General features: G+C 59.0%; 96 protein-coding genes and 3 pseudogenes (1 of these 99 running past the window's edge). 38 read left to right on the top strand and 61 right to left on the bottom strand.

Annotation, left to right across the window (positions count from 1 at the left end; all coding sequences use genetic code 11):
* Positions 1–1,110 precede the first annotated feature (1,110 nt).
* Together ACI2KA_RS18895 and ACI2KA_RS18900 are read left to right on the top strand one after the other, a co-directional pair.
* On the top strand, positions 1,111–2,286 hold the full coding sequence (locus ACI2KA_RS18895; protein WP_404503996.1) for a peptidase S41: 1,176 nt from the start codon (positions 1,111–1,113) through the stop codon (positions 2,284–2,286).
* Between the two features lie 331 nt (positions 2,287–2,617).
* On the top strand, positions 2,618–3,370 hold the full coding sequence (locus ACI2KA_RS18900) for a hypothetical protein (protein WP_404503997.1): 753 nt from the start codon (positions 2,618–2,620) through the stop codon (positions 3,368–3,370).
* An 81-nt stretch (positions 3,371–3,451) separates the two neighbouring features.
* Here ACI2KA_RS18900 and ACI2KA_RS18905 read toward each other — a convergent pair whose 3' ends face one another.
* A complete protein-coding gene (locus tag ACI2KA_RS18905; protein ID WP_404503998.1) occupies positions 3,452–4,354 on the bottom strand; it encodes a calcium-binding protein in 903 nt (300 codons plus the stop codon).
* A 452-nt stretch (positions 4,355–4,806) separates the two neighbouring features.
* On the opposite strand from ACI2KA_RS18905, the pseudogene ACI2KA_RS18910 reads away from it, so the two are divergent.
* From ACI2KA_RS18910 to ACI2KA_RS18935, 6 genes and pseudogenes are all read left to right on the top strand, one after another.
* A pseudogene (locus tag ACI2KA_RS18910) lies at positions 4,807–5,064 on the top strand (transposase); the annotation flags it as partial.
* 394 nt (positions 5,065–5,458) lie between these two features.
* The gene (tssI, locus tag ACI2KA_RS18915) at positions 5,459–7,873 is read left to right on the top strand and encodes a type VI secretion system tip protein TssI/VgrG (protein ID WP_404503999.1); all 2,415 of its coding nucleotides are present in this window, start codon (positions 5,459–5,461) and stop codon (positions 7,871–7,873) included.
* A 7-nt stretch (positions 7,874–7,880) separates the two neighbouring features.
* Positions 7,881–8,987, top strand: coding sequence for a DUF2169 domain-containing protein (locus ACI2KA_RS18920; RefSeq protein ID WP_404504000.1), 1,107 nt, complete (start codon positions 7,881–7,883; stop codon positions 8,985–8,987).
* Positions 8,988–9,009: 22 nt separating this feature from the next.
* Complete coding sequence (locus ACI2KA_RS18925) at positions 9,010–9,423, top strand: PAAR-like domain-containing protein (RefSeq protein WP_404504001.1); 414 nt, start codon at positions 9,010–9,012, stop codon at positions 9,421–9,423.
* Positions 9,424–9,511: 88 nt separating this feature from the next.
* Positions 9,512–14,122 (top strand): RHS repeat-associated core domain-containing protein, encoded by a 4,611-nt coding sequence (locus ACI2KA_RS18930; protein WP_404504002.1) that lies wholly within the window; start codon positions 9,512–9,514, stop codon positions 14,120–14,122.
* Positions 14,123–15,052: 930 nt separating this feature from the next.
* Positions 15,053–15,154: pseudogene (locus ACI2KA_RS18935) on the top strand (transposase); the annotation flags it as partial.
* A 606-nt stretch (positions 15,155–15,760) separates the two neighbouring features.
* Here ACI2KA_RS18935 and ACI2KA_RS18940 read toward each other — a convergent pair.
* The 9 genes from ACI2KA_RS18940 to msuE form a co-directional block, all read right to left on the bottom strand.
* Positions 15,761–15,964 carry a transposase gene (locus tag ACI2KA_RS18940; RefSeq protein ID WP_404504003.1) on the bottom strand — a complete coding sequence of 68 codons (204 nt, stop codon included), beginning with the start codon at positions 15,962–15,964 and terminating at the stop codon, positions 15,761–15,763.
* A 339-nt stretch (positions 15,965–16,303) separates the two neighbouring features.
* Complete coding sequence (locus tag ACI2KA_RS18945; RefSeq protein WP_404504004.1) at positions 16,304–17,551, bottom strand: SfnB family sulfur acquisition oxidoreductase; 1,248 nt, start codon at positions 17,549–17,551, stop codon at positions 16,304–16,306.
* 32 nt (positions 17,552–17,583) lie between these two features.
* The gene (locus tag ACI2KA_RS18950) at positions 17,584–18,372 is read right to left on the bottom strand and encodes an ABC transporter ATP-binding protein (RefSeq protein WP_404504005.1); all 789 of its coding nucleotides are present in this window, start codon (positions 18,370–18,372) and stop codon (positions 17,584–17,586) included.
* 80 nt (positions 18,373–18,452) lie between these two features.
* The gene (locus ACI2KA_RS18955) at positions 18,453–19,787 is read right to left on the bottom strand and encodes an ABC transporter substrate-binding protein (protein WP_404504006.1); all 1,335 of its coding nucleotides are present in this window, start codon (positions 19,785–19,787) and stop codon (positions 18,453–18,455) included.
* A gap of 94 nt (positions 19,788–19,881) precedes the next feature.
* On the bottom strand, positions 19,882–20,925 hold the full coding sequence (locus ACI2KA_RS18960; RefSeq protein WP_404504007.1) for a branched-chain amino acid ABC transporter permease: 1,044 nt from the start codon (positions 20,923–20,925) through the stop codon (positions 19,882–19,884).
* A 1-nt stretch (position 20,926) separates the two neighbouring features.
* A complete protein-coding gene (locus tag ACI2KA_RS18965; RefSeq protein WP_404504008.1) occupies positions 20,927–21,823 on the bottom strand; it encodes a branched-chain amino acid ABC transporter permease in 897 nt (298 codons plus the stop codon).
* On the bottom strand, positions 21,823–22,734 hold the full coding sequence (locus tag ACI2KA_RS18970) for an ABC transporter ATP-binding protein (RefSeq protein WP_404504009.1): 912 nt from the start codon (positions 22,732–22,734) through the stop codon (positions 21,823–21,825). Before ACI2KA_RS18970 ends, ACI2KA_RS18965 begins: the two co-directional genes overlap by 1 nt.
* Before the next feature lie 121 nt (positions 22,735–22,855).
* The gene (gene sfnG, locus ACI2KA_RS18975) at positions 22,856–23,965 is read right to left on the bottom strand and encodes a dimethylsulfone monooxygenase SfnG (RefSeq protein ID WP_404504010.1); all 1,110 of its coding nucleotides are present in this window, start codon (positions 23,963–23,965) and stop codon (positions 22,856–22,858) included.
* A 31-nt stretch (positions 23,966–23,996) separates the two neighbouring features.
* The gene (msuE, locus tag ACI2KA_RS18980) at positions 23,997–24,569 is read right to left on the bottom strand and encodes an FMN reductase (RefSeq protein WP_404504011.1); all 573 of its coding nucleotides are present in this window, start codon (positions 24,567–24,569) and stop codon (positions 23,997–23,999) included.
* A 382-nt stretch (positions 24,570–24,951) separates the two neighbouring features.
* Here msuE and ACI2KA_RS18985 point away from each other — a divergent pair.
* Both ACI2KA_RS18985 and ACI2KA_RS18990 read left to right on the top strand, forming a co-directional pair.
* Positions 24,952–25,706 (top strand): IS5 family transposase gene (locus ACI2KA_RS18985; RefSeq protein WP_404504012.1). Its coding sequence is split into 2 segments (ribosomal slippage): positions 24,952–25,285 and positions 25,285–25,706, totalling 756 coding nucleotides; the frame shifts between segments, so codons are not numbered across the junction.
* Positions 25,707–25,748: 42 nt separating this feature from the next.
* Positions 25,749–25,961, top strand: a complete 213-nt coding sequence (locus ACI2KA_RS18990) for a hypothetical protein (protein ID WP_404504013.1) — start codon at positions 25,749–25,751, stop codon at positions 25,959–25,961.
* A 67-nt stretch (positions 25,962–26,028) separates the two neighbouring features.
* On the opposite strand, the gene ACI2KA_RS18995 is transcribed toward ACI2KA_RS18990, so the two are convergent.
* Complete coding sequence (locus tag ACI2KA_RS18995) at positions 26,029–26,514, bottom strand: hypothetical protein (RefSeq protein WP_404504014.1); 486 nt, start codon at positions 26,512–26,514, stop codon at positions 26,029–26,031.
* 648 nt (positions 26,515–27,162) lie between these two features.
* On the opposite strand from ACI2KA_RS18995, the gene ACI2KA_RS19000 reads away from it, so the two are divergent.
* On the top strand, positions 27,163–27,456 hold the full coding sequence (locus tag ACI2KA_RS19000; protein WP_404504015.1) for a Rap1a/Tai family immunity protein: 294 nt from the start codon (positions 27,163–27,165) through the stop codon (positions 27,454–27,456).
* Between the two features lie 36 nt (positions 27,457–27,492).
* On the opposite strand, the gene ACI2KA_RS19005 is transcribed toward ACI2KA_RS19000, so the two are convergent.
* Positions 27,493–27,783: a hypothetical protein gene (locus tag ACI2KA_RS19005; protein ID WP_404504016.1), complete on the bottom strand. Its 291-nt coding sequence runs from the start codon at positions 27,781–27,783 to the stop codon at positions 27,493–27,495.
* A 545-nt stretch (positions 27,784–28,328) separates the two neighbouring features.
* Between ACI2KA_RS19005 and ACI2KA_RS19010 the strand changes: the two genes are divergently transcribed.
* Complete coding sequence (locus tag ACI2KA_RS19010; RefSeq protein WP_404504017.1) at positions 28,329–28,742, top strand: hypothetical protein; 414 nt, start codon at positions 28,329–28,331, stop codon at positions 28,740–28,742.
* Between the two features lie 38 nt (positions 28,743–28,780).
* Positions 28,781–29,047: a hypothetical protein gene (locus ACI2KA_RS19015; RefSeq protein WP_404504018.1), complete on the top strand. Its 267-nt coding sequence runs from the start codon at positions 28,781–28,783 to the stop codon at positions 29,045–29,047.
* Positions 29,048–29,181: 134 nt separating this feature from the next.
* Here ACI2KA_RS19015 and ACI2KA_RS19020 read toward each other — a convergent pair whose 3' ends face one another.
* The 8 genes from ACI2KA_RS19020 to ACI2KA_RS19055 form a co-directional block, all read right to left on the bottom strand.
* Positions 29,182–31,578: an aldehyde dehydrogenase family protein gene (locus ACI2KA_RS19020; protein WP_404504019.1), complete on the bottom strand. Its 2,397-nt coding sequence runs from the start codon at positions 31,576–31,578 to the stop codon at positions 29,182–29,184.
* A gap of 11 nt (positions 31,579–31,589) precedes the next feature.
* Complete coding sequence (deoC, locus tag ACI2KA_RS19025) at positions 31,590–32,549, bottom strand: deoxyribose-phosphate aldolase (RefSeq protein ID WP_404504020.1); 960 nt, start codon at positions 32,547–32,549, stop codon at positions 31,590–31,592.
* A 19-nt stretch (positions 32,550–32,568) separates the two neighbouring features.
* Positions 32,569–33,507: a ribokinase gene (gene rbsK, locus ACI2KA_RS19030; RefSeq protein ID WP_404504021.1), complete on the bottom strand. Its 939-nt coding sequence runs from the start codon at positions 33,505–33,507 to the stop codon at positions 32,569–32,571.
* Between the two features lie 24 nt (positions 33,508–33,531).
* A complete protein-coding gene (locus ACI2KA_RS19035) occupies positions 33,532–34,614 on the bottom strand; it encodes an aldose 1-epimerase family protein (RefSeq protein WP_404504022.1) in 1,083 nt (360 codons plus the stop codon).
* A gap of 4 nt (positions 34,615–34,618) precedes the next feature.
* A complete protein-coding gene (locus tag ACI2KA_RS19040; RefSeq protein ID WP_404504023.1) occupies positions 34,619–35,617 on the bottom strand; it encodes an ABC transporter permease in 999 nt (332 codons plus the stop codon).
* A gap of 14 nt (positions 35,618–35,631) precedes the next feature.
* Positions 35,632–36,609 carry an ABC transporter permease gene (locus ACI2KA_RS19045; RefSeq protein ID WP_110760510.1) on the bottom strand — a complete coding sequence of 326 codons (978 nt, stop codon included), beginning with the start codon at positions 36,607–36,609 and terminating at the stop codon, positions 35,632–35,634.
* Between the two features lie 13 nt (positions 36,610–36,622).
* On the bottom strand, positions 36,623–38,122 hold the full coding sequence (locus ACI2KA_RS19050; RefSeq protein WP_404504024.1) for a sugar ABC transporter ATP-binding protein: 1,500 nt from the start codon (positions 38,120–38,122) through the stop codon (positions 36,623–36,625).
* Positions 38,123–38,193: 71 nt separating this feature from the next.
* Positions 38,194–39,240: an autoinducer 2 ABC transporter substrate-binding protein gene (locus tag ACI2KA_RS19055; RefSeq protein ID WP_404504025.1), complete on the bottom strand. Its 1,047-nt coding sequence runs from the start codon at positions 39,238–39,240 to the stop codon at positions 38,194–38,196.
* Between the two features lie 337 nt (positions 39,241–39,577).
* Here ACI2KA_RS19055 and ACI2KA_RS19060 point away from each other — a divergent pair, with 337 nt between their 5' ends.
* Positions 39,578–40,309 carry a DeoR/GlpR family DNA-binding transcription regulator gene (locus ACI2KA_RS19060; RefSeq protein ID WP_404504146.1) on the top strand — a complete coding sequence of 244 codons (732 nt, stop codon included), beginning with the start codon at positions 39,578–39,580 and terminating at the stop codon, positions 40,307–40,309.
* A 509-nt stretch (positions 40,310–40,818) separates the two neighbouring features.
* On the opposite strand, the gene ACI2KA_RS19065 is transcribed toward ACI2KA_RS19060, so the two are convergent.
* The 11 genes and pseudogenes from ACI2KA_RS19065 to ACI2KA_RS19115 all read right to left on the bottom strand — a co-directional run.
* Complete coding sequence (locus ACI2KA_RS19065; RefSeq protein WP_404504026.1) at positions 40,819–41,376, bottom strand: hypothetical protein; 558 nt, start codon at positions 41,374–41,376, stop codon at positions 40,819–40,821.
* Between the two features lie 263 nt (positions 41,377–41,639).
* Positions 41,640–42,317, bottom strand: a complete 678-nt coding sequence (locus tag ACI2KA_RS19070) for an ROK family protein (protein WP_404504027.1) — start codon at positions 42,315–42,317, stop codon at positions 41,640–41,642.
* Between the two features lie 33 nt (positions 42,318–42,350).
* Positions 42,351–43,736 carry a glucose-6-phosphate dehydrogenase gene (zwf, locus tag ACI2KA_RS19075; protein ID WP_404504028.1) on the bottom strand — a complete coding sequence of 462 codons (1,386 nt, stop codon included), beginning with the start codon at positions 43,734–43,736 and terminating at the stop codon, positions 42,351–42,353.
* The gene (gene gnd, locus ACI2KA_RS19080; protein ID WP_404504029.1) at positions 43,733–44,737 is read right to left on the bottom strand and encodes a phosphogluconate dehydrogenase (NAD(+)-dependent, decarboxylating); all 1,005 of its coding nucleotides are present in this window, start codon (positions 44,735–44,737) and stop codon (positions 43,733–43,735) included. The genes zwf and gnd overlap by 4 nt, the downstream gene beginning before the upstream one ends.
* 36 nt (positions 44,738–44,773) lie before the next feature.
* Positions 44,774–47,176, bottom strand: coding sequence for a glucan 1,4-alpha-glucosidase (locus ACI2KA_RS19085; protein WP_404504030.1), 2,403 nt, complete (start codon positions 47,174–47,176; stop codon positions 44,774–44,776).
* A gap of 509 nt (positions 47,177–47,685) precedes the next feature.
* On the bottom strand, positions 47,686–48,822 hold the full coding sequence (locus ACI2KA_RS19090; RefSeq protein WP_404504031.1) for a DUF4150 domain-containing protein: 1,137 nt from the start codon (positions 48,820–48,822) through the stop codon (positions 47,686–47,688).
* Entirely contained in the window at positions 48,819–49,886 is a 1,068-nt protein-coding gene (locus tag ACI2KA_RS19095) for a hypothetical protein (protein WP_404504032.1), read from the bottom strand. The genes ACI2KA_RS19090 and ACI2KA_RS19095 overlap by 4 nt, the downstream gene beginning before the upstream one ends.
* The gene (locus ACI2KA_RS19100) at positions 49,883–50,908 is read right to left on the bottom strand and encodes a DUF2169 domain-containing protein (RefSeq protein WP_404504033.1); all 1,026 of its coding nucleotides are present in this window, start codon (positions 50,906–50,908) and stop codon (positions 49,883–49,885) included. The genes ACI2KA_RS19095 and ACI2KA_RS19100 overlap by 4 nt, the downstream gene beginning before the upstream one ends.
* Before the next feature lie 5 nt (positions 50,909–50,913).
* Complete coding sequence (locus tag ACI2KA_RS19105) at positions 50,914–51,162, bottom strand: hypothetical protein (RefSeq protein WP_404504034.1); 249 nt, start codon at positions 51,160–51,162, stop codon at positions 50,914–50,916.
* Positions 51,163–51,329: 167 nt separating this feature from the next.
* Complete coding sequence (locus ACI2KA_RS19110) at positions 51,330–52,436, bottom strand: hypothetical protein (RefSeq protein WP_404504035.1); 1,107 nt, start codon at positions 52,434–52,436, stop codon at positions 51,330–51,332.
* A gap of 475 nt (positions 52,437–52,911) precedes the next feature.
* A pseudogene (locus tag ACI2KA_RS19115) lies at positions 52,912–53,208 on the bottom strand (hypothetical protein); the annotation flags it as partial.
* Positions 53,209–53,539: 331 nt separating this feature from the next.
* On the opposite strand from ACI2KA_RS19115, the gene ACI2KA_RS19120 reads away from it, so the two are divergent.
* From ACI2KA_RS19120 to ACI2KA_RS19140, 5 genes are all read left to right on the top strand, one after another.
* Entirely contained in the window at positions 53,540–54,085 is a 546-nt protein-coding gene (locus ACI2KA_RS19120) for an RNA polymerase sigma factor (protein ID WP_404504036.1), read from the top strand.
* Entirely contained in the window at positions 54,082–54,519 is a 438-nt protein-coding gene (locus tag ACI2KA_RS19125; protein WP_404504037.1) for a hypothetical protein, read from the top strand. The genes ACI2KA_RS19120 and ACI2KA_RS19125 overlap by 4 nt, the downstream gene beginning before the upstream one ends.
* Positions 54,516–54,965 (top strand): periplasmic heavy metal sensor, encoded by a 450-nt coding sequence (locus ACI2KA_RS19130; RefSeq protein WP_404504038.1) that lies wholly within the window; start codon positions 54,516–54,518, stop codon positions 54,963–54,965. Before ACI2KA_RS19125 ends, ACI2KA_RS19130 begins: the two co-directional genes overlap by 4 nt.
* Before the next feature lie 76 nt (positions 54,966–55,041).
* Positions 55,042–56,577, top strand: a complete 1,536-nt coding sequence (locus tag ACI2KA_RS19135; protein ID WP_404504039.1) for a DUF1800 family protein — start codon at positions 55,042–55,044, stop codon at positions 56,575–56,577.
* Between the two features lie 2 nt (positions 56,578–56,579).
* Positions 56,580–57,803 carry a DUF1501 domain-containing protein gene (locus ACI2KA_RS19140; RefSeq protein WP_404504040.1) on the top strand — a complete coding sequence of 408 codons (1,224 nt, stop codon included), beginning with the start codon at positions 56,580–56,582 and terminating at the stop codon, positions 57,801–57,803.
* A 16-nt stretch (positions 57,804–57,819) separates the two neighbouring features.
* Here the strand turns inward: ACI2KA_RS19140 and ACI2KA_RS19145 are convergent, their stop codons facing one another.
* Positions 57,820–58,257, bottom strand: coding sequence for a hypothetical protein (locus ACI2KA_RS19145; RefSeq protein ID WP_404504041.1), 438 nt, complete (start codon positions 58,255–58,257; stop codon positions 57,820–57,822).
* A gap of 404 nt (positions 58,258–58,661) precedes the next feature.
* On the opposite strand from ACI2KA_RS19145, the gene ACI2KA_RS19150 reads away from it, so the two are divergent.
* Positions 58,662–59,834, top strand: a complete 1,173-nt coding sequence (locus ACI2KA_RS19150; RefSeq protein WP_404504043.1) for a DUF6386 family protein — start codon at positions 58,662–58,664, stop codon at positions 59,832–59,834.
* 372 nt (positions 59,835–60,206) lie between these two features.
* On the opposite strand, the gene ACI2KA_RS19155 is transcribed toward ACI2KA_RS19150, so the two are convergent.
* From ACI2KA_RS19155 to ACI2KA_RS19165, 3 genes are all read right to left on the bottom strand, one after another.
* Entirely contained in the window at positions 60,207–61,268 is a 1,062-nt protein-coding gene (locus ACI2KA_RS19155; protein ID WP_404504045.1) for an ABC transporter ATP-binding protein, read from the bottom strand.
* Positions 61,261–62,997, bottom strand: a complete 1,737-nt coding sequence (locus tag ACI2KA_RS19160) for an ABC transporter permease (protein WP_404504046.1) — start codon at positions 62,995–62,997, stop codon at positions 61,261–61,263. Before ACI2KA_RS19160 ends, ACI2KA_RS19155 begins: the two co-directional genes overlap by 8 nt.
* A 165-nt stretch (positions 62,998–63,162) precedes the next feature.
* Complete coding sequence (locus ACI2KA_RS19165; protein ID WP_404504047.1) at positions 63,163–64,227, bottom strand: ABC transporter substrate-binding protein; 1,065 nt, start codon at positions 64,225–64,227, stop codon at positions 63,163–63,165.
* A gap of 307 nt (positions 64,228–64,534) precedes the next feature.
* Here ACI2KA_RS19165 and ACI2KA_RS19170 point away from each other — a divergent pair, with 307 nt between their 5' ends.
* The 3 genes from ACI2KA_RS19170 to ACI2KA_RS19180 are packed head-to-tail and all read left to right on the top strand — an operon-like array spanning position 64,535 to position 67,684.
* Positions 64,535–65,209: a response regulator transcription factor gene (locus ACI2KA_RS19170; RefSeq protein ID WP_404504048.1), complete on the top strand. Its 675-nt coding sequence runs from the start codon at positions 64,535–64,537 to the stop codon at positions 65,207–65,209.
* Positions 65,196–66,587, top strand: a complete 1,392-nt coding sequence (locus tag ACI2KA_RS19175; RefSeq protein ID WP_404504049.1) for a sensor histidine kinase — start codon at positions 65,196–65,198, stop codon at positions 66,585–66,587. Before ACI2KA_RS19170 ends, ACI2KA_RS19175 begins: the two co-directional genes overlap by 14 nt.
* A complete protein-coding gene (locus tag ACI2KA_RS19180; protein WP_404504050.1) occupies positions 66,584–67,684 on the top strand; it encodes an ABC transporter substrate-binding protein in 1,101 nt (366 codons plus the stop codon). Before ACI2KA_RS19175 ends, ACI2KA_RS19180 begins: the two co-directional genes overlap by 4 nt.
* A 267-nt stretch (positions 67,685–67,951) precedes the next feature.
* On the opposite strand, the gene ACI2KA_RS19185 is transcribed toward ACI2KA_RS19180, so the two are convergent.
* Positions 67,952–70,741, bottom strand: coding sequence for a bifunctional aconitate hydratase 2/2-methylisocitrate dehydratase (locus ACI2KA_RS19185; RefSeq protein WP_404504051.1), 2,790 nt, complete (start codon positions 70,739–70,741; stop codon positions 67,952–67,954).
* A 364-nt stretch (positions 70,742–71,105) separates the two neighbouring features.
* Between ACI2KA_RS19185 and ACI2KA_RS19190 the strand changes: the two genes are divergently transcribed.
* Genes ACI2KA_RS19190 through ACI2KA_RS19205 form a run of 4 tightly spaced genes read left to right on the top strand, consistent with a single transcriptional unit; the run spans position 71,106 to position 75,707 of the window.
* On the top strand, positions 71,106–71,609 hold the full coding sequence (locus ACI2KA_RS19190; protein ID WP_404504052.1) for a spore coat U domain-containing protein: 504 nt from the start codon (positions 71,106–71,108) through the stop codon (positions 71,607–71,609).
* A gap of 21 nt (positions 71,610–71,630) precedes the next feature.
* Positions 71,631–72,347, top strand: a complete 717-nt coding sequence (locus ACI2KA_RS19195; protein ID WP_404504053.1) for a molecular chaperone — start codon at positions 71,631–71,633, stop codon at positions 72,345–72,347.
* A complete protein-coding gene (locus tag ACI2KA_RS19200; protein WP_404504054.1) occupies positions 72,319–74,760 on the top strand; it encodes a fimbria/pilus outer membrane usher protein in 2,442 nt (813 codons plus the stop codon). Before ACI2KA_RS19195 ends, ACI2KA_RS19200 begins: the two co-directional genes overlap by 29 nt.
* Entirely contained in the window at positions 74,757–75,707 is a 951-nt protein-coding gene (locus ACI2KA_RS19205) for a spore coat U domain-containing protein (protein ID WP_404504055.1), read from the top strand. The genes ACI2KA_RS19200 and ACI2KA_RS19205 overlap by 4 nt, the downstream gene beginning before the upstream one ends.
* Before the next feature lie 47 nt (positions 75,708–75,754).
* Here ACI2KA_RS19205 and ACI2KA_RS19210 read toward each other — a convergent pair whose 3' ends face one another.
* Together ACI2KA_RS19210 and ampC are read right to left on the bottom strand one after the other, a co-directional pair.
* Positions 75,755–77,077, bottom strand: a complete 1,323-nt coding sequence (locus ACI2KA_RS19210; RefSeq protein WP_404504056.1) for a solute carrier family 23 protein — start codon at positions 77,075–77,077, stop codon at positions 75,755–75,757.
* 252 nt (positions 77,078–77,329) lie between these two features.
* Positions 77,330–78,487 (bottom strand): class C beta-lactamase, encoded by a 1,158-nt coding sequence (gene ampC / locus ACI2KA_RS19215; protein ID WP_404504057.1) that lies wholly within the window; start codon positions 78,485–78,487, stop codon positions 77,330–77,332.
* A 132-nt stretch (positions 78,488–78,619) separates the two neighbouring features.
* On the opposite strand from ampC, the gene gcvA reads away from it, so the two are divergent.
* Entirely contained in the window at positions 78,620–79,498 is an 879-nt protein-coding gene (gcvA, locus tag ACI2KA_RS19220) for a transcriptional regulator GcvA (RefSeq protein ID WP_404504058.1), read from the top strand.
* 5 nt (positions 79,499–79,503) lie between these two features.
* Here the strand turns inward: gcvA and chrA are convergent, their stop codons facing one another.
* From chrA to ACI2KA_RS19245, 5 genes are all read right to left on the bottom strand, one after another.
* Positions 79,504–80,712, bottom strand: coding sequence for a chromate efflux transporter (chrA, locus tag ACI2KA_RS19225; protein WP_404504147.1), 1,209 nt, complete (start codon positions 80,710–80,712; stop codon positions 79,504–79,506).
* Positions 80,713–80,900: 188 nt separating this feature from the next.
* A complete protein-coding gene (locus ACI2KA_RS19230) occupies positions 80,901–81,383 on the bottom strand; it encodes a hypothetical protein (protein WP_404504059.1) in 483 nt (160 codons plus the stop codon).
* Positions 81,384–81,541: 158 nt separating this feature from the next.
* Positions 81,542–82,084, bottom strand: coding sequence for a hypothetical protein (locus ACI2KA_RS19235; protein WP_404504060.1), 543 nt, complete (start codon positions 82,082–82,084; stop codon positions 81,542–81,544).
* Positions 82,085–82,312: 228 nt separating this feature from the next.
* On the bottom strand, positions 82,313–84,181 hold the full coding sequence (locus ACI2KA_RS19240; RefSeq protein ID WP_404504061.1) for a tyrosyl-tRNA deacylase: 1,869 nt from the start codon (positions 84,179–84,181) through the stop codon (positions 82,313–82,315).
* Positions 84,182–84,231: 50 nt separating this feature from the next.
* Positions 84,232–85,131 (bottom strand): hypothetical protein, encoded by a 900-nt coding sequence (locus ACI2KA_RS19245; RefSeq protein WP_404504062.1) that lies wholly within the window; start codon positions 85,129–85,131, stop codon positions 84,232–84,234.
* Between the two features lie 597 nt (positions 85,132–85,728).
* Here ACI2KA_RS19245 and ACI2KA_RS19250 point away from each other — a divergent pair.
* Entirely contained in the window at positions 85,729–86,607 is an 879-nt protein-coding gene (locus ACI2KA_RS19250; RefSeq protein ID WP_404504063.1) for a hypothetical protein, read from the top strand.
* On the opposite strand, the gene ACI2KA_RS19255 is transcribed toward ACI2KA_RS19250, so the two are convergent.
* The 6 genes from ACI2KA_RS19255 to ACI2KA_RS19280 form a co-directional block, all read right to left on the bottom strand.
* On the bottom strand, positions 86,493–87,302 hold the full coding sequence (locus ACI2KA_RS19255) for an aspartate/glutamate racemase family protein (protein ID WP_404504064.1): 810 nt from the start codon (positions 87,300–87,302) through the stop codon (positions 86,493–86,495). The two genes, ACI2KA_RS19250 and ACI2KA_RS19255, sit on opposite strands and share 115 nt — an antisense overlap.
* Before the next feature lie 9 nt (positions 87,303–87,311).
* Positions 87,312–88,130 carry an ABC transporter permease gene (locus tag ACI2KA_RS19260; RefSeq protein WP_404504065.1) on the bottom strand — a complete coding sequence of 273 codons (819 nt, stop codon included), beginning with the start codon at positions 88,128–88,130 and terminating at the stop codon, positions 87,312–87,314.
* A gap of 3 nt (positions 88,131–88,133) precedes the next feature.
* Positions 88,134–89,045 carry an ABC transporter permease gene (locus ACI2KA_RS19265; protein WP_404504066.1) on the bottom strand — a complete coding sequence of 304 codons (912 nt, stop codon included), beginning with the start codon at positions 89,043–89,045 and terminating at the stop codon, positions 88,134–88,136.
* Positions 89,046–89,275: 230 nt separating this feature from the next.
* Positions 89,276–90,568 carry a PotD/PotF family extracellular solute-binding protein gene (locus tag ACI2KA_RS19270; protein ID WP_404504067.1) on the bottom strand — a complete coding sequence of 431 codons (1,293 nt, stop codon included), beginning with the start codon at positions 90,566–90,568 and terminating at the stop codon, positions 89,276–89,278.
* A gap of 28 nt (positions 90,569–90,596) precedes the next feature.
* Positions 90,597–91,682 (bottom strand): ABC transporter ATP-binding protein, encoded by a 1,086-nt coding sequence (locus tag ACI2KA_RS19275; protein ID WP_404504068.1) that lies wholly within the window; start codon positions 91,680–91,682, stop codon positions 90,597–90,599.
* Between the two features lie 187 nt (positions 91,683–91,869).
* Complete coding sequence (locus tag ACI2KA_RS19280) at positions 91,870–92,850, bottom strand: 3'-5' exonuclease (protein WP_404504069.1); 981 nt, start codon at positions 92,848–92,850, stop codon at positions 91,870–91,872.
* A 187-nt stretch (positions 92,851–93,037) separates the two neighbouring features.
* Between ACI2KA_RS19280 and ACI2KA_RS19285 the strand changes: the two genes are divergently transcribed.
* Positions 93,038–93,940 (top strand): hypothetical protein, encoded by a 903-nt coding sequence (locus tag ACI2KA_RS19285; protein WP_404504070.1) that lies wholly within the window; start codon positions 93,038–93,040, stop codon positions 93,938–93,940.
* A gap of 34 nt (positions 93,941–93,974) precedes the next feature.
* Here ACI2KA_RS19285 and ACI2KA_RS19290 read toward each other — a convergent pair whose 3' ends face one another.
* The 3 genes from ACI2KA_RS19290 to ACI2KA_RS19300 all read right to left on the bottom strand — a co-directional run bounded on the left by ACI2KA_RS19290 (position 93,975) and on the right by ACI2KA_RS19300 (position 97,399).
* Positions 93,975–94,388 (bottom strand): hypothetical protein, encoded by a 414-nt coding sequence (locus ACI2KA_RS19290; protein WP_404504071.1) that lies wholly within the window; start codon positions 94,386–94,388, stop codon positions 93,975–93,977.
* 130 nt (positions 94,389–94,518) lie between these two features.
* On the bottom strand, positions 94,519–95,412 hold the full coding sequence (locus ACI2KA_RS19295) for a transglycosylase SLT domain-containing protein (protein ID WP_404504072.1): 894 nt from the start codon (positions 95,410–95,412) through the stop codon (positions 94,519–94,521).
* A gap of 205 nt (positions 95,413–95,617) precedes the next feature.
* The gene (locus tag ACI2KA_RS19300; RefSeq protein WP_404504073.1) at positions 95,618–97,399 is read right to left on the bottom strand and encodes a methyl-accepting chemotaxis protein; all 1,782 of its coding nucleotides are present in this window, start codon (positions 97,397–97,399) and stop codon (positions 95,618–95,620) included.
* A gap of 290 nt (positions 97,400–97,689) precedes the next feature.
* On the opposite strand from ACI2KA_RS19300, the gene ACI2KA_RS19305 reads away from it, so the two are divergent.
* The 5 genes from ACI2KA_RS19305 (at position 97,690) to ACI2KA_RS19325 (ending at position 102,788) form a co-directional block, all read left to right on the top strand.
* Positions 97,690–98,163: a VOC family protein gene (locus ACI2KA_RS19305; RefSeq protein WP_404504074.1), complete on the top strand. Its 474-nt coding sequence runs from the start codon at positions 97,690–97,692 to the stop codon at positions 98,161–98,163.
* A 260-nt stretch (positions 98,164–98,423) separates the two neighbouring features.
* Positions 98,424–99,767: an extracellular solute-binding protein gene (locus ACI2KA_RS19310; RefSeq protein ID WP_404504075.1), complete on the top strand. Its 1,344-nt coding sequence runs from the start codon at positions 98,424–98,426 to the stop codon at positions 99,765–99,767.
* An 82-nt stretch (positions 99,768–99,849) separates the two neighbouring features.
* Positions 99,850–100,740: a carbohydrate ABC transporter permease gene (locus ACI2KA_RS19315; RefSeq protein WP_404504148.1), complete on the top strand. Its 891-nt coding sequence runs from the start codon at positions 99,850–99,852 to the stop codon at positions 100,738–100,740.
* A gap of 7 nt (positions 100,741–100,747) precedes the next feature.
* Positions 100,748–101,632, top strand: coding sequence for an ABC transporter permease subunit (locus ACI2KA_RS19320; protein WP_404504076.1), 885 nt, complete (start codon positions 100,748–100,750; stop codon positions 101,630–101,632).
* A 31-nt stretch (positions 101,633–101,663) separates the two neighbouring features.
* Positions 101,664–102,788: a sn-glycerol-3-phosphate import ATP-binding protein UgpC gene (locus ACI2KA_RS19325; RefSeq protein WP_404504077.1), complete on the top strand. Its 1,125-nt coding sequence runs from the start codon at positions 101,664–101,666 to the stop codon at positions 102,786–102,788.
* 127 nt (positions 102,789–102,915) lie between these two features.
* On the opposite strand, the gene ACI2KA_RS19330 is transcribed toward ACI2KA_RS19325, so the two are convergent.
* Genes ACI2KA_RS19330 through ACI2KA_RS19370 form a run of 9 tightly spaced genes read right to left on the bottom strand, consistent with a single transcriptional unit; the run spans position 102,916 to position 112,418 of the window.
* Positions 102,916–103,863 (bottom strand): LysR family transcriptional regulator, encoded by a 948-nt coding sequence (locus ACI2KA_RS19330; RefSeq protein WP_404504078.1) that lies wholly within the window; start codon positions 103,861–103,863, stop codon positions 102,916–102,918.
* Between the two features lie 49 nt (positions 103,864–103,912).
* The gene (locus tag ACI2KA_RS19335; protein WP_404504079.1) at positions 103,913–105,433 is read right to left on the bottom strand and encodes a carboxylesterase/lipase family protein; all 1,521 of its coding nucleotides are present in this window, start codon (positions 105,431–105,433) and stop codon (positions 103,913–103,915) included.
* A gap of 1 nt (position 105,434) precedes the next feature.
* Positions 105,435–106,223: an ABC transporter permease gene (locus ACI2KA_RS19340; protein ID WP_404504080.1), complete on the bottom strand. Its 789-nt coding sequence runs from the start codon at positions 106,221–106,223 to the stop codon at positions 105,435–105,437.
* Between the two features lie 8 nt (positions 106,224–106,231).
* Entirely contained in the window at positions 106,232–107,107 is an 876-nt protein-coding gene (locus ACI2KA_RS19345; protein ID WP_404504081.1) for an ABC transporter permease, read from the bottom strand.
* Positions 107,107–108,162 (bottom strand): ABC transporter ATP-binding protein, encoded by a 1,056-nt coding sequence (locus tag ACI2KA_RS19350; RefSeq protein ID WP_404504082.1) that lies wholly within the window; start codon positions 108,160–108,162, stop codon positions 107,107–107,109. The genes ACI2KA_RS19345 and ACI2KA_RS19350 overlap by 1 nt, the downstream gene beginning before the upstream one ends.
* A gap of 20 nt (positions 108,163–108,182) precedes the next feature.
* The gene (locus tag ACI2KA_RS19355; RefSeq protein ID WP_404504083.1) at positions 108,183–109,256 is read right to left on the bottom strand and encodes an ABC transporter substrate-binding protein; all 1,074 of its coding nucleotides are present in this window, start codon (positions 109,254–109,256) and stop codon (positions 108,183–108,185) included.
* Between the two features lie 30 nt (positions 109,257–109,286).
* The gene (locus tag ACI2KA_RS19360) at positions 109,287–110,288 is read right to left on the bottom strand and encodes a dipeptidase (RefSeq protein ID WP_404504084.1); all 1,002 of its coding nucleotides are present in this window, start codon (positions 110,286–110,288) and stop codon (positions 109,287–109,289) included.
* Entirely contained in the window at positions 110,285–110,929 is a 645-nt protein-coding gene (locus ACI2KA_RS19365) for a 2-hydroxychromene-2-carboxylate isomerase (RefSeq protein ID WP_404504085.1), read from the bottom strand. The genes ACI2KA_RS19360 and ACI2KA_RS19365 overlap by 4 nt, the downstream gene beginning before the upstream one ends.
* Positions 110,922–112,418: an FAD-dependent oxidoreductase gene (locus ACI2KA_RS19370; protein ID WP_404504086.1), complete on the bottom strand. Its 1,497-nt coding sequence runs from the start codon at positions 112,416–112,418 to the stop codon at positions 110,922–110,924. The genes ACI2KA_RS19365 and ACI2KA_RS19370 overlap by 8 nt, the downstream gene beginning before the upstream one ends.
* A gap of 385 nt (positions 112,419–112,803) precedes the next feature.
* Here ACI2KA_RS19370 and ACI2KA_RS19375 point away from each other — a divergent pair, with 385 nt between their 5' ends.
* The 3 genes from ACI2KA_RS19375 to ACI2KA_RS19385 all read left to right on the top strand — a co-directional run.
* On the top strand, positions 112,804–114,132 hold the full coding sequence (locus tag ACI2KA_RS19375; RefSeq protein WP_404504087.1) for an LLM class flavin-dependent oxidoreductase: 1,329 nt from the start codon (positions 112,804–112,806) through the stop codon (positions 114,130–114,132).
* A gap of 149 nt (positions 114,133–114,281) precedes the next feature.
* A complete protein-coding gene (locus ACI2KA_RS19380) occupies positions 114,282–115,277 on the top strand; it encodes an aliphatic sulfonate ABC transporter substrate-binding protein (RefSeq protein WP_404504088.1) in 996 nt (331 codons plus the stop codon).
* Positions 115,274–115,343, top strand: the 5' end (the start) of a protein-coding gene (locus ACI2KA_RS19385; protein ID WP_404504089.1) for an ABC transporter permease. 800 nt of this gene lie beyond the right edge of the window; 70 of the gene's 870 nt are visible here — the first part of the coding sequence; the start codon lies at positions 115,274–115,276; the stop codon falls past the right edge of the window. Before ACI2KA_RS19380 ends, ACI2KA_RS19385 begins: the two co-directional genes overlap by 4 nt.

Below are 115,343 nucleotides of genomic sequence, written 5' to 3' on the forward strand. Positions count from 1 at the left end.
AATCGATCATAATAACAATATCATGATATTGTTATTATGATCGATTGCCACTCAAATCTGAATTCCGCTCCAATCAAATCCATCCCGCCCATATAGTTTCCACGCATAACAATCTCCCATTCAGATCAGCAAATTCAACATAAAACTCATATATTTATGCGTAGTCGGTCCGCAATCCGCAAATTGCAGGTCAGTAAAATCAGTTTTACCCGCAGATTCTCATCCGCCTTCAGCAAAAAAGATACAATCCATCAGGCGTATATATTTTATATGTTTTGCGTTGGTTGCTATGTAAATATATGTTTACGGAAGCCGCCCAGATCGCAACTGGCCTGCCCTCCTCCTATCGACCATCGAATCAAAGCTCTCCTTCTGGTTGCGTAAATAATGCTTCTTGAGCTTCCGATTTCGAAGCCTTGCCCTAGCATAAAGAGATCGTACCAGCCTTCTCCTCATCAGGGCAGTATCTGCACGAGTAGCAAGGACGTACATTTCATAGAGACCCATTTGAACACACCTTTCCTATCACGCGACGCAGCTGCGACCGTGTTGTGAACTTCATCTCTTTTTCCATCAGCCTTTCAGCTCGATGGGCATTGCAACGGGGCACTGAAAATTGCCGCGTAGAGGAAGAAAAGACACTTACAGTGCCCCGCATCAGCGGTTTATGCCTGTCAAAGTCTGACAATCGGCAAATGCATTTTGGAGAAATAGAACGGCCCACCACACACCAAATTCTATCTCTCCTCCGGTCATTACCAGAGGCCAATCCCTGCCAGGCACCGAAATATGAGAGTGACGTCCTCTCTCAAAACCGGCGCTGGTTCTGTTTCAAAACCGGAGTGTCTCCCAGTTCATCGCGGAACAGGGGCAGTATAAGTCAGAGAAACAGAGTGGGGACGAACGGGGAAGCAAAAATCCTCCCTCAAAGCTAAATAAGTTAGGGGGACAGCATCAATTTGTTGAAAACATGCATCCTTTCAAGTCGAATATGCAGGCGGCAACCAGTCAAAACAACTTTTCACTTTGGCTTCATCGACAAGATAGCATGATTATGTCCACTTCTGGCCCAATCTGGACATCGACGAGTAACTATGCGCACCGTGGATCATGTCCCTGACGCGAGACCTCGATAAAATTCTAGAAACTGTCCTGTCAACCGATCCCAGCTTTCGGCGGATCGAACAGGCGATGATAAACAGCTGCATTTGCGATACTCGACGATATGCTTTGGAGGGTTCCAAAGAGGCCTTTCTGCTTTCCGCCATGCGCCTACTCGCACTTCCCGACAACGGACATACACGGCTGATCCCGAACGATTCCATCTCAGTGCTCCCGCTGAGGTTTGTGAGCGTCGGGACGGCGGTGCAGCTAACTGACACGGCACTGGAAACAACCGCGCCAAGAGGAGAGCTGATAGCAGTCAACGGCACACCTTTGGGCCAAATTGAAGCCGCGGCAGAGAAATTTCTGGCGGGAACGCGCCAGAGAAAACGGGTCATCGGACCGATTCTTCTCGCCTGGCCGTATGCATTAGCTCACCTCGGTTTTTCTTCAAAAGAGAATACGACTGAATATCGCGTGAAAGACGAGAATGGGCAGATAACCGATTTGAAAGTGGAGAACGGCCATACGGTTTCTGCATCGATACTCTACCCGAGAAACGAGCATGGCAAGGCTGATCCGGCCTGGAGACCCCGGAGATTTGTGGAGATTAAGGACTGGCAGGAGCTTGGGCTTTCAATAGTATTGCCAAGTTTCTTCGATCCGAGCGAAAGTGCGCTGCCGAAAGCCATTTCTGGTGCAGCGGAGCATGTAAGCACCTGCTCGCACAAAAAACTCCTGATTGACGTCCGCGGAAACACTGGCGGCGACTTCCTTCAAACGATGCCCTTGATCGATGCCATCTCTGAAAACGCGAGCAGGCAAGTTGTTATGCTTGTCGACAAATTCACGTTTTCCGCAGCGATAGTGTTTGTAGCCATCCTCAAATATCGTTTGGGACGTAGGCTCAAACTCATCGGGGAAGACATGGGCGACGGGTTGATGTTTTTTGCCGAGGGAGGGTTGCTCGATTTGCCGATCAGCGGAGCGGTCGTTCGATACTCATCAGCCTTTCATGACTGGGAGAACGGAACTAGCAACGAAACCACACCGGCTGAGATCGCGCGGCAAATGGTCCCGGCAGGAAAGCTGACTTTGGATTGGGAATGGGTCGTAGGGTCTACTGCTGAGAATGCACAAGGCGCATTTTATCAACAAGTTCTGAAGAGTCTGAACGATTAGACCAACGACCGTTCAGTCCACACTGGTGACGGTCGACCCTCGGAAAATGCTGCGCCAGGTATGGAATGGCCGCTTTCGCTTTCGGCGCCACGGCAATCAGGCGACGCATACTTCATCCGTCCGCTTCTGGCGCAATCCGGCCAAGACGACTAGCGACCACAGTGAAAAGAATCGAAAATAAAAATAGAAACCCAACGATATTTAATTTAAATAAAAAATGACATGCACCATAAATATACTATTTTAATCAAATATTATACAAATCATCAAAAGAATAGATTGGCGTAAGCTTCACAAGCTATAGTGTGTATGAAGCTACGGGAGATTTTTTATGACGACGATTGCATCGACAGCATACTATACTACCTCCAACCGCCACTCCCCCACCCAGAAATCGGATGTCTCCGACATAGCAACCGAACAGCCGCATAAAGGAGTGCCCACCAATGGCACGGAGGAGAAATCCGCGCGCCAACCAAGCGTTGATAGCCTACCCTCCAGAGCATCGATCAACTTCCAAGGAGTTCTTTTTTCATCAACACGTCTGGAAAATGCAACACCTATCAACATCGCAGAGCTATCAGAAGAAGAATATCGAAATTTCGTCGAGTCAGATGAAAGAGCTATAGAAGCGAATCGAAGCTACCTTGAACGCGAATATAGCAACGACAAAAAAATACCTGATATGTCAAAATATTCCGACACAAAACTCTACGCGACCGTGAGTATTGGCGGGGCAATTGTTGCAAAAATCGATAACCAAGGTGGAGTAGAAACCACCGACGAAGCTCTTGGAAAGACTCTGATGAGCTTACTAATAAGCGACATAAATGGCACAAACGGCCCCAATCTTGCGCAAGCTCGGGCCGAACAAATCTCTAAGCTTCTGGGCGGCAGCATTGAAAAAGCGGATACGGCCCTGACACAACTACAGTTCAGTGCACTTTCTAATACAAATCGAACAGAGCGCGTGGTGAACTACGAGGCCATGAAGCAAGATCCGATATATCAGCACACTCAAAATCTTCTAGAAAATCTAGAAAAAACCAAACAACAGAGACAGGATTTTCTATCTCTGAGATAATAAAGGTATTAAAATCTCTCATCGAGATATGTATACGGGCGCATGAATATGTCGCCCGTATACATAGCTTAAAATATTCAATTAAATAAAATTATCTGTCGGAGCATAATTTGCGATATTGAAAGTCATGCTATCGGCCGTTTGTAAAAATTCTACTGTGTAGTGACCGCCGAGATAATAATCTTCGATTTTTACCCCTGCATCTATGGTTTCATCAGCAAAATCGGTTGTTGATGTGATCCACAGATCGTTCGAATTCTGAAAGCGAATGAGTTCAATTTCGTTCGAAAGATAGGAAACAACAATTCGATCTTGGGTGTCATAGACAGCGTCGGTACGAGGACTTCCTCCCTCATTTACGCCGTCGTTGACGACATCGATGCCACCCTCGAGGAACTCGTAGCGGTCGTTACCCGCTCCGCCCCAAAGTCTGTCGTCACCCGTTCCGCCATTGAGAATGTCGTTTCCAGCGCCATCAAGAATGACATCATTTCCACTCCCGCCTCGATTGACGTCGTTACCGATCCCGCCAATAAGCGTATCATCCCCAGGACCACCTTCAAGTGTGTCATTTCCGTCATCGCCCGACAACCAGTCGCTATTACCTTGGCCTCGTAAGAGGTCGTCGCCTGCGCCGCCATTGAGGTTGTCGTCCCCATCGTGACCATAGAGGAAATCATTACCGTTGCGGCCATACAGGGAGTCGTTCCCGGTATAGCCAAAGAGCGCGTCGGAGCCGTCTCCTCCATCAATATAATCGTTCCAGCGCGATCCTATAATACGGTCATCTCCCCCTAAGCCTAGAAGTTGCCACCAAGCCTGATGGGCTGGCCAACCTGCCGACGGGGCATAGGTATTGTTGCTGTAGTCAATATTGTTCGCGTTATTATCTCCGGAATAATAAGGCATTTCAGTCTCCGTTGTTTCGGCAGAAACTCTGCCTGTCGTCCAACGCATGACCCCAGGCCCCATGCCGAGGTTCATGCTCAGTGTTTCGTCATGAAAAACTTATTAGGCATCATCGCGTTACATCTTTTGGCGGAACTGCATTTATCGCTTCATCATTCTGCCGACCTACAAGGCAAGCGAAATTTCACCACCTCGACCGGAACCACAGATACACTTAAAATACAAATGAAGTAAAATCAAAATTAAAAACGATTAAATTCTATATATCAACAAAATTTGAATAAATTTAGAAGCGTTAAATAATAATAATACAAGATAATACAAAATATAAAATTATTATAATTTAGAAAAATGTCATAATTAGGTAAATTATCTTCTCTATATCTAGCAACACAGGACGACAAAAGTAAAAACGCCGGAGCACAGTCCGGCGTTTGGTTGCAGACTGCTCTGATCCCCAAAAACTGGATCGTTTTTGATTGGAGTCTTTCGCGCGAGATTCCCGGCTGGGAACAGGAGCGGACGCGATGAAAGCATCGAATTTTTCGGACGCGCAGAAGGCGTTCATTCTCAAGCAGGGTGATGATGGCGTGCCGGTGGCTGAGATTTGCCGGAAAGCTGGAATTAGCCAGGCGACCTATTTTAATTGGCGCAAGAAGTATGCGGGTCTTTTGCCCGACGAGATGCGCCGATTAAAGGCTCTGCAAGATGAGAATTCCAGGCTCAAGAAGATCGTCGCGGATCTGACACTGGACCGCGAGATGTTGCAGGACGTCATCCGCCGGTTGGTAGCGGGCGGAATGGCAAGAATGATGGCGTCGCGATAGGCACGCGCCTGACGATAGGCTGCATCGCCCGAACCGTAGACACTGTCCTTGAACAGCCTGACGATCCTGTGGCCGCGCCGCCTGAGGCTTACCCACCAGCCGGCACCGCGGTGTGCCCCGGCGGCTTCTTCCCGTCGCAGCCCATAGTGATCGGCGTCATGCTTTGTCTGTCTTGGCGTCGCTCCGTCCGTCACGTCCACCCCCGCCTGTCAAATTTCATGGGTAGTATTTTGCCCTATCCGGGTTGCAGAATTCATGGTGAATCCATGGTTTCGCCACAATGTTTGATTGCATTCGGTCGAGATTTTGGCAGTTGATTGATAATTTTTCCGATCTTCCATCGAGGTTCGCCATGACCGACCAGCCTGCATCCTCGGACTTTCTCCAGGCGAGCCGTGTGCTCAAGGTCAAGTCTCCGTTAGGGGAAGACCAGCTTCTGCCGGAACGACTTGCGGTTGACGAGGGTGTTTCGCGGCTTTTCGAGATTCACCTGAACGTGCGGGCCAAGAAGGACGCGGTCAAGCCTGAGGAACTGATCGGACGCTTGATCGATGTCTCCGTCGAGGTCGAGCAAGGTGATGGCGAGGAAGGCAGCGGCATCCGCCGCCCCTTCAACGGCCTGGTGACGGAACTGCATGAGGGGCCGCCGATCACCCGCGGGCTGCGCTCCTATGCGCTGACGATCCGCCCGCAGATGTGGCTTCTGTCGCGGCGTTCCGATTGCCGCATCTGGATGGACAAGACGGCAGTCGAGATCGTCGAGACGCTGTTTTCCGAACATGGCATTCCCGCCCCCGATACGTCCGGCATCATCTCGCCGCCGCCGGCGCAGCATTACAGCGTTCAATGGAACGAAGATGACCTCTCCTATCTTCTGCGGCGTTTCGAGGAGGACGGGCTGTTCTTCTGGTTCAGCCATGAGGACGGTTCCCACAAGCTGCATGTGGCCGACAGCGCCAGCGGCTGGCTTTCGCCATCGGCTTCGGCGCAGGGCGAAGGCAGGGTGCGCCTGGCGCAGGGGTCTTCGGACCGCAACCACATCAATGACTGGGCACGGCGTTTTTCCTATGTGCCCGGCCAGCGGGCGGGCGCGGACTGGAATTTCGAGACGCCGGGCATGGTGCCGGGCACGATGACGCCGTCGCTGGTGCAGATGCCGGATGCGACCAAGCGCGAGCTTTACGAATATCCCGCCCGGATCAGCACGGTTGAAGAGGCCGAGCGGGCGCAGAAACTCAGAACCCAATCGATCGAGGCCGATCATGACCGTGTGTTCGGTTCGTCCACCTCGCGCATTCTGGAGGCGGGCCGACGGTTCACGCCCTACGAGGTTGCGCATCCCGATCATGCCTATGAGGAGCATGTGATCATCCGGGCAAGCCACAGCATCGTCGACCGCTCCTACGAGACCAATGGTGACGAGCCGGAATATCGCAACAGCTTCGAGGCGATCCCGGCGCGCGTGCCGCTGACGCCGCACCGTGCGACGAAGCGGCCGCGGATCGAAGGGACGCAGGTGGCGATCGTCGCCGGTCCCGAGGGCGAGGAGATCCATCCGGATCAATATGGCCGCATCAAGCTGTGGTTCCCGTGGGATCGCAAGGCGAAGAAGGATGGCACGGATACGTGCTGGGTGCGGGTCAGTCAGGCATGGGGCGGCGGCACATGGGGTGCGCAGGTTATCCCGCGCATCGGCATGGAGGTGATGGTTGCCTTTGTCGATGGCGACCCGGACAAGCCGCTGGTCATCGGCGTGGTTCCTAACCCGGCCAATGCCGTGCCCTACGACCTGCCCGCCAACAAGACGCGTATGGTGCTGCGATCCAATACACACAAGGGCCAGGGCCATAATGAAGTGAGCTTTGAGGATGACGCGGGTAAGGAAAACCTCTTTCTACATGCACAGAAAGACCAGACCGTAAAAGTTCTGAACAACCAGACGAGTCGCGTAGACGCGAACGCCATCCATTCGGTCGGCACAAATCAGTCACTCGAAGTTGGAGCCAATATGAGTCACCAGGTAGGGGGCGGCCTCAACATGGTGGTCGGTGGTGTCGGCGGCGCTGTAAGTGCGATTGCCGGAGGACTTCTTGCAGGTCTCGCGGGGAAAAGCGCGGGACTGTTGCAACAGGCTATGTCCGTCGTGTCGTCAGCCATCGCTGACAGTCCGTCGCACTCCAATAAAAACGCAGAAGCGGCTGGCGCTTCCATGGGCGCTAACACAGGAGGAGATGGTGTAAGTGCATCCGGACAGGAAATGCTTTCTTCAGCGGTCGGCTATGCCGGATTGATGGCAAGCGGCGGGCTTGGCGCCATGGCATCAAGTGTAGACACAATCCGAACCGGTGTGAACGCGGCAGCAAGTGGAGAACTGCGCAAAGATGCTGGCGATGCGATGCGTTCTTCAGGGAGCAAGATGGGAGAGCAGGTCGCGTCTCTTGTCGGAACGGGAATTTTCAACACACTTGTTAGCCGGATGCAAAACACGAGTGTTGGCATTGCACAAACCGAGCAGGTGGGGGTCGCCAAGGTAGTAACGGTCGGCCAAGTATATAACCAGACGGTCGGCCATACAAAGAATGTCTTGATCGGCAAAGAGCTTTTCATCGGCGTTGGTGGGGGCAAAGATGAAGATGGCAACGATATCCCGCCAAAATCCATTTTGATCATGAAGGACGATGGTACGATCCTTTTAAAAGGTGTCAAAGTCTATATCGAGGGCGAAAGTCATGTACAGGTCACCTCTGCCATGATCGACCACAATTGAGGTCGAGATGCCGGAGCTTAAGTCCCTAACCCCATTTCCTAATTTCCGTTACTATAGCCGCGACAATGAAAATCGCGAATTCGGCATCGTGGTCGTAAAGGCAACATATGAGATTCGTGATGACGGCGCGCTGATTGCCGCAGAAGAGCAAGCACCGATGCTCTTTACCGACAAGTGTCATGGCGAGGTCAATTTATCGTCGCTTTGGCACCCATCGGATCTTGTTCCCTACAAGCCTGCCACGGACATTATTGTGAATGCTGTTGCTCGCACTCCCAGGGCTGAACCAGCGAGAAGTTGGGAGTGTGGACTTTCCGTCGAGCGGAATGGTGACGTTCTTTTCAGTAAAAAGTTACGCGTCACAGGACCTCGTTGGTGGAGGCCAGTATGGAAGCGGCCACTGCGGGATGAAGAGTTGACCAACTGGCGGGACCACCTTCGCTTGTTTGACCGGTGGGAGCTATCAGAGCCTGATCTGATAGACGAATTGCCATTACGGTATGAATACGCCTTCGGTGGCGAGGTTGAAACAGATATTGATGATGAAGGTAACAGAACGTTCGACACTAACCACTACAATCCGATCGGGATAGGCAAGATCGACCGGAACTACAGCGATCATACGAAATGGGTCATGGCACCTCAGATAGAGAGCGTCGAGGATCCGGTAAAAGACGCCTACAAGAGCTACACTCCGGTCAATTTCGGTCCGATCCCGCCCGCATGGCTTCCGCGCCGGCCGCTGGGTGGAACCTATGACGACCACTGGCTGGAAAAAGTCTGGCCTGCCTGGCCGTCAGATTATTCTTTTTCCTACCACAATTCGGCCGCTCCCGGCATGACGATAACGCCGTTTCTGATTGGGGGGGAACAGATCAAACTGGAGGGTATGGAGCACTCGGGAATTTCTGCGTTGCGACTGCCGGAGCAGCAAATGCTTGCAACATTTTCTAATGAGGCAGGCCAAGGCGGAACCGTCCAGATGAACCTCGATACCGTGTTTATCGATATCGCGAGCAAGCGCGACAAGGATCATCGCGTCTACATGACATGGCGCACTACTTTTCCACCTGACCAATTTGAGACAATCACTCTCGAGATGAACGTCCTGTGAAGCATGCTGAAGGAGAAAATGAATGCCTGTAACAAAAGTGTCCGCAAGGAAGTGCGCCTCAAATGTGATAGTTTCAACCGCACCTGACGTTTGTTGGACACCGGTTGGTTCGTCAGTTGTCGCAGTAGGTTACAGTTCTATCGCGTTTCTCGACACGACGGTTCGCTATTCGAACACGGTCAGAAACAATGGACAATTCGACTTTCAACTCAATTCCCGAACAGGCAGCTCCGAGGGCCATGAGGCAGGAACAAAAAAAGGTGTGAAAGTTGCCGGATATCTCGGCCCTGCGCATGTGAAAGTCGCGGCACCGTTCGTCTTTTCTGAGGGTTGGGCTACCTGCAGCCATCGAGATCCTGCCTGGATCAATCGTCCGGACCCTGGCCCCATTGAGCCTGTGAAAGCGCTTGGCCCGGTTGAAGTCAGGGGGGAATGATGAGCTTTTTCAATCTTGCCGATCTTCTGAAAGCGACAATAGAAATGAGGTGCCAGGATTCCTCGATCGATGAGCCGGTGCAAAATCGATGAGCGATAAGCTGGAGCCCGCTTCGCCTGAGCCATTGGAGTATATTCGTATCCCGGATACATTCCCTCAAAACGTACGCCTGCCAAAGACGAGCAGAATTTCTACTCCGGAGCGCGCAACCCAGCACACAAATGAGAGTAAACAAGAGGACAACGGCGACGCCGTGCTGCTCACCGGTACATCGGTCAACGAGGATGAAGCCCACCGGGAAAAACGAGCCGAAATCCTTGGTCGCCTGAAAGAGATAAAACAGAAGCTCGAGAACGAAACTGACGCTGAATACAGTGCGCGAATGGAAAGCATTGCCACCGCTTTGGCTGGCCCTGACGCAATTCCTTCGCCAGTGGACGCCATGACGCGTCAACAACATCTCGACATGGTCAACCGCGATATCGCAAAGTATCAGAACGGTCATCCTGTCTACACCTTCAAGGACAACGTGATCGGGTTTGCCAAGGCCCCGGTTCGCCTGGCTGAAGGTGCCTGGGGTCTGCTAAAGGGTGCGGGCAACACCATTGTCGATCTGGGCAAGGGTGCTGCTGCGGGCCAACTCATGCAAACCGGCGATCCCGAGCTAATGGCAGAAGGCCAGCGCCTGGCAAAAGAAGCAGGTGACAGTCTGGCAGAGCGCGGCAAAGGAGCTGCGAACGCGATTATTTTTGCACTTCCTCACATGGCCCAACAGGCTGCGGACGGAAACTATGGGGAGCCCCTGGGTGACACCGTCGCTGGGTACGGGATTGGGAAAGCCGCGACATTAGCCGGGGGCATGATGAAGGGCGGTAGAGCAGCCGTCACAGCGGCTGACGATGCGGCGAGAACAGCAACTGCGGTTGGTGAGCCGGTCTCGGTGGCAAATGGTGAGTATCTGGAAACATGGCGTGACTTCTTCATTCCAGGAACGCTTCCATTCGATGGTGCACGGTATATGGGGCTAAAGTTGGCGCTTCCGAGCGACTATATCTCCCCTCTTGGCCCTTGCCAGATTTCGATGTTCGATGAGGTATTTTCAAATCCCGAGCGCGGCAAGCTTCTGTTTCACGACGCAAACGGCAAAGCGATTCCATTCGACCGCCCATTCAACTTCTTGCCCTCGCATAATTCCGGATATCCTCATCTTGATCTCAGGGCGCCATGGTTGAGACAGCTCAAACTCAAAGACCGCGGTATCATCAAGCATTTCCGTCAATATGACGACGATGTTTACCGTCTGGAACAGATTGATGATTTGAATGGAAACCGGCTTGTCTTTCAACGGTCTGACGATGGATGGCTCGAAACAATAGCTGGCCCTGATGGACTGTTACTTCGCTTCGAAAACGATGCGAAGGGCCGTCGCGCTCGCGTCGCTCTGATTGGCTCCGAAAGCGGAGAACTGGAGCTCGCAAGTTACAGCTACGACGCTCAAAGCAGAATGACTGATGCGCAGTGCGCTTTTGGTATGTCGGTGCGATACAAATGGCAACGCGATACAGATCTTCTTGTCTCTTGGAATAACATCACACGTCAGTCGGAGACCCGCTTTACCTATGACGAAGATGGGCGGGTCGTCTGCACCAAGACCAATGGCATCTGGAACAATGATCGGTTCGACTATCGTGAGGGAGAAACACGCTATGCTCCGGGTGGAAACGAAAACGATGCCCAAACTTTTCGATATGATGACCATGAAAACGTCATTGAAGAGATTGATGCTCTGGGTGGCGTCGTCTCCCACGATTACAACAGATACGGGTTCCGCACCTCAACGACAGACCAGAACGGTAACGCCCAACGCACCTCCTACGACATCCATGGCAATGTAAAGGAGGTTATAGACGCGGAAGGCCGCTCCACCATTTATGGCTGGGGCGACAATGGCGAGTTGAGGATCGTCATCGATGGTGCTGGAAACCGCAAGACATTCAAGCATGACGACAAATCGAATGTCATTGCCGAGACGGATGCTGAAGGCAACGTCACTCATCTGCGCCGGGACGATCTTGGCCATGTGGTCGAGACGCGGTTTCCCAATGGTGCGATCGAGCGCCGTACCTGGGATACGAACAATCGCTTGGAAAGCGTCACGGATGCCAAAGGCAATACGACTCAGTTCGAGTACGATGAGTTCAATCGCCTTATTGCAACGACGAGCCCGAATGGATCGCGTATTGTTCGCGACTATGCTGCCGGCGCAGGCGGTTTTGATACAGTCAGTAGAATAACAAGGCTGGACGGAATTGCTGTTAGCCGCAGTTTCGATGGCAGTGGCCAGCTTGCATCGGTGACGGATGGCGAAGGACGATTGTGGACCTATCGCTATGGAGCCTTCGGCGTTTTGGAGGCAATTGTCGATCCAAAAGGTGGGGAACTCAGTCTCAAGACAGACATCGAGGGACGGCTTGTCTCGGTTACCAATGCGGAAGGTCTGACGTATAGCTATGAGCGAGATTCGGCAGGTCGCGTCATTGTGGAAGAGGACTTCGATGGCCATAGCTGGCACTACGCACGCGACCCCTCGGGTCAGATCACCGAAACGACCAAGCCAGATGGCGCAAAGCTGCGTTATTCCTACGATAAATCCGGTCTGATCAATCGTATCGAGACCTTCACGACCAAGGATGAGCCCGAGGACGTCACACGTTTCTGGTATGACGGACGTGGTCTTCTCATTCGGGCGGAAAACAAGGCTGCCCTCGTTGAATTCAGCCGTGATTGCAACGGTCGCATTGTCAGCGAAACTCTGAACGGCAAGCGTGTACGCTCCCGGCATGACGCCATGGGGCACCGTATCCGTCGAGAAATACTGGGCCTCGGCGCGTCGATAACGGACTATGTCCGCGATCCGCTGGGCGCAGTCGAAAAACTCGTTGCAGATGAAACCGAAATCACATTCGAGCGTGACAGTTTCGGACACGAAAAAGCCCGACGCATGGGCGGCTTCACTCTTTTGCAGCGTTTTGATCCGGCTGCCCAACTTGTCGCACAGGTCGCGGGTCCCGCCGCAACCCACGGGCTCGATGCGTCACGTCTCGGCTGGCAGTTTGATCGAGGCAATGCGCCAAAGCCGGCGGGAGCGTTACCCGAGCATGCCCATCGTGTCTATGAGTATGATCGGGCCTTCGCTCCGGTCAGCATCGATGACGGATTATGGGGCAAGCGTCAGTTTACCTACGATGACAACGGGCAATTGACCAGGGCAGAATCTTCGAACGGCTCCGAACGCTTTGCCTACGACAGCGCACGTAATATCGCCGGAGCCTCATCATCCAGTCACATTTCCGATGACCCTACCCCCTATGGGAAAGCGTTCGATCAGACATTCGGCTCCGTCATTCCGGCTGCGGCTCCCAGCAACTGGCAACGCTCTCCCAGCGGCGTCGTTCAGATGGCACGCGGTCCGAAAGGCGAGCACATTCAACTCATCCATGATGATTGTGGACGTGTGATCGAGCGACGGGTCGAGCGTGACGGGTTCAGACCACAACGCTGGCGCTACGGCTGGGATGTCCATGATCGTCTGGTCAGTGTCAGCACTCTGGATGGCGAGGAATGGTACTTCCGTTACGACCCCTTCGGCCGCAGGATTTCCAAGGTCCGACGCTTCACAGGGGAAGAGAAAGATCGTGTTCGCAGGCTCTGGCCGAGCCTTGTTGGTGCGGATGGACGTCCGACGAAGGTCCGAGGAACCGAAGGCCCCTCCCCGCTTGACGTCGACAACCCTCCTGAGGTCGGCACAGCCTATCTTTGGGATGGCGACCTTATGGTGGCGGAAGCGCCGCTACGGCTCGATGGTCACATCGCATGGGATGAAGCAACGCACTGGCATTTCGAGGACGGGACCCACCGGCTCCTAGCCAAGCGGCAGTCGGATGGCGAAATGCTGGCTGTCGTCTGCGATCATCTCGGCACACCGAAAGAAATGTTCGACATCAAAGGCAAGCTTGTCTGGGCCGCAGATCATCATGTTTGGGGCGCGATCCGTACAGCGCGGACTTTTGGTGCGCTGGCTGTTGCAAGAACACATGATCGAGAGCCGAGCGAACTTCAGTGCCCATGGCGTTTCCCCGGTCAGTACGAGGACGCCGAGACCGGTCTCTACTACAACCGTCATCGTCATTACGATCCGCTCACAGGGCAATATGTAAGCCCGGACCCGATAGGGCTGGCAGGTGGAGATCGGCCACAGGGGTATGTGGTAAACTCAAATCTTTGGATTGATCCAACTGGGTTGAAAGCCGCAGTTGATCCTGCGAAACTCGCCGCCGGATGGCAAGGCAAGGGCGACTATCCTGGAATTGATAACTGGTCGAACACGACGCTTAAAGCGGGTGACAAATTCTGGGGTGGTGTTCCGGGCCAAGGGAACTACTACACTAATTCTGCAACGGTTGTGAAGTCTGCTCTAGAACGAAAATCGATATGGGATATGCTGCAAGTTAAGCCTCATGACGTATACGGACATCGCCCTAAAATGCAAATGTATGAACTTCAGAAAGATATTCCCGCCGCTCTTGGTGATGTACTTGCCAACCCGCAATTCGGAGCTGGTGGCGGGAAGCAGTTTTTTATACCAGATGAGTTCTTGCCTTACCTTCGCCCTGTCGGCGATGCACTGCCAGTGAAATGACATGATAAAGCTGCTCCCAGAGAATGGCGGTATTGTTTTTGGGGATGTCACAATCAATGCACAGACACGCCCCACTGCTTTAGATAGACGATCCTTCATAAAGTCTAGTGACTTCAAGCCACCCTATCAGTCTTACAAAACTGTAAATTTTATAGAATATAGACATCATCTTTTTGGTATTAGATTGGTATTTAAGAGTGAAATTTTAGAGCGGGCAATCATCTATTGTGGAGATAATCGATCATGGGAAAATGTGTCGCTTGAAACTCCGTTAATAGAAGAAAAAATTATGCATGATCTGATCGCTACCAGCTACATCTCAGAGTTTACTGATTACCCATGGGGTCGAGCCTATGTTTTCCAAGACAGAAAAAATCTATCATGCAACTTATACATTGAATATATACATTATTAGAATATTGTAGGGATTTCTTAACAGTGATACAACTGCCATAAACCTAAAATTTTTTCGCAGCTAGGCCCTAGTACATTATCGTGAAGCAGATATACGTTAGGGGATTTTCGGTTCAGATTGGTGCGAACCTGATCGGCCCAGTCGCCCGGAAGCTGTGTGTGATTAAGAGTAGTGAAATGACCCTGCCAACGTGAGAAATAACAAGGCGTTATCGTGCGTATCGGCATCGGGACCCCTGCCGATTTACAGCTGAGGAACACTGGAGAGATTTGAAAGATAAAATCTCATTAATTTATCTAGGGATGTACAATGGGATGGCTACCTTCTCTGATTTTCATATATGGAGAGATGATTTTGAACAGAGGAAGCGAGAGAACGAGCGTTTCTCGAGGATACTTGAGGAAATAGAAACAATTTTAAAATCGTCGGCAAGCGGATAGTGAAGTGGTAATCCCCCGGCAATTAACGGCTTCAAAAGTAGAATTTTCTCGGATTTAATGATCGAGGAGATTTTGATGAAGACGAGCAGATTTAGCGAACCACAAATCCTTGCCATCCTTCGCCAAGCGGAAGGCGGTGTTCCGGTGCCCAAGCTTTGCCGGGAACATGGAATAAGCATCGAATTTCGACTTCAGCAATCTCCCGGTGACCATTGTCATCTCGAACCTCGATCTCGTGGATGCCCTCGACCGGCACATCCTTCATTTCAGCAGCAATCGTATGATTACCATCGCTCGCCAGCAGATCGACGCATGTACGGACCAGAAAATGGGCCACACAGAAGAGTTCATAGATATCGCTCTCACGGGTCGCCGATATCCACACATCGGCCCGGATCGCCGCGCAGGGAGACAGATTGTCGGATGTTTTCCAACCAGCGGAAACTCTCCTTCTGCTCGATGGGAACCCGCGTCGGGTTGACCTTCTTTTTCAATGCAGCCGTGCCCTTAAACTTCAACCGTGTCCAGAACTTGATGGCTGAAAGCTCCAACGGCAGCTCGTCGAGTGTGACCGCCAGGCTGGAGTGCATCAGAATACCGCAGACCGTATGCATCCTGAAACGCCCGGCTTTGTCCTTGCCGCTGTTGATGCGATACGTCATGCCGATCGTATCGGCGCTTTCACGTTGATAGGTAAATTCCGTCGTGTCCTGCAAAACCAGGATCAGGCCGGTCGCCGCGACAAAGCGGCCGCGGGTCGACTGGAAATGGCCGGTGAGAATATCAGCCTCCCCGACGCGGTCGTTCGAGAAGAACCGGATAGGCCGCCTTCGTGTTGGCCCAGTCCTGACATGCCAAAGGAATGCTTGCTCCGATAGAACCGCCCATTCTCCCCACCAATTGCCGCAGTCGTCGGTCAAGGCGCTTGTCGGCAAGGCTGCAACTGGCAAGTTCCTCATCAAACCATAGTGTCGCTGTTCCGTCCATGCAACAGCACTCCTCGATTCGGTGCCAGACAAGGAATCACACGAGATTCAACCAAGGCAAGAGTTGTGGGTAATTGAAAGCTTCACCGTGAGCTTACGATTTTATAGAGGTTGCGCACGACGTATTATTGTGAGACTTCAGTCGATCAAGTTAACCCACTCAAGATGAATAGGTCTTCGACATCAACAGGGTGGCTCACGCCACCTTGAAGAGGTTGGAACCTCTGTTCCGTTTGATCTTCGGATTATGGCTTCAGGTGCGGTTGCTAGGGTTTAAACTGTCTAGCCATGTCTTTCATAAGGTCTCCCACGCGCAAACGTGGGAGACCTCTTCGGCCCGTCAACTCCAGGCATGAAGCGGAGGCTTTTCTCCGTTTAGAAAGTACTTTCCGAGAATGGCATATTTCCAGCGGACAGGATCGTGCAGCGTATGCGTGCGCGCATTGCGCCAATGGCGATCAAGATTATGTTCGACAAGCGTTGAGCGAGTGCCTGCGAGTTCGAACAACTTGTTGGTCGCCGCAATCGCGATCTCGGTCGACAAAATCTTGGCCTCGGCGGTGACGATCTGTGCCTCAGCCACGGTGTCGGCGTTCGGATTGGCTATCGCACGATCGATTGCATAACCAGCCTTCTCCAGAAGCGCTTGCGCGGCATGCAGACGCAGTGTCAGGTCCCCCACAGCCTGGATCGTATAGGGATCTTCCCAGGCGTGATCCTGGCCGCTATCCACCCACGCGCGGCTCTTGGTGCGCACGAAGGCGACGGCCTCGTCAATGGCAGCCTGCGCGATACCGGTGTCCACGGCGACCTGGATGATCTGGAAGATCGCGCCATCGGCGGTCGGCACCTCATAGCCCTTGTAGCCTGGCACAAGATGCGTCTTCGGCACCTTGACATCGTCAAGCAGCACGGTTCCCGAGAGTGTAGTGCGCTGCCCGAACGAGGACCAGTCGTCGATGACGGTGAGGCCCTGCGCATCGCGCTCGGCAATCGCATACCAGGCCCGGCCTTCATCATCGAGTGCGACGATGGGCACCAGATGCGCGAGCAATGCGCCGGAAGAATAGAATTTGCGCCCGTTAACGACGACATGATCACCCGCATCGGTGAAGCGCGTTTCGAAATCGACTGCGCGTTTGGAGCCGAATTCCGAAAACGCGTTACCGAAGCGGGTACCCTTCAGCACTTCACCAAAAAGAAGCTTCTGTTGGGCAGCATCAGATACGGTTCGGATCGCAGCAACGACGCCCAGATGATTCTGAGCAATCTGGCCAATCGAGGAGTCCGCCGCTGATATGATCTCGATGACCTTTGCGAGCGTGGCGTAAGAAACCTCCGGCCCGCCGAAGGCTTTTGGCACGTTGATGGACCACAAGCCGCTTTGAGAAAATGCATCGAGTTCGGCAACGGGCCAAATGCGCTCACGGTCGCGCTTGGCCGAGTCCTTGACAAATTCGGCGGCAAGCCGGCGGGCGACGGTGATTGCCTCGGCATCGTCCTTGATAACATGGGCGGGCTCGGCCGGGCGAGGAACCGCCGGCACAGCCTTGACGGCGTTTTCGGTATTGACCTGTGAAAGCGTCATGATGGTTTCTCCTGGTTGATGATGGCGGCCGATCAGGCCGGGGGAAGGCTGTTTGCGGCGGGTGTGGGTGCCGATTTCTGGCCGAGATAAAAGGCCTTGACGTCGTCGCGCCTGCGCAACTCGGCTGCATCTCCCGAAAGCACGGCAGCGCCGTTTTCGAGGACCGTTGCACGGTCGGCATAACGCAGGGCAATCGCTGAATTCTGTTCGGCAACGAGAATGGAAAGACCGCTTTCGACATTCAGCCGTCGCAGCGTCCGGAAAATATCCTGCACGACGATCGGCGCCAGCCCCATGGACGGCTCGTCGAGCACCAAAAGCTTCGGTCGTGACATCAGCGCACGGCCGATCGCCGTCATTTGTTGTTCGCCGCCCGAGGTAAGACCGGCCAATGCGCGGCGCTTCTCCTTCAGCCGGGGAAAAATCGTGTAGACTTTCTCCAGATCGGCGGCGATCTCAGCGCGCGAGCCGCTCCGTCCGAGACCGCCGGAAACGAGATTTTCCTCAATGGTCAGATTTTGGAAGCAATGCCGGCCCTCAAGAACCTGCACAAGGCCGGTGCGCACCAGCTCAGCCGGCGATGCCGTGGTGACGTCACGACCTTCGTACAGGATGGTGCCGTCTGTGATCTCGCCGCGCTCGGCTGGCAGCAGGTTCGAGATTGCCTTGAGCGTCGTCGTCTTGCCGGCGCCATTGGCGCCCAGCAGTGCGAGAATCTCACCGCGGCGCAATGTGAAGCTGACACCGTGAAGCGCCGTGATCGCAGCATTATAGGACGCTTTGATACCGTCCACTTTCAGGAGAACGTCTTTTTCAGCCATGGTCCACCGATCTCGGTCTGGTTTCGTGGTCGAGCCGGACATCGGCAGGATGTTGATCCCGCCAATGCCCGGGCATTGACTCAATTCGTCACTGTCTGCGCATCTTCGGCGGTGCGCAGCTTGATGCCCTTTTCCTTCGCATAGGCTTCCGAGGACTTTTCGATAATCGGCCTCAGCAGCGCCCAGTCCGGCGCGATCCAATCGGAGACGACATTCCATTTCTTGCCGTCCCACTGCTGGAAGGTCACGTAGCCATTGCCCTCATGGTTGTCCCAGGCGACGTTGATGGAATGGAACAGGCCCTTGGCGCCCAAGGCTTCGACGCGCGCCGGGTCAAGCTGCAGGTGCTCGAAACCCCAGCGAACCTCGTCACCCGTCAAGGTGCGGTGTCCGAACTTTTCCTGCGCGATGCGGATGGCTTCAACATTCAGGATGCCATTGACGATGCCGAGATTGTGGTAGACCGAGCCGATGCGCTTCTTGTCTTCGAGGTTGCCCTTGCCGTTATCGTAAAGCGTCTTCACGATCTCCTGGACGACTGGATATTCCGCGCCCGAGGCTTGCGTGGTAATCGCGGTATAGCCCTTGGCTGCATCGCCCGCAGGGATGGCATCCTCCTCGGAGTTCGACCAGACATTGCCGATGATGTGGTCAACCGGGAAGCCGGTCTTGGCCGCCGTCTTCAGTGCGACCGGGTTCATCACGCCCCAGCCGCGCAGCACGACATAATCCGGCTTGGCGCGGCGGATCGTCAGCCATTGCGCCTGTTGCTCGTTGCCGGGATGCGGCACTTCGATCTGCTGCAGTTCGAAGCCGTATTGCTTCGACAGCAGCTCATAGATCGGGATGGTCTCCTTGCCGTAGGGCGAGCCGTGATAGAGCACGACGATCTTCTTGCCCTTCAGCTTGTCGGATCCGCCCAGCTTGGAGGCGATGTAGTTCACGATGCCCGAAGTCTCGCTGTAGGGATTGAGCAACAGCGGAAAGACATAGGGGAAGACGCGGCCGTCGGTGGAGTCGGTGCGGCCGTGGTTGATGGTGATCAGCGGCACCTTATCCTGGGTGATGCGGTCGATCATGGCATAGGCGATACCGACGGAAAGCGGGTTCCAGGCGGCAATATTTGGATTGCTCTTGAGACGCTCATAGGCTTCGACGCCGCGCTCCACCTCGTACTGCGTTTCCGCTTCCGACCAAGTGAGCTTGACGCCGTTCACGCCGCCGTCGCGCGTATTGATGAGATTGAGATAGTCGATGAAGCCGCCGAAGAACCCCGTGCCGCCGGCCGCATAAGGCCCAACACGGTAGCTCTGCAGCGGGAAATATTGTTCGTCCGCATGGGCAGCCGGTATGGCGGCCGAGACGGCGAGGCCCGCCGCGAAGACAGCGGATTTCAGTTTCGCAAACATGGTCATGTCTGGATACACTCCGGGTATTGTTCGGTGCTGAGACCGAACAGGGTTGAAGAAGCGATGCGTGTGATGCTTGCGGAGCTTGCGCCCCGGTCGGTCAGGCTCGTCTGCCGACAGCAGAGCCGAGCCGCCTTCGGATCTTGTCCCAGAGCGAGGAGAGCCCGTCCGGTTCGAGGATCAGAAACAGAATGATCAGGGCGCCGAGCACGATGCGCTGGCTCATCTCGAGCACGCCGGAATCGAAGATATCGCCGAGCAGGAACGAACCCAGCCGCGACAGCAGTAGCGGGAAGACGACGATCAGCGCCGCGCCGAAAAAGGCGCCTCGCATCGAGGCAAGCCCGCCGATGATGATGATGAAAAGGATCTGGAAAGAGCGATCGAGGTTAAAGCCGGCCGGCTCGACGGTTCTGAGATAGGCGAAAGCCCACAGAACCCCCGCCACTGCGATGATGAAGGAGGAAATCGCAAAAGCGAGCAGCTTTGTTCTCAGCACGGGCACCCCAATGATGCGCGCGGCTGTTTCGTTGTCCCGTACGGCGACGAAGTTGCGACCGGTCTGCGAAGTCGTGAGACGGTGGGCAAGGAAGGTCAGGACAACGACGACCGTCAACGCAAAGAGGTAGCGGCCGATCGGGCCGGTAAACTCAACGCCGGCAAGCGTCAAAGGCGGTGCATCGATGACCCCGGAGGCGGAATCGTTCGAAAACCAGCTGAATTTGGTAAGCGTCCACTGCACGAAAAACTGCGCGGCAAGCGTCGATACCGCGAGATAGAAGCCTTTCAATCTAAGGCTCGGCAGACCAAAGACGATACCGATGAGGGCCGCAGAAAGACCAGCCAGCAGAATGCTGACGATGAGCGGCAGACCATCGACACGCAGATTGAAATTGTAAGCGGCGAAGGCCCCGACCGCCATGAAGGCGGCACTTCCAAGCGAAACCTGACCGGCATAGCCGGTGAGCAGGTTGAGGCCGACGCCGGCAAGGCTGAGCGCCAGAAACGGCAGGAGGATCGCTTCGAACAAATAGGTTGAACCGACAAAGGGAACAGCAAGGTAGGCGCCCGTTACGATGGCAATCGGCATCAGCCGGCGATTGGAGAACCATACGGAATGAATGTCGGCGGTAACGGCAGCCATGTCAGACCCTTTCCACGAGCTTCTGCCCAAACAGGCCGGACGGGCGAATAAGCAGGAAGGCAAGTGCCACGACATAAGCGATCCAGCTCTCGATGCCGCCGCCGAAATATTCGCCGATATAGATTTCCGCGAGTTTCTCTGTCGCACCGATCAAAAGACCGCCGACGATCGCTCCCAGAATGGAATCGAACCCACCGAGGACGAGGACGGGAAGCGCTTTGAGCACGACCAGCGATAGTGAGAACTGCACGCCCAGCCGCGCGCCCCAAAGCAGACCGGCAACCAGCGCCACGACACCGGCGGCGGCCCAGACGGTTGCCCAGATCCAGGGCAGTTTTAGCCCGACCGCAAGTGCGGCGAACTGATCATCCGCTACGGCGCGAAATGCCAGCCCAATCCGGGTGTAGCGGAAAAACGCTGACAGCGCCGCCACCATCAGACCGGCAACGGCGGCCGCAAACAGATCGAACTGGCTGATGAACACACCGCCGACATCGAAGGGAACGTCCTCGATCCCCAACTCCAGACCGTGGACCTGCGTGCCCCAGAGGAGCTGTGCCACTCCTTCTATGATATAGGAGAGTCCAAGCGTCGCCATGAAAAGAGTGATCGGCGGCTTGTTCGTCAATGGCCGCAACACCGTGCGCTCGATGGCGAGACCGATCAGCACCATGGCGGCTAAGGTAAGGACGAGCGCAAACGCGAAGGGAACATTACGCTCAAGCAGGCTGACGAAGGTCAGTGCGGCAAACAGCAACATCGCCCCTTGGGCGAAGTTGAGAACGCCAGAGGTCTTGTAGATCAGCACGAAACCGATAGCGACGAGCGAATACATGACGCCTGAAAGCAAGCCGCCAACCAGCACCTCGATCAGAAACAGCCAGTCGAAATCTCCCATCAGATGCCCTCCCCGTCCTCGTTTTCCTCAATGACGCCGAGATAGGCGTCGATGACGCGCTTGTCGGCACGAATTTCGTCCGGGCTGCCGTCGGCGATCTTGCGGCCGTAATCGAGGACTGCGATCCGGTCGGAAAGCTGCATGACCACGCCGATATCGTGCTCGATCAGGACGACCGTCGTCTCATACTGATCGCGGGCAGACCGGATGAAGTCCGCCATGTCGTTCTTTTCACTCGCCGTCATCCCCGCCATGGGCTCGTCCAGAAGCAGGATCTTCGGCTCGGCCACCAGGGCCCGGGCGAGTTCGACACGTTTTTGCAACCCATAGGGAAGCGTGCCCACGAGGCGGTCGCTCACCTGATCCAGATGCAGGAACTCGAGAATACGGGCCGCCCGCTCGCGCGCATCCGCTTCCTCGCGGCGTGCGCGGCCAAGGCCAAGTATCTGCCCGACGAAGCTCGAGCGCACCGTGTACGCACGGCCGGCAACGACATTATCGATGACACTCAAGCCTTTGAACAAAGCGAGGTTCTGAAACGTGCGCGCAACGCCAAGCGATGCCAGCCGTTCCGTCGGCACATGCCGAAAAGAGCTGGAACCGATATGAACATGACCATGGTTCGAGCGATAAACACCGCTGATAACGTTGATCAGCGAACTCTTGCCGGCGCCGTTTGGTCCGATAATCGCCCTGATCTCCCCCGGCTCCACGGAAAGATCCACATCGATCAAGGCAGAAACTCCGCCGAATGACAGGCTGACGCCATGCAAAGCGAGAGCAAGGGCTTCTTCGCCATGCCGCCGCGTGCCGCCGGTCTTGCCCGATGGCAACGCGCGGACGAGCTGGTCGCCGTTGTCACGCAACGTGCCGGGGACCAGCAGGTCAAGAGCATAGGTCGCGGCGGGCATTCGGTGTCCTCCATTCGGCTCGGGCAGGGCTTGAACATGTCATGCCAATCCCGTTGGCGCGGACCATCGGCCCACGCACCCATCCCGTTTCAGTGCAAGATATTCTGCTGTTGCAGTGAGCCTATTCGGCTGCCACGGACTGCGTGCTTGCGGCCTCCTCGAGCTCGCGAACCAGCGGGATCACATGCTTGCCAAAATACTCGACCTCCTCCTGGAAATGCAGGAAGCCAAGCAGGATCAAATCCGCACCCGCCTGCTTCAGCGCGACAACCCGCTCGGCAACCTGTCGTGGCGTGCCGATAAGGTTCGAGCGGAAGCCATCATTATATTGAACAAGATCTTCGAAAGACGATTTCGCCCAGTTTCCTTCGCCTTCCGGTGAGGATTTCCCGGCGTTTTTCACTTCATGCCCGAACGCATTGACCGCCTCAGGGTTGGCCTTTTCGATGATCTCTGCAAGCACCGCCCTGGCCTCTTCCTCGGTCTCACGCACGATTGCGAAGGCGTTTACGCCGACCCGCACGGAATGGCCGTTCTCCCCAGCCTTCGATCGGATATCGTCAACCTGCTTGCGGATTTCGGCCGGCGTATTGCCATTGGTGAAGTACCAGTCGGAGACACGTGCTGCCATGTCGCGAGCCGCGCGCGAGGAGCCGCCCTGGAAGATTTCCGGCTGCGGATCGATGGGCTTCGGTTTCAGCGAATAATTGTTGAAGCGATAGAAATCACCGCGGAAGGTGAAATTGTCCTCAGTCCAGATACCGCGAAGTGCACGGATGAACTCCTCCGAGCGACGATAGCGCTCGTCATGATCAAGCCAATGCTCGCCAATCGCGGAAAATTCGCCGCGGAACCAGCCACTGACGATATTGACCGCGACGCGACCGTTGGTCAGGTGATTGATGGTCGCAATCTGCTTGGCGGCAAGTGCCGGGTTCCACGGGCCGGGCAGGATCGCGGCTATCACCTTCAACGTCGTCGTCGATTCGAGAAGAGCATGGCTGAACGAGACGGACTCGTGCTGAAATTCCGCCCCGTAACCTGCCGTGAAGCGGATCTGGCTCAGGGCATAGTCGAAACCACTGGCTTCGGCGATCTGGGCAAGCTTTCTGTTGTATTCGATCGTCCAGCTTGTGCGCTGTTCGATGTTCGAAATCACGAGGCCGCCCGAAACATTCGGCACCCAATAGGCAAATTTGACTGGATCTTTCGAAGCATCGGAAAAAGTCATGTAAGGCTCCCTTTGAATTTCGCTCTATAAGCTAAGCCGCCAAGCCACCGTGCGTCCCCGCAGGGGTCACCGTCGAATTGGCTACTGGTGTGATGACCGCGAGCTCCTCGATGGCTCGATCGAGACGTTCGAGGACCTCAGGATTTTTGAGTTCGTAATCGGTAAAGTCGGCCTCAAGCGCGTAGATTGCGGTCGGGACGGTCAGCGCATTGAAGAAACCAAAGAGCGGGCGCAATTGGTGCTCGAGCATAAGGCCATGCAGCTGCGTGCCGCCCGTTGCGGTCAGGACGACGCGCTTGCCAGCAAGCGCTCGATAGTCAACGAGATCAAAAAGGTGTTTTAGCGCGCCGCTATAGGATGCGCGATAGACCGGCGACCCGACGATGATGACATCTGCCTCTTCCACTGCGGCAATGATTGCCTTGCCTTCGGTATCGAGCTGATCGGCGCGAAGCGCGCGAAAGAGCACGGGCGCCGCGTCGACTAGCTCGATGGACTGCACATGGCCGCCAATGCGTTGCCGCAGGCGATCGGCAGCGATACTCACCAGGGACGCCGTCCTGGACGGTTTTTTGACATTGCCACTCAGCGCTATGATGTTCATGAAAACGACCGCCCAATTAATTACTTTTACTCTATAAATTTAGTAGATTTTTGACAGGCGAAATTGTTCCAATCTTGGGAGAAAAATGGATAGAATTACCGCCAATAACGGCAATATTCCGGACGAAATTTCTCAAACGTAATACGTCGAGCATAACAGAAGGGCGACTGAAAAAAATGATCCCCGAGCGCGAGGGGGCTATCGATTACGAGCCAGAAGAGTCGTCATTTTATTAAAAGCCCTTGCAGATTTTATAGAGGCTGCGCGCGACGTATTATTGTGAGACTTCAGTCGATCAAGTTAACCCGCTCAAGATGACTAGGCTCAGGACCTATTAATTTGACTTGAGATGTGATTCACGGCTTCCGAGAAGGAGGCCGTGATGGATGATTTGTTTTTGCTGAGCGAGCGCCAGATGACGCGGATATCGCCGCATTTCCCGCTTTCACATGGTGTTGCGCGGGTCGACGACCGGCGGGTGGTGAGCGGGATCGTTTACGTGATCCGCAACGGTCTCCAGTGGAAGGACGCGCCGACTGGCTACGGTCCGCACAAGACACTCTACAACCGCTTCGTACACTGGAGCCGGCTGGGTGTGTTCGACCGCATCTTCGCCGGGCTCGCCGGCGAGGGGCCGAAGCCGGAGCGCATCATGATCGACGCGACGCATCTGAAAGCCCACCGCACTGCGGCGAGCCTGCTTAAAAAAGGGATGTTCCCCGTCGTATCGGGCGAACCAATGGCGGGCTGAACTCAAAGCTCCACACCGTATGCGACGGAGACGGACGGCCGATCATCCTGCTTCTGTCAGAAGGTCAGATGAGCGACCATAAGGGCGCACGTCTCGTGCTCGACGCCTTGCCTCCCGCCGATCACCTGATTGCCGATCGCGGATATGACAGCACCTGGTTCCGCGAGGAACTTGAGGCCAGAGGCATCGAGCCGTGCATCCCGTCATCGAAGAGCCGCAAGATACCCTTCGTCTACGACAAGGTCCTCTACCGTCAGCGCCACAAGGTCGAAAACCTGTTCGCCAAGCTCAAGGACTGGCGGCGCATAGCGACGCGCTACGACCGATGTGCTCACACCTTCTTCTCGGCAATCTGTATCGCAGCCGCAGTTATCTTCTGGCTCTGATCAATGAGTCCTGAGCCTAGCCGAACACTGCAGCGAGCTATTATGCCACCTGAACAAGCCACAGCTAGAAAACGCATTTGGTCCATCATCAAGGTGATCTGGACAGTGTCGATTATCATTGTGGCCACCGGACTAGGCGCGGTGATCGACTGGGAAACCCACGGAATTGTCGGTGCGATTGCCTTGGGTTTCGTCGGCCTCGTCGTTGGCATTTTCCTCAGCTCACCTACTCTACTCCTGCAAGTAATCCCTTGAGCAAAGTGAGTTTTTCAACGGTATCGGTCAGAATCCGACAAACAATACCCAAGGTTCCAACGCTTATTCAGTCGGCGGGTTTAGGGAATTTTTTCGCCTCTACGCGACTGAGATAAACCGTCGAATCGGCTCCGGAAAGGAGCGGACTATCGACGATCCCGAGTACACGATAGCGAATAACGAGGGGGGTAGATCCCATAGGCGTGTTTTGACCGATCGGGTTGAGAAGCGTCACAAGGTCGCCCGGATTGATCGATAATTGTTTTGCCAGTCTTGAACTTGCAAACAAGCCTTCGCCGAGCCTAAACTCCTCCAGTACAGCAACGCTAGAAGAACTTGAAAGGACCTTGAGGGCGGAGACGTCAACGGTGTCGAAACCAATGACCAAAACGCCGCTGCTGCCCTTCGCCGTTGTGGCGAGAGCCTGTCCTTCAACGATCGAACCAGGACCTTGTCTGCCATATGCTCGATCCCCACCGACCGACAGTTGTGGCGAACAAAGCGTAAAGAATAGAGCTGCCCATTGAGCGTAGCGAAGTCTGTAGAGTTTCATCGGTTTTCGCTCCGCTTAATGGATCATAACTATGAAACAATCAATCTCGAACCCGTTAAAGGTGAGTGCAATGACTGAAATTTGAACTTCAGAGACACGAACAAGGTGGTACGCGGCCGTACGGGTGTCGCGGAAATACTGACATTTTAGCATCGCAGAAAACCAAAGGGCATCGCAATTAATGATCGATCGAAGGGCTCGGGATATTGCTGCCGATCTCATCTTGAGGTTTCGCGTGGGCGAGCCGACAAAAGACCAGTTTAAAGATGCTTGCCCGACCAGTTCCGACCGCGCGTTGCGCGCCATCTCGACAATGATCTGGGCCTTTATGACGATCAACATTAACACACACTCGCGGGCCGCTATACTCTGCCGGAAGAGACCAACGCCATAATGACGCGCTGCATGCTCTTCGCAAAAAGCCGATCTAACCTATGAATGGCCAGAAGAAGACCTATCATACTCGTTTTCGTTAAACTGCGCCCCGAAGGCTTTGGGTAAGGCAGAAACAAATAAGGAATGGTTTTTTTCGTGAATTAAATTCAGCAATGCAAGCGGCTGTCGGCTTTTTCTATCTATTTAATATCGGGCATTAGCTTAACTATGAGTGTTGCGTGGGCGGCCGCTGACGATAAGCGGCGCGACTGGATGTTCAGCGGCAACGACCTCATCATCGCGTTGGAAGGTCGGCCAGCAGAGGGAACTGCCGACAACGAGCGTAATCGTGCTTTGTCCAGCGCCAGCGCCAGTGCCTACATCTCCGGGGTAGCAGACGTGACAAGCGGCGTGCGGTGGTGCGGCGCAGGAACGGTCATGCCTCACGAGCTTGTCGATCGCGCCTATACCTACTTGCACAGCCTTCGTTCAGAACGCCTTCAAGGAAACGCATCAGCGCTCGTGGCAGATGGATTAGCGGCGGCGTTTCCATGTCGCCCGAACTGACATTTGCGTAAATCGGTTATGAATGCGTCTACAAGTTTAAAGAGCAACGGCCATGGTTCGAAAAATAGTTTGGGGCATTCTCACTATCCTGTTTGTCGCTTTGTTGATTCCAGCCGCGATTGTCTTGTTGGCAATGTCAACCTGGAAGAATGAAACAGCGACGGCCTCGAAAGCGCCCGAATTGTCAACACGTCTCATCATATCGGTCGATCGGCCATTGGTCACAACAGGAGGAGCGATCATCGTTTCCGGATGACCGATCCCTGACGGTGAGTGGCGCGAGATTAAGGCAGACGGCGGCGATGGCAGCAGGAAGGAATTTGACATAAGCGTATCCTCTCTGGCTTCCATCGTGGATTTCGTCTATCCGCAAAGCGGCATCTATACTTTCAAAATTTAAACAGCGTCTTCGAACGATACGACGCCCCTCAGGACACGGCAGATTTTGATCGGCAGCGCCGAGGTCCACGATCCTGAAACCCAACAGCTGGTGAGTTGGCCATCGATGAGCGTCATTTACGTCGAAGGCGATCGTTATGACGCGGGATGGGCGCGGATATTTGCTTAGACATTTGATGGGTCTTTCAGGCAGGAAGATAAAGATGCTCTCTCAATTCAGCGCTTCGCTGCCGGGCGTGTTTTATCGTTATCCCGAAGGATGATCGACGCCGTCGTGCAAGACAGCAAATAGGATCACAGCGCGGGGTGCACGATGAGTGTGTTCGCTTTCCAGATAGCGCGGCACATGTGAGAGGTTGTCAATAACTTTCCCGCCAGGTTATACGATCAGCCAGGAACCCCAATCTCTTGTTGTTATTGCGAGATTAGTTACGATGCGTTTCTGTTGCTCAATTGCTTTTATTGCATCAGTCATGAGTGCAATGCCGGCCCAAGCCGTGACGTGCGTCGTCGAAGGCTCGAAATTTACCTTTCAGACGGAAGGGTACGGCCCGATTTTTGGCCATGGCACGCAGGCTGGCGCCGATAGAGCCTATGACCTTTTGCAAAAAGAGTTGGGCGATCTCGCCGGCTTTGCCAAACCAACGATCTTCTACGTCAAGGCCGGCCGTCAGATCGTCAGTGGCGAATGCGCCGGGGAAAAATGCGCGGCCGAGGAAATGCAGGCCGGCTGGAAGCGTTGCTCCGAAGGCGCGAAAACCACCGATGATATCTGCCTTCCGCTCGCCGTCGTCTACCAGAACAAGTTGTACTGCCTGCTCCAGCCGCCCCCACCCTTTGAAGAAGGGAAACCCTTCGTGCCGTATACGCCGCCCTTTAACCGATAGTTTCGATATCGAGGAGAGGATGCGAGAAAGGGGCCGATATGGGTCATTCGCCATCGACAGAATTTGCTTTTCAGGCATGGCCAACACCGTTTGAAAACACGGCAATTGAGCTGATGGGGGCGGAGTTTTCAGGAAACGGCGCGCTGTCCTTTCGTGTGTGCGCGCTTGAAAATGGCGCGATCTACCGCGTGGATTTCGAATATGTATCGGCTTTTCGAGTTCTTGACGAACTAAGCATTTCCGAACAGAATCGTGTGGAGAGTAACTCATCGTATCCATCGCTGTTGCTTGAGTTATCATCTTGATCATTCTCCCAGCACAACGAGTGACGGAAACAGCGCGCAGGTGAGGCTGCAGGGTTGATTTCACCGGAAAACCTTACGGGGGCCACTGGTCCCCGTCAGCAATCCTGTGTGTCGCAGACCTCGCATAATCCGGGTCAGGCTCCGTAGGGCACCCAGATGTTCTTCACTTGTATGGCCCTGCGCAAATAGTCACGGCCCTGCCCTTGTGTACGGTCAAGCCAATCGGGCTGACGCCCGTTATTGACCCAAGTGGCCTTCAGGTTGCCCGCAGACGCCCGCTCTACCATCGCGCTTCCATCAGCCGAACCGAAATACCAGATAGCTGCAACCTCATCATGCTCGGCCAGCGTCTTTGCAAGCAGATCGCGTTCGCCGGTCACGATGTTGATGACCCCGCCGGGCACGTCCGACGTGTCAAGCAACTGATAGAAATCACCGGCAATCAATGGATGGCGCGACGACGGGATGACCACGACGCGATTGCCCATGGCGATTGCCGGCAGCACCAGTGACACCAGCGAAAGAAGCGGCGCCTCATCTGGGGAAACGATACCGACGATGCCCCACGGTTCGTTCATGGCAAGCGTGATGTGACGCGACTTGGTGGAGTGTACCGCGCCATCGAACTTATCAGCCTGGGCGGCGTAATAGGAGATACGGCGGAGAGATGCGTCGAACTCGTCCTTTGCCTTCTTTTCGCTGACACCCGTGCTATCGATGATGCGGACGACAAATTCGTCGCGACGCGCATCGAGGTTCTCTGCCAGATAATAGAGCACCTGCGCGCGGTTATGGGCGGTTGCGGAACTCCAGCTGCCTGCCTTGGATGCCGCTTCCACAGCATTTCGGATGTCCTTGCGGTTGCCTATTCCGGCCATGCCGATCACGGCGTTGCCCTTGCCGGCCACCGAATAGCTGTAGCCACCGTCGGGGCGGGTTTGCTTGCCGCCGATATAGTTCTTCATGGTCCGATCAAGGCCGTCGATCGCCATCTTGCTGTCAGCATTCGGCAATGCAGACGGCGTAAAGGCTTCAGCGGGCTTGTTGACCGGCAGGCTCTTTTCCCAGTCTGCCGCCAGATATTCGTAAAGCCCTTCGCGTGCACCTTCACGGCCGAAACCGCTTTCGCGGTAGCCGCCAAAACCTGCACCGGCGTCCAGCATATTAGTGCAGTTGATCCAGACTACGCCTGCCTTGACGCGGGCTGCCAGATCAAGCGCGACATTGATGTTTTCCGACCAGATGGAGGCGGCTAGGCCGTAGCGGGTGTTGTTGGCCAGCGAAACGGCTTCATCCGGCGTGCGGAATGTGGTTGCCGCAGCGATCGGACCAAAAATCTCAACCTGGCAGACCGTCGACGCCTGATCGACATCGGTGAAGAAGCCGGGAGCGACGAAATTGCCGGTGGCCGGCAACGGGTTGGAACTCTGCCAGAGTTCACCGCCCTCCTCCACGCCCTTGCGGACCAGATCCGTGATGCGTTTCACCTGAGTAGCGGAAACAATCGCGCCAACATCGGTCGACTTGTCGAGCGGATCGCCGACCCGCAGGGTTTCCAGCCGCTTTTTCAGCCGTGCATAAAATTTCTCTGCAATGCCCTCCTGCACCAGCAGGCGGGAACCGGCGCAGCAGACTTCGCCCTGGTTGAACCAGATCGCGTCAACAACACCTTCAACCGCCGCATCAAGATCGGCGTCCTCAAAAACGATGAAGGGTGACTTGCCCCCCAATTCCAGCGACAGCTTTTTGCCCGAACCGGCGATCTGCTCGCGAATAACGCGGCCGACCTTGGTCGAGCCGGTGAAGGCGACCTTATCGACGCCATCATGGCCGCAGATTGCCGCGCCGGTCGAGCCATCGCCCTGGACGACATTGACGACACCGGCCGGAAGGCCGACCTCGTGGCAGATTTCCGCAAAGGCGACCGCCGTCAACGGTGTCAGATCGGCGGGCTTCAGCACTACGGTATTGCCGGCGGCAAGCGCAGGCGCGATCTTCCAGGCCAGCATCAGCAGCGGGAAGTTCCAAGGGATTACCTGACCGCAAACACCGACCGGTGAGAAACCACGGAACTCGTCTTCCACCATTTCGGCCCAACCGGCGTGATGGTAAAAGTGGCGGGCGACGAGTGGAATGTCGATATCACGGGTTTCGCGAACCGGCTTGCCGTTGTCCATCGTTTCCAGAACGGAAAGGAAGCGCTCGCGCTTTTGTATATGACGGGCGATGGCGTAGAGATAACGGGCGCGTTCGTGACCCGACAGCTTCGACCATTTTCCGAAGGCCGTGCGGGCGGCCTTGACCGCCTGATCCACGTCTTCCTCATTGCCGCAAATAATGTCCGCCAGCTTGTCCCCGTTTGCGGGGTTTGAAACGGCAATCGTCTTGCGGCCATCGGGAGAAACAAACCGGCCGTTGATATAATGACCGAACGAACGTCCGTGAGTGTCAAGCCACTGCTTCACATCACCATTGGCTTCGGGGGAAGGTCCATATTCCATGGTTTCCAAAATGTCCTTGATGGGTCGCATTTTTTCAGTCCTTATGCGGCAGCGTGATGATGAGCGCTGGAATAGCGGCCGGTTACGAAATGTTCGAGCTGCCGCTCGATGTCGCCGAGCATCGAACTGGCACCGATGCGGAACAGGTCCGGCTCCAGCCAGCGATTGCCCAGTTCCTCCTTCATCAGCGTCAGCCACGACAGCGCATCCTTAGCCGTCTTCAACCCGCCTGCAGGTTTGAAGCCGACCATCTGGCCGGTCAGTTCGCCGTAATCGCGCAGCGCCCGCACCATGGTCAGACTGACCGGCAGGGTGGCGTTGACCTCCTCTTTGCCGGTGGAAGTCTTGATGAAGTCCGAACCCGCCTGCATCGCCACCATTGAGGCTCGATAGACGTTGGTCAGCGTGTTGAGATCGCCCGTCGCGAGGATAGCCTTCATATGGGCTTCACCGCAGGCTTCACGCATCGCAGCGATCTCGTCATAAAGCCCTGCCCAGTTCTGCGTCAGAACAAACTCGCGGGTTATGACGATATCGATCTCCCTGGCGCCTTGCTCGACGGCATATCGGATTTCGGCCAGCCGCTGCGGCAGCGGTGTCAGGCCGGCAGGAAAGCCCGTGGCTACCGATGCGACCGGAATAGCCGTACCTTCCAGCGCCTTGACGGCGTGGGGCACCATGGTCGGATAAACGCAGACGGCGCCGGTGGTGATGCCGGCATCCGCAAGGCCGAGTGCCTCGAGAATGTCTTCCCGGACCGGACGGCGCGCTTTCGCGCACAGGCGGCGTACGCGACCGGGCGTGTCATCACCGGACAGCGTTGTCAGATCGATGCAGGTGATGGCCTTGATCTGCCAGGCGACCTGGTATTCCTTCTTAATCGAGCGTCGGGCCGTGATTGTCGCTGCACGCCGTTCGGAGGCACTGCGATTGACCGATACATCTTCAAACCATTCCGGTTTGAGAGCGGTGCCGTTATTTCTGGGAAATGCTTCGCTCATTTTCTGTCCATTTTTCTGGTCAGGCTGCGGCATTGGCATGGTCGCGGCAAAAAGCCTCGAACTCTTCGATGCTGGCATAGGCCTTCTGTGTTCCGGGACGGGTGATGGAATGCGCCGCGTAAAGCGATGCCTTCTTCAGGGAGGATACGACCTCGCGCGTTTCGGCGTAAAAGCGGGCAAAGGAGCCAATAAAGGCATCGCCCGCACCCGTGGTGTCCCTGGGCGTTACCTTGACGGGTTCGATGTTGACGATTTCGTTGGAAGTAATCATGCGCGCACCACGCCCGCCCAAGGTAACGATGACGGTGCGAATGCCGCGTGCGATCAGCGAGCGGGCGGCGCTGACGATGTCTTCGTCGGTGTCGGTCGGCAACCCCGACAGCAAGGCAAGCTCGCTCTCGTTCGGCACGAGGAAGGTTACCTGGCGGATGCGCTCAGGATCGAGATTGGCAGCGGCAGGCGCGGGATTGAGGATCGTCTCGATACCGTTCTGGGCAGCAAGTTCGATGGTATGGTAGACAGTCTCAACCGGCACTTCCATCTGCATCAGGATCAAGCCGCACTCTTTCAGATCGGCGGCCGCCTTGTCGACTTCCGCAGGCAAAAGGTCGGCATTGGCTCCTTTGACGATGAGGATGGAATTCTCGCCTGATTGTTCGACGAAGATCGGTGCGACACCGCTGGATTTGCCGGCAACCTTCACCACATGACGCGTATCAACGCCAAAGCTCTCGAGGTTGCGGATGGTGTTATCCGCGAAGACATCGTCACCGACCCGGGTGACCATCATCACTTCAGCACCAAGGCGCGCCGCGGCAACCGCCTGGTTGGCACCCTTGCCGCCGCACCCCATTTCGAAGGTGGGCGCCTCGAGTGTCTCGCCCGGTCCGGGCATACGGTCCACATAGGTGATGAGATCGACCATGTTGGAGCCGACGACCCCGATTTTCTTACTCATGCCGATATTCCCTGCTTATCTGTTTTAAAGGGCGCTGATCCTGGCGCCGAACTGATCGGCGGCAGCGCGGTCGAGATAGCCCAGCCGTACCGGAAACACCCTGCGTTCACCCGGTGATAGTCTCTGCACGTTGTTCTTGGCCTTTTCCGCCAGATAGCCTTCCGGCTCGCAGGTGGATGGCAGGGCGAATGCGGCAACCTGCGAATCCCCGTTGACCAGGATCCAACGCACTGTCTTCGGGAAGGCGGCGAGCGGATAGGAGATGGCAAAGCCATCTCCCTCACGTCGTTGCATCATCAGATGCGTCAGCCCCTCACCGTCTGCCGGCAGGCCGTTGATGTAGAATACCTGTTCAGGGTCGTAACGTTGCGGTTCGTCGAGCACCTCCATGGCGGAAGGCTGACTTGTCAGCGTCTCCAGCAGGGAAAAGTAATCGGGGTTTGGTGTGACGTGGCCGGGTACGGCAGTTCGCACCCTCACCTGCTCCGGCGTGTAGGGCACCGGCTGAACGATTTGCGCACCCTCGGCATAGGCAAAGTTCACATGGCACATATACATGAGGTCCATGGGCGCTGAAGACAGGTTCTGGATGTCCATGACCATGTCAAAAAGCGTGTCTTCAGCACGCAAAGTCACGCTGGGGCGAGCCAGATAATTGGCACCAAAGCCCATGACATATTCGACTTCCCCGGTTGCACGCACGTAGGCGCCGCGGGAATCGTGTCCGATGACAAGGCCGGCTTTGTCCATGACGGCACAGGGCATTTCGCCATGCAGGGCATGATTATCTTGCGGCGACGGGCAGCCGTTGCGCAACATGCCGCTATGGAATGCAAAACATCCGTATGTCTCGACGATTGAACCGGCTGGTCGCGGCATCGAAAAGCGGCTTCCCATAGTCAGGTCAACGCCGTTGAACTCAACGCTCCAGATCATCTGCCCCATGAATGGCAATATGACGATCCGGCCGTGACGGTTCTCCAATTGCAGCGCTTCAACGCCGGTGGCATAGCGGAAGGTGGTGACCTTCAGCCCATCGGTTGCCGCTAAAAGATGTGGGACATCGGTGAAGTCTCGGCTGCGGAGATGAAATTCTGTTGCCTGCATGGGATCACCTGCCGGGGTTTCGCCATGCATTGATGGCGATGACGAGAATGAGGAATGCGCCCCAGATGAAGTCGATAAGGTGGTTGGAAAACCGCATCATCTGGAAACCGGAGGAGAGCAGCATGAGCGCTATCAGAGCAATGGCGATGCCGAGAACGCGCCCTTTCCCACCCGCCGGGTTTGTGCCTCCGAGAACGGCAATCAGCACCGCCTGCAGCAGATAGGACGCGCCGTAGTCGGATTTAGCTGCATTGGTCCGCCCGGACAGAATGATTCCCGCCAGTGATGCCAGCACGCCGGTGAGCATATATGAATACAGCATCATGCGATCCTTGCGGATGCCAGCAAAGACGGCTGCCCGCGGATTGGTCCCGATCAGCATCAGGTTGATGCCAAGCGTCGAGCGCGTCAGCAGGATCGCCACGATAATGCACACGGCGATGAACAGCAGGAACGGCGTTGCTATACCGAAGATTTTACCGTTACCGATCCAGTTCCACGCGTCAGGAAATCCGACAATTGCCGGACCGCCGGTCAATACCAGCGCCAGCCCCATCAGAATCTGACCTGTGCCGAGTGTCGCCAGGATCGGGGTAATGCGCAACTTAGCCACCAAAAGGCCGTTGATCAGACCGGACAGCAGGCCAACCGCCATCGCGAGCACGATGCCAAGCCCTGTGTAGAACACGATGCCCGACGTGGAGGATTGCCCTGACTGAACCATAGTGGAATGGAAATAAATGCCGGCGACAATGCCCGCCAGATTGGCAATTCCCACCACGGACAGATCGATACCACCGGTCAGCATTGCGATCATCATGGCGATGGAGAGGATCCCCAGTTCCGGCATGATGTAACTGATGGATTCGAAGTTGTAATAGTTCAGGAACTTGCCGGGATTCATCCATGTCATCAGGGCAAAAACGATGACGGTGATCAAAAGCAGCTGAACGATGTTGTTGTCGTTGCCGAAAAGCCGACGCATATCGAACGAATTCTTCATGATGCGCTCTCCCGTCACGCTATGCTTTTACGGTCGCGCCATGCCGTGATGGCAGTGGCAATGATGATAATCAGGCCGACAACAACGCGCTGCCAAGTGGTGTCCACCTTCATGATGATCAGGGAATTTTTGACCATCACCAGCATGAACACGCCCATCAATGTGCCGAGAACCGTGCCGCGTCCGCCAAAGATTGACGCACCGCCCAGAACCACGGCTGCGATCACGTCGAGTTCGAGCCCGACAAAATCACGCGGGTTGGCAAGCCAGATCATCGAGGAATGCAACAGGCCCGAGAAACCCGCCAGCGCACCGGCGATGCAGTAGACAAAGAAGATCGTCGCGCCCGTATTGAAGCCAACGCGCTTTGCGGCCTCGGGAGAGCCGCCGTAGGCATAAACGCTGCGCCCGATCATGGTGTAGGTAAGGATGAGATGGATGACAAACGCCAGCCCCAGATAGACCAGGAACATCGCGGTCAGGCCGAAAGTCGATCCCGTGGCCGAGGTCAGAGAGATCACATCGGTCTTGCCGAACTCGATCAGCTCCTTCGGCATCTTGTTGATGTTGACGATGCTGGTACCGACGAGGCCGAGAACAAGACCGCGCACAATCGAACCTGTCCCGAGCGTCACGATCAGCGGGATCATCCTGAAACGGTGAATAATGAAACCGTTAAACGCACCAAGAACCAGCCCAATCAGCGTCGCCGCAACGAAGGGAATGAGCACGCCATCATAACCGAGATAAACCATGCTGCGCACAGTCAGATACATCGCGGCAATAGCGAATGCCGTAAAGGATACGTCGATACCGCCCGAAATCATCACCAGCAATACGCCGAGCGCCATGATGCCAATCACGACATTGGAGCGCAGCAGGCCGAAGATGTTGTCGAGCGACCAGAAGGCCGGATTTATGAGACCGATAATGACCATGGCCGCGAGCAACACGCAGGCGATAATGGATTCTGTGCTTCTCAGGAGTTTCATGACTTGCGGCCCCTCAATTCAGCGTCTTGAGCCGGTCATTGACGGCGTCTTCTGTCATGCTCTCCCCCGACAATTCGTCAACGAAACGGCCGCGATGCATGACCAGCACGCGGTTGCAGTTATGCACCAGTTCCGGCACATCGTCGGAAATCATCAGCACGGCCAGGCCTTCCTTTTCGGCCAGCTTGCGGATGATGGTGTGGATCTGTGCTTTGGAGCCGACATCGACGCCGACGGTCGGGCCGTTGAGGATCAGAACTTTGGCGCCCGTCAAAAGCCAGCGGGCCAGAACGACGCGCTGTGCGTTGCCACCGGACAGATGGTTGACCGGCGTGTGCGGTCCCGGTGCTACGATCTGCATGGCCGAGAACATATCGCGAGTCGTCTCGTCCGCCTTTTTGCGATTGATGAAAAGACCTCGCACGAATTTCTCGATCGACGTGACAATGATATTGCGCTCGATCGATTGCGTCAGGAATAGCCCCTCGGTGAGGCGATCCTCCGGCACATAAGCGACACCGCAGGCAATACCCTCCTGAACCGTCCTTGGGTGAACCTCGCGGCTTGCAAGGCGCACTGAACCGGTAAAATCGGGGCGCATGCCAAACAGCGCCAGCGCGAGCTCGGTCCGACCAGAGCCAATCAAGCCCGAGATACCGACGATTTCACCTGGCTTTAACGTCAGGTCGGCGTTTTCCACGGAACCCGGAACCGAGAGGTTGCGCACTTCCAGCACCGGTGTATCGGCGCCTTCCTGCGGTGCCCACTGGTAGCTGTGGGCGGTCAGTTCCTGCCCCGTCATCGCACGGGTGATTGCCGGCTCGTCGAATTCGGCGATCGGCCCTTCCGCCACCTTCTTGCCATTTCGGAAAACTGTCAGGCGCTCGCTGATTTCCAGCATCTCGCGCATCTTGTGGCTGACGAAAAGCACGGCGATGCCCTGCGCCTGAATATCGCGCACGATCTTGAAAAGGGCATCGACCTCATGGCGCGTCAGCGCCGTCGTCGGCTCATCCATGATGATCAGGCGTGCATCGGCCATGACGGCACGGGCAATCGCCACGATCTGCTTACCCGATGTCGGCAGGGTTTCGACATCCGCATCAAGATCGATATTCACGCCGAGGCGGTCCAACGCCTTCTGCGCCAGCTGTCGAAGCTGTCGCCAATCAACCGTCTTGCGACCTTCCAACAGGAAGGTATTGATCGCCAGGTTCTCGGCCACCGTCAGGTTTCCAAACAGCGAAAAATCCTGGTATATCACCTGAATACCATGGTGAACGGATTTTACCGGATCAAGTTTGCCGACAGGCTTCCCGTCGATCAGGATCTCGCCATCCTCAGGCGTGTAAACCCCGGACATGATTTTGATGACGGTGGATTTGCCGGAACCGTTTTCACCTGCAAGGCAATGGATTTCGCCCGGGCGAATGCTCAGCGATACGTCGTCGAGCGCCTTCACGCCGCCAAACCGCTTGCCGATATGGCGCAGCTCGATCAGATTTTCAGTCATAATGGCCTCGTGCAAGGCTGGAAAACACGGGGTATAAGGAGAGAGGGTTACCCCTCCCTCCGCGGTTCGGATCAGAAGTCGTACTTGTCCATGTTTTCTTTGGTCACGCCGACCCAACCTGCGCCATAGAGCAGATGTGGCTTGGAGGCGTCAGGCACCAGCAGGCTTTCATAGCCGGGCAAACCCATGTTCAGGCCGGCTTTGATCTGTGCGTTCTTCTTCTCCAGAACCGCGACAGCCAGCATGTTCATTGCATAACCGGCAACGGCCGGATCCCAGAACTGGATGTACTGGATATTATCGTTCTTGATATATTCGCCGGCAACGGAAACCAGGCCCGTCCCCGAGAAGAACACCTTGCCCGACAGACCGCCCTCGGCGATCAGCCGGCCAGCGCCTGCGGATGTCGGCATCGGCGCGCCGAGAATACCGGTGATGTCCGGATAGGCGGTCATCGCCTCCTTGAGCTTGTTATAGTCTGTATTGGCGTCGTCATAGGTTTCCAGCCGCTCGGTCGCCTGCGACATCTCCGGGAAGTTTGCCTTCTGGTATTCGACGGCGCCGTCGATCCATTCCATCTGCGACTTGGACGTCAGGCTGCCAACGGTAGCGACATATTTGCCCTTGCCACCCATGGATTTGCCAAGTTCCTTCATCAGGTTCGCGCCATAGGCCTTATTGTCGAAGGCTTCTATGTCGAAATCCACATTCTGAATGTTGGAAGCCTCATGGCTGATGACAACAATGCCGCGATCACGGGCTTTCTTCAGGACCGGCTCCACCGCTTCGACCGAGAACGGCACGATGGCAATGGCATCTACGCCCTGCGCGATGAGGTTTTCAACGATCTGCACCTGGGCGGCAGCATCAGCTTGGCTTGGGCCAACCATCCAGACATCATTTCCGGTATCACCCTTGAACTGCTCAACACCATCGCGCATGCGGTCGAACCATGCGATGCCATCCACCTTCACGACGGTTGCGATCGTATATTTCTTGCCGCTGGCCGCGGTGATCAGCTCCTTGTTGACCTTCGATGTATCGACAGCGCTCTGCGCAAAAACAGCCGACGCGGAAAGCGTCGCAGCAAGCGCGATGGTTGCGAAGATTCTATTCACGGATAACTCCTCCCTTTGAAATTGCAACGTGCCGGACTTCTATCAACCGCAGCACCCGCTATTGTTCGATCCCAAACGCCGGCGACCGCTCCTCATGCGTCCGACGCCTCCTCATTCTCCTGGAAAGGCTTCCCACGCCCTGGTAGCTGCGCCTCAATGTGGCCCAGAAACCTGTTGTTTTCCCCTCCTGATAATGCGAACTATTATGATACAATTCGATCATTATGTTTCGATCGTTTCATGTTTGTTATTCTTCTGTCAAGCGCAGAGAGTGGCGATTGCGAGCAAAGCAACACCGAAATGTGAAGAGCAGCGAGAAACCGAAAGCGAAAACAAGGTGAGCAAAATAAGTGCACACAATGCCAGGTTGGACGCACTGACCAGACTGGTCCAGGAAACGGGCGTCCTGAGACTGCGGGACGCCGCGTCCCGGCTTGGCGTGTCCGAAATTACCATTCGCCGCGACATTGCCGCCGATGGCGAACGATTGAGCTGTCTTGGCGGCTACATCATTCCGGTTCAGGATGGCGCAGTCAGCAGCGACTATGTGCTGGAGCAGGAAAAGGACAGCCATGCGGCGGCCAAGATGCGCGCATGCGCGCAGGCTGCGGCTTTGATCGAGCCACATGACACTATATTCATCGACTGTGGAACGACGATGCCGCATCTGGCGCGGCAAATTCCGGTAAATGCACATGTCACCGCCATCTGCTATTCTCTCAATGTTGCCGAGGAGCTGGCAAGCAGAAACGATGTCCGCCTCATCATGCTCGGTGGACTCTATCATCCGGAGGCGGCCTCGTTCTCGGGGGATGAGGGCTTTGACGTGCTGAAGCGCGTCAATATCAACAAAGCATTCTTGTCTGCAGGCGGCGTGGACGGACATCACGGCGTGACTTGTTCGCATTTTCATGAAGTGCCGATCAAACAGATGGTCATGCAACGCTCAATGCAAAAGCATCTTGTGGTTGACAGCAGCAAGTTCAGCAAGGTGCGGGCGGCGCGCTATGCTTCCATAGGCGACTTCAATTCAATTGTTTCGGATCAACCCTTACCTTTTGTAAAATAAGCGGAAAATGGCGCGCGTTTCCGCTGCTCCTCGAAGGAGGCATCAACTATTACCGATGGCCTGTTCAGGCGGAACATTCGGGGTGTTTTTCTCGGCCTCCCGAAGCGGGAAATGCTCGAACCTCCCGTGCCCAGGACGGGTTCTACCGATTCCATGATGGCTGGTACAATCTCATCACAGCTTGACCAGTTGCGGACGTCAAGCACCATGCCGGGGGAGGAGGATAACAATTAGCCAAAGATATCTATCTGGCTGACCTCGACCTCCACTTTCGTCAGGCGTTCTAGGAACTCGGCAGTTTCGTAAACGGCACTGTGGAATAGAATATCCGGCCGTCGGCACATCGGGCTATCGCGACATGCTGGTGAAGGCCTTGCCGACATTATGATCCGGTCTGAGGCAAAGATCCTTGAAAGCTCCCCGTGCCGGCCAGCTGACTTTTCGACGCCCCCCTTATCTGATGAGCTTGCAATTTTTCCGCATAAACTCCTCCTGTCGATCAATCGGGTTCAGATTTCAGTTCGCCGTGACAAGCCGGCATATCGGAGCGCGATAAAGGCCATGAGACTGGCAGCAGAGAACGCATTCAGATTGAGAAGCGTTGCAAGATCGCCTGCCGACCAGGATTGCACCTCGGCGCCCAGAAATGTGCGCGAGCAGAAGAACACGATAAACACAAGAACTGCCATCGCATATTGCCAGCGTTTCTCGTCCGCACGGAACGAGATGGCCGCCAGCATGATGCAGGCCGCAAAGAAAAATTCGGTGCCGGATGCATGGCCGAACATCGCCGTTTCAAACAGGGTATCGAGCGTTCCCACAAGAGGAAGCGCTAGGCGCGCAGCCAGATGTGATTTCTTTGCAAGAAACGGAATCGCAAGGAAAAAAGGCAGCGACAGCACGGTAACGAGCGATGCCACAGCAGCATCGGCGTCGACCAGATACCAGACATAAAGCGGATAAAACGGCTTGTTGAGGATGATGACCCAGGCAACGGTCAGTGTCGCCTTTGTCAGGTCATCGGTTACAGCCAAGCCCGTCCGCCTACCGTCTCTTCCAAGCTCCATCAGGCCGTCTTCTCCGTTAGCGCCAAGCAGGCTGCTGGCCTAGATACGAAGAAGAGACTGGTTTGGTTTCAGTCGCGAGACAAAAGTGCGACGGTGGTTCCGTAAATCGACGCGCAAGCCGCGCCGCTTTGGAAAACCGCACCGAGAATATCCGCTATCATCAGAGAACCGCAGAAGCAATCAGCCGCCGCAAGCGGCTCTTTACCAGGTATTGTCGCGGCTCGTCTTTATCGATCAGACGCTGATGGTAACTGCTGTGCCGCCTATACGACGAGGTCCGGGTTCTTCCACAGGCGGAACCCGCCTTCGAAAGCCAGAGCGTTGTCTCCGCGTCTGCACTTCGGCGGCAGATTTTCGAGCCTCTCCACATTGCCGCCGCCGATGACGACCTCATCCGGTTCAAGAGCCGCGCTCAGGCGCTCCACAACGTCTTGGACGCGCTTTTGCCATTTCGCGTTGCCTTTCTTTTCCCGATAAGCCTCGCTGACATAATGCTCGTAGGTTTTGCCCTTGCGGTAAGGAAGATGGGCGATCTCCATCGGCTGGGCAACGTTTTCGACGATCATCGCGGCGCCCAAACCCGTGCCGAGACCGAGAAACAACATGCGTCCGCCCTTGTAAGAGCCAATCGCCTGCATGAGCGCATCGTTGACGATGCGAACGGGACAATTGAAAGCGCCCTCATAATCATAGCCGACCCAGCCTTCGCCCAGATTGACCGGTTCCCGAAGCGGTTTGTTGTGAACGACCGGGCCGGGATATCCCATGGCGATAACGTCATAGGTCATATCCTTTGCCATGGCGGTTACCGCGGCGACCATTTCCTGTCCCGTCATTGTCTTGCCGCTTTCAACCTTGCGCTCTTCGCCACCTGTGCTCAAGCGGATCTTCACGTGACTGCCGCCGATATCAATTGCAAGAACGGTTTGATCCTCTGCCATGTACTGGCCTCCGTCGACTATGTGTGTTGGTCGCTAATCGGGATCAACCCATCCGCCTGGCGGGCCAAACCCTGCCATTTCCGCCGGACCCCAGCTTCCCACCTCATATGCAGGCGGCACGGCGGGATCATCGAGGATAGGCTCCACGATCTTCCAGGCCAGTTCCGCCGCATCCTGACGGGTGAAGAGCTGTCGTTCGCCGGCCATCGCATCGCCGATCAGCCGCTCATAAGGCGCCATATCACCAATACCGTCATCGACCGCGCCGAGTTCTACGGCCTCGCCGCGCATGCCATCGCCAGCAGCCTTGCGGCGCGCGCCGATTCCAATCGCGATATCCGGCCCCAGACGGAAGCGCACATAATTGGCGGGCGTTGTCTCGACATCGCCAAAGAGCGCAATTGGCGGCCGCTTGAAGCGGACCACAACTTCGGTCGCATGCGCTGGCAGGTTCTTGCCGGCGCGGATGAAGAAGGGCACGCCATTCCAGCGCCAGGTGGCGACGCGAAAGCGCACGGCGGCGAAGGTTTCCCGACTGGATGCCGGCGCGACACCCGGCTCGTCCAGATAGCCTCTGAACTGTCCGCGCACCACATCGTTACGAGTGAGCGGCGGCATGGCTTTCAGTATCTGTACTTTTTCATCGACGAGATCATCCGAGACGCTTGTGGCCGGCGGCTCCATGGCCAGCAGCAACAGCACATTGATCAGATGGTTCTGGATCACGTCGCGGATACATCCGACCTCGTCATAAAACTTGCCGCGCCCCTTGATGCCGAAATCTTCGGCCATGGTGATCTGCACGCTTTCGACATGGTCGCGGTTCCATACGGGCTCGAGAAAGGCATTGGCAAACCGGAAATAAAGAAGGTTCTGGATGGCCTCCTTACCGAGGAAATGGTCGATGCGGAAAATTGCATCCTCTGCGAAAACCGCGTGCAGCGCTTCGTTCAACGCTTCGGCGGAGGCAAGGTCACGGCCGAAGGGTTTCTCAACCATCAGCCGCGCCGAAGCGGCGATGCCCGCCTTGTTGAGGCCGGTTACCACGGTTTCGAAGAGAGACGGCGGGATGGCAAGGTAATAAAGCGGATTCTGGTGCCCGCCAAGCGCCGTGCGCAGCCTTTCGAATGTCGCTTCGTTGCGATAATCGCCGGAGACATAGGTCAGCTGTGCGGCGAATTTTTCGAAGACGGCTTCATCGATCTTGTCCACATGGTTGGCGACCGCATCGCGCGCCCGCGCTATCAGCTGCTCACGCGGCCAATCGTCGAAAGCGACGCCAATGATGGGCGTTTGCAGCGCGCCACGTTTCACCATGGCGTAAAGAGAGGGAAAGATCATCTTATAGGCAAGATCGCCCGTGGCGCCGAACACCACCAGCACGTCCGATCGCTGCCTGTCCGTGGCTGAGGTCTTCATTTGGCTTTCTCCAGATGGCCACCAAAGGCATTGCGCATGGCCGACAGCACCTTGCCGGCAAATTCGGCCTCGCCGCGCGAGGAAAAACGCTCGAAAAGGGCCGATGCCAAAACGGGGGCCGGTACGCCGGTTTCGACGGCCGCCTGCAGGGTCCAGCGTCCTTCACCGGAATCCGACACGCGCCCGCCATATTGATCGAGGTTCGGGTCCTGTTTCAGGGCCTGCGCCGTGAGGTCGAGCAGCCACGAGCCGATGACCGAGCCGTGCCGCCAGACCTCCGTAACGGCGGGAAGATCAATATCGAACTGGTAATATTGCGGATGGGCGAGCGGGGCGGTTTCGGCGTCCGCTTCGCGGTGTTGTGTGCCCGCATTGGAGGCTTTCAGGATGTTGAGACCCTCCGCATAGGCGGCCATGACACCGTATTCGATGCCATTGTGGACCATCTTGACGAAATGCCCCGCTCCCGACGGGCCGCAATGCAGATATCCCATCGGTGCCGTTCGGGTGACCGGGTCGGCGGCGATCCCCAGACCTGCGCCGGGCGCGAGAGAGGCGAAGATCGGGTCGAGACGCTGGACCGCAGCCACCGGCCCGCCAATCATCAGGGAGTAACCGCGCTCCAGCCCCCAGACGCCACCTGACGTGCCGGCATCGATGAAATCGATGCTGCGAGGCGCAAATTCGGCGGCGAGATCGATCGCGTCGCGGTAAAATGAATTGCCGCCATCGATGATGGCATCGCCCGCCTGAAGTTTGCCCGCAAAGTCCCGCGCGATTTTCGGCGTGATCGCGGCGGGCAGCATCAGCCACACGGCGCGCGGCGGTGAGAGCCTGGCGACGAGATCGTCCGGCGAGGTTGCGCCCGTTGCGCCTTCTTTCACCAGCGCCGCGACATTGTCGGGGTTGACGTCGAAAACCACGCAATCATGCCCGTGTTTCAAAAGGCGGCGCACCATGTTTGCGCCCATCCGCCCAAGCCCAACCATTCCAATCTGCATCCTGACACTCCTTTTGTGCAACTCGCTATTGCTGGTTCATTCGCCGAGGCGAACGGTAAAGTCCTCGTTTTCCCACACTCCAGCATCTCGCCAGTAGAAGGTGAACACAATCGTGCCGCCGGCCGCCAGTTGCTGCACGGGCAAGTCCGCAAAATGCGTGCCGAGACCGGAGGCCGTCGTGCTTGTGTCTGTGGTTGTCGCCCAGCCGTCGGCGCTCCAGTGCACGATGGCATTATCCGTCAGGTCAAGCCGCAGAACCTTGCCGGCTGGCATGGCTGATATCTTGTTGTTGAAGCGCCAGATTCGAAGATGCGACGGCGTCTTGTTGCGGATGTAGCGCTCAACACCCTGCGGCGGCATGTCGAAAACGGAACCATCGGCAAGCGAACGCAGAAGCTTGATATGTTCTGCATGCGCCCAGACCAACGGCATTGCGCTGCCCGACGGGTGGCCATAGAACAGCTCCCTGTCGGGAAGATCGGATTGATCCCAGACCTGCTCAGGGAAAAGGCCACTCTGCCCCGCCGATTTTTCCATGGTCGTCAGCAAGGCTTCCGCTGCCCCGCGTCTACCCGCAGCAAGTTCGTAATGGGCACGCTCGCCGGTCAGAAGGGGCCATGGCCTGCCCTGACCCGTGCCGTCAAATGCTGTTCCATCAGCATGCTCACCATATCCGTCGCCCGTGTACCTGTACCAGACCGGCCCCTGCGGCAGGTCGGCGCGCAGGCAATGATCGATCGCCGTGACCGTTGCGACAATATGGGGATCGTCCGGTGCGCGCAGGCCGAAGCGGACCAGCGCAAGTGCATCAGGGCTGATGACATCGCTTGTTGGCAGGAAAGCGCGATCCGGTCTCTGGTTGAGGATGGGCGTCATGCCCGAGGGCTGGACAGCATCGGTGGTACCGGGAGAGGCGATGCGAACATAATGGCCCGAAATACCAAGCTGCGCGCACAGGGTCTGGTCACCGGCAAATGTCCACCTTTCGATCTGCTCATTCCAGCAATCGGCTGTCTGCCGCAGATGCGTGGCTTCGGCCGCATCGCCCTCCATATCCAGCAGATCTGCGGCGGCAAGCAGCGCGGCGATCTCGACGGCAAGCGTGAACGGGCTGTAGCCTGCATCCTCCTCCCACCTGTCCTCGCCGGTCGTTGGGCCGTTTGCCAGAATATAGGCCGCAGCGCTACGGATCATCGGCATATAATCCGCCCTTGCGGCGTGGTCGAGGTGGCCGTGCCGATGCAGGATATCCGCAAGCAGGATTGGAAAGGCGCATTCGTCCATCTGAACGCCCGGCCAATAGGGCTTGCCATCCAGCCAGAGATTTTGCGGCCACCGCCCCGAGGGCTGCTGCACCTGGCGCAGATAATCAAGGATGGCCAAAGCCTCATCGTGGTCGCCGGCCGCCAGAAACCCGCCAGCGGCTTCCACCAGATCTCGCGGCCATATCAGATGATATCCGCCAAGATCGTCATCGCCCTTGGAGGCTCCCCATGGGATCGATAGACTTGCCACGACAGCTCCGGGCCGGTCTGCGGCACGATGCGCGGCAAGCACAGCGGTCGAGACGCGATAGGAGTTAACGCCGTGATGGGTATCGCGGTCGAGGCGGCCAAGACTGTCCTGCCAGCTACGCCAGTTGTCGACATAGGCATCGTGTGCGCGTCTGAAGCCGGACTTCAGACTTGCGACAGCACAGGCTGCAGCTTCATATTCAGTCTGGCCGAAACCGAGCGCCAAGGTCGCCGTATCGTGGGTTTCGCTAAAATCGATTTCCGCAGCCAGCGAAACATTGCCGTCATCCGCCCGCTGGTACTCCTCAATAAGGCGTCCGTGCCGGCGCAATTGTTGCCAGCCATCGGAAACGCCAACAAAACCCGCACTTGCAGCGCGCCAGGGACGATCGCAGACCAGAGCGAGATATCGTGAGCGGCCCACCGCAAACAACACCCGACGCCCCTCATAATCCCCTATCCACGCGGAGTTGAGATTACCTGCATTGACCAGATGCGGCGCGAGAAGGACGCTTACACGATAATCCCCTGTCTTTCCGTTCAGTGGGAAGAAGGAGACATGCTGAAGAACACAGGCCCGCGCCGGATCGGTGATGACCTGTTTTTCGATCCGGTAGGCTCCATCTGTCGCCGTATTGGTGATGTGGAACGCGGGAATTCCACTCTCGAAAGGGCGGGTAACGGAAGTACAGTCCCGTTTCTCTTCCGAAAAATATCCGTCGTCTCTGGTGACCACAAGACCGAGATCGCGGGTGCAGGCACTATCGATCCGCGGGTAATAGACCTCGTTGAGGATACCGTGGCTGAGCGTAAACCAGATTGGTGAATTTTTCGACAGCGCGGTTCCCACGCCATTCTTGGCGCTCGACGTCCAGCGTGCGTCAATGCCGGGTGCGCCGGGTGCGAAATCAAGTGCGGCACGCATCGTTACATGCCTCTGGCAGGGAGATGATGAAGGCGAAAGTGAATGTGTTATCGTATTGAAAACTCATGACGGAGATCTCGACCTTGAAGGAAGGGTCTTTCCGGGATGAGACGGAGACGGGATGCGGTTCCCGTCTCTAATCTCAAATCCGATACGGCCTCGTCATTAAGCTAGGTATTCGCGAAGGGGTGCACAACTAAAGATTTGGTAACCGAGCGTGTGGCAAGTTCCTTCATATCTGTGGCTCGCTATATGGCCCGGACGCATATGCCCTGCTTTAGTGCTAGGGAAAATGACAGCCTCTCCGAAACCCTTACTGCCGAACCGAGCTTGGATTGGCGTATCTGATGCGCTTCCCCATCGGTAAAATAGAACCCGGATGTCGGCCCGAACACCCATTGGAGGGCATTGCCAGCCGGCAATCCGATTTCATCCAATTTGTCGAGTTCACCGTGTTCTTCGAAGTTCGCGACAGCAGCGACCAATTCGTTTAAATTCATGACATCATCCTACCAGCTTGGCACGGGCGGGCGGCGTCCGCCAGGGATCCGAGGCCCGGGCAAGGGAAGCCAGATCGGCGGAGCATTCTCAAGCCCCTTTTTCAGCTGCCGCCATCGCTCTTCTGCTTCCCACTGACGCTCCTGCTCACGCTGCCTTACAGACTCTTCGCAATTATCGCACTCATCCAGCACCACAAATTCCCTGTAGCGAGCTCTATGCCGCCGTGCGATAGCGCGATAGGCATCATTCTTTGCGGTTTCATTCGGAAACTTGTCGCCCGGAAACTTCATGTCGTACATATGGGTCATCTGGCCGTTCTCGACTTTCACCACATCCAGCCAGCGGGAGCCGCGCACATTGAACCATCGCGTACCGCCCCAGGGCGCCCGGCGGGGAACCTTGGGAATGTCGTGTTCCTCTCCCTGCAGGATGACATTGCCGGGCGGTTTATCCGGGAACGTGTTGTTCGGATTGTTCGGGTCCCAGAAGCCAAGCTCGGAAATATAGCCGTAATTGGTGCGCGGATCGCCGACCGGCATGCTGCCGCCAAGAACCGTGTTCGGATATTGCGCCTGGATCGTCGCATCGACGCAACGCTGATAGCGGCCGGGGCTCGCCTCATCGTCGCGCGGCAAAACCTGATCCATCCATTCAAGCCCCTCGGTAACGCTGTTTCTCGGGCGATGCAGCGCATAACAGCGGCAGCCCACCTCGCAGAGATAACGTTCGGGATCGCCCTCGGGCAGGTCAGTCTTGTAGCCTCCGACCGATACGGTATTGCCCTTGTTGAGGAGCATCTTGTCGGTAAGCCGCGTCACTGCGCGGCCCTGCATGAACACGTTGGGAGACCAGGACAGAAAGGTGGCCTCATGCAGATGCGTGCCGGACTTTATTCCGCCGGACGAACCAGGCTCATCACCGATCGATTTAGCAAATCGGGAGCCCCGCACGCCATTCATTGCTCCGCGATGCGAAAACACCGTGGTGGTGCCGTCGGCAAGGTCGCGGGCAAATGCGGTATTCGTATACGGCACGGGAACAGGCTTGGGCGGAGTCAGGCACACATCCGGCAAGGTCGAGCGGACATAGCCGTTCGAGTTTTTGTGGCAAAGCGTAATCCCGTTGATGCGGATCGTTTCCTTCATGCGTCTATCCTGCCGGTTTCTCTGTCGCGCTGGACGCGTTCCACGATTGTTGCCGCTCTCAGCCCGTCTCGGGAACTGGCAGACAGAAGACTATAGCGAAATTCGCCGCCTTCCGGTTCTGCTTTTCCTGCACGCGCTTGCGGAGCGGGTCCAAGCGCGAGGGCCGTCATCACGAGGCCGCTTGCGGCGCCCAGATCGCCGAGCTGCAACGAGGGTATCTCGGCGCTGTCGGACAGATCAGCCATTCGCGCACCATTGGTGGTTATCGCATAACCGAACTCCTCGGCCCGCACCCGATCACCGTTCAAATCGATAATGAATCGATCTGGTGAAAAGTCGCCTCCCAGAAGCACCTCATAACAGCGAGCCAGCGCGCGCCCCATCAGTCCGCGTTCAGGATCGATGGGGGATTCGGCCTCCTCCATTGTCGACAGACGGACAATACGGCCAATCCGCGCGCTGTTTTCCGGTCCAAGCGCGACGACGACCGCAGCTTCGCCGGGAACCATGCCATAGGGGTTGTCTCTCGTCAGCAATTCACCGTGATAGGCAAGGCTGTCGAGCATGTCCGAATGGATATAGCTGTCGACGACCGCGACAAGAACAATTCCGCCGGTTCGTCTAACAGCTTCAGGCCCTTCCCTGCCAACAAGTTGCAGGCTCTCCGCCTGTCCGCCAAACAATACAGCGAGGCTCTTCACCTGCGGAAGAGCGGCCTGGTTGAGCCTTGCCCTGAAGCCGTCAAAAACCGATCCGCCCTCCATCCAGTAGGGCAGCAACAGAAGCATTGCGTAATCCGCCTTCTCCTGTCCGCTCCGCGCCAACTGGGCAAGACAATCGTCAAGCGCGCTGGAAAGCAACTTTCGCAAACGCTCGACATAATCCCGCTCCTGCGTCAACGGATAGACCGGCGCAAGGGTCGGCGGTCGCCCGTCCGCCATGACCAGATTGCGGTCTTTCTCGATGAACCGCCTGCCGCTTGAATAGGCCGCAATCGCCGTTTCGAAATCTTTGCCCGCCGGACATGTCAGGCCGGCCGCCAGGATTGAAACCGCCGCTCTCATAAGACAACTCCGGCCATCTGCCTCAGTCGGAGGAAGGAGATCTCTACATCCTGGTCGCGCCCGCCGCATGGCACATGGGCGTTCCAGACGAGATCCACGAGACGCTCATCGCCAGTGATTTCAACCTGAACGAGCCTGAACCTGTGCGTGAGCGTTTTTCCGGCGATACGCGTATCGGCCTCAAGGATACATTGCGGCAGGCGAAATGCATAACTGCCTTCCGGATGAAGCCCTTCCAGCCGCACCGGTTCGCCGCCGCGCAACTCGCCGGAATAGATTTGATCGGCCGGCGCGGTCTGGTAGAAACTTTCGGAGAAATCGGAAGGTAAAAGCGGCGACCTGTTTTTAAGCCACGCGTCGTCATAGGTACCGGCATGGATACGCCGCGCCTGCCAAGCCGGCTGGACAGCACCAAACCCGAACGGCTTGGAGAGCGGTCGCCCCGGATCAAAGACGTCCGCCGGAGCCGCGATCTGAGGCAAGGCCAGTTCCGCGTTTTCCGGCGCGCGCTCGAAATCACGGGACCATCCCCGGCCAATCGGATTGTCATCGCACTCGGCACCATCATCGTCCGCAAACGGATCGCTTCCTCCGAGCGAACGCGTCCACGAGAGTTCGACACGCGCCGCCTGCTTTTTTTCGGCAATCTCCCAGCCGCGCTTTTTCTTGACCATCCGCGCCTCGCCCGTGACAACAGCATGCTTGGTCATTGTTCCTAAACCAACCGTGACATCGATACGGTTTGTGGGTTTTTCGTCAGGCGCAACGGCTGAACCATGAACAAGAATATCGGCGGCGGGCCTGAAAGGTGCAAAATCGGCATCCGTGAGCAGCTCCCTTGCCTCGTCATCACGATAGGCCGGAGAGAGCCGGATAGGCGGCGGCTCGACAAGATCGGTCATGCCGTCCGAACGCGCGCGAAACCGCCCGCGCACGGCAAGACACCAATATTCCCTTCCATCGCGATCCCGGACGAAATAACCGTCTGCCGAGAAAGGCGTGTTGTTGCTGACCGCCCACATGCCTGTCAGTTCAGATCGATATAAGCGGCATCCAGCGCGATATTCTGGCGGGCCGTCTGAATGATCTTTTTGCCTTCCACCCTCAAGACTCCGTCAGAGCCCAGGGAGATTCGAGATTCGCCGTTGCGGATCGTCAGCGTCCCGGAACCATCGAACTCGATCATCGCCGCAAGCTTTGCCAGCTTGCCCCATGCATCCTCCGGCAACGGAAGAACTTCCCCTAAAAGCGCGTTTCGATCAGGGATATGATTCATCTTGCGACCTCCTGTAAAAATGATCCGGACGGAGAACGCGCCTACTGTTTGATGAAGGCGCCAATATTCTACAAACCGGCATGTCTTCAGCGATTTCAGCTTTCATCGCAAATTTCCATCGAATGCCTGATTTCCAGATCTACGTCGATGACGCCTGATCTTTCCGCTCAGTGGCCCAGGGCACGCAAGTCAAAATCCTGCTCGATCGAGTCCCTATTCATGGCCAACGACTTTTTCACGACGGAATATGCGGATATTCCCGTCACCCAGCTCTTGAAGATGATGTCCTGGGTCTCCTCGTCGAAGGAGCGAATGTTGCGGCGCGCATCATATGTATTGACACCGAGGACTGAAATCGAAGAGGCATTCGCATTCTTCTGAACATGGATCTCGGTTACAAAATGCCCCCCGTTAGTCGTATCCCAGCCGCGTGCATATGCATGCGCAACAGGTTCGCCTGACGAATTTTTGATTGTTTCCATATCCGCCTCACCGACAAAGGAAGCCTCGGAACTGTCGTCGATCTGCTTGGTGAATGTCGAAATCATGTCGGCGGCGACCTCGCGCCCTTTCGCGAGATCCACCGGACGGATGTGGACGACAAGATTGGGATATTCCTCGCCGTTCATGGAGAGGTTGTAGTCGGAAGTCCCCTGAGGCTTGTTGCTGCTGTCGAGCGTTTTCACGTCCCAACCTTCAGGGTAGAGAAAGATTTCTCCTCCCTTCGCGGTCTGCTCTTTCAAGCTTTTGAATGCAGCGCTTTCATCCTCCATTTCGAGCCCACCGAAGAAACGGGACAAGGCATCTTCATAGGCAGGATAGTCATCATAATCAAAACCTGCCTGAATGATGAGAACATCGCTGCCATAGCTGACTGCAGCCAAACGTGACATGCGGCCATAACCGGTTCCCTCCTTGAATTCACTTGCAGCAAGGAAACCAAAAACGCTGTTTCCCTGGCTGGGATCCTGAAGGATGCGATTGTAGCCATTAAGCGCAAAGAAGCCGTATCCGGCGGTATCGGCATCAGCAAATGACGGAAAGCGGATGTGATGCACTTCGATCATCAGTTTGTCGCGATCTTCCGGATCGTAAATACGGGCAACAACACCCTCTTTGACCGGAGACGAGTCGACCCAGACGTGCATATTCTCACTCAGGATCGTGGAAAAGCTGAAGCCACTTTCACCAAGATCAACTTTCCGCCGCGAAAATTTGCCCGAAATCGTGGTGCTCGTCGCAAGAATTCGTTCAGTCGAATAGGTCTGGGCCATGGCTACCTCAGAGATGAATAGGTTAAAAAGCAAAGGCAGAGTTGTTGCTAGGCCAAAAATGCGACCCCAAATTTGTTTCGCCCTCAAATCGGGCCAGATCTTCAAGTACTGCCTTTGCATCGTGTCTGCCTTACTTTTTCGGTGTTTGTACGCCAAGGCCCAGCTTCAGCCCCGCTCCAGGCCCCAGTGCCGCCTTCGCCTTGGCTCTCGCTCCAATTTTACCGTCATCGAGCGTGCCTGCTTCGGCTTCCGCAGCGGCAGCGGCTCCAATACCTGCCTCGCCGCCTAGCTCGATGAAAATACCCCAATCCCAACTCTTATCGATTTCAGCTAAGCGGGCATCCCAGTTTGCCCACTCCGCAACCCCATTGAAGGAATGGACCACGAAATTACCCGCACGGTAAGGTGTTACGGATACTCCCACTCCACCTTTTACCTGAGCAAGCGTAAGATCTACTCCAACCTTGCCCTGCGCCGTCACCGTTGGCGAGCCGTTATAAGCGCCAAGCTTCACGCCTGCCACCATGCCCGGCGTCTCGAAATTCCAGTCGGCGCCCGCCCGCTGGCCGGGCACATAGGAAAAACGCCGCGCCCAGTCATTGATGTGGTTGCGGTCCGAAGACCCCTGCGCCAGGCGAAGGTCGAAGAGCTGCGATACGCCTTCCTCGACCAAAAGACGCTCCGGCAGTAGCGCGTCCTCGCCAAGCGGAGAGGACAGTTTCAGAACACGGCTCGCCTGGAGAAAGTCCGAGGATGCGGGCTGGTCAGTCATGGAAAACCCCGATGCAGACCCAAAAAATCAATCAACTGCCAAAATCTCGAGAGAATGCAATCAAAAATTGTAGCTAAATCATGGATTCACCATTAATTATGCAACCTGAAAACGCCAAAAATCCATCGATGACATCTGGCAGGCCATACCAAGAGGCGGTGGCGGAACAGACAAGAGACATATGTTTTGCGGCGGGTGAGGATCAGCGACGGATTTTCGCACATGGCTGCGTTAAAATGGCAGGAAACCGGACACGAGCGTTGAACCCTTTGTCACCTCACCTCAAAATTGCCCCTGCCAGACGGGATGTTACGAAGGCAGGGCCTGATAATTGGTAGACGATCCGGACGCAGATTTGCTCAAGGAGGTCGCGGCCGGCGACAGCCGTGCGATGCAGGCGCTGGTGACGGCCAAACTGCCGCGGATCATGGCGCTTGCCACCCGCATGCTGGGCGACCGGGCGGAAGCGGAAGATATCGCGCAGGAGACATTCCTGCGAATATGGAAACAGGCCGGCAGCTGGCAAAGGGACCGGGCGAAGTTCGATACGTGGATCCACCGCGTCGCACTCAATCTCTGCTACGACAGACTGCGAAAACCCAGGGAAATACCCGTTTCGGAACCGCCCGAACAGATCGATACGGGTCCATTGCCGGATGGTTCGGCAGCCGTTGACGGCGGCGACGGCAATATCGTCGCACATGCCCTGCAAGCCATATCGGCCCGGCAACGGGAGGCGATCGTACTGGTCTACTACCAGGAAATGTCGAACCGTGAGGCCGCCGAGATCATGCATATCAGCGTGGATGCGCTTGAGAGCCTTCTCGCACGCGGCCGCCGGGCGCTCTCAACGATTTTGAAAGGGCAGGAGCAATGAGCGGAGCAACTGGAACGCCCATGGGCAGGCAGGCTTTTTTCGACCTTGTGTCGGCTTATGGCGCCGATCCCAAACGCTGGCCGGCGGAGCATCGGGAGCGGGCAACGGCGTTTGCCCAGACGGAAGAAGGCAGGGGCATGATCCTGGAGGCGGCGGGGCTCGATGCCGCCTTGTCCTCCTACCGCTTGCCGGACCCTTCCGCCCGCCTTCATGCACGGATCCTGGCGCAGGCAAGCTCGCGCACCACAAGGCACAGACGTCTCGTCAGATACGGACTGGGCGCCGGCATGATCGGCATCAGTCTCGCCGGCGCGCTGACAGGCGCGCTCGCCGTCGTCAATCTTTCTCCGCCACCTGCCCTGACGCTGGGCGATACGTTAACAGCTTTCGGAAATTTGCAGAGTGAAAGCGAAATAGCCGAGGATGGGAAATGAGCGAACAGAACTTCCGCTGGCTGGCGATCATTCTTCTGAGCGTCAACACGTTTCTTGTCTGTGCCTTCGCCGGAGCGGGTTATGTGTACCTGAAGAACGACACCGCCGCCGCACTATCACGCATGCCGCTCGCCGGCGAGCAATTGCCGAAAGCCGAGAAGGAAGCCTTTCAGCGCAGCCTCAACGATGCACGCAAGACCGTGCGGGAAACCACGATCGAGGCACGCCAGGCCCGTATCGAGGCCGCTTCGCTGATGGGTGCCGAAAACTTCGATGCCGCCGCCCTCTCCGCCGCGCTGGAACGTGCCCGCAAGGCCGAATATGCCGTACGCACGGCAACCGAACAGCAGGCGGTGGAATTCTCGCGCACGCTTTCGCTTGAGGCGCGCCGCAAGCTGGCCGAGGGACTGCTTGCCCGCGAGGCGCCGAAACCTGCCACGAAATAATCACATTTGAACACCGACAGGATTCCGGCCAGCCCGTCGTTCAAGGGTCGATAACGAAACGGAGTTCGTATCGACCATGTCAAATTCCAGAGAAGTGTCAAACTCCCGGAATGCGGATGCAGCGCTGGCGCTCTGGCGTTTCGGCCTTGGAGCACGGGAAGGCGATATTGCCGCAATCAGCGACGCACCGCGCGATCTCCTGCGCCTGGAAATCACCGAACGCGCCACGCCGGTGCCTGTTGGTGCCCGATTGCATTCCAGCGCCGACCTGCTTGCGGCACTTGCCGATTATAACCGGCAGGTGAAGGCGGAAAGGGAAAAACCGGCGGTCATTGCCGCCTCGGCCAATGGCGGCGACGCCGGCCCGGCTGAAAAATCCATGGGGCAGTCGCCGCAGGCCATGGCGACGGCCGCAAATACGATGGACAGGGCGGGTATGACGCCCAACCCGGGCATGCAGGCGGGAACGAAGCCGGATACACCCGTTTCCAAGGCGCCGTATCTTCCCCAGCAGATCCTGCTTGCGGAGGCGGATGCCCGCTTCAACGGTACGATACATCAGCCGCTGATCGGCTTTGGCGAAAGGTTGGCAATGTTCTGGGCCAACCATTTCGCGGTGGCGGTCGGCAAGGGAGGCGACGTCCACATGCTGGCCGGCGCCTTCGAGCGGGAGGCGATCCGCCCGCACCTCTTCGGAAATTTCGAAGAGATGCTGATCGCGGTGGAAACACATCCGGCAATGCTGTTCTTTCTCGACAACCAGCAATCGATCGGACCGAATTCGAAGGCCAACAGGAACGGCAAGCGCGGCCTCAACGAAAATCTGGCGCGCGAAATCATGGAGCTTCATACGCTTGGCGTGGATGGCGGCTACACCCAGGCGGACGTGACGTCACTGGCCCGGATCATCACCGGCTGGGGTGTCTATCGCGACGAAAAACATCCAGGCCCGATGGGCCGGTTCTATTTCAACGACAACAATCACGAGCCGGGCGACCAGACGCTGCTGGGCATCACCTATGGCGACAACGGCGAACAGCAGGGACGCGCGGCACTGCGTGATCTCGCCCGGCATCCCGCGACGGCGCATCACCTTGCCTACAAGCTGGTACGCTATTTCGTCAGCGACGAGCCACCTCCGGAGCTGGTGGCAAAGGTGGCCGCCGCCTATACCAAAAGCCATGGCGACCTTTCCGCCGCCTATCTGGCGATGATCGACGACGAACAGTCGTGGAGCCCGGCGCGCGCCAAGCTCAGGCCGCCGCTGGACTTCGTGGTGGCCATGATCCGCTCCAGCGGGATCACGCCGAAACCCGAGCAAATCCTGTCGGTGCTCAAGGCTCTGGGGCAGCCGCTGTGGAATCCCTCCGGCCCGAACGGCTTTGCCGATGTCACCGCCGGCTGGGGATCGTCGGAAGGGCTGGCGACCCGCATCGATGCCGCCAGTCTTTTTGCCCATCAGATATCCGATGCGGTTGATCCCCGCAGCTTCATCGCAGACCGGATGGGGCCACTTTTGTCCGAAGAAACCAGACAGGCCGTCCAGCGTGCGCAAACCAAGGCGCAAGGACTGACGATCGCCTTCCTCTCACCCGAATTCCAGAGGCGTTGACCATGCTGTGTGAACATCTTTCCCCAACCCGCCGCGCGGTTCTCGGCGCAAGCGGCGCCCTGTTCGCCTGGGCTTTCATGCCGCGCTTTGCCCATGCCGCCGGCGGACGCGATCCGCGTTTCGTCACGATCATCCTGCGTGGCGCCCTGGATGGACTGACGGCGGTGCCGCCCGTCGGCGATCCCGATTATGAAGCGCTGCGCCAGCAGATCGCCCTTCGCACGGAGGGCAGCAATCCGGCGCTTGAGCTGGACGGCTTTTTTGCCCTTCACCCTTCCCTTCGCAATTTCCAGAGGCTTTACAGAAAAGGCGAGGCAGCGATCGTGCATGCCAGTGCGACGGGATATCGCGACCGTTCGCATTTCGACGGGCAGGACGTTCTCGAATCCGGCTTTTCAACGCCCGGGCATGTGGAAACCGGCTGGCTGAACCGGCTGCTGGAGCAGATGCCGGCGGGCGAAACCATCAGCCCCGCTTCCGGCGGCAGCCTGCGCGGCCTTGCGGTCGGCGCCAGCGCGCCGCTGGTCATTCGCGGCAAGGCGCCGATCCTCGGCTGGTCACCCGCCATTCTCAAACCCGCGGATGGCGATCTCGCGCCACGCCTCGCCGATCTCTACGGACAGACGGACCCCATGCTGGCGGGTTTGCTCGCAGAAGGGATCCAGACCGGCAAGATCGCTTCCGGCGTCGACATCAAGGCCACCGGCGGACCGGGTGACCCTGCCGGCATGGAGCAGATGGCGCGCGGCGCGGCGCGGTTGATCGCCCACCCGGAAGGACCGCGTGTCGCAGCCCTTGCCTTCGAAGGCTGGGATACGCATGCACAGGAAGTCGACCGGCTGTCCAAGCTTCTTCTCGGGCTAGACAATGCGCTCGCCGCCTTCGAACAGGAACTGGGGCCGGTATGGAAGGACACGGCGATCCTCGTCGCCACCGAATTCGGCCGGACAGCGCGCATCAACGGCACGGAGGGCACCGATCACGGAACGGCGACAACCGCCTTTCTCGCCGGCGGCAGCATACGCGGCGGCAAAGTGATTGCCGACTGGCCGGGCCTGAAGGTGCCGCAACTGCGCGACGGGCGCGACCTTGCGCCCACGACCGATCTGAGGGCGATCATCAAGGGACTGGCGATCGATCATCTCGGCGCAAGCGGTGCAATGCTTGACAGGGCGGTGTTCCCGGGCTCGGAGGCCATCAAGCCCTTGAGAGGGCTGATCGTCTGAAGCCGGCGCCGGCGCTTCAACGACCCGCTCCGCCATCCGAGATAATATTGATGATGGCGGAGGCGCCGACCTGAACAAATGAATACTCGACCGGGCTTCGCGTCCACCAGGCCATCGTGCTTTCTATCGCGTCATTCTTGTCTAGACTATCCGGCGCGCCAAGCCGCTTCGACAAGGCATCCAGAAAAAGGGCGGGCCTTGCCGTGGAATATGCGCATGCCTTGCGTCCGTTCGGACCAGTGGCAATCCAGAAAGACAACGACTCGACTTCGCCGCGCCAGCCCACGACCTCAACCGAACCGCCATTATAGGCGACGAAATGACGGCGCCAATCCTCGGTTTCCGTATCGGTCATACGCGGCCAGCCGAGTTCGTCACCCTTGACCGACGCCGCCTCCACCGTGGGCGCTTCGCAAATATTGAGAAGGCGGTCAACCGTCATGTCCACCGGCATGGCCGCAGCGACTGCGAAATCCAGAAATGCGGCGCAAATGCCGCCAACGGTCATCACTCCAGAGTATCGACGTGGATTTGCACGCTCTGTTTTCATCATCTCCGCCCAGCCACCATCCTCGATGATCTTTCCGCGATCCGAAAGGCCTCTTCATCAAACGCCGCGACCAGCATAAATCGACATCAAGTCGGCTCGCAGGCGCATTGCCGTTGAAATGTCCGGCACCACTCAGCCGTTACGTTAACCTGCAAGGCTGTTCGATGAAACCGTTGGCTGTTACATCATACGAATTGAAAGAGGCTGTCACCCTACGCTGCGCCTGTTGCGGTCCGGACACGCATATATCTCGACCGGCATTCAGGACCTCATTGGACAGACGCCGATATAAATGCAGGGAGACCGACATGCGCAAGCTGATCCACGCCATCACATCGCTGTTGTTCGTCGCGCCGCCCGCCGCCGCGGCAGATCGGACGATCGAGATCGACACCGATGTCGCCGGTTTCCTCATTTTCCATCCGGACGATCTTGCCCACCGGGCTGCCGATCCGATCGCCTGGTACGCCTATAGCTTCGCATACAGGAAAGAGTCCGCTGCCGGACGCCTCCTCGGTTTTGGAACGGGGGCGGATGGTGGTTTCCTGATCAGGCTGACCATGGATCAGCCGACCGCCACCGAGGTCAAGTTCGCCGGCGCGCGCTGGAGCTATCCTCTGATTGTCAGGCACGGCCAGGTTTATCTCGACAATACCGACGGGCTGCCCGGCGAGGAAAAGATGGACGATCCCGGCGATTTTCCCGACCGGTGGTTTTCTTTGCCAAACGGCTCCTACCGCGTGGACGTGCAGGCGATCGCCAGGTCGCAGCCCGGGGCTCCAGAGGAGCTGCCCGACTATGTGGTAAGCTTCAATCCTGTCGCCGATATCGCCGGGATCGCGGTCGCCGGGAACCTGCCGGATCTACGACAGGCGCCCGGCTGGCAGGCAAAGGCAAGCGGATCGCAGGATGCGGGTTTCGGACTGTGGCAGAATGCCGAACCCGGCGCCCGCTCGCTGCCCGGCCTGGCAACGGCCGGCGATGACGCGGTTCCAGGCCTCACGTACCAGCTGGCAACCACCGAGACCGAATACGAAGCCTATCGGAAAGCGATGGGCACGTTTCGGGTCCTGACCTTCGCGCATCAAACGGTTGGCGTTCTGGCCTGGATCAATGGTGCCTCGTTCATGCCGAAGCGCGGTGGACGGATTGAATTTTCGGTCGAGACGCCGGTGATGGTGAACGGCACCTCTGCCGATGGACAGGTGACCTTCGATTTGATTCCCAAGCCTGACATGCAAGCCACAGCCGCAGAGGTTGAAACATTCAGGAAAGTGGTCTCGAAAGCGATCCAGACGGCGCAGGCAAAACCGTCGCCGTTCGAAGAAGAACGCTTCGCCGCCCTCGACGAGCCAGAGGCCGTGACCAGCTGGGCACTGATGCACCTACCCCTACCGGCAGGCATGAAGATCGACATATACCGCCATGGCGCACGTGAGCGGATCCGACTGATCACCGAGGCGATCGAAAAACAGAAATGATGCCGTACCGCGCCGCATATCCTCAGAGCCGGGATCGCAACGTCCGGCATGTCTCGGCAACCCTGCATCCGTCTGTGCGCGGAAGGTTCAGCTCCACCATTGCTTGAGCTTGTTGCGTGACGACCTTGATCAAAGCGCCTCATGCCGCCTTCGGCGTTACGGAGGGCTCACCATGGAGTATAAGACAAACGGCTGCATGTCGTGAAAAGCGGGCGGCTTGTCTTGCGCCGTCGCTCCGGCACTGTTTTACGAAGCGTCCTTCGGCGTTGAGGCCCACCGCCGCTTCGTTGACGAAAACGACGATGGACCGTGACGCACTTACCGGATCAGCCTCCCTCCGTCGGAGGCGCGCCGGGCCGAATGGGCCGGAACCTATGAGCCACGTGCGAAAAGCCACACGCTTTCCCGCGGGATATCCACCCAGACCGGACCTTCCGGCAGGGCTTTCGGGCCGAAGGCCTTGGCCGCGAAATCGCCGGCTTTCAGGCGGTATTCCCAGCGATCGCCAAGATAGAGGCAGGCATCGAGATGCATTTCCCTGCGGTTCTGGCCGGGATTGTCATGCACGGCGATCTGCTCGACGCGGATGACCGCCCTGTCCTCCTTTTCGCCGCTCTTGCCGAAAACAATGCCATCGAGCTGCCAGTTCGGCCCGTGAATGCTGGCATCCTCACCGAGACCGCGAATCTCGCCGCTGGCGACATTGTTCGCCCCGAGGAAGTCGGCCGCATAAAAGCTCTTCGGCTTTGTATAGATATCCTGCGGCGTGCCTTCCTGAACGATGGCGCCGTTGCGCAGCAGCAGGATGTTATCGGATGCGGCAAGCGCTTCCGACTGATCATGGGTGACGAGAACACCGCAGATTTCCAGGTCAAGGATGAGCTTGCGGATCCAGTAACGCGCCTCTTCCCGCAGCTTCGCATCCAGATTGGAAAGCGGCTCGTCCATCAACAGGACGCGCGGCTCATAGACCAGCGCGCGGCAGATGGCCACGCGTTGCTGCTGCCCGCCCGAAAGCTGGTCGGGATAACGCTCGGCAAGATGGCCGAGACCGATCTTTTCCAGCGTCGCCTGAACACGTTTGCCGGCATCCACGCGGTTGACGCCGCGCAGCTTCAGGCCATAAGCGACGTTTTCCATCACCGTGCGATGCGGCCACAGCGCGTAGGACTGAAAGACAAGGCCGATATTACGGTTTTCCGGCGCGACCGTCAGGCCCTTGCCGCCGTCGAGCACCGGCTTGCCGCCGATGCTGATGAGACCCTGCTCGGGCTGCTCCAGGCCGGCAATGCAGCGCAGCAGGGTCGTCTTGCCGCTGCCCGAAGCGCCGAGCAAGGAAACGATCGAGCCGCGTTCGGCGGTGAAGGACGCGCCCTGGAGAATATGCAGGCCGCCGAGATATTTGTGAACGTCGCGAACAGTGAGTTCAGTCATGGATTTTTGCTCCCAGACGAAGGGCGAGACCGAGGCCTGCGCCGGTAAGAACGATGCTGACGAATGCCAGCGCGGCAATCGTGTCCATTGCGCCGGACTGGATCATGGACACCATGAGCGAGCCGATGACTTCGGTTCCGGCGCTCATGAGATAGATGCCGGTGGCATAGTCGCGCAGGAAGACGATCATGATCAGCGCCCATGCACCGACGAGACCGGGACGCACGATGGGAATGACGACATCGCGCCAGGTCTGGCCGATTGTCGCACCCGTCGTGCGGGCGGCCTCCTCCAGTTCCGGGCTGACCTGGATGAGCGTGCCCTGCAGCAGCCGCAGGCCATAAGAAAGGCCAACGATCAGATAGGCGATGAAAAGGCTTATCAGCGTCGTGCGCAGCGGCACCAGGAACGGGATGAACAGGAACAGCCAGAAGAAGGCGAGGCCGATGATCAGGCTCGGCATGGAGCGGGGCAGAAGAACCATATAGTCGAGCACGGTGTTGGACACGTCGCGATTGCGGTGCCCCGCAAGACCGACGACCAGATAAAAGGCGACGGCCAGCGCGCCGCCGACGACGGCCAGAATGATGGTGTTGAGAACACCGCGATACAGGCTCGGAACCTCGAAAAGCGCGTTGAAATGCTTGGTAGTGAGGTGCGCGAAGGGATTGACGCCCTGCCCCCACGCATCGACGAAGGCGCGCAGGACAATTCCGCCGATCGGCAGGATGACCGACAGGAACAGCCAGAAGCCGATCATCGAAAGCGCAATGATCTGGCCGGCCCGTCCAAGCCGCATGACGGTGGTGCGCGAGCCCTTGCCGCCAAGGGCCGCATAACGGCGGCTGTGGCGCAGCAGCCGGCGCTGATACCATACCAGCGGCAGGGTCAGGAGCACGAGCAGAACGACGACGACCGCCATCAGCTGGTAGGTCGGCACGCCGAAAAGTGTGGTGAGCTTGTAGATATAGGTGGTGAGGACATTGATGCCGCTCGGATCGCCCAACACCAACGGCACGCCGAACATTTCAAAGCCGATCAACAGGTTGAGAGCCGTGGCGAAGATGAGCGCCGGCAGCACCATGGGAACCGTGACATCCCAGCACACGCGCCAGATGGGCGCGCCGGTGATGCGGGCGGCCTCTTCAAGATCGGACGGCAGGTTGCGCATCGCCGCCGACACGTAAAGATAGACATGCGGGACATGCGCCAGACCCGTGACAAGCACGATACCGGTCAGGGAATAGATGTTCCACGGCACGAAACCGATGATGTCGCGCGTGAGGATGGAAACGAAGCCGGACGGCCCGATGGCGACCGTATAACCGAAAGCAAGCACCAGCGCCGAAATGAACATCGGAACCAGAACGATGACTTCCAGCGCCTTGCGGAAATGCACATCGGTGCGGGTGAGCAGGAAGGAGAGCGCAGCCCCCAGGGGAACGGCGATCGCCACCATGCCCACGGCCATGATGACCGTGTTCCACAGGGCGTCGTAGAACATCGGGTCGACGAGAATATATTCGTATGCGCTGAGGCCGAGGCTGGCGCTGGGGCTGAAGAACGGCCCATCGAGAAAGCTCTGATAGATGATCAGGACGATGGGCGTGAGGACGCACAGCGTCAGGAGCCCGATGACGAGCCGGCGGAAGAGCAGCGCTTCGCCGGGCGGGCGGGGCGTCCTCAGCCGCGGTTCGCGGGATAGTTCTCGGGGTGGGTTTTGGGTCATGGCATCCACCGGCATGGGTTGCAACCTCCGGGAAACAGGCGTTTGGGGAATGGATTGTCGTAAAAGCGGCAGGACCTCGGGCGATGGGCCAGACACCGCCGCTTGCCTTCGGGGGAAGGCACGGTGTCTGGCCCCGCCCCGGGGGACCGGTTCGTCCGGGCGAGATCAGCCCTTCAGCGCTGCGCGCCACTCGTTCAGGAACTTCAGCCGTTTCGCCGGCTCCATGAAGTCGAGGCGCGTTTCATCGAGCGCGATCGGCTTCAGATTGCCGCCGACGAGGTCGTTGAGCGTATCGATATTGTAGCCTTCGGTAGTATCCTTGCGCAGGGCCGGCATGCCCTTCGAGGCAAGCGCGTTCTGCCCTTCCTGCGACAGCAGGAAATCGATGAACAGCTTGCCGGCATTCGGATGCGGGGCGTCCTTCAACACGCCGGCGACACGCGAGAAGGCGAGCGTGTAATCCTTGCCGAAGGCAACGCCGAGGTTCGGCGCGCTCTTCACCCAATCCAGCGCATAGGAGCCGATCAGATTATAAGCGAGGACATTTTCGCCCGAGACCACGGTTTCGCGCATGGAACCCGTCGAGGAATAGGACTTGCCCTTCGCCTTGCCGAGCCCCTTGGTCATGTCCCAGAAATTGCCGGTATTTTCCATGTCGCTGGTCTGGATCAGAAAGCCGACGCCGGACTTTTCCGGATCGAAGGTGCCGATACGGCCGTTATAATCGCCGCTGGAAATGAACTTGATCAGGTCTTCGCGCGTCTGCGGCACCTTGTCTTCCGGCAGCGCGGTCTTGTTGTAGATCATGCCGACGGGCTCGATCGAGGTGGCGTAGACGATGTCCTTGAAGACCGCCCAGCTCGGCAGCGAGGCCAGTTCCGGCGACTTGTAGGTTTCCAGATAACCATCCGTCGCCAGTTTCACGCCCTGATCCATGGCCGAGGTCCAGAAGACGTCGCCGCCCACCTGCTTTGCCGCGGCTTCCGAGATGATGCGGTTATAGACGCCATTGGTGCCGATATCGTTGTAGTCGATACGGATGCCGGGATATTTCTTGGCGAATGCGTCAAGGGCCGCCTGCGCCTGCGCCTGGTCGGTGGCCGAATAGATGGTGACCGAACCCTCCTTGCGTGCGGCCTCGACAAGCTCGTCGCCGGCTGCAAACGCCGGCATGGCCAGCAGCAGGGCCGCCGCATTCACGGTCAGCGTATAAGAGAAAAATTGCTTCATTCCTGGTCCTCCCATAATGATTCAAGACATCCGAGGGAAGAGAGGCAAACACGTCACGGCATATTCAATTGCCAGTATACGTCGAAATATCCCGATTATTTTGAGCAAAGCAATAGTATTTCCACTTCTTACGAAGTAGATCAAGCCGCCCACCAAATCGATATCCTCCCAAGGATATAGTGGAAACCATCCGACCAAACGAATAGATCGCCACGCTACATAAATTTAGCCGTGAATCTGTCAGCAACCTGTCACGTTCGAATATGTTTTTGTTGTCAGCTACGATTTTTCATGCAATGCATGGCCCATGCGCATCCTATTGGTCGAAGACACACGGGATGTCGGGGAGGCAATCAATCAACGACTGGAGCGAGTGGGACACTCGGTTGATTGGGAGGCAGACGGACTTGCTGCGGCTGAAATTCTCGACTTCACCGACTATGATCTGATCATTCTTGACGTCATGCTGCCCGGGCTTGACGGTTTCGAGATATTGCGTCGTGTGCGGGCCGCCAGAAAGACCGTGCCCGTGCTGGTGCTGACGGCGCGTTCCGAAATCGAGGACCGGGTCAGCGCGCTCGATCTCGGCGCGGACGACTATCTGGTGAAACCCTTCGATTTTCGCGAGCTCGATGCGCGTGTGCGTGTCCTGCTGCGGCGCAGCCGCGGCGAGACCAGCAATGTCATCACCTGCGGTAACCTGCAGCTCGATCAGCAAAGCCGCAATGTTCGCATCGGCAAACGCGAAGTCCAGCTGAAGCGGCGTGAAATCGCCATTCTCGAGGTCTTCGCCACCCGTCCCGGCCGCCTGTTCAGCAAGGACGAGCTGATGGATGCGCTGTTCGGCTTCGATGAAGGCGTCAACCACAATGCGGTCGAGCTTTATGTCAGCCGGATACGCAAGAAGATCGAGGGCTCCGGCGTATCGATCGTCACCCAGCGCGGCATGGGTTATCAACTGGTGATCGATGACAACGCGTGAACCATCGCTGTTTTCGCGCCTTGTCATCCGTGTGGGCATGGTTCTGCTCATCGGCGCCAGCATACTCATTTCCGCCGCCGGTTATTATGCCCAGACGGCGGCCAACAAGACCTATGACCAGCTGCTGCGCGGCGCCGCCATGCAGATTGCCGACGGCATCACCCAGAATGACGGCAAACTGATCGTCAATCTGCCCCTTTCGGCTTTCGAACTGCTCGGTTTTGCCGAAAGGGACCGGATTTTTTATCGCATCGTCGGGCCGGACGGCACCATCGTCAGCGGCTATCCCGATCTCAATGCCGATTACGATTCGATCGCCGCGCGTTACGCTCCCCAGCTCGAGACGGAGCAATATCGCGGCGTCGAAGTGCGCACCATCACGGTGTCGCGCGCGCTGGCCGATCAGGCGCAGGGCGGATGGATCTACGTCATCCTGGCGCAGACCACCGAGGCGCGCCGGGCGCTGGCCGCCGAGATAACGCAGGGCGCCATATTGATCGTCGGCATCATGATCCTGCTTGGCCTCGGCGGCACCTTCCTTGCCGTGCGTTATGCGCTGAAACCCGTCACCCGCCTCGCCCTCGCACTGCGGCAGCGCAACCCCGAGGACCTGACACCCATGGAAATGCCAGCCCCGCTGGAATTGCAGCCATTCCTGGGCGCGATCAACCACTTCATGACCCGCCTGGACGAACGTGTGGTGCGGCTGCAGCAGTTCATCGCCGATGCCGCCCACCAGATACGCACGCCGCTAACCGGGCTTTCCGCCCAGGTGGACATGCTCGACGAGACAAGCATGATCCCCGAAAATCGCGAGCGCAGCCAACGCATCAAGATACGCACGGGCGAACTGGCGCAGCTGACCAACCAGCTTCTCAGCCACGCAATGGTCATCCATCGTTCCGGCACCATCCAGCTCGAAAACGTCAATCTGGTCACGGTGGCGCGCACGGCCTTCCACCATGCGGTGCCGCTGACCGTCGATCCCGACATGGTGATTTCCTTCGAGGCCGACGAGGCGCTGCTGCCGGTCAGGGGCGATCCTGTCAGCCTCAGGGAAGCGATCGCGAATATCATCAGCAATGCGCTGCGCCACGGCGCGGTTTCGCGCCTCGATGTCCGGGTCATGCAGCATGGGGAACGCATCTGCGTGGAGGTGGAAGATGACGGGCCGGGCATTCCGCCGGAAAAATGGGATCAGATGTCGCGCCGCTTCAACGCCGCCTCCGCCAATGCCGGCTCCGCCTCGGGGCTCGGCTTCGCCATAGCAGCGGAAGTGGCGGTCGCGCATGGCGGTCAAATCCGTTTTCGCGAAAAGGGCGATACCGGTTTTACCGTCATCCTGGATCTGCCCTGCGCCGGGGAGGAAAGCGCTTGAAAAACCTTTTCCTGACAATCCTGCTTTCGGTGCTGGCCACGGGGACGGCGCATCCGCAGCCGACGGAAGGCACCTCGACATATTTCCCCGCACCGGCCGGGGAAACCGGGCGTCTCGTCATAAACGGTGCCGCCGACACCTCCGCGCTGAGACCGCTTCTTCTGGATTTCCAGGAGACCGAACCACATATCGCCATAGTCTACACCGATTTCGTCACCAATGACCTCTATCGCGAGGCGGACACAGCCTGCCGGGTGGAAAGAGAGTTCGGCGATCTTCTGATGTCGTCCTCGGTGGACCAGATGGTAAAGCTTGCCAATGACGGATGCGCCATGCCGCATGTGTCCGCGGAAACGCGGGCGGCGGAAAACCACGCCAATAGCTGGCGCGACGAGGTCTATGGCTTCACCTTCGAGCCGAGCGTCATCGTTTATCACAGCGACTATGTTCCGCCACAGGATGTGCCGCACACACGCGCCGAACTTGCCGACCTGCTGCGCCGCAAACAGGAATTCTACCGCGGCCATGTCGCGACCTACGATCTTCGCCAGTCGGGCGTCGGTTATCTCCTCGCCTTCCTCGATGCGGAACAGAACTCCACCGCCTATGGCCGCCTGCTGGAGAGCATGAGCCGCGTCGACACGCAGCTTCGCTGCTGCAACAATTCCGTGCTGGCCGATCTTTCCAACCACAAAATATATATAAGCTACAATGTCATAGGCTCCTACGCCTATGCGGCGACGCTGCGCGATCCCAAGCTCAAGATCGTATTGCCGCGCGATTACACGCTTGTTCTCAGCCGGGCCGCGCTCATTCCGCAAAAGGCCAGGCAACCGGCGCTTGCCGGGCGCTTCATCGATTATCTTCTCTCCGAACGCGGACGTCGCGTCGCCCGGGAAAAATCCTTCTTTTTCTCACGGGACGGCACCATGCCGGCGGGCGTCGACGGCCCGACATCGCTTATCGAAAGCGGGGTGGGCCGCATCGTCCGGATCGGCCCTGCCCTTCTCGCCACCCAGGACGCCGCCCAGCGCAAACGTTTCATCGACGACTGGACCGACGTGATGACCTCCGAGGACAATCCCCAGGCGAATTGAGGGTCTGAGCAGTCCGGGTCATCGCCCGGCAAAGGCCGGACAATGCCTTGAAAATCTGCGATTGAGTTTTTTTCGATCGCCAAGACACGCCAAAGGCGCTGCGTTTTCGCCATGCCGATCAGGGGAATATTGACGGCAACGGCAGGCATAGCCGCATCCGGCACTCCGGTGCCGCCGTCGAATAGCCCGGATGCCCACCCTTCGGCGGGCATCCGGATTGCCACGATGCGCCCTGTCCGTGAGACGTCAGCCTTACGGACAGAAACCTCAATAATGGACCGACAGGGAATCGATCGGCGTGCCCTTCGGCGGGGTGAACTTGGTCAGATCGATCCCTTCAACGGCCGCCTTGTATTCCTCCGCACTCGGCGTGCGGCCAAGGATTGCCGAGAGGACGACGACCGGGGTCGAGGCCAGCAGCGATTCACCCTTCTTCTCGGCGGTGTCTTCAACGACACGACCCTGGAACAGACGGGTCGAGGTTGCCAGAACCGTATCGCCCTTTTCAGCCTTTTCCTGGTTGCCCATGCACAGGTTGCAGCCCGGACGCTCCAGGTAGAGGATGTTTTCGTATTCTGTCCGGTTCGTGGTCTTCGGCTTCAGGTCATCGAATTCGAAGCCGGAATATTTCTGCAGGATTTCCCAATCCCCTTCCGCCTTCAGCTCGTCGATGATGTTGTAGGTCGGCGCGGCGACGACGAGCGGCGCCTTGAACTCGACCTTGCCTTCAGCCTTTTCGATGTTCTTCAACATCTGGGCCACGATCTTCATGTCGCCCTTATGCACCATGCACGAGCCGACGAAGCCGAGATCGACCTTCTTGGCGCCGCCGTAATAGGACACCGGGCGGATCGTATCGTGGGTGTAGCGCCGGGATACATCGGCATTGTTGACGTCTGGGTCGGCGATCATCGGCTCGTCGATCTCGTCGAGATCCACGACGACTTCGGCGAAATATTTCGCATTGTCGTCGGGGGTCAGGGCCGGCTTCTCGCCCGAACGGATCTCGGCGATACGCTGATCCGCCTTGGCGATCAGACCCTTCAGCGTCTGGGCGGCATTGTCCATGCCTTTGTCGATCATGATCTGGATGCGCGACTTGGCGATTTCCAGCGATTCGATCAGCGTTTCATCCTGCGATATGCAGATCGACGCCTTGGCCTTCATTTCGGCCGTCCAGTCGGTGAAGGTAAAGGCCTGGTCGGCAAGCAGGGTGCCGATATGGACTTCGATGATGCGGCCCTGGAAGACGTTGTCGCCATGCTGCTTCAGCATCTGCGCCTGCGTCGCGTGGACAACGTCGCGGAAGTCCATATGCGGCTGCATCGTGCCCTTGAAGGTGACCTTGACGGATTGCGGGATCGGCATGGTCGCCTCGCCCGTTGCCAGTGCCAGCGCGACGGTGCCGGAATCCGCACCGAAGGCCACGCCCTTGGACATGCGGGTATGGCTGTCGCCGCCGATGATGATCGCCCGGTCATCCACGGTGATGTCGTTCAGCACCTTGTGGATCACATCCGTCATCGAATGATAGACACCCTTCGGGTCACGGCCGGTGATGACACCGAAATTGTGCATGAAGGACATGAGCTTCGGCGTGTTGGCCTGCGCCTTCTTGTCCCACACGGAAGCCGTGTGGCAGCCCGACTGATAAGCGCCATCCACCAGCGGCGAAATGACGGTGGCCGCCATCGCTTCCAGTTCCTGCGCGGTCATCAGACCGGTCGTATCCTGCGAACCGACGATGTTGACCTTGACGCGCACATCCGAGCCGGCATGCAGCACCTTGCCGGGGGTGACGCCGACGGCGTTGCGGTTGAAGATTTTCTCGACCGCGGTGAGGCCCTGGCCTTCGATCGAGATTTCCTTGTTGGGGGCAAAGACCGGCGTGGCCTCGACGCCAAGCGTTTCGGCCGCGAAGGTCTGGAGCTTCTTGCCGAAGACGATGGCATAGGAGCTGCCGGCCTTCATGAATTCCATCTTCTGGGGCGTGAAGGCGGCGGCGACGTCGACCAGCTCATTGCCGCTGTCATCGCGAAGCTTGCGGTTCTTGGCGTCGATCTTCAGCACGGTGCCGGTCTCGACGGAATATTTCTGCTCCAGGATCGGGTTGCCGTCATTGTTGAGGATCGGCTTGCCGTCCTCGCCAAGCTTCTTCACCCAGTTCTTCAGGTTGATGCCGATGCCGCCCGTCACGTCGACCGTGGTGGCGAAGATCGGCGAAATGCCGTTGGTGCCGGCCACGACGGGGGCGAAGTTGACGAAGGGCACATAGGGGCTGGCCTGCTTGCCGGTCCACAGCGCCACGTTGTTGACGCCCGACATGCGCGACGAGCCCACGCCCATCGTGCCCTTTTCGGCGATCATCATCACCCGCTTGTCCGGATGCTGCTTCTGCAGCGCGACGATTTCCGCCTGCGCTTCCGGCGAGATCATACACTGGCCATGCAGCTGGCGGTCGGAGCGCGAATGCGCCTGGTTGCCGGGTGACAGAAGGTCGGTGGAAATATCGCCTTCCGCGGCGATGAAGGTCACGACCTTGATCTCGTCCTCGACATCCGGAAGCTTGGTGAAGAATTCAGCCTTCGCGTAGCTTTCCAGCACGTCGGTGGCGATGGCGTTGCCGGCCTTGTGGGCGTCGCGCAGGCGGAACATGTCGGCGTCGTAAAGAAAGACCTGGGTCTTCAGCACCTCACCCGCCTCGGCGGCAATCGCGGCGTCGTTACCGAGCGCGATATCGAGCAGCACCTTGATCGAAGGCCCGCCCTTCATGTGCGACAGCAGCTCCAGCGCGAAGGCGGGCGTGATCTCCGGCACGGGCACGTCGCCGAGAATGATCTGCTTCAGGAAGGCCGCCTTGACGCCGGCGGCGCTCGTGGTGCCCGGCAGGGTGTTGTAGATGAAGAACTTCAGGGCGTCGGCGCGGTGCTCGCTGCCGGCATCCTTGATCAGCTCGATGATTTCGGCCGTCAGCGCGCCGTCATCGATCGGTTTGGGAGCAAGCCCTTGTTGTTCTCTGCTTTTGATTTCAGCCAGGTAATCCAAGTAAAGGTTCATCGCAATCCCAACGTCAACATGTCTATGGAGCCGAACACAGCACCACCGAACTGTACTGTGCATCGCCCCGGGTTTCCATCGGTTTCGACTACGCCAACCGGGGCCGGCTGACAAGATGTCGCATGTCGGTAAACAATGCGTGGATGGGATTTAATGCCGGTTCCGTGCGCCTGCAATCGGGGCGATGCGCTGCATTAAGGGTTGTACCGAATACCGTAATTCACCCTGAAGTTTTTCCGGCTCAGCCATTAAGGATTCGTTAACCAAATCAGAGCGAGTATTAGATTATTCTAATTACTCGTTATTGGAGTAGTTTCATGTTGCGCATCGGGAAATCAGCAGCGCAGCGGCTTGAGGAGGGAGCATGAGGTTTTCAACATCAGGCAGTCTGTTGTCGTTTGCGGCGCTGACGCTGGTTCTGACACCGGCATCGGGCATCGCACAGGTGGCCACGACGAATTTCACGGTCCAGATCACCATTCAGGCGGCGTGCCAGATCAATTCCGCCAGCAATCTCGATTTCGGGACCAGCGGCGTCATCGCCAACCCTGTGGACGCCACCAGCCAGATCGTCGTGCAATGCACATCGGGCACGCCCTTCAGCCTCGGCCTCAGCGCCGGCGCCGGCACGGGCGCGACGGTCGCCAACCGCCTGATGACTTCCCCGGCGGGGGCGACCATTTCCTATTCGCTTTATACGACTGCGGCGCATAGTACGGTGTGGGGAAACACTGTGGGGACCGACCGGCAAACCGGAACCGGAACCGGGGCGCCGCAGACTTTCACTGTCTATGGGCGCGCGCCTGCCCAGACGACACCCGCGGTCGGCGTCTATACCGATACGGTGACGGCCACGCTCAACTACTGATCGCCATAGGGAGGATCGCGCATGCGTCTTTTTACCTTAGCGGCTGCGTTTTTTGCCGGTTTGAGTGTCTCGCCTTCACAGGCTGCATCCTTAAGGGTTTCACCCGTCATTCTCGATCTCAAGGCCCCGACGGCGGCCTCGAGCCTTCGCATCTGGAACGATGCGAAAAGTCCGATCAACGTTCAGGTCCGGATATTCCGCTGGACGCAGCAAAACGGTTCGGACGTCTATACGGCGGCGCAAGACGTCGTCGCCAGCCCGCCCATGACCGAACTGAAAGCCGGGGCGGAGAACCTCATCCGCATCGTCCGGCTTTCCAAGGCGCCCGTCAGGGCCGAAGAGAGTTATCGCGTCATCGTCGACGAATTGCCGCCGGTTGGAAAAGCACAATCCGGCACGGTCAATCTGGTGGTGCGCCATTCCATACCCGTCTTCTTCTCGCCCGCCTCCACCGGCGATGCCGAGCCGGTGTGGAAGGTGACGCCGCAGGGCAAGGGTTATCGGGTGTCGGTGTCGAACAGCGGCGAGAGGCGGATAAGGATCGCCAATCTGATACTCTCCGGCGGCAACGGCCAGGCAATTGCGCGGCAGCAGGGGCTGGTGGGCTATGTGCTCGGCAAATCCGCCGCGAGCTTCCTCGTTCCGGCGACCGGCGGCAAGGCCGGCGGCACGCTGAAGATTTCGGCAGACAGCGAAGGCGGCCCCGTCAATGCGACGGCGCGCGTCTCGGGCGGCTGACCTTGCCGTTTTGACGATTGCCGGTTTGACGGTCATTTCATCGGGCAGTTTTTCCGTGGCGCAGGATATCCCCCCTGCGGCGCCGCCGGCCGCCCTTGCCGCCGGACAAGCGGAGCGATTGCAGCTCGAAGTCTACATCAACGATGTTTCGACAGACCTGATCGCGACATTTCGTCAAAACGACGCCGGATCGCTTCTCATCGAACCGGAACAGCTCACGAATATCGGGATTTCCCCGGTTGAGAGCGCCGTCGGCGATGATGGCTGGATCGATCTTTCCAGAATGCCGGACGTGGTGGCCCGTTATGACGAAAGCACCCAGTCCGTGCATTTCACCCTGCCGATGGCGGCCAGGGCGAGCAAGATCATCGACGCGTCCGGCGGCACAGCGCGGGGACAGGACGAGGAAGAGCAGGAGGAAAAGGCCGCGCGCGATGTGGGAGGTCTGGTGAATTACACGATCTATGGCGCCTCGGGCGGTGACACATGGTCGGATATCGCCGATTTCAACGGCATCTCGGCCCTTCTCGAAAGCAGGGTTTTCGGTCCGCTCGGCGTGCTGTCTTCCTCGCATGTTCTAAGCACCTCCCGCTTCTCGGCGTTCGACACGCAGCGCCTCGACACCACCTGGAGCTATTCCGACGAGGAGACGCTGACGACCTATCGGGCCGGGGATCTGATCACCGGCGGGCTGAGCTGGACCCGCCCGACACGGCTTGGCGGCCTGCAAATCCGCCGCAACTTCGACCTGCGGCCGGATATCGTCACCATGCCGATGCCCGAATTTGCCGGCTCCGCCGCGGTGCCCTCCACCGTTGATGTCTATGTCAACAATATCCGCCGCCTGTCGCAGGACGTTCCCGAAGGCCCCTTTTCCATCACCAACCTTCCGGTGATCAGCGGCGCGGGAAATGCACGGCTGGTGGTGCGCGACGCGCTCGGCCGCGAAACAGTGTCGGAGACGCCGTTTTATACGTCACCGGACCTGCTGGCGCAGGGCCTCGTCGATTTTTCGGCGGAGCTCGGTTTTGCCCGGCGCAATTACGGAATCTCCTCTTTCGATTACGATGAAAAACCGCTCGGATCGGCGACGCTACGTTACGGGGTATCGGACCGGCTTACCCTGGAGGGCCATGCGGAAGGCGGTGAGGATTTCTACAATATCGGCCTTGGCGGCGTCTTCACGCTCGGCGCCCATGTGCTGGCGGCGGTTTCGGGCGCATCGAGCCGTTTCAGTGCGGAAAGCGGCTATCAGCTGTCCGCGAACGTCGAAGCCGAATTGCTCGGCGTGAAAATCAACGCGCGATCGCAGCGGACATTCGGGGACTATAACGACATGGCGTCCGTTTCCGCCGCAACCGCCAAGACCCGGCCGATATCCGGCCTGCTGAGCGTCAGGCCGCCGCGTTCCCTCGACCAGATCTCCCTGTCCACGCAGCTCGGCTTCGATGAAACGAGCCTGAACTTCTCCTATACCCAGCTGGAAACCTTCGACGAAAGGCGATCCCGCCTGCTCGGCCTCTCCGCCACGCGGCCCTTCGGGGAAAACGGCAATATCTTCGTCACCGCCTATAAGGACCTCGATGACAGCCGTTCCTATGGCATCTTCGCCGGCCTGTCCTGGTCTTTCGGCGGCGGCGTCTCCGGCTCGTCCGGCATGTCCGCCGACGCGGACGGATATTCGCTGACGGCCGAGCTCGGAAAATCCGAAGAACAGGCCGAAGGCAGTTACGGCTGGCGCCTGCGCGGCTCGACCGGCGGCAACGACATCGCCTCGGCGTCCGGCAGCTATCGCGGCAGCATCGCCCGCGTATCGGCGGGCGTCGACCGGTTCAACGGCGCGACACAGGCCTATGCCCAGATCGACGGGTCCATCGCGCTGGCAGGCGGCGACGTCTTCGTCGGAAACCGGATCGATGACGCCTTCGCCGTCGTGGATGCAGGCGCGCCCGGGGTCGACATCCTCCTCGAAAACCGACCGATCGGCCAGACAAACCGCCGCGGAAAGATATTGCTGCCCAACCTGCGCGCCTATGATGCCAACACCATCACGCTCGACCCCGGCAATCTGCCCGTCGACGCCCGCATCGACCGCACGAAACAGACGGTCAGGCCGACCGAACGCGCCGGCGCGGTCGTCAACTTCAAGGTCGAAACCGAGGGCCAGGTGGCGCTGGTGACGCTGAAAGACGCAAGCGGCGAATTCATCGAAACCGGCTCGACAGGCACGATAGACGGCAAGCGTGATTTCATCGTCGGTTATGACGGGCAGGCCTATCTCGATAATATCGAAGAGACGCATCGGCTTCGCATCTCGCAACCCACCCGGGGACATTGCGAGGCCGAGATCACCGTCCCCGCCGGCAGCCCTACCCGCGCAACCCTAGAAACCCTATGCAGGAGCGTTCCATGAAGGTCCCGACCCGCGCCGCACTCGCCATCGCCGCCTCGCTGTCCGCCTCGCCGGTGCTGGCGCAAAGCTGCAGCTTCAGCATGTCGGACATGAATTTCGGCGTCGTCAACCTTGCAAGCGGCAGCGCGGTGGACAGCACCGGCACGTTGTCGATCACCTGTTCCAATCCGCTGTCGTTGGCGCTGTCCATCCGCATCTGCCCCAACATCAATGCCGGCAGCGGCGGCCAGTCTGGCGGCATCCGCCGAATGCTTCAGGGCAGCAACACCCTGAACTACCAACTCTATCAGAATTCCGCACGGACCACCTCCTGGGGATCGGTCGCTCAGCCCGCACTCGGATCGCCTCCCCCGATCGACATGGCGCTGCCTCTCCTCATCAACAACGCCACCCGTACCGTTTACGGCAGGATTACCGCCGGCCAGGCATCCGCGGCGCGCGGCCTTTATCTCACCAGCTTCGCCGGCGCCGAGACCAGTTTCACCTATACCTCCTATACTTTGTTTGCGCCCAACTGCTCCGATGTCACCCAGAATCCCACCCAGGTTCCCTTCAACGTCTCGGCCGCGGTGGCACCAACCTGCATCGTCACGGCGCAGAACATCAATTTCGGCAATCACGGCGTCCTCAACACGGCGGTCGATGCGACCGGGGCCATCAACCTGACCTGCACCGCCAATCTCAGCTACAGCGTCGCGCTCAACGGCGGCCTGAGCAACAGCCCGCCGGCCGCACGCCAGATGGTGCAGGCAGGCTCGTCGATAATCTACGGCCTTTATCGTGACGCCAATCGCGCGAATGTCTGGGGGAGCGCGGCCGGGCAAACAGCCTCCGGCACCGGAACAGGCGGCCTGCAGACATTGACCGTCTATGGCCGCGTGCCGGCGCAGAACACGCCTGCACCGGGAAATTATGCCGACACGGTCGTCGTCACCGTGAACTATTAAAAGCCATGCCGCCCCACGCCCCTGTCGCGGCCTTGGCGGGGCCGGGCTTATTTGCCCTCGCCCCTCCGGCCGATGCTGAGCAGATGGTAAAAGGCGATGGCGCCGATGGTCGCCGTGCCGATGCCATCCAGCGTGAAGCCCGCGACATTGAGCTTGAAGTTGCCGGCGCCCAGCACCAGCGCGATACCCACGGTGATGAGGTTGCGCGGCTCGGAAAAATCGACCTTGTTTTCCACCCAGATACGCCCGGCGGTGGCCGCGATGAGGCCGAAGACGACCACGGACAGGCCGCCGATCACGGGGCCGGGTATCGTCTGGATGAGCGCGCCGAATTTCGGCGAGAAGCCAAGGATGATGGCGACCAATGCCGCGACAATGAAGACAAGCGTCGAGAAAATGCGGGTTATCGCCATGACGCCCATGTTTTCGGCATAGGTCGTCATGCCGGTTCCGCCGAAGGCGCCGGAAAAGATGGTGGCGATGCCGTCGCCGATGAAGGCGCGTCCGAGATAAGGGTCGAGGTTCCGGCCGGTCATCGCGCCAATCGCCTTGATATGCCCGAGATTTTCAGCCACCAGAATGACGACGACGGGAGCGATCAGGGCAATCGCGGACGCGGAAAATACCGGCGTGGTGAAGGTCGGCAATCCGAACCAGGACGCGGCCGCAACGCCCGAAAAATCGACGGGCTTGCCAAGGCCGAAGCCGTTGGCCAGCAAAAGGTAGGCGAGATAGGCGACGGCACCGCCGATGAGGATCGGCAAACGGCGCGCCATGCCCGGCGCATAGACGGCAATCGCGCCAACGGAGGTCACCGTCAGGATCGCGATCCATCGCGACAGCTGGTCGCCGTCGGGATTGCCCGGGCCGGTGCCGGAGGCGCTGGCTATGGCGATGGGTGCGAGCACAAGACCGATTGCGGCAACGATCGCGCCGGTCAGAACCGGCGGCATCAGCCGTTCGATCCAGTTATGGCCGGCGACCATGACGACGACGCCGATCAAGGCATAAAGCACGCCAGCCGCAATGATGCCGCCGAGTGCCAGCGCAATATTCGGACTGGCGGCGCCCGCGGCCGCGCCGGTCGCCACCAGCACCGGTCCGATGAAGGCAAAGGAGGAGCCGAGATAGCTCGGCACCCGCCCGCCGACGGCAATGAAGAAGATCAGCGTCGAGATACCGGAAAACAGGATCGAGACATTCGGATCGAACCCCATGATCAATGGCGCAAGAACCGTGGACCCGAACATGGCCACGACGTGCTGCAGGCCGAGAACGGCGGTCTGCCCGGCGGGCAGCCGCTCATCCGGCATGATGCGTCCTTCGGTTTTCAGTCGCCAGCGCGGAAAATAACCACCCGTATCGCTCATCGTCGCCCCCCCACGAACCGGCCGGCGCGAACCTGACGGTCTTTCCCGTTGCAGATCGCAGCCGCACAAACAGATTTGCCTTTTTTGAGATGCGCCCGTCGCCCGAAATCGAATCGGTGGCCGGCACATCTTTTCTCCGGTAGCGCGATTGCCCGCCGCTGTCATCGGGGCGGGCGAAACCGAAACCGGTTTTGACCCGGAGGCAATCGGCGTCCGCGCCGCAACAGCAGCCACACGGACACCGAACGCAGGTCATTGCCTTGCGTCAAGCGCCGTCAAAATTTCGTAGGCGGCCAAAACGCGATCCTCGTTGGGATAGTTTTTATTGGCCAGAATGACGATTCCGACTTTTCGTTTCGGTATGAAGGCGACATAGGCGCCAAAACCATTGGTGGAACCGGTCTTGTTGATGAAGACATCCTGACGCGGCGGCATCGGCGGGGTGATTTCGCGGACCGGCACGGTTTTGAGCAAAGCGCCCGAATTCGCCTCGGTCAGCGTCTTCAGGTCGACCGGATCGGCATATTGCTCCCAGACCATATCCTGCGTCATGGCGCCGACGCCGAAATACCCCGTATGGGTATTGATGATCGCCTGGCGGATTTTGCCATCCAGCTTTTCCAGCCCCATATTGGCGTTGACGAAGCGGATCATGTCGGCCGCGGTCGACCGCACGCCATAGGCCTCCGACGAAAGAACCCCCGGCGTCACCCGGGCGGGCTCGCCGGTTCGCCTGTAGCCCTGCGCATAGTCGTCCATCCTGGCCCTCGGCACGGCAATGAAGGTGTTCTTCAACCCGAGCGCGGGAAACAGCGTGTCCCGCATGGCGCTGTCAAAGCCCCGGCCCATCGCCCTGGCGGTGACATAGCCCAGCATGCCGATGCTGGGATTGGCATAGGTTCTGTGCGTTCCGGCTTCATAAATGGGTTTCCAGGCCCTGAGATAGGCGAGAAGCTGTTTTTCCGTCGTGACGCTGTCCGGCAGCTGAAGCGGAAAACCGCCGGCGGTGTGGGTGCCGAGGTGCATCAGCGCGACCTCACCGAAAGGCGTGCCCTTCAACGACGCAAGATAATCTCCGACCTTGCCGGACAGGGACAGTTGGCCGTTCAGTTCGGCATAGGTGCTGAGAGTGACCGTGAACGTCTTGGAGATGGAGCCCAGTTCGAACAGCGTCTGCGGCGTGACCGGCCGGTCCGTGCTCCTGGACATGACGCCATAGGTAAAGACATGGCTTATCCCATCGACACTGATGCCGACGGCAAGTCCGGGAATGTCGTTTTTCTCCATGACGGGCTTGATCGCGGCATCGGCTATCGCTTTCAGCCTGGCATCGTCGGCGGCAAAGGCCTGCGTGAACAGGTTGACCGAGAGCAATGCCGCCAGTGCGACATGTCTGCGATTGGGTTTCATCTTTCGCGTTCTCCAAAACCTCAGGTGGATTTCCGGCGCTTGCGCCGCCCCAGCGAAAGACGTGTAGCCGCCCTACATTGCACGAACAAATCATGATATCTCGGAAGAGATGCAAGAAAATTTAGGTCATGTATGGTTCGGCAATTTCTTCCCCTGAACGGCCTCAGAGCCTTCGAGGCATCGGCCCGGCACCTGAGCTTTACCCGCGCCGCCATCGAACTGTGCGTCACGCAGGCGGCGGTGAGCCAGCAGGTGAAGGGACTGGAAAAACGGCTCGGCGTCCCGCTTTTCCAGCGGCTGCCGCGCGGTCTGAAAATTACCGCGGAAGGCGAAGCGCTCCTGCCGACGGTGACCAGCTCCTTCGACCAAATGGCGACCACGCTTGACCGGATCGAGGCCGGGCAGGTGCGCGAATTGCTGTTCCTCGGCGCCGTCGGCACCTTTGCCGTGGGCTGGCTGCTGCCGCGCCTGAGGGATTTTCAGCAGCGGCACCCCTTCATCGATGTGCGGGTTTCCACCAACAACAACCGGGTGGACATGGCCGCCGAAGGGCTGGATTTCGCCATTCGCTTCGGCCAGGGTTCGTGGCACGGCACCGATGCCTTCCGGCTTTTCGAAGCGCCGCTCTCGCCGCTCTGCACGCCGACACTGGCCGAGAGGCTGAAGACGCCCGCCGACCTGATGGAGACGACGTTGCTGCGCAGCTACAGGGCGGATGAATGGACCGCCTGGTTTGCGGCTGCCGGCGTGACGCCGGCGGCGCAGGTGAATGCCGGCATTGTTTTCGACACGTCGCTGGGCATGATGGAGGCCGCCCTGCAGGGGCTGGGTGTGGCGCTGGCCCCGCCATCGATGTTCCTGCGGCATCTCGCCTCCGGCGCCATCGTCCAGCCCTTTCCCGTCACCCTGTCTCTGGGAAGCTACTGGCTGACACGGCTGCAATCGAAACCGCCGACACCGGCCATGAACGCCTTTTCCGACTGGTTATTCGCCGAAATCGGCAGCGGATGAGGCGGCTATGAGAGGGCGAGCGACACGCCGCCGCCGGCGCAGAGAAGCACCACGGCCCATGGCGGCGCTTTCCAGACCGTCAACAGGACGAAACCGGCGAGCGCAAGGGTGAAATCCTTCGGTGTGAAGATGGCGCTTGTCCATACCGGATCATAAAGCGCCGCACCGAGAATACCGACCACGGCGGCATTGGCGCCGCGCATGGCGGCTTGAGCCGGAAGACGCCGACGAAACCCTTCCCAGAAGGGAAGCGCGCCGACGAGCAGCAGCATGCCCGGCAGAAAGATCGCAACCAGGGCGATGGCCGCGCCGGCAACGCCGTTCGGCTGCGGCCCGGCCACGGCGCCGAGATAGGCGGCGAAGGTGAAAAGCGGACCCGGCACGGCCTGTGTCGCGCCATATCCTGCAATGAAGGCGTCTTGCGTGACCCAGCCGGTGGCAACGACCTCCGATTGCAGCAAGGGCAGCACCACGTGCCCACCCCCGAACACCAGCGCGCCGGCCCGGTAGAAAGCGTCAAACAGCGAGAGGCCTTGCTGGCCGGCGCCCGCCGCCACGAGCGGCAGGAAGCCGAGGAGCAGCGCAAAGGCGGCGAGCGCCGCATATCCCACGCGTTTCGGCAGCCGGAATGCCAGGGGAACGGACGGACCGGCGGCCTTTGCACGGCAGAAGACGAGGCCGGCGAGCGCGCCTGCGGCAAGCGCCAGCATCTGCCCGAAGGCACCGGCGACGAACACGACGCAGACAATGCCGGCGAGCGCGATGCCGGCACGCTCACGATCCGGCGCAAGGCTTTTCGCCATGCCCCAGACAGCCTGCGCCACCACGGCGACGGCGACGATCTTCAGCCCGTGCAAGAGACCGGCGCCCACCGGCCCCGCGATGGCGGCGGAAACCGTGGCGAAGAAAAACAGCAGGATGGCAGAAGGCAATGTAAAGGCCGTCCAGGCGGCCAGGGCGCCGAGCGGCCCCGCCCGCAGCAAGCCGAGCGCAAAACCCACCTGGCTGGAGGCCGGGCCGGGAAGGAACTGGCACAGGGCCACGAGATCGGCATAACCCGCCTCATCGATCCATTTGCGCCGCACCACCAGCTCATCGCGAAAATAACCGAGATGGGCGATGGGACCACCAAAGGAGGTCACCCCGAGCTTCAGGAAAGCGACGAAAACTTCACCGGGCGTGCCCGGTCGATGCTTCTCCGCTTGGCTGTGCATTGCCTGTACTGACGACTTCACGCAAGAACTCCCGCCCGGCGCGCAACGGCTGTTCGCCACACGATCCCGGACCCGAAAACGACGTCGGTATCAGACACTATTACGACAGGGATATGAAGGGGCCGGTCGCAACGACGCCGGAAAGCCATGATGGCCTCCCGGCGTCTTCGGCAATTGTTAGAAGGGCCTTATCGCTCCGTCGGCAATAATGCGGTGAAATGCGATATCCGGCCGTTTCCGTCGGTGCCGCCGGAAAAGCCGGTGGCGCCCCAGATGATGTGGTGCCTGTTGCTCTGCCTGTGAATGGTCACCGCGGCCGCGATCGGCGTCGGCGACCGCCATGAGAAGTTGCTGTTCGCCCCCGGCTCGAGATGGCTGAGGGATTCGAGCTGGGCATCGTCGAGAAACATGACCGTGCTCATGTCGGTCTCATAAAGGTTGCCCCATCGCGCCTGCGCCACCGCATTGGCCGCGTCGATGAAGAGATTGCTCTGTCCCACGGGATCGGCCAGCGCCGCAAGGCGCCAGGCGGCGAAGATATTGGTGATCTCCCCGATATTGAGGCCGAGGCTCGAGAGGAACTCGATGGTCTGCGCATTGCCGAATGTATTGTAGCCCGCTTCGCCGAAGGGGCGGACATGCTTGACGATGAAACTGCTGAGAATGGGCATGTGTATCTCCTTTTGGACATGGTTCACCTGCTCCCGGCGTTAGACATGCGGGATCGGCAGGCTTTGGTTGAAGGCTGACTGGGTGCCGGAACGCATCCGGCGATCGATGGGACCACCGCTATTTCCGCAGGGGCGCAGCGGCTGGTCGGCGCACCGGCTTAACCGAAGACGACGGCGGTATGCGCGGGCGTCCTCAGGAATTCCTGCAGGCCGATACGCGTTCTCGTTCCGCCCTGCCCGGCTGGCCATGGATCGAGAACATGAAGTTCGAGATCCTTGCCATTTTCGGTGTAACCATAAACGAGGTAATAATGGATATGCGTGCCGATCACGAAGACGCGGTCGTGGTCGATCTCGCGCCGGACGATGTCGGCTGTCAGCGCATCGACGAACCGGCCGCCGGTCGTCGCGTGGTCGAAGGCGTTCCATTGGCTGAAAACCAGCTTGACGATATTGCTGTCGGGATTGGCGCCGTCCTGCTCGTCGATCTCGGCGGATTGATCGAGAACCTGCGCCAGCTCCCAGCGCTCCTGCACCTGCGGATCAACGGTCGCAAGTGCGGCGGTGTTGCGCCTTGCAATCGCATATTGCGTGGCCGCGCCAAGCCCGTAATAGGCGCGCACCATCTGTTCGACCGCGGCGAAGCACCAGGAGGGCGTCTCCTGGGCGATCAATGCGGGAGGGTTGTGGACAGTCGGCATGGTCTTCTCCTTCGTAAATGACGCGATCCGGCTTGCACGTCGATGGCGGCCGGAAGCCCGTCGTTGATGTTGATCGGATGAAATCGACGTTCGGTGGCGGCGGCCGTCCTGCCGGCATCCGCGCCGGCAGGACATTGCCCATGATCTCAAGCCAAAGGGGACGATTGCGGCTGGGACCATGGTCCGCTTCCTGTCTGGCCGGGACAGGAGCGGCAGTCTTCTGCGGGATCAGGCGCTCTTGTTCAGATCCTCGCGATAGGCATGCAACGATGCGATCTTCTCATCGGCGGCGGCCTCGCGTTCGGCGACGATGGCGGAGAGTTTCTGCGAGGCCTCCGTCATGTAGTTCGTCAGTTCGGTGCCGGTGAGATATTTGCCCTGCAGCTTGTTGAGCTTGGACCATCCCTCCGAGAAGCTGCGGTTGAACCTGTCGCTGACCGTGATCACCGCGTACCATTGCGCGGTCTGCCTGACGAAAAACTCGTCGACGGAGCGAATGAGCTGGGCGAAGCGGTTCTTTCGGATGACGTCGAGTTCGGCGACGCTTTCGATCGCCTTGATCTGATGCTGGGCGTCATCGGCAACGGCCTGCATGAAATCGGCGAAACTCTTGAAGAAGAAGGCGATTTCCTCAATGATCTCCTTCATGCGTTTGAGCGCCGTGATGCTGACGTTGAGCGACTGGATCGCGAGCTTGATCTTGTCGTCCTCGGCCTGCTTTCCCTTCAGCAAAGCATTGATTTTCACGAGTTCGGCAGCCTGGGTACGGCGTTCCTTCTCATAGGCCTCCGCCTTGTCGATCATCTGCATCTGGATTTCGCGCAGGCTCGCCGCCTGCTGCTGCTGCTCGTCGGAAAGCTTGCCCAACCCCTTGTCCAGGGCGTCGAGAGAAGCCTGCAGGCTGGAAATCAGGGTCTGCTGACCAGCGATCTTTTCTTCCTGCGTTTTCAGTTCGCCCGCGCGCGCGCTCAGGCGTTTATCGAGTTCGGCAAGCTCGACCGCCTTGCTCGATTTCGGATCGGCCCCCTCGGCGTCTTTCGCCAGCGCCGATCTGGTGTCCTCCAGCGACTTGATATCCGTCTTCAGGGCGTCCCGTTTTTCCTCGCTTTTGCGAAGTTCGGCCTTCTGCTCGGAAATCTTGCTCTGCGTCGCGGCCGAATCCGTCTTGCCGCCGCCGGTTGCCGGTGTGCGGGAGCCGCCGCCCTGCCCCTGGCCGTCGGCATCCTGCCCGCCCTTGGACTGTCCCGAAAGCGCGCCGCCGACCGATGACGCCAGCATCGAGGCCGGACCGCCCGCCACCATGGCGATGGCGGGAATGGCGCTTGAAATCATCTGCGCGCCGACCCGCACGATCGACATGATGAAGGAGCGCTCTTCCGCGGTATTGGCCCGCTTTTCATATTCGCGGGCTTTCTTCTCGAATTCCGCGACCTGCACCTTCAGATCGTTCACCAGCGATTCAAGCTGCTCGCGCCGGGCATCGGCCTCGCGGATCTCGCGTTCCATCACCGCCTTGTCTTCGAGACGCTTGCTCAGGACCATTTCGCTCGCATCGGTGATCTGCGCCGTTTCCCGGATGATGGCGTCATAGGTGGACGCGACGACGAGAAGGTCGTCGCGGACGGCCAGCGCCTTGTCCCGGATATTCTTGGCAAGCTTTATCAGGTCGTTGGAAACGAAGCTCTTGATATCGGCCTGATCATTGTCCTCCTTCACGTCCAGCCAGTCGGCAAAGAGATCGTCGATTGAAATACGGATGCGGCTCGCCACGTCCATCGCGTCTTTCATGGTCCTCTGGCTTTTCTGCTGCGCCGTTATCAGCTTGTCCATGATGGCGCTGATGCGGCCGCGGATCTTGCCTTCTTCCTGCGGCGTGGTGTTATAGGCGATGTAAAGCAGGTCGATCGCATTGTCGGTATCGCGCTTGGCGCGCTCGACGTCGTATGTTCCCTGGATCTTGTCGACATAGGACCGGACGAGCGCCGTATCCGATTTGGGAAGGCTGAATTTCGGCTGGGAAACGATCGCCTCGACATCGGCGTCGATTTCCTTGTTGAGCTGGGCTTCACGGCTGTCAAAAGTCACGACATTGTTCATTTTCAAACTCCTGTTGATGGGTGGTTAGGCAAAATCACGGGATCGATCGTTCACGATCCGCATCGCTGCTTCGCTTCGTCCGGCAGTCCGGCTTCGGTGGAAGAAATGAAATGCGGCACGTCCTTGCTCAGGCCGTCGATTTCGGCGGACAGCCGCTCGACCTGGCGGATTTTCGCGTCGTCGGGATTGACTTCACTTGCTTCCTTGAGGGCGCCGGTGAAAGCGCCGACCTGGACGTTGAAGTCCTGAACCTTGACGTTGATGGTGGAAATCGCCGCCTTGAGCCTGGTGATCTGCTCTTCGAGCTGTTTGACGGCCTTCTGGTTTTCGCCATGGCTCTGTTGCGCGGCGGCAAGCTGGCGGCGGTTGTTTTCAAGCTGGCCGCGAACGTCGGCAAGGGCCTTTTCAGCATTTTCCAGCCGCGGCCGCGCCGCGTTATATTCCCGCGCGGCATCGTTCATCCAACCCAGGCTTTTGACGACCGCCTCACCGGCCGGGCAAATGCCGGGCAGGAAGAAGAGAACCTGGCTGCAGGTCCTTACCCGGTCGGCCTGCTCGGCCCTTTCTCGCTGGGCCTTTTCGAAAATGGCCCGGCGCGTTGCGACATTGGCGCTTTCGGACTGAACCAGCTCTTCAAAACCCTTCACGCTGGTTTCGGACTGGACCACCTGCCGTTCCAGCTCGATCTGCAGATACATGGCCTGTCCCAGCGCCCGCTCGCGGTCGGCGCTGAGTTGCTGCTGCGCCGTCAGATGTTCCATCAGGCACGCGGATCGGCGGCCGAGAACATCCCGGCTCGCTTCCGCCTGTTCGAGCCTGGACTGGAAGGCCGCCACCTGTTCGGTGGTGAGCGCGGCCGCATTGGCAAGGGGCGTCTGGCCCATTGAGGTTATGTCGAATTGCGTTGCGATGACCGTAAGGCCGGCAAAAAGAACATGGCGAAGTTGCATTGATTCAACCTCCTTTGGAGAATTGGGGTGGATAAAAAGGCAATACGAAGCCGCTGGCCGCCCGGCATTACTGCCGACCGCACCAAAAACCCGGTAGAACATGCTGATCTCGGATAGTCGCGGATGTACCCTGCGCATCGTCGCCAACGCCGGGGAAAACAACCCTTAAAGATTGCACCACCGGATTATCGCGCGAAGACAAGACACCCGAAGTCGTAGAAAATTATGCAATAAAAACAGGCGATAACATTATCGTTAGCGCCGCCCTCGCAAAAGGTGCCGCAGGAACACATATTTTATGTGCGCTCTTTAACACTCAATTTATGAGAGTATTTTTTAATACCCCTGGAGAGGTCGGCGGGGGAGTGCAACAAATTGCACGCATCTTCCAAATCGGAACTTGTCGACTGCCATCAGCGTCCCTGACGGCCGCGGCCGACTATCAATGCCCGCATATTGGACTTCGCCATAAAGTAGCGAAGAACAGAAACTCATGGGAGAAAGGTATCCGGAAAAGCAGGCGCCCAGGGTTCAAAACAGCTTCCGAAGAGGGATTTTGTTCGGCCTCGACCGGACATGTTTCGGGAGAGACTGAGCTTGCTTGCAAACCGGATCTTGCGGGATGACGCCTTTGACGATGCCGTCATGCATCTTTGTGCCCATATACCGGCCATCTTCAAGCGGGAAAGGCGTCTTGTCCGCGCATTCGGCGACTTTGGCGCCTTCGCCGCCGTGATGTGCGCCGCCGGGCTTGGAGCGTCCCATGGCATGCCCTTCACACTGGCGGCGGTTCAGGCGGTCGTCGTACCGCCCGGCTGGATATCCAGCCGCCGGATACGGGCGTTGATCGACTGGCTGGAACTGGAAAACGCCGCGCAGCGCCACCCGCCACGCGGCGACAATCGCGAGCGGCCGTGGTCGCTGGATGGCTGGCTGCCTGTGGCGATCGAGGCACTCGCCAGGACCTATCTCACGGCGGCCTCCCCGTGGGAAACCGCCCCGGCAGCGGACAGGCCCCAAGACACTGTTATCGAAACGGGCATGCTGATCGACGGCGTGAGCTGGTTCCTGCGGCATGCCCGGGAATTGCCACCGCCATCCGACGAAATGCGGATGTTCCTGGGACATGCGCCCGGTTTTCCGCTGTTATTGGATCTGCTGCTGGCCGCCGGAACGGATGCCCGCGACACGGCGGGCTGCGAATTTTCCCGCAAGGCGGCCGCGCGCGCCTATGGGACCAGCCGTGCACATGTCACGGCCCTCCTGGCGAGAGCCGAGCGCGCGCATATCCTGAGAAGAAACGGCTCGCGGATCACTCTGAACGGTCTGGCATGGCAGAATCTGCGGCACGATCTGGCCTATCAGCTGGCATTCGTCGCCTTGTGGGCAGAGATCGTCAGAACGTCACGATCTCCACCGCCGCCAGATGCGCCGGAAAGCCTGTCCGGCCGGAACGCCTCCAGCAACCCGGAATAGGGCTTGGCGAGCGGCGTGGCATAGGCGCCGCGCTTGGCGGTGGAGAGCCCCATGGACACCAGTGATTCCGCCTGTTTGACGGCCGCGGCGACACCGTCCACCACCGGCACGCCGAATTCGCTGCGCAACTCGGCGGCAAGGTCCGCCATGCCGGCGCAACCGAGCACGATCGCTTCCGCCCGATCCTCCTTCAGGGCCAGCGAAATCTCCTCCCGCAGCCTTTCCCGGGCATTCGAGCCGGGATCTTCGAGCGACAGGACCGGAATATCGGCGGCGCGAACATTGCAGCGGCACGACATGCCGTAACGCTGGACGAGATGTTCGAGCGGCAGCCGCGACCGTTCCATCGTCGTGACGATGGTGAATTTCTGCGCGATGAAGGCCGTGGCGGATACGGCCGCCTCGCAGATGCCGATAACCGGAATATCGGCGAGCGCGCGGGCCGCATCGAGCCCGGTATCGTCGAAACAGGCGATGACGGCCGCCTTCGCACCGATTGCTGGCGCCCTGGCGACTTCGAGCAGCAGGCCGGGCACGGCGAAAACCTCGTCGTAATATCCTTCGATGGAGACCGGCCCCATCGAGGATGTGACGGCGAGAATCTCCGTATCGCGGCCGGCCGCCCGCGTTGCGGCATCGGCGATGGTCGCGGTCATGGATTGCGTTGTATTCGGATTGATGACGAGGATGCGCATTTTAAGTTTCTATCGGCGTGAGTGGCGGCGGTTCAGGGTCACGATCAGACCGAGCGTGGCCGCGATCACCAGGAAGGAGAACAGGGTTGTAACAGCACCGAGCGCATAAAGCACCGGCGTCGTGACATTGGTGGTCATGCCATAGATTTCGAGCGGCAGGGTGTTGTAGGTACCGGCGGTCATCAGGGTGCGGGCGAACTCGTCATAGGACAGCGTGAAGCCGAACAGGCCGACGCCGATCAGGCTCGGCGCGATCATCGGCAGCACCACATGGGCGAAGGTCTGCCAGGAGGATGCGCCCAGATCGCGCGCCGCCTCTTCATAGGACGGCGAAAAGCGGTTGAAGACCGCGAACATGATGAGCACACCAAAGGGCAGCGTCCAGGTCAGATGCGCGCCAAAGGCCGATGTATACCAGGACGGCTCCAGCCCGAGCTGCTGGAACAGAACGCCGATACCGAGCGAAATAATGATGGACGGCACCACGAGGCTGGCCACAGACAGATAAAAAAGGGGCGTCGCACCGATAAATTTCCGGCGGAAGGCAAGCCCCGCCAGCAGCGAGACGATGACGGTGACGGCCATGACCATCAGCCCGAGAGCGAAGGAACGGCGGAACGAGCCGCCGAAATCGCCCACCGCCTGCTGCTCGAACAGATTGCCGAACCAGTGCAGCGAAACGCCGTTCAGCGGGAAGGTCAGGCCGCCATTCGGCCCCTGAAAGGCAAGGATGAGGATGGCCGACAGCGGGCCGTAAAGAAACAGCACGAAGACGGCGAAAAAGAAGGCGAGAACATAAAATTCACGGCCGCGTTTTTCCGGGTGCATGGACTATAGCTCCTTGCGGATATCGACGATGCGCAGGATGCCCGCCACCATCAGAAGAACGAGGATGAGCAGGATGACGGCATTGGCGGCGGCGGCCGGATATTGCAGCAGCGACATCTGGTTCTTCATCATCAGCGCCACCGATGCGCTCTGGCCGCCTGACATGACCTGAACCGTGGAGAAATCGGCCATCACCAGCGTCACCACGAAGATGGTGCCGATGGCCATGCCGGGCTTGGCGAGCGGAATGATGACGTTGCTCAGCGTCTGCCAGCCCGTCGCGCCGGCGTCACGGGCCGCCTCGATCAGCGATTTGTCGATGCGCATCAGCGTGTTGAAGATCGGCGTGACCATGAACAGCGTATAAAGATGCACCATGGCCAGAACCACGGCGAAATCGGAATAAAGCAGCCATTCGACCGGCTCGGCAATGATGCCGGAGCCGACCAGCGCGCTGTTGACCAGACCGTTTCGCCCGAGGACGGGAATCCAGGAAATCATGCGGATGATGTTCGAGGTCAGGAAGGGCACCGTGCAGACGAGGAACAGCACCATCTGCATGGTGGTGGTACGAATGTGGAAGGCGAGAAAATAGGCGACCCAGAAACCGCAGAACAGCGTGATGGCCCAGACCATGGCGGCATATTTCAAGGTGTTGAGATAGGTCTGCCAGGTGACCCACGAACCTAACGTCTCGCTGTAGTTAAACGTCACGAAATCGGGATACATCTGGGCGAAATCGTAGTCCCAGAAGCTGACGACGGCGATCATCAGGATCGGTAGCAGCAGGAAGAAACCGAGGATCAGCAAAAGCGGTGCGGCCTGCACATAGGAGACGAGTTTTAGCGGCAGCGCGAAGCTGCGGCGCGGCCTGTCCTTTTTGTCGCTGACGCCGATAAGTCTGACCGTCACCATGGTTGTGCCTTTCGCTGGATTTGCAGAAGCCCGGCGGCAAGGGCCGCCGGATAGCGTGTTGACAGGTCTTCCACACTCTCCACGTCATCCTCGGGCTTAACCCGAGGATCCGGGGCCGCACCCGGTTGTGGATCCTAGGGTCAAGCCCGAGGATGACGGAGACAGGTTTCGGTACCTGTGTCAGGCGCCTGACCGGCGGCCCTCGCCGCCGGCGTCGTCCTTGAAAAGCACTAAGCCGCGATGAACTCGTTCCAGCGGCGGACCATATAGCGGTCTTCGTCCATCACCGAGTTCCAGCATGCGACCTTGCCCATGCGCTCCTCGAAGGAGCCGCCGTCGCGCACCGCGCCGGCCTTTTCCATGACCTTGCCGTCCGGCGCGATGATATCGCCCTCAGCCGGCTTGCCTTCGACCCAGTAGCCCCATTCGTCGGCGGTCATGTGCTCCTTGGCCGTTTCCATGGCGGCGGAATAATAGCCCTGACGGTTGAGGTAAGCCCCGACCCAGCCGGAGGTATACCAGTTGATATAGTCGTAGGCCGCATCGAGTTTCGCGCCCGAGAGGTGCTTGGCAAGACCGAGACCGCCGCCCCAGGAGCGATAGCCTTCCTTCAGCGGCTGGTATTTGCAGGCGATGCCCTTCGAGCGGACCGCGGCGACGGCGGGCGACCACATGGACTGGATGATGACCTCGCCCGACGCCATGAGGTTGACGCTTTCATCGAAGCTCTTCCAGAAGGCGCGGAACTGGCCGTCCTTCTTGGCCTTGATGAGGAAATCGATGGTCTTGTCGATCTCCTCCTTGGTCATGTTGCCCTTGTCGGCATATTTGATGTTGCCCATGGCCTCCATGATCATCGCCGCATCCATGATGCCGATGGAGGGGATGTTGAGGATCGAGGTCTTGCCCTTGAACTTGGGGTCCATGATATCGGCCCAGCTGGTGATGTCGCGGCCGACGAGATCGGGGCGGATGCCGAGCGTATCGGCATTGTAGATGGTTGGAACCATGGTGAAATAGTCGGTCTCACCCTTGGCGAAGGTCTTGTCGCCGGGCTTTTCGACGAACCCGACCGTGTGCGGCGCGGTGCCCTGCGCCACGACGCTGTCCGGCTTCAGCTTGCCGTTTTTGAACAGCGGCACGATCTTGTCGTAATATTTCAGCTTCTTGATTTCCATCGGCTGGATGACGCCGGCGGGATAGACCTTCTTCAGGATCCAGTATTCGATATCGGCGATGTCGTAGGAATTCGGCTGGGTAACGGCGCGCTGGGCGGCGGCATCCGAATCGGTCGCCGTCATCTCGAGCGTGATGCCGAGATCGGCCTTGCACTTTTCGGCAATTGCATTGAGGTTCGACACGCCGGTGCCGAACTGGCGGATGGTGATCGGGTTCTGCGCCCAGATGGTCGGGAAACCGGTGATGAGGCCGGAGCCGATCGCCGCACCCGTGGCGGCGGCGCCCGCCTTTAGAAGACCGCGGCGGGACAGGCCTTTTTTGCCGTTTGTTTTGTCGGTGGTCATTTCAAAGTTCTCCTCTGGTTATTCTGGGTTACTTCTCTACCCGGCCGAGCACGATGGCATCGGCCGCATTCCATGAAAGCGGTATGGCGTCGCCGGTCCTGACCGGGTTTTCGAAGAAGGCGGCATCGCTGAGGATGACGTTGAAGTCCTCGATGCCCGCGCCGGTCACGGCGATCTTCACGCTCGCACCGCGATATTCGACATTCGAGACGATGCCGGTGAAGCCGAGGCCCGGCTGCTCCGCCTCGCCGACGCGCACCCGGTCGGTGCGCACGGCGATGTCGACCGCGCCGTCATCCGGGGCGGCACCGCTTGCCGTGAACGTGCCGCCGCCCGCGACTTCAAGCGTGACGAGATCGCCCGATTTTTCCCGGTAACGGCCGGAAATGACGTTGTGGTCCCCCATGAAGCGGGCGACGAAGGCTGTCGCCGGGCGCTCGAACACCTCGCGCGGGGTGGCCGCCTGTTCGATGCGGCCGTCATTCATGACGACGATGATATCGGCCAGCGCCATCGCCTCTTCCTGGCTGTGGGTGACGTGAACGAAGGTGATGCCGAGCGCGGTCTGCAGCTTCTTCAGCTCGGCGCGCATGCGGATCTTCAGGAACGGGTCGAGCGCCGAGAGCGGCTCGTCCAGCAACAGCGCCTCGGGATCGGTGATCAGCGCGCGCGCCAGCGCCACGCGCTGCTGCTGGCCGCCGGAAAGCTGGGCCGGACGCCGGCCGGCATAGGGCTCCAGCTGCATCAGCCGCAGCATGTCGAGCGCCTTGGCCCGGCGCGTCTCCTTGTCCGTTCCCTTCATCTTGAGGCTGAAGGCGACATTGTCGACGAGATCGAGATGCGGAAACAGCGCATAGGACTGGAACATCATCGCCGTGCCGCGCCGGGCGGGAGGCAGATCGGTGACCACCGTATTGCCGAGCCGGACATCACCGCTTGAAATGCTTTCATGCCCGGCGATCATGCGCAATGTCGAGGTCTTGCCGCAGCCGGACGGGCCGAGCAGGCAACAATAGCTGCCAGCCGGTATCTTGAGGCTGATCGCATGCACGGCGGTGGTGTTGCCGTAAACCTTGGATACGGAAGCGATGTCGATTGCTGCGGCTTTGCTCATAAACACTCTCCTGCGACAACCTTGTCATGCAGGAGGCGTGCCAATCGGCTTTGCCATTGATGCGAAAGGAGATTTTTCGCCTTGCCGGCAATCTCGAAACGGCTCTGCTCAAATTTACAGCGATTGTTTTCGATTCATTGCAGAAATCGTATGCAATCTGAACGCAGCAGCGAAACCGCCGTGCGCCTCAACCGGCCCTGAATCTGTCGAAAGCCGTGAGGCGCCGGATCGTGGGATCGGCATCCCATCGGTAAATCTCGGTCCTGAGGAAATGCAGTTCCTCCTCGAGCTTTTCTTCGGGCAGTTCCACCCACCAGGATTTCGGCCGGCCATCGGATCCGTCCGACCAGCGGTAGCCCCGCTTCTTCAGGTGATCCTTCATGTCAAAAGGGCTGTTTTCCGCGTAAATGCGGATCCGTGCCCGCAGGCTTGCCTGATAAAGCTCCATGAAGGGTGTGTCGGTTTGGCCAGGCCTCGTCCGTTCCAGCACCTCCAGCAGGGCGAAGCAATCATCGACGGCGCGGTGTCCCTCGTGGAAATAGCCGGATTGCCCGATCAGATAACCAAGCTTGTTCCCCTCGAAACCCCGCGCCCGCCAATCGATCTCGGAAACGGAACAGGCCCAGGCCTTGTCGTGAAAAAGGGGCGAGAAAACCTCGCAGAACGGGCGGTCGAAGCCGGCATTATGGGCGATTATCAAATCGGCCCCGGCGACCAGCGACGTCAGCCGGGCCATGTCGATCGTCTGGCCGGCGACCATGTCGTCGGTAATCCCCGTCAGGCGCGTGATCTCGTCGGGAATGGCGATGCCCGGCTGCCGCAGCCCGCCATATATGCCGGTGACGTCGCCGATCGCGCCCTGATCGTCGAATGTGAAGGCAATGACGCCGATCTCTATGATCTCGTCGGTGCGGTGGTTCAGGCCAGTCGTTTCCGTGTCGAGGATAATGCCGCGGCGGGGAAATTCCGGCCGCGGCCGCTCCACCACCTGGCGCGGCTGCAGCTTGCGCAGGACACGATAATTTCCGGTAGCCTCGAGATATCCGGCAAGCGCCTCGTCGTCCCCCGCGGCCTTTTGCGCCGCCTCGCCACCGCCCGCCTTTCGCGCTCTTTCGGCCTTTGGAAGCCGCGCCGCCGCGGAAGCGAAAAAATCCAACTGGGAGGTCATTACATGCCTGTCCGTCATATCCGGAGATCAAGATTAAGTACTCCAACATATGCGCAGAGGCTCACGGTAACAACAGCGGCCGCTCTCATCCACAGAAACGGCACATTTCACGGGGTACAGTTAGGGGTTGCGACCTCAATTTAGGATGGTAAAAAAATACCGTTCCGTGTTTCAGGAGAGAAGAAGAATGCCGCTTCCATCGCCTTCCAACCCGAAAACGCTTGCCGACCAGAGCCGGTTGAAGCTGTTTCCGCTGCAAAGCGGCCCGCATTTCGCCAATGTGGACCTCGCCACCGGCGCCAGCGGCATTATTTTCACCGGCTATACGCGTGATGCGAGCGCCGATAATGACCTGTTTTCCTGCTGCGGCAGCTACACCCTGCGCAACTCGGTCCATGCCGCCATTGCCGGTACGACCAGCGACAATTGCACGATCTTTGCCCTCAAGAGCATCATCAACCAGCGCCCCTGCCTCGCCGTCGGAGGATTCGACGCCGATGGCAAGCCGGTGCCATTATCGCAGACGGAGTTCCAGCAGGTCACCAGGCCGCTGTTCCAGTTCGCGGACAAGGTTTCACCGATCCTCGGCAGCGAGCCGGCGCCCGGCATTCAGATACGCAGCGGCGACGCCTCCTATAATTATCAGGTCGATGCCCGCAGCGGCCGCTTCCGTTTCACCTATAAGGACAGCATGAGCGGCGGGCGTTTCGGACCTTCGGCCGACGGCAATTTCTCCCTCGAGCATGATGGCCACCGGCTGGCCAGAATAAGCGCCGGCGGCAGCTATACACATTCAGATAATTCGATTGCCGGATCGGCCTATCGCGATATCGATTCCCGTGGCTTCGAAACAAGCGTGCGCAGCGGACAGGCTTCCGCCCTGTTCGGCAGAACCTACACGGACAACGCCATCACGCGCAAAATCGGCATCGGTTACGGCGACACCACCTTACGCCGCGAGGACACGCCCGGAGGCCCGATCAAGGAAACCCTTGGACACAGGCTGGAGAAAGCCACGATTGAAATATCCCGCACCCGCGACCGGGCGAAGGGCACGGAATATATGCTGACGATCAAGATGGAGCTCTGAGGCGCTCCGCCGTCGCGGCGGCTATAAGCTTTGCTCAGGACGCCGAACGGTCAAGAACGGCTTCGCAACTGGCGGGGCTGCCGATGATCTCGCTTGTCCTGATGATGGAGGCAGAATCCGCGGTGATCTTGATGATGCAGTCGCGGCGATGTTCCTTGATCTTCATGCCCTCGGTTTCCGTCATGCGGCTCTGTCCGTCCACCGTCCTGTATTCGCGCCGGTTGCTGAGGCCGGCATAGGTCTCGACATCGACCTTCAGCCAGTAGGATTCGGTCTCACCCCTGTCGATAATGACCTTGTTGGGCCGGCCAAGCCTGGCAATCGCGGCGTCGCGCGGCTGTCCCACAAAACCGGCGACAGCGCGGGAAGCCTCCCCCTGCCCGGTGCTGGCGCATGCGCTGACGACAGCCAGCGCCCCCGCCAGACAGCCGCTTTCAAGCCATCTCATCTCCGCTTCTTCCTCTCGTGCAATAGTGCCGAATGCATGGACGCAATCTAGGATCGATGGTTTCGCACCGGAAGGAGGGCGTGACGGAAATGCCGATCAACTTGTTATGATCGATGGAGGACGGGCATTGTCACCTGTTGCGAAACACGGTGCAGGGAACACCGGCCTGCCGGATCTCGCCGCAGAGCCGGTTGGCTTCACCGCGCGTCTCCCGGCCGATACGGGCGGCAAAACGCGGGCGCGAGCCGAAATTGCCTCCCCTTTGCCGCACGATCAGTGCCCTCTCGGCATTGAGCGGTTCCGACAATTGGCCCACCGCACGAATAAACAGCCGGTTCGCCACCGCCGGATTATAATGTGCCGCAAGCTGCACGCCCCAGGGCGCCCAGTCGGCCGAGGACAGGAGAACGGGATCGTTGATGGTGCGGGTGTCGGCCAGGCGCATGCAGGCCTCCATGAAGCTGCGGCTGTCATCCAGCGCCGGAGCAGCCTTCTCCGGCGGATTGTCCTTCCAGCTCTCAACGGGATATCCGGTGATCGCAAACACGTAATCGCGGGTTTCCATCGGCAGGCGTCCCGTGGCGATGAACGTCCGCAGTCCCGCCTCGCCGGCATTATAGGCCGCCGCCGCAAGGCCGAAATTGCCGAACCGCATGTTCAGCTCGGCCAGATAACGGGAAGAAGCTTCCAGGGCGGCGACGATGTTGAAACTGTCTTCGAGGCCACGCATCCTTGCCGTTCCGGGCATGAACTGTGCAATGCCCTCCGCGCCCTTCGGGCTGATCGCATCGGGCCGGAACAGGCTTTCCCGCCAGATGAGCCGGGCGAAATAATCCGGCGGAACGGCATGCCGGCGGGCCAGAACCTCCATGGCATGGCACAGATCGCTGTTGTAGCTGCCGGCGTGGATGCATAAATCCGGAGCGATGTCATGGGCATAAGCGCAGGCTGCGGTCGCTTCGGCGGGCTCCTCGGCCCTCGCCGCTCCCGAACCCACAGCCAGCACACAAAGGACAAGAGCCATCCCGCCCGTCGATATCATTCCTGCCAAGCGATCATCCCCGCAAATCCCATGCGCGATGCCGCGATTATCCGCCAATCGGCAGGATATGCCCAGACCCGGAAAGCCGTTTCAACGGAATTTCGGCCGGGACTTTTCCTAAAAACCGCGCCTCCCCCATTCCTGCCATTGCCGCAGGAATGGGAAATAAGCAGGAATGGCAGACGTCTTAGAAGTCCTGCCATTCCTCATGGCTGACGGCCGCCGCGGCAGAACCGCGCATGGCCGGCGGACGCGGCGCCGTACGGCGAGGCGCGACCGCGACAGGCTGGTGATCGAAGCCACCGCGGGCGGCTGCGGATCGCGGCGTGTCGTCGAAGCTGAATTGCCCCAGAAGTTCGAACAGGGCCGCCGCTTCCCGGGCAAGGCTGTGGCTGGCGGCAGTCTGCTCCTCCACCATTGCGGCATTCTGCTGCGTTCCCTGATCGACGGTATTGACCGCCTGATTGATCTCCGCAAGCGCCGTGGACTGTTCGCGTGCGGCATCGACGATCGCCACGACATTCGAGTTGATGTCCCTGACCTGCGCCGCAATCTCCTGCAGCGCCGATCCCGCCCTGGTGACCAGGCCGACGCCGTTTTCCACCTGCGCGCCCGAGGCGTTGATCAGGCTCTTGATTTCCTTGGCCGCCGTTGCAGAGCGCTGTGCGAGTTCGCGAACCTCCTGCGCAACCACGGCAAAACCCTTGCCCGCCTCGCCCGCACGGGCGGCTTCCACGCCGGCATTCAGCGCCAGAAGATTGGTCTGGAAGGCAATTTCGTCGATCACCCCGATGATGTTGGAAATTTCGCGCGATGATTTCTCGATCTGATCCATGGCGCCGATCGCATCGCGCACCACCTGGCCCGAATGTTCGGCATGGTCACGGGCGCGGGCGACAATCTCGCCCGCCTCTTCCGCGCGGCGGCTGGAATCGTTGACGGCGGTGGTGATTTCCTCCAGCGCGGCTGCCGTCTGCTCGATCGAGGCGGCCTGCTGCTCCGTGCGCCTGGCGAGATCATCGGCGGCCGAGCGTATCTCGTTCGATCCGGAAGAAATCGCACCGGCATTTTCCGATACCAGCGTCATGGCTCCCTTGAGCTTTTCCGAAGCCGCGTTGAAGTCCGTCCGCAACCTTTCGAGCGACGGGATGAAGGGCTTGTCGATGCTCTGCGACAGATCGCCTTCGGCAAGATCGGTCAGGCATTGCGCAAGTTTTTCGACATTCTCGACCCGGCCGGTCACGTCCGTGGCGAATTTGACGACCTTGAACACCTTGCCGTTCAGATCGAAGATCGGATTATAGGAGGCCTGAATGAAGACCCTGCGGCCGCCCTTGCCAAGCCGCATGAACTCATCCGCAACGAGATCGCCGCCGGCGAGCCTTTCCCAGAACTGCTTGTATTGCATGGAGCGCGTATAGGCCGGTTCGCAGAACATCGAATGATGCCTGCCCTGCACCTCCGCCAGCGAATAACCCAGCGCCGCCAGAAAATTCTCGTTGGCCGTCAGGACCTCGCCGTTCGGAGAAAATTCGATGATGGCCTGCGCCCGCGACAGGGCGTCGATCTTGCCGGCGTCTTCCGCCGCCTTCAGCTTGCGCCCGGTGATGTCGGTGGCGATCTTGATGACCTTTACCGGCCTGCCGCGGCGAAACACCGGATTATAGGAGGCTTCTATCCAGACTTCCCTGCCGCCCTTGCCGATGCGCTTATATTGCTGCTGATCAAACTGACCGGACGCAAGTTTTGCCCAGAAGGCCTTGTAATCCTGCGACGACACGACGGCAGGCTCGACGAACATGCTGTGATGCCGGCCGACGATTTCCGCAAGCTCGTAACCGAGCGCTCGACAGAAATTCTCGTTGGCGGTGAGGATTTTCCCCTCGAGGTCAAACTCTATGATGGCTTGGGATTTGGAAAGCGCGGCAAGAACCGCAAAAGCATTGGCACCACGATCAAGAAAACTCACGCGCTATCCTCCGACGGCAGAAAAAATGATTTTCGGCGAAAATCATTCCTGAATATTATTATTGCCTTATTAAATAATATTTAAGGATGGACTTGACGTTCGTCACACGCCACTTGCGTTGCTGTGCCAGGATATCGCCTGTCACTTTCCGTCCACGACAGGCAGCGCCGGAACGTTCCCGGCCCGGCTGCATTTTATGCTGAATGGGGAGCCGGCAAGCGCGCGGCACCTTTCATCGCCGCCTCGCAGGCAAGGCGGCAACAGCGATACAATTTGGGAGGAATACGCACATGCAAAAGAATACGATCTGTATCTGGTACGACAAGGACGCCGAGGCCGCCGCCAGATTTTACGCCGAGACCTTTCCCGACAGCGCCGTGACCGCCGTTCACCACGCGCCGGGCGACTATCCCTCCGGCAAGAAGGGCGATGTGCTGACGGTGCAGTTCACCGTTGCCGGCGTCTCCTGCATCGGCCTCAATGGCGGACCGGCCTTCAGGCAGAGCGAGGCTTTCTCGTTCCAGATATCGACCGAAGACCAGGAAGAAACCGACCGCTACTGGAACGCCATCGTCGGCAATGGCGGCGAGGAAAGCGCCTGCGGCTGGTGCAAGGACAAATGGGGCGTGTCCTGGCAGATCACCCCGCGGGTGCTGATGGATGCCATGGCCGCCGGCGGCGCGGAGGCCAAGCGCGCCTTCGACGCGATGATGGACATGAAGAAAATCGATGTCGCCGCCATCGAGGCCGCACGTCGCGGTTGACAGGATCCGCTTATTCAGCAGCAGGTAGCGGAGCGGGACAAAAACCGTAAGAGATTGAAAATCATGAAAAAATAAATCCTCTTCGGTTTTATCGCACTTTTGTCGCCGCGCAGAACCGCTTGCGCGGCCAGTCATCATAAAACGTTCAACAAAATGTAAGCCATCCGTCAAAGACGGCTGTTAGCAGAGCCCGTGGCTTCGTGCTGGGGATATGACGTCCCTGCCGATCAGGCCATCATTCCATCAACGGGGCTCAACTCATGAAATCTTCCGCTCTGACCTCTTTCGTGGCCGGCGTCGCCATCGCCGCTGCCTTCGGCGCCACGGCCGCCCACGCAGAAAAGACCAAGTTCGAATTCTGGTACGGCCTTTCCGGCGACCTCGGCGACCGCGTGCAGGACACCTGCAAGAAGTTCAATGAATCGCAGGCCGAATTCGAGATCGTCTGCACCTCGCAGAACGATTACGAAACGACGCTGCAGAACACCATTGCCGCCTACCGCGCCAAGAAGCAGCCCGCTATCACCCAGATCTACGACGCCGGCACGCTGGACATGATGTTGTCCAAGGCTTTCGTGCCCGCCAAGAAGCTGATGGCCGACAACGGCTACAAGATCGACTGGAACAACTATTTCCCCGGCATCGCCAATTATTACGCCACCGCCGCCGGTGAGCTGAACTCCTTCCCCTATAATTCCTCCACCGCGGTTTTCTATTACAATGTCGACGCTTTCGAAAAAGCCGGCATCGCCTTCAAGCCCGATACATGGGAACAGGTCGAGGAAGCCGCGAGGAAGCTGAAGACGGCCGGTTTCGAATGCCCGCTGGCCTTCAATTTCGACACCTGGATGCTGATGGAGCAGTTCTCCGCCATCCACAATCAGCCGATCGCCACCAAGGGCAACGGTTATCAGGGCCTCGACGCCGAGCTTGCGATCAACAAGACGAAATTCGTCGACCACGTGAAATTCTTCAAGAAGATGCAGGACGAGAAGCTCTTCGTCGTCAAGACCAAGCAGCTCGGCATGGATATCCTGCCCGCCTTCACCTCGCAGACCTGCCAGATGTTCATGTCCTCGATCGCCGGCCATGGCACCGTCGGCAAGACCATGCCGGAAGGCGTGAAGTGGGACGTTGCGATGCTGCCGGTCTGGAAGGGCACCGAGCGTCATAATTCGCTGGTCGGCGGCGCTTCGCTCTGGGTTCTGGCCGGTCGTCCGGACGCCGAATACAAGGGCGCTGCCGCATTCCTGAACTTCATCGCCCAGCCCGACATGGTGGAGTGGTGGTCGACGGTTACCGGTTACATCCCCGTCACCAAGACCGGCTTCGACGCCATGAAGGCCAACGGTTTTTACGACAAGGCGCCCTATAAGGGCCGTGAAAAGGCAATCGAAAGCCTGACCTTCACGCCGCCTTCCGAATATACTCGCGGCATCCGCCTTGGCGGTTTCACGCAGATCCGCAAGGAAGTCGCCACCTCGCTCGAGGCCATCTTCATGCAGAACGCCGATGTTCAGGCCGAACTCGACAAGGCCGTCGAGCGCGCCAATGTCGGCCTGCGCCGCTTCGAAAAGACCTATGAAGGCGCCAAGCTGAACTAAGCGCCGCCCGACATCGAAGGGCCTGCCCGCAGACAATATGCGGGCAGGCCCTGCCCATCTCTCCAGCATTGCCGGTTCTTTCATGGAAAAGCGCGCCGTTTTCAAAAGCACGTGGTTACCCGTGCTGTTCGCCCTGCCGCAGCTTCTGCTGATCTTTCTGTTCTTCTATTGGCCCGTGGCGGCGGTCATCAACTGGGCCTTCACGCTCGAACCGCCCTTCGGCGGCGCCGCGGAATTTGTCGGCCTCGCCAATTTCGAAGAAACCTTCCTCGATCCGCTCTATTGGCAATCGGTGCTGGTCAGCATGGTGTTTGCCGTTGCCGGCCCCTTCTTCACCATCCTCATCGGCCTGGTACTGGCGCTGTGCGTCGATCGCGCGCTTCCCGGCTCCGGTTTCTTCCGGGTGCTCTATATTCTGCCCTATGCCATTGCCGGCCCGGCCGCGGGCATGGCCTTCCGCTTCATCCTGTCGCCGGAGCGCGGCCTTGCCGCCTCCCTAAACGGCTGGTGGCCGGATATATGGAACCCGGCGAAATATGGCGAGCACGCGCTGATCCTCGTCATCGTCATCTTCATCTGGAAATGGGCGGGGTACACCTTCATCTTCCTGTTCGCCGGCCTGCAATCCGTGCCGCGCGCGCTGACGGAGGCCGCCGCCATGGACGGTTCCGGTCCCATTCGCCGCGCACTTGACATTCAGGTGCCGCTGCTCGCCCCCACCCTGTTCTTCCTGACCGTCATCATGATGACCGAAGGCTTCGTCGGCGCCGATACGTTCGGCATCGTCGCCACCACCACCGAAGGCGGCCCCAACCGCGCTACCGAGGTGATGGTCTACCGTATCGTCAGCGAAGCCTTCGAGGGGCTGAACTATTCCGGCGCCTCGGCACAGAGCCTCGTGCTCATCGGCCTCATCATGGTTTTCACCTTCATCCAGTTCCGCTTCGTCGAGCGGCAGGTCCATTACAAGTGAGGCGGCGATGATCCAGCGCACACCCTATGCCGACGCCCTGACCTATAGTCTGATGGTCGCCGGCTTTCTTCTGCTTATCGGCCCCTTCATCGTCGTCATTTCCGGCGCCAGCCAGACGGTGCAGCAGGTCAACAGCGTACCGTTCAGCTTCATCCCCCAGGGCGAATTTCTCAGCAATGCCAGGACGGCATGGGAACGCGCCAATCTCGGCAACGCCCTGTTCAACAGCATGATCATGGCGACGCTGGTCACGATCGGCAAGGTGGCCCTTTCGGCCTTCACCGCCTTCGCCATCGTGTTCTTCCGCTCGCCGCTCAAGCACCTGTTCTTCTGGACGGTGTTCATCACCCTGATGCTGCCGCTCGAGGTACGTGTCGTGCCGACCTATTCGGTGGCCGCCGACCTTTTCCAGCCGTTCCGCTCCATTCTCGGACTGTTCGGCATCGAGGTGACGGTGGAGTGGAACCTCTTGAATTCCTATGCCGGCCTCACCCTGCCGCTGATCGCCACTGCGACGGGCACCTTTCTCTACCGGCAGTTCTTCATGACCATCCCCGACGAGCTGGCGGAGGCCGCTCGCATGGACGGTTCGGGCGCCATACGCTTTTTCGTGGAAATGCTCCTGCCGCTGTCGCGCACCAACATGGCGGCGCTGACCACCATCATGTTCGTTTATGCCTGGAACCAGTATCTCTGGCCGCTGCTGATGGTCACCGATCCCTCCTACAAGACGGTGATGATGTCGTTGCGCGCGCTTTTGCCCGCCGAGGATGGCACGCCCGACTGGAACGTCACGCTGGCCGGTTCGCTCATCATCATCACGCCGCCGCTTCTTGTCGTGGCCTTCCTGCAACGCTGGTTCGTCCGCGGCCTCGTCTCGTCCGACAAGTGACGACGCGGCTTTCAACAACAAGGTTTTCATCATGGCTCAGATCGATATCCGTGAGGTCCGCAAATCCTATGGCAAGACGCCCACCCTGCATGGCGTGGACCTGTCCTTCGACTCCGGCGAATTCGTCGTCATCCTCGGCCCCTCGGGCTGCGGCAAGTCCACGCTGCTGCGCATGATAGCCGGGCTGGAGGACATCACCGCCGGTGAAATCGCCATTGGCGGGCGCGTCGTCAACAGGCTGGAACCGCGCGAACGCGGCTGCGCCATGGTATTCCAGAACTATGCGCTCTATCCGCACATGACGGTGGCCGGCAATATCGGCTATGCGCTGAAGGTGGCCGGCGTGGCCAAGGCCGAACGCCTGCGCCGCATCGAGGAAACGGCGAAGATCGTCGGCCTTTCCGACTTTCTCGAACGCAAGCCGGCCGCCCTTTCCGGCGGCCAGCGCCAGCGTGTCGCCATGGCCCGCGCGATCATTCGCGAGCCGCAGGTCTTCCTGTTCGACGAGCCGCTCTCCAACCTCGACGCCAAGCTGCGCGTCACCATGCGCGCCGAAATCCGCAAGCTGCACCAGCGCCTGTCGGCCACCTCGGTTTTCGTCACCCATGACCAGGTGGAGGCAATGACGCTGGCTGACCGGCTGGTGGTGATGAACAGGGGCAATGTCGAACAGGTCGGTCATCCGCTCGATATCTATCACCGCCCGGCCACCACCTTCGTTGCATCCTTCATCGGTTCCCCGGCCATGAACCTGTTCACCACACGGGTCGAAGTCGAATCTCCCGCGGTCATGCTGGCCGGCGCGCCGGTCAAACTCTTTCCCGAAACCGCTCTCGAACTGCGCGGCCGCGACGTGACGGTGGGTATCCGCCCGGAACAATGCCTTGTCAGCACGCAGGACGGCGCCGGAGTGCCGGCGACGGTCGATTTCGTCGAAGAACTCGGCTCCGGCCGCATCGTGCATGCCGATATAGCCGGCGAAACCTTCTCCGCCGCGATCGGCGAAGAGCTCTCGGTCAAGCCCGGCCAGCGCATCCACCTCGCCATGCCGCCCGCACACCTGCATTTCTTCGATCCGGCCACGGGCAGGAGGATCGAAACCGAAGGAGCGACCGAGACGGGCCGCAGCGACAAGGAGACATTGCTGCCGGTTTGAAGGCGGGCGCGTGACCGGACGCGAGAAGGTGCGGACCGGGTTCCCCCGGGCCGCGCCTTTTTCGGGCGACAGATGTCCGGTCGCAACCGGCGGCCACATGCCGAAGAGATAAACTACCTTAATAAAATCATCCAAATTCCTGAATTTGCGAAATTTTGTCGTAGATCACCGCTTGCGGAATATCCGCCGCCAACCGCCTTGCTGTCGCGACAAGCTGTTCCACTTCGAAGATGACCGGCCGCCCGGCCGCGGTGACGAGGCCCCATTGGAACGGTATGCGGAAGGCGAGCGGCAGAACCCTCACCCCCTCCACCGGCAGGCCCCACAGGGTGATGGATTCGACGATTGCGACACCCAGGCCCATGCGCGCAAGTGAAAGCGACACATAGGTCGCGTTGCTGTCGATCACCGATGAAAGATCGATGCCGAGATTTGAGAGCGTGTCGTTGATGCGCATGCGCAGCCGGAAAGGATTGGCGGATGCGATGAGCCGGTGGCCGGCGAGATCTTCCGCCGAAATCTCCGCCCTGCGGGCCAGCGGATGGTCCTCGGCAACCACGGCCACGCAGGGCACCTCGCCCAGCCAGTGAATGTCGATGCCGGGATTGTCGAGCGGAAGGCTGACGGCACCGAGATCGGCCGTGCCCGCCATCACCGCCTGTACGACATTTTCCGAAGAGATGCTCTGCAGATGCACATGATCGGGAAACCGGTCGGGCGGCAGGGCCGCCAGCGCTCGCGGCAGAAGACTGGAGGCGATCGCCGGAATGGAGGCGACCTCGATGGCCGTGCGGCGCGCGGCGTGAATCCGCCTTGCACTTTCGCTGATCGTCCTGAGCCCTCCCAGGAACAATTCCGCCTGGGCGAAAAAAGCCACGCCTTTTTCGGTCGGCGTGATGCGGGGACCATTGCGATGCAGCAGCGCAAACCCGATTTCACCCTCGAGATCCTGTATGAGCCGGGTCACGACCGGCTGAGACTTGCCCAGCGCCTTCGCCGCACCGGTTATGCTGCCGATCGAGACCACCGCCACGAAGGCTTCCAGCTGCCGCGTATCGAGATAGTCAGACACCATTGTTCACTCCGCCCGCAACCTGTGCTTCTTCCGCAATCGTCATTACGCGCTATACCGGCCCGCGATCTTCAAGGCCAGCCGGTTCGCCCGCCGTGGACCAGAGCGCATCACGCCCGTCGAAAGGGTCAGGCACGATCACAAATCCCGGCGGACGCGCCCAGAGCACCAGCGGCCTGTCCTGACGATAAGGCGGCCATCCGCAATCCGCTGCTGCGGCATCGCCGTCCCGGATGAAGGAGACCCAGAGATCATGGATCGATCGCGCAAAACCCGCATCCGTCACCCCCTGGCGTTGCGGCAATGCGCTGATGTCCATGCCGTCGCGATACCAGACGGAGCCCAACTCCGCCCCATGCGGCGCTCCCAATTCATCGGCTTCCAGCGGACCGTACAGATATTTGCGGACCGGGTTGAAACGGGCATGCAGCCTGGCGAAACGGATGGCGGGCAGCTGGAAGACCAGATCGCCGGCAACCGCCCGCCAGATGCCGCGCGGGCTATGGGCCGGCAGGGCGCGGCGATAACGCTCGACGATGCGGGTACCACTGAGACCGCAAGGCAGAACCCGCTCGTGCAGCCGTTCTACGCAGCGCGCAAAATCCATCGTCGGCTGCGCGGTCGCATGGGTGACGTATTCCCCGGTCGTACAGCCGATCATCATCGGCACCGCGGCGGTGCGCCCGGCCCGCGCGGCAGCTTCAGGATGTTCAGGCAGGCTCACCCCGTCGACGACCGGAACGAAGGGAACACCGAGCATCGAGGCCGACCCGTCGCGGGCAAAATCATGCTGTTCATAGGACTGGTTACAGAGATCGCGCTGGATTTCGAGCAGCCGGTGCATGGGCAGGGCCGCGAGCGCGGCATCGTCCGCATTGGCGGCCGCCAGAAACCGGCGCCTCAACTTGTCGGCATCCTCGCGGGATGCGATACCCGTGCTTGCGCCGCTCTGCGGCATGGCGCGGTGGAACAGTCCCCGCGCCCGCGGCATGGCCATCAGCGCGGCAACGGCAAAGCCGCCGGCCGAGCGCCCCGCCAGCGTTACCCGGCGCGGGTCACCGCCAAAAGCGGCAATATTGTCACGCACCCATTCAAGCGCCGCGACAAGATCGAGCAGGCCGCGATTGTCGGGCTTGCCGGCCACATGCAGGAAACCAAGCGCGCCAAGGCGATAATTGACCGTCACCTCGACAATGCCGCTGGCCGCGAAAGCGCCGCTCTGCAGCACCGCTTCATTGGCGGAACCGACCGCATAACCGCCGCCATGAATCCAGAACAGCACCGGCGCCTGGCCGTTCGGGTCGGCAGTGCGGATATTGACCGTCAGAAAATCGTCTCCGAAAGCGAGTTTCGAGGTCGCGGCAGTGCCAACCGGACCATAGGTGGGGATTTGCGGGCAGACGGGGCCAAGCCGGGCCGCATCCCGCACGCCTTGCCATGGCGCGACGGGCTGCGGTGTCTCGAAGCGCCGTTGCGGCGTGACGGGCGCGGCATAGGGCACGCCGAGAAAGGCGTGAATGCCGTTCTCCCGAATGCCCTTGAGTGCGCCGGCGGCGATTTTCACGATCGTCATGTCACAGTACCCTGCGCAGCCCGATCAGTCGCTCGACCGCCACCACAACAACAACGGAAATAAGGATGAGGATGACGGAAAGCGCGGCAATCTGCGGATCGGTGGAATATTCCAGATAGTGATAGATCTCGGTCGGCAGCGTCGAGGATTTGACCGAGACGATGAAGAGCGAGATCGTCGCCTCGTCGAAGGAAATCAGGAAGGCGATGACCGCACCGGCGATGAGGCCCGGCCGGACCAGCGGCAGGGTGATGCGCCACAGCACCATGGCTGGCGATGCGCCGTGAACCCGCGCCGCCTCCTCGATACGGCGATCCACCGCCATCAGGCTCATGGTGATGGTGCGCACGGTATAGGGCGTGGTGATGCCGAGATGCGCAAGGAAAATGCCGGTATAGCTGTCCAGCAGGCCAAGCGGCCCGAGCACGAGCATCACGCCGACGGCAAGCACGATATGCGGCACGAGGAAGGGGGCGAGGATCAGGAAGTTGATCGCGCCCTTGCCGCGGAATTCGTGCCGCGACAGCGCCAGCGACAAAAGCAGCCCGGCAAGGATCGAGACGAAACCGACAAGCAGGCCGATGCCGAGGCTGCGCCAGAAGGCGCTGATGAATTTGGCATTGGCGAAAACCTTGGCATAGGAGCCGAAGGACAGGCTTTCCGGCGGAAAGGCGAGATATTGCCGTGTATCGAAGGAAATGATCAGAACGACGATGATCGGCGCCAGAAGAAACAGATAGAGCAGCGTCAGCAGAAGCGTGTGGGCGAGACGTCCGAATTTTGCGTCCATGGCCGGCCTCACGTCTCGAGCGCGCGCATGGCGCGCTGGTAAATCACGATCACGCTGCCGAACAGCACGAGCAGCAGCACCGAAAGTGCAGCAGCAAGCGGCCAGTTCAACGTCACCGTCGCTTCATTGTAAACCTCCGTACCGATGACGAAGACACGGCCGCCGCCCATCAGGCGCGGCGTGACGAAGGACGAAATCGCCAGAACGAAAACCAGCAGTGCGGCGGTGAGAACGCCGGGCAGCGAAAGCGGCAGCACGATGCGGGTGAAGACCCGCAGTCGGTTGGCGCCCAGCATGGCGGCGGCTTCCTCCAGCTGCGTGTTGAGCCGGCCGAAACCGCTCAGCATGGCGAGGATCGCATAGGGCATCAGGATTTCGATGAGCGCGACGGTCGCACCGAAATAATTATTGGTGAGCCGGATGACCCCGTCCGTCAGCCCGGAGGATTGCAGCGCCGTGTTGATGGCGCCCCTGTCCCCCAGAATGACCATCCAGCCATAGGTACGCACCACCGAGGAAGTGAGAAGCGGCGCGACGGCAAGCGCCGTCAGCACCCCGCGCCATCGGCTCTGGGTGCGGGCGAGGAAAAGCGCGATGGGATAAGAAAGCACGACCGCGAAAATGGCGACATTCACGCCGAGATAAAGCGTGTTCCAGGCAATCTTCCAGTAAAACGGGTCCAACAGCACGGTTCTGTAGGATTCGAGCGTCCAGTCGCCACCGCGAAGGGCGGCCATGGCCGAGGATGCGAATGACGCGCGCACCAGCCAGATGAGCGGCAGGAGAAACGTCGTCAGCAGTGCAATGAGGCCCGGCAACAACAGAAGAAGCAGGACGCCGCGATGCGACGTGCCGCCGCCGGACGCATGGCTTGCCGCCGCCATCAGGCTGCCTCCCCGACAAGCGTCACATCTTCCGGCGCCACCGAAAGCGTCACGCGCTCGCCCCGGACCGGCAGGGCGGCGGCATGGGTGGGCAGATCCGCTTGAAGGCGATGCTCGCCGACACGCACGCTGATCGTCAGCATCTGCCCACGATAGGTAACGTGTTCGACAATACCGGAGAAGATATTGACACCCTCACCAAGCACGAAACGGTGCGGGCGCACGAGAAACCGAGCCCTCTTGCCAAGCGGCGCGACGCCCACAAAATGCAGGAAACCGAGACCCGGGATTTCCGCGCGGCCCGGCGCGACGACATTGCCGGCAAGGAACGAGCCGGCACCGATGAAGGAGGCGACGAAATCGGTTTTCGGCCGGTCGAAAATGTCGCGCGGCGTGCCGATCTGTTCCAGCCGGCCTTCCGACATGACGGCAAGCCGGTCGGCCATGGACAGGGCTTCATCCTGATCATGGGTCACGAAGATGCTGGTGACGCCGGTGCGGTTCTGAATATCGCGGATTTCATCCCGCATCTCATCGCGCAGCTTGGCATCGAGATTGGAGAGCGGCTCATCGAACAAAAGAAGAGCGGGTTCGATGACGAGCGAGCGGGCAATCGCCGCCCGCTGCTGCTGGCCGCCGGAAAGCTGGGAGACGCGCCTTTCGCCGAAACCCGAAAGCTTGACCAGATCGAGCGCCTTTTCCACCCGCTCCTTGCGCTGCGACTTAGCGATGCCGCGCATTTCCAGGCCGAAGGCGATGTTTTCGGCGACATTCATATGCGGAAACAGGGCATAGGCCTGAAACACCATGCCCATATTGCGCCTGTGGACCGGGGTTGCGGAAATATCGCGACCATCCAGCCGGATTTCACCTGCGGTTACCGGGATGAGGCCTGCAATCATGCGCAGGATCGTCGTCTTGCCGCAGCCGGAGGGTCCGAGCAGCGCCAGCATTTCTCCGCGCGGCAGGGAAAGGCTGACGTGATCCACGGAGGGCTTGAGGGCGCCCGGATAGGTCTTCACGAGATTGTCGATCTCGACGTGATGATCGGCCATGACGTCCTCTGCTTCCTGTCTCAATTCGCCGCGATGACCTCGCGGTTGATCCGCTGTATCCACGCCGAATATTTATCCGCCACGAAGCTCCAGTCGAGGGAGGACTGCGCGGCCTGGGCTTCCTTGCTGCCATAGATGCGGGCGGCAACCGGTTCGCTCAGCGATACCTTGGTGTTGACCGGACCGTAGAAGCTCTTTTCGGCGAAGGTGGCCTGCGCCTCGGCGCTCAGCGCATAGTTGACGAAAAGCTCGGCGGCCTGCTTATTGGCGGACCCCTCGACCAGACCGATCGTGTTCGTCTGGCCGATGGAGCCCTCCTTCGGCAGGGCAATGCCGATCTTGCCGCCCTGCGTGTCGTGCAGATATTGGGCGCGGCCGTTCCAGCAGATGGAAAGATCGACCTCGCCGCTCTGCACCACCGCATAACAATCCGGCGCGGGTTCAAAGGTCGAGACGCTCGGCGCGATCTCCTTCAGGAAATCGATGGCCGGATCGATGGAGGTCTTGTAGTCGCCGCCCTTCAGCTTGGTGAGGATCGGCAGGAGGATGACGCCGCGCGTATCGGAAAGCTTGGCGGCGATCTTGCCCTTGTATTGCGGATCGGCAAGATCGGCCCAGCTTGTCGGCGGCTGCTTCACCGCGTCGGTATTGTAAAGGATGGCGAGATTGTCCTGCGAGAAGGCGACGGCGCGGTCGCCGTCGATGCGCGCCCATTCCGGCTGTTCGGCAAGGTTCGGCACCCTGGCGGCGTCGAGCTTCGTGAACAGCTCTTCCTTGTTCGCCTTGATCGCCACGGAAACGTCGATCAGGGCGACGTCGACCTTCGGCTCGGCGCGCTGAAGGGTGAGAAGCGCCAGCGTTTCGGCCGAATTCTTGCTCTGCTGATAATTCACCTCGATGCCCGGATGTTTGGCCTTGAAGGCGTCGATGATGAATTTCTGATAATTATCCGCAAAGACGCCGGAGAAACCGACGATGTTGACGGTGCCCTTCGTCGCATACTGTGCGAAGACGGTTCCCGAGAGCGACGCGATCCCGGCGGCAACGATGCCGACGAAGAGAGCGGCCCTGCGGCGCTGATGAGCATTTTTCATTTCAGTTGCCTCCGTTTGTTTTTGATATTGTCAATTTGCGGGCCGCCAGGCGGCATCCAGCACACGCAGCCAGTTCTCGCCGAGAAGTTTGAGAACGAGCGTTTCGCTCCAGCCGCGCGCCAGCATGCGGGCGGTGATGTTGGGCACCTCGCCGATGCGCTCGATGCCCTTCGGCTTGGAAATCTTGACGGTCGCGAATTCCGTCAGCGTGCGGGCCGTGCCCTTGTCACGGTTGGCCCAGAGCTGCCAGGGGCCGGGGCGCGGCCGATCCTGCGAGAAATCCGTGCCGATGCCGACATGATCTTCGCCGACGAGATCGATGACATGGGCCATGGCGTCGAGATAATCTTCCACCGTCGCATCGTTTCCGGCGGCAAGGCCCGGCGCAAAAAGGCTGATGCCGATGATGCCGCCCTTTTCCGCGCAGGCCTTGAAGAGTTCATCCGGCTTGTTGCGCTTGACGTCGCGCAGCGCCCGCGGCAGCACATGCGAGATGCAGACCGGCGCTTGCGAGCGGGCGATGACATCCGCCGTGGTTCTGTCGCCGACATGGCTCAAATCGCAGAGCACGCCGACGCGGTTCATCTCCGCCAGCACCTCGCGGCCGAAGCCGGTCAGGCCGCTGTCGTTTTCCTCCAGATAGCCGGCGCCGGAATAATTCTGGGTATTGTAGGTCAGCTGCATGATGCCGACGCCGAGATCCTTGAAGATTTCGACATAATCCAGCTTGTCCTCGAGCGGCGAGGTGTTCTGCCAGCCGATGATGATGCCGGTCCTGTTTTCCGCCTTGGCCGCATGAATATCGGCAACCGTGCGCACCGGGCGGATCAGGTCGTCGTTTTCCCGCAGGAAACGCTTCCATTCGCTGACATAACCGATGCCCTCGCGGAAATTTTCCCAGATCACGCTGGAGACATTGACGGCGGTGAGACCACCGGCGCGCATGTCCTCGAATATCGACCTGCTCCACTGGCAGGTCTGCAGACCGTCGATGACGATGGCCTCGTGATGGAGTTTTGCGGCATCGGTCATACGGATGTCCTCACTGCGGATGATGAAATTTGATGTTTCAGGGCAGCGAGCGCGCGGCTTGCAAATTCCAGCCGGTCCTGCCCCCAGAAGAGTTCGCCATTCACCACATAGGTCGGGGTGCCGAAAATGCCGAGACGTTCGGCTTCGGCGAGATTTCCCTGCCATTCCGCCACGATGTCTTGCCGTTGCGGATCGCGCACGAGGGCCGCACCTTCCGAGCCGAGAACCGCCTGCGCGATGGCGCGGAGCGTCTCGAGATCGGCTATGTCGCGCTCCTCGCTCCACAATGCCCGCTGGATGGCGAAGGACAGGCCGATCGCATCGAGCCCGGCCTTCTGCGCAGCGATGATGAGCTGGGCGGCGCGTTCGATGGTGGCGCAGGGATAAAATTTCGGCGTCAGGTTGAGCGGCATGTCGAGATATCGACGCCACCGGTCCAGTTCCACGGCATGATAGCGCTGCCGCGCATCCGGGCGGCTGCGCAGCGGAATGCCGCCATTGGCCTCGATGATGCGGATGGGGCGCAGCACGATTGCGGCGCCATGTGTGCGGGCGACGTCCACGGCCCGCGGCGCGCCGAAATAGGCCCATGGTGAGGAAATGCCGTAAAATATCTCCAGTTTCAGCGCCGCTTCAGCCATTGGCATGCTCCTTGCTCTCGTCCTGCGCGTCCGCATCGCGCCATTCCTCGCCGGTGATTTCAGCAGCGTCATGGGTCATGAAAGTCTCGAAATGACGGGCGCGGTCTTCGACGAAGAGAGACCGCGCGATGCCCTGCGCCAGCCGCTCCGCCCCCGGGCTGATGGCCGGAATGCCGCTGGTGATTTTTCCGTGCGACGGCACGGCCGGATAGGCGAAACAATGGATGCGGGAAATCGCCGCCGCCTCGGTGGCCGGCAGACCCGGTTTCGGCAGGAATTCAAAGGCCGGACCGAGATAGGGATAGGCGCCGAGCGCTGCGTTATCCTGTCCCGCGGGCGGCTGGTAGGCGTCGCGCCAGAGCAGGACACGCTCGCTCAGGGCCGCAAATTCCGGCCGCCGGGCAAAATCGACATCGAAGCCGGTGGCAAATATTACCAGATCGGCGGGATAACGCCCCTTCGGGGTTTCGATCTCCACCGCATCGCCCGCCTCGCTCAGGCTGAGAACCGGGCTGCCGAGATGGAAGAAGGCATTGTCGTGGCGCGAGACCCGCAGCACGCTGTGGCGCGGCGGCGGGATTTGCGTCCGCTCCGCCTCGACCATGAAATTCCAGCGATCCGCATCCGGCAGGCCGACATAACCGTGGGTCATGCCGAGGCTCGCGACACCGCCGAATTTTTCAACGCGGGGAATATCCGGCCTGCGGATGAAGAGATCGACCCGGGCCGCCCCCGCCTCGAGTGCGGCTGCCGCATTATCCATTGCCGAGGCGCCGGCGCCGACCACCGCGACACGCCTTCCCCGCAGCGCCGCCACATCGAACACGTCGCCGCTGTGACGCACGAAGCGGGCGGCAACCGTTTTCGCCACTTCCGGCAGGCGCGGCGCGCCGAGACCGTCGAGCCCCGTCGCCAGGATGACCCGGCGCGCAAGAAGTCCGACGGCACCTTCCGGCCCCTGAACATCGAGGGAAAGCAGGCCGTCCTCACCGAGCGAAAGCGCGGTCAGGGCCGTATCGTTGCTGACCGGCAGCGCCAGTATCTGGCGATACCACACCATATAGGCCATCCACGTTTCACGCGGAATAAGCTCCATATCGTCGTAGGCGCCGGCACCGAACTGCGCCTCGAACCACGCCCGGAAAGTCAGGGACGGAACGCCAAGCGCCGGACCGGCAAGCTCCTTGCGGGTGCGCAATGTTTCCATGCGCGCGCTCGTCACCCAGGGGCCTTCGTGCCCGGCCGGCACCCTGTCGAAAGCCCGGATATTGTCTATTCCGGCAAATGAAAGAGCGGCAAGCGCGGTCAGCCCGCAAAGCCCCGCACCGATGACGGCGACATCCAGCACCTCGGCGCCATGAAGATGCGTGCGCGGCACCCACGGCTTCGCCGGGCGCTCGAGCAGGCAAAGCTCCCGCGCAAGCCTCGCCTCCAGCCCCGCTAGGCCGCCGGCATCGACCGGAACGACGTCGATTTTGCGATTTTCCATCATGTTATTTCTGAATTAATAGGCGTTAAAAATTCTATTTAAGCATCATAAGAAACACAGAAGCGGCCACACGGGAAGCAAAATTCTTCTAATCATTTCCGCTTTTCAGCAAATTTTGGCGCGTGCTGCGGCAAGTACCGACCCGACCACGGTTTCTGGCGATCCACAAGTCCGATGCAACGCCGGCAGCGATGACGGGATCATCGTCAGACGAGGAGTTTCGGGAAAAATCTTTCGGTTTGGAAATCATAATCGGAATAGTCTTTGCCGCGCCGATCTCGCGGCGGGGATATCGTCGCGACGAAGATCGGCCGCCAGCGCTTTTTCACAAGCGTCGCAGGCCAAGCCGCGCGGCCGAGAGACATCCACAGGAGAGTGAGATCCAATGGCAAAAGACCGAAAACTGCATCTTGGCGCCTTCATGCGGCCCGTCAGTCTCCATACGGGTGCATGGCGTTATCCGGGCGCCCTGCCGGACGCAAACTTCAATTTCGCCCATCTGGCGCGCTTCGCGCAACAGCTCGAAGCCGCGAAATTCGATGCGTTCTTCATGGCCGATCATCTGGCGGTGCTGAACATGCCGACGGAGGCGCTGCGCCGCAGCCATACCGTGACGTCCTTCGAGCCTTTCACCCTGCTTTCGGCGCTGGCCGCCGTTACCTCGCGCATCGGCCTGGTCGCCACCGCCTCCACCACATTCGACGAGCCCTACCACGTCGCGCGGCGCTTCGCGTCGCTCGACCATCTCAGCAACGGCCGCGCCGGATGGAACATCGTCACCACCTCAAACCCGGATGCGGCACGGAATTTCGGCCGCGATGAGCAGCCCGACCATGCCGAGCGTTATGGCCGTGCACGGGAATTCTACGATGTCGTCACCGGCCTGTGGGATTCCTTTGCGGATGAGGCCTTTATCCGCGACGTAGACAGCGGGCTGTTTTTCGATCCTGAAAAAATGCACGTGCTCCATCACAAAGGTCCGGAATTTTCCGTGCGCGGGCCGCTCAATATCGCGCGTCCGGTGCAGGGCTGGCCGGTCATCGTTCAGGCCGGCGCATCGGAACCGGGACGCCAGCTTGCCGCCGAAACCGCCGAGGTCGTTTTTGCGGCAACGCCCACCCTGGCGGCGGGCAAGGCTTTTTACAAGGACGTCAAGGACCGGACCGTCGCCGCAGGCCGTTCCCGTGACGGGATCGTCATCCTGCCGGGCGCTTTCGTTCTGGTCGGCGATACGGTGGAGGAAGCAAAGGCCAAACGCGCCAGGCTCGACAGTCTCGTCCACTATGACAGTGCGATCGCATCGCTCTCGATCGCGCTCGGCCACGATGTTTCAAGCTTCGATCCCGATGCACCGCTGCCCGATATTCCGGAAAGCAATGCAAGCAAATCCAGCCGTGAAAGGGTCATTGAACTGGGCAGAAGCGAGGCCCTCACCGTGCGCCAGCTTGCGCAGCGGCTGGGAGGCTATGCCGGTCTCGCTTTCGTCGGCACGCCCAAGACTATCGCCGATGAAATGGAGCAATGGCTTCATGAAGACGGTTCGGACGGCTTCAACGTCACCTTCCCTTTCCTGCCGGCCGGGCTTGACGACTTCACGACGCAGGTGGTGCCGGAACTGCAAAGACGCGGGCTGTTCCGAAAGGACTATGAAGGACCGACATTACGCGACCATCTCGGCCTGCAACGTCCGGTCAATCGGTTTTTCCCTGAATAACGCGCCTTCGCGCCGATCCCGCCGTCGGTAGGGAGATTTTCCACACCCGCCATGAAGTTTGGCATGGGGTTCCAGAACGGCGGATTGACCTCAAAAATCACCGCCCTTACCCTTTATGTACATAAAATACATAAATTAGGTGAATTAATATGAGAGCTGAACATTCCCGCCGCCGAATTCTCAAACTCGGCATTGCCGGCATGCTCGCGGCGCCGCTTGCGGCCGGCAATGCGCTGGCCCAGGGCTCACCGGAGTTTCCGGCGGAACTGAAGCTGGACTGGGGGTTCTACTCCTCCCACACGCTGCTGATAAAGAACAAGGGCTGGCTTGAGGACGCCTTCAAGGAAGTCGGCACCAAAATCACCTGGGTCCAATCCCGCGGCAGCAACAATTCGCTGGAGTTCCTGAAGGTCGGGTCAACCGATTTTGCCGGTTCGGCGGCCCTGTCAGCCTTTCTCGCCCGCGCCAACGGCGTGCCACTGAAGGTCATTTACGTGGCAAGCTGGGGCGGCTCCTCCATCATCCAGGTCCGCCCGGATTCGCCGGTGAAGACGGTTGCCGATCTCAAGGGTAAAACCATTGCCGTCACCAAGGGCACCGCGCCCTATTTCACCCTTGTCCGTGCCCTTGCCCAGAACAAGCTGTCGATCGATGATCTCAAGGTTGTGAACCTGCAGCATCCGGAAGGTTTCAACGCCCTTCAGCAGGGTCAGGTGGATGCCTGGGTCGGTATCGACCCGCACACGTCCCAGGCCGAGCTTGCCGGCGACAGGGCGATCTTCGACGAACGCAGCTGGCGCGACGGCAGCGTCTTCAGCGTTTCGGAGGAGTTTCTGGCGAAATATCCCAAGGCGGTCGAGCGGCTTCTCGGCGTGTGGGTACAGACACAGAAATGGATCCGCGAGAACAACGGCGAATTCATCGATTTCGTCACCAAGGTCACGGGCAACGATCCGAAGATCACCGAGCTCACCATCAACAAGCGCGACTGGAAAGACCCGGTTCCGGGCGAGGAGCTGCTGAACTCGATCCGTATCGTTACCCCGCTGCTCGGCGACGACGTTCTGCGCCCGGGCGTCAATGTCGACAATGTTCTTTCGTCGCTGATCGATCCCGCACCCGCGAAAAAGGCACTTGGCGCATGAATTCCCATCCGCGCGAATTTCAGCGCGTGAAACAGACGGAAAAACAGCTCCCTTCCCGATTGCCGG

The sequence above is a fragment of the Agrobacterium sp. NPDC089420 genome (genome assembly GCF_044900305.1).
In the GTDB taxonomy this organism is placed as follows: Bacteria; Pseudomonadota; Alphaproteobacteria; order Rhizobiales; family Rhizobiaceae; genus Agrobacterium.

Coding starts and splice junctions, on each gene's coding strand:
- ACI2KA_RS19100 (WP_404504033.1), bottom strand. CDS start 50,908: ATGTGGGCGGTCAGCAACAACACGCCTTTCTCGGCAGACGGTTATTTC.
- ACI2KA_RS19265 (WP_404504066.1), bottom strand. CDS start 89,045: ATGGTGACGGTCAGACTTATCGGCGTCAGCGACAAAAAGGACAGGCCG.
- ACI2KA_RS19110 (WP_404504035.1), bottom strand. CDS start 52,436: ATGGCCCAGACCTATTCGACTGAACGAATTCTTGCGACGAGCACCACG.
- ACI2KA_RS18960 (WP_404504007.1), bottom strand. CDS start 20,925: ATGGCTGCCGTTACCGCCGACATTCATTCCGTATGGTTCTCCAATCGC.
- ACI2KA_RS19135 (WP_404504039.1), top strand. CDS start 55,042: ATGTCAAATTCCAGAGAAGTGTCAAACTCCCGGAATGCGGATGCAGCG.
- ACI2KA_RS18895 (WP_404503996.1), top strand. CDS start 1,111: ATGTCCCTGACGCGAGACCTCGATAAAATTCTAGAAACTGTCCTGTCA.
- ACI2KA_RS19070 (WP_404504027.1), bottom strand. CDS start 42,317: ATGGCAGAGGATCAAACCGTTCTTGCAATTGATATCGGCGGCAGTCAC.
- ACI2KA_RS19065 (WP_404504026.1), bottom strand. CDS start 41,376: ATGGAGCTTGGAAGAGACGGTAGGCGGACGGGCTTGGCTGTAACCGAT.
- ACI2KA_RS19275 (WP_404504068.1), bottom strand. CDS start 91,682: ATGAGCAAAGCCGCAGCAATCGACATCGCTTCCGTATCCAAGGTTTAC.
- ACI2KA_RS19130 (WP_404504038.1), top strand. CDS start 54,516: ATGAGCGAACAGAACTTCCGCTGGCTGGCGATCATTCTTCTGAGCGTC.
- ACI2KA_RS19230 (WP_404504059.1), bottom strand. CDS start 81,383: ATGCCCATTCTCAGCAGTTTCATCGTCAAGCATGTCCGCCCCTTCGGC.
- ACI2KA_RS19125 (WP_404504037.1), top strand. CDS start 54,082: ATGAGCGGAGCAACTGGAACGCCCATGGGCAGGCAGGCTTTTTTCGAC.
- ACI2KA_RS19040 (WP_404504023.1), bottom strand. CDS start 35,617: ATGAAGAATTCGTTCGATATGCGTCGGCTTTTCGGCAACGACAACAAC.
- ACI2KA_RS18950 (WP_404504005.1), bottom strand. CDS start 18,372: ATGGCTGAAAAAGACGTTCTCCTGAAAGTGGACGGTATCAAAGCGTCC.
- ACI2KA_RS19140 (WP_404504040.1), top strand. CDS start 56,580: ATGCTGTGTGAACATCTTTCCCCAACCCGCCGCGCGGTTCTCGGCGCA.
- ACI2KA_RS18930 (WP_404504002.1), top strand. CDS start 9,512: ATGAGCGATAAGCTGGAGCCCGCTTCGCCTGAGCCATTGGAGTATATT.
- ACI2KA_RS19185 (WP_404504051.1), bottom strand. CDS start 70,741: ATGAACCTTTACTTGGATTACCTGGCTGAAATCAAAAGCAGAGAACAA.
- ACI2KA_RS19310 (WP_404504075.1), top strand. CDS start 98,424: ATGAAATCTTCCGCTCTGACCTCTTTCGTGGCCGGCGTCGCCATCGCC.
- chrA (WP_404504147.1), bottom strand. CDS start 80,712: ATGCACAGCCAAGCGGAGAAGCATCGACCGGGCACGCCCGGTGAAGTT.
- ACI2KA_RS19210 (WP_404504056.1), bottom strand. CDS start 77,077: ATGAGCGATACGGGTGGTTATTTTCCGCGCTGGCGACTGAAAACCGAA.
- deoC (WP_404504020.1), bottom strand. CDS start 32,549: ATGAGCGAAGCATTTCCCAGAAATAACGGCACCGCTCTCAAACCGGAA.
- ampC (WP_404504057.1), bottom strand. CDS start 78,487: ATGAAACCCAATCGCAGACATGTCGCACTGGCGGCATTGCTCTCGGTC.
- ACI2KA_RS19050 (WP_404504024.1), bottom strand. CDS start 38,122: ATGACTGAAAATCTGATCGAGCTGCGCCATATCGGCAAGCGGTTTGGC.
- ACI2KA_RS19190 (WP_404504052.1), top strand. CDS start 71,106: ATGAGGTTTTCAACATCAGGCAGTCTGTTGTCGTTTGCGGCGCTGACG.
- ACI2KA_RS19340 (WP_404504080.1), bottom strand. CDS start 106,223: ATGGACGCAAAATTCGGACGTCTCGCCCACACGCTTCTGCTGACGCTG.
- ACI2KA_RS19255 (WP_404504064.1), bottom strand. CDS start 87,302: ATGCGCATCCTCGTCATCAATCCGAATACAACGCAATCCATGACCGCG.
- ACI2KA_RS18905 (WP_404503998.1), bottom strand. CDS start 4,354: ATGAACCTCGGCATGGGGCCTGGGGTCATGCGTTGGACGACAGGCAGA.
- ACI2KA_RS19355 (WP_404504083.1), bottom strand. CDS start 109,256: ATGAAAAATGCTCATCAGCGCCGCAGGGCCGCTCTCTTCGTCGGCATC.
- ACI2KA_RS19015 (WP_404504018.1), top strand. CDS start 28,781: ATGGGTCATTCGCCATCGACAGAATTTGCTTTTCAGGCATGGCCAACA.
- ACI2KA_RS18940 (WP_404504003.1), bottom strand. CDS start 15,964: ATGGACGGAACAGCGACACTATGGTTTGATGAGGAACTTGCCAGTTGC.
- ACI2KA_RS19000 (WP_404504015.1), top strand. CDS start 27,163: ATGTTCAGCGGCAACGACCTCATCATCGCGTTGGAAGGTCGGCCAGCA.
- ACI2KA_RS19160 (WP_404504046.1), bottom strand. CDS start 62,997: ATGACCCAAAACCCACCCCGAGAACTATCCCGCGAACCGCGGCTGAGG.
- ACI2KA_RS19235 (WP_404504060.1), bottom strand. CDS start 82,084: ATGCCGACTGTCCACAACCCTCCCGCATTGATCGCCCAGGAGACGCCC.
- ACI2KA_RS19295 (WP_404504072.1), bottom strand. CDS start 95,412: ATGGCTCTTGTCCTTTGTGTGCTGGCTGTGGGTTCGGGAGCGGCGAGG.
- ACI2KA_RS19270 (WP_404504067.1), bottom strand. CDS start 90,568: ATGACCACCGACAAAACAAACGGCAAAAAAGGCCTGTCCCGCCGCGGT.
- ACI2KA_RS19005 (WP_404504016.1), bottom strand. CDS start 27,783: ATGTCAAATTCCTTCCTGCTGCCATCGCCGCCGTCTGCCTTAATCTCG.
- ACI2KA_RS19095 (WP_404504032.1), bottom strand. CDS start 49,886: ATGAGAGCGGCGGTTTCAATCCTGGCGGCCGGCCTGACATGTCCGGCG.
- ACI2KA_RS19290 (WP_404504071.1), bottom strand. CDS start 94,388: ATGAGATGGCTTGAAAGCGGCTGTCTGGCGGGGGCGCTGGCTGTCGTC.
- gnd (WP_404504029.1), bottom strand. CDS start 44,737: ATGCAGATTGGAATGGTTGGGCTTGGGCGGATGGGCGCAAACATGGTG.
- ACI2KA_RS19010 (WP_404504017.1), top strand. CDS start 28,329: ATGAGTGCAATGCCGGCCCAAGCCGTGACGTGCGTCGTCGAAGGCTCG.
- ACI2KA_RS19175 (WP_404504049.1), top strand. CDS start 65,196: ATGACAACGCGTGAACCATCGCTGTTTTCGCGCCTTGTCATCCGTGTG.
- ACI2KA_RS19325 (WP_404504077.1), top strand. CDS start 101,664: ATGGCTCAGATCGATATCCGTGAGGTCCGCAAATCCTATGGCAAGACG.
- ACI2KA_RS19145 (WP_404504041.1), bottom strand. CDS start 58,257: ATGCCGGTGGACATGACGGTTGACCGCCTTCTCAATATTTGCGAAGCG.
- ACI2KA_RS19195 (WP_404504053.1), top strand. CDS start 71,631: ATGCGTCTTTTTACCTTAGCGGCTGCGTTTTTTGCCGGTTTGAGTGTC.
- ACI2KA_RS18955 (WP_404504006.1), bottom strand. CDS start 19,787: ATGACCATGTTTGCGAAACTGAAATCCGCTGTCTTCGCGGCGGGCCTC.
- ACI2KA_RS18965 (WP_404504008.1), bottom strand. CDS start 21,823: ATGGGAGATTTCGACTGGCTGTTTCTGATCGAGGTGCTGGTTGGCGGC.
- ACI2KA_RS18970 (WP_404504009.1), bottom strand. CDS start 22,734: ATGCCCGCCGCGACCTATGCTCTTGACCTGCTGGTCCCCGGCACGTTG.
- ACI2KA_RS18990 (WP_404504013.1), top strand. CDS start 25,749: ATGCCACCTGAACAAGCCACAGCTAGAAAACGCATTTGGTCCATCATC.
- ACI2KA_RS19200 (WP_404504054.1), top strand. CDS start 72,319: ATGCGACGGCGCGCGTCTCGGGCGGCTGACCTTGCCGTTTTGACGATT.
- ACI2KA_RS19170 (WP_404504048.1), top strand. CDS start 64,535: ATGCGCATCCTATTGGTCGAAGACACACGGGATGTCGGGGAGGCAATC.
- ACI2KA_RS19380 (WP_404504088.1), top strand. CDS start 114,282: ATGAGAGCTGAACATTCCCGCCGCCGAATTCTCAAACTCGGCATTGCC.
- rbsK (WP_404504021.1), bottom strand. CDS start 33,507: ATGAGTAAGAAAATCGGGGTCGTCGGCTCCAACATGGTCGATCTCATC.
- ACI2KA_RS19105 (WP_404504034.1), bottom strand. CDS start 51,162: ATGAATCATATCCCTGATCGAAACGCGCTTTTAGGGGAAGTTCTTCCG.
- sfnG (WP_404504010.1), bottom strand. CDS start 23,965: ATGACTTTTTCCGATGCTTCGAAAGATCCAGTCAAATTTGCCTATTGG.
- ACI2KA_RS18945 (WP_404504004.1), bottom strand. CDS start 17,551: ATGACGCTTTCACAGGTCAATACCGAAAACGCCGTCAAGGCTGTGCCG.
- ACI2KA_RS19245 (WP_404504062.1), bottom strand. CDS start 85,131: ATGCAACTTCGCCATGTTCTTTTTGCCGGCCTTACGGTCATCGCAACG.
- ACI2KA_RS19165 (WP_404504047.1), bottom strand. CDS start 64,227: ATGAAGCAATTTTTCTCTTATACGCTGACCGTGAATGCGGCGGCCCTG.
- ACI2KA_RS19315 (WP_404504148.1), top strand. CDS start 99,850: ATGGAAAAGCGCGCCGTTTTCAAAAGCACGTGGTTACCCGTGCTGTTC.
- ACI2KA_RS19280 (WP_404504069.1), bottom strand. CDS start 92,850: ATGACCTCCCAGTTGGATTTTTTCGCTTCCGCGGCGGCGCGGCTTCCA.
- ACI2KA_RS19360 (WP_404504084.1), bottom strand. CDS start 110,288: ATGACCGATGCCGCAAAACTCCATCACGAGGCCATCGTCATCGACGGT.
- ACI2KA_RS19085 (WP_404504030.1), bottom strand. CDS start 47,176: ATGCGTGCCGCACTTGATTTCGCACCCGGCGCACCCGGCATTGACGCA.
- ACI2KA_RS19155 (WP_404504045.1), bottom strand. CDS start 61,268: ATGACTGAACTCACTGTTCGCGACGTTCACAAATATCTCGGCGGCCTG.
- ACI2KA_RS19330 (WP_404504078.1), bottom strand. CDS start 103,863: ATGGTGTCTGACTATCTCGATACGCGGCAGCTGGAAGCCTTCGTGGCG.
- ACI2KA_RS19370 (WP_404504086.1), bottom strand. CDS start 112,418: ATGGAAAATCGCAAAATCGACGTCGTTCCGGTCGATGCCGGCGGCCTA.
- ACI2KA_RS19375 (WP_404504087.1), top strand. CDS start 112,804: ATGGCAAAAGACCGAAAACTGCATCTTGGCGCCTTCATGCGGCCCGTC.
- ACI2KA_RS19240 (WP_404504061.1), bottom strand. CDS start 84,181: ATGAACAATGTCGTGACTTTTGACAGCCGTGAAGCCCAGCTCAACAAG.
- ACI2KA_RS19020 (WP_404504019.1), bottom strand. CDS start 31,578: ATGCGACCCATCAAGGACATTTTGGAAACCATGGAATATGGACCTTCC.
- ACI2KA_RS19260 (WP_404504065.1), bottom strand. CDS start 88,130: ATGCACCCGGAAAAACGCGGCCGTGAATTTTATGTTCTCGCCTTCTTT.
- ACI2KA_RS19205 (WP_404504055.1), top strand. CDS start 74,757: ATGAAGGTCCCGACCCGCGCCGCACTCGCCATCGCCGCCTCGCTGTCC.
- ACI2KA_RS19035 (WP_404504022.1), bottom strand. CDS start 34,614: ATGCAGGCAACAGAATTTCATCTCCGCAGCCGAGACTTCACCGATGTC.
- ACI2KA_RS19365 (WP_404504085.1), bottom strand. CDS start 110,929: ATGGCTGAAGCGGCGCTGAAACTGGAGATATTTTACGGCATTTCCTCA.
- ACI2KA_RS19335 (WP_404504079.1), bottom strand. CDS start 105,433: ATGACGATCGTGAAAATCGCCGCCGGCGCACTCAAGGGCATTCGGGAG.
- ACI2KA_RS18925 (WP_404504001.1), top strand. CDS start 9,010: ATGCCTGTAACAAAAGTGTCCGCAAGGAAGTGCGCCTCAAATGTGATA.
- ACI2KA_RS19350 (WP_404504082.1), bottom strand. CDS start 108,162: ATGGCCGATCATCACGTCGAGATCGACAATCTCGTGAAGACCTATCCG.
- gcvA (WP_404504058.1), top strand. CDS start 78,620: ATGGTTCGGCAATTTCTTCCCCTGAACGGCCTCAGAGCCTTCGAGGCA.
- ACI2KA_RS19285 (WP_404504070.1), top strand. CDS start 93,038: ATGCCGCTTCCATCGCCTTCCAACCCGAAAACGCTTGCCGACCAGAGC.
- ACI2KA_RS19090 (WP_404504031.1), bottom strand. CDS start 48,822: ATGAAGGAAACGATCCGCATCAACGGGATTACGCTTTGCCACAAAAAC.
- msuE (WP_404504011.1), bottom strand. CDS start 24,569: ATGAACATCATAGCGCTGAGTGGCAATGTCAAAAAACCGTCCAGGACG.
- ACI2KA_RS19045 (WP_110760510.1), bottom strand. CDS start 36,609: ATGAAACTCCTGAGAAGCACAGAATCCATTATCGCCTGCGTGTTGCTC.
- ACI2KA_RS19345 (WP_404504081.1), bottom strand. CDS start 107,107: ATGGCGGCGGCAAGCCATGCGTCCGGCGGCGGCACGTCGCATCGCGGC.
- ACI2KA_RS19305 (WP_404504074.1), top strand. CDS start 97,690: ATGCAAAAGAATACGATCTGTATCTGGTACGACAAGGACGCCGAGGCC.
- ACI2KA_RS19320 (WP_404504076.1), top strand. CDS start 100,748: ATGATCCAGCGCACACCCTATGCCGACGCCCTGACCTATAGTCTGATG.
- tssI (WP_404503999.1), top strand. CDS start 5,459: ATGACCGACCAGCCTGCATCCTCGGACTTTCTCCAGGCGAGCCGTGTG.
- ACI2KA_RS19150 (WP_404504043.1), top strand. CDS start 58,662: ATGCGCAAGCTGATCCACGCCATCACATCGCTGTTGTTCGTCGCGCCG.
- ACI2KA_RS18920 (WP_404504000.1), top strand. CDS start 7,881: ATGCCGGAGCTTAAGTCCCTAACCCCATTTCCTAATTTCCGTTACTAT.
- ACI2KA_RS18995 (WP_404504014.1), bottom strand. CDS start 26,514: ATGAAACTCTACAGACTTCGCTACGCTCAATGGGCAGCTCTATTCTTT.
- ACI2KA_RS18900 (WP_404503997.1), top strand. CDS start 2,618: ATGACGACGATTGCATCGACAGCATACTATACTACCTCCAACCGCCAC.
- zwf (WP_404504028.1), bottom strand. CDS start 43,736: ATGAAGACCTCAGCCACGGACAGGCAGCGATCGGACGTGCTGGTGGTG.